General features: G+C 41.4%; 75 protein-coding genes, 1 tRNA gene and 1 pseudogene. 44 read left to right on the top strand and 33 right to left on the bottom strand.

Features of this window, described 5'->3' with window-relative positions; translation table 11 throughout:
• Window positions 1-129: 129 nt before the first annotated feature.
• A complete protein-coding gene (locus tag BP549_RS11785) occupies window positions 130-327 on the bottom strand; it encodes a hypothetical protein (RefSeq protein ID WP_292380878.1) in 198 nt (65 codons plus the stop codon).
• Between the two features lie 920 nt (window positions 328-1,247).
• Here BP549_RS11785 and BP549_RS11790 point away from each other — a divergent pair.
• The 23 genes from BP549_RS11790 to BP549_RS11890 all read left to right on the top strand — a co-directional run bounded on the left by BP549_RS11790 (window position 1,248) and on the right by BP549_RS11890 (window position 30,672).
• Complete coding sequence (locus BP549_RS11790) at window positions 1,248-2,546, top strand: amidohydrolase family protein (protein WP_292380880.1); 1,299 nt, start codon at window positions 1,248-1,250, stop codon at window positions 2,544-2,546.
• Between the two features lie 234 nt (window positions 2,547-2,780).
• Window positions 2,781-4,016: an adenosylhomocysteinase gene (locus tag BP549_RS11795; RefSeq protein WP_292372272.1), complete on the top strand. Its 1,236-nt coding sequence runs from the start codon at window positions 2,781-2,783 to the stop codon at window positions 4,014-4,016.
• 865 nt (window positions 4,017-4,881) lie between these two features.
• Complete coding sequence (locus tag BP549_RS11800; RefSeq protein ID WP_292380882.1) at window positions 4,882-8,169, top strand: PAS domain S-box protein; 3,288 nt, start codon at window positions 4,882-4,884, stop codon at window positions 8,167-8,169.
• 99 nt (window positions 8,170-8,268) lie between these two features.
• Window positions 8,269-8,715 carry a response regulator gene (locus BP549_RS11805; protein WP_292372268.1) on the top strand — a complete coding sequence of 149 codons (447 nt, stop codon included), beginning with the start codon at window positions 8,269-8,271 and terminating at the stop codon, window positions 8,713-8,715.
• A 32-nt stretch (window positions 8,716-8,747) separates the two neighbouring features.
• A complete protein-coding gene (locus tag BP549_RS11810) occupies window positions 8,748-10,613 on the top strand; it encodes a PAS domain S-box protein (protein ID WP_292380883.1) in 1,866 nt (621 codons plus the stop codon).
• A 561-nt stretch (window positions 10,614-11,174) separates the two neighbouring features.
• Window positions 11,175-11,251: transfer RNA gene (locus BP549_RS11815), tRNA-Lys, on the top strand.
• Window positions 11,252-11,340: 89 nt separating this feature from the next.
• Window positions 11,341-11,577: a DNA-directed RNA polymerase subunit H gene (locus BP549_RS11820; protein ID WP_292372264.1), complete on the top strand. Its 237-nt coding sequence runs from the start codon at window positions 11,341-11,343 to the stop codon at window positions 11,575-11,577.
• Between the two features lie 212 nt (window positions 11,578-11,789).
• Window positions 11,790-13,385, top strand: coding sequence for a DNA-directed RNA polymerase subunit B'' (locus tag BP549_RS11825; RefSeq protein WP_394339081.1), 1,596 nt, complete (start codon window positions 11,790-11,792; stop codon window positions 13,383-13,385).
• Window positions 13,386-13,399: 14 nt separating this feature from the next.
• The gene (gene rpoB, locus BP549_RS11830) at window positions 13,400-15,214 is read left to right on the top strand and encodes a DNA-directed RNA polymerase subunit B (protein WP_292372262.1); all 1,815 of its coding nucleotides are present in this window, start codon (window positions 13,400-13,402) and stop codon (window positions 15,212-15,214) included.
• Between the two features lie 12 nt (window positions 15,215-15,226).
• Window positions 15,227-17,869, top strand: a complete 2,643-nt coding sequence (locus BP549_RS11835; RefSeq protein WP_292372260.1) for a DNA-directed RNA polymerase subunit A' — start codon at window positions 15,227-15,229, stop codon at window positions 17,867-17,869.
• Window positions 17,869-19,092: a DNA-directed RNA polymerase subunit A'' gene (rpoA2, locus tag BP549_RS11840; protein WP_292372257.1), complete on the top strand. Its 1,224-nt coding sequence runs from the start codon at window positions 17,869-17,871 to the stop codon at window positions 19,090-19,092. Before BP549_RS11835 ends, rpoA2 begins: the two co-directional genes overlap by 1 nt.
• A 273-nt stretch (window positions 19,093-19,365) precedes the next feature.
• The gene (locus tag BP549_RS11845; RefSeq protein WP_292372255.1) at window positions 19,366-19,662 is read left to right on the top strand and encodes a 50S ribosomal protein L30e; all 297 of its coding nucleotides are present in this window, start codon (window positions 19,366-19,368) and stop codon (window positions 19,660-19,662) included.
• 20 nt (window positions 19,663-19,682) lie between these two features.
• Window positions 19,683-20,108 (top strand): NusA-like transcription termination signal-binding factor, encoded by a 426-nt coding sequence (locus BP549_RS11850; protein ID WP_292380884.1) that lies wholly within the window; start codon window positions 19,683-19,685, stop codon window positions 20,106-20,108.
• A gap of 106 nt (window positions 20,109-20,214) precedes the next feature.
• Window positions 20,215-20,643: a 30S ribosomal protein S12 gene (locus BP549_RS11855; protein ID WP_292372251.1), complete on the top strand. Its 429-nt coding sequence runs from the start codon at window positions 20,215-20,217 to the stop codon at window positions 20,641-20,643.
• Window positions 20,640-21,206: a 30S ribosomal protein S7 gene (locus BP549_RS11860; RefSeq protein WP_292372249.1), complete on the top strand. Its 567-nt coding sequence runs from the start codon at window positions 20,640-20,642 to the stop codon at window positions 21,204-21,206. The genes BP549_RS11855 and BP549_RS11860 overlap by 4 nt, the downstream gene beginning before the upstream one ends.
• A gap of 72 nt (window positions 21,207-21,278) precedes the next feature.
• Window positions 21,279-23,471, top strand: coding sequence for an elongation factor EF-2 (locus BP549_RS11865; protein WP_292372248.1), 2,193 nt, complete (start codon window positions 21,279-21,281; stop codon window positions 23,469-23,471).
• Window positions 23,472-23,824: 353 nt separating this feature from the next.
• The gene (tuf, locus tag BP549_RS11870; protein ID WP_292380886.1) at window positions 23,825-25,093 is read left to right on the top strand and encodes a translation elongation factor EF-1 subunit alpha; all 1,269 of its coding nucleotides are present in this window, start codon (window positions 23,825-23,827) and stop codon (window positions 25,091-25,093) included.
• A 37-nt stretch (window positions 25,094-25,130) separates the two neighbouring features.
• Window positions 25,131-25,439: a 30S ribosomal protein S10 gene (gene rpsJ / locus BP549_RS11875; RefSeq protein WP_011021276.1), complete on the top strand. Its 309-nt coding sequence runs from the start codon at window positions 25,131-25,133 to the stop codon at window positions 25,437-25,439.
• An 881-nt stretch (window positions 25,440-26,320) separates the two neighbouring features.
• Complete coding sequence (locus BP549_RS15805; protein WP_349681012.1) at window positions 26,321-26,773, top strand: hypothetical protein; 453 nt, start codon at window positions 26,321-26,323, stop codon at window positions 26,771-26,773.
• Window positions 26,774-26,802: 29 nt separating this feature from the next.
• Entirely contained in the window at window positions 26,803-26,928 is a 126-nt protein-coding gene (locus BP549_RS15810; protein ID WP_349681013.1) for a hypothetical protein, read from the top strand.
• Between the two features lie 240 nt (window positions 26,929-27,168).
• On the top strand, window positions 27,169-27,540 hold the full coding sequence (locus BP549_RS15815) for a C39 family peptidase (RefSeq protein WP_349681014.1): 372 nt from the start codon (window positions 27,169-27,171) through the stop codon (window positions 27,538-27,540).
• Window positions 27,541-27,943: 403 nt separating this feature from the next.
• Complete coding sequence (locus BP549_RS11885; protein WP_292374932.1) at window positions 27,944-29,281, top strand: YncE family protein; 1,338 nt, start codon at window positions 27,944-27,946, stop codon at window positions 29,279-29,281.
• Between the two features lie 92 nt (window positions 29,282-29,373).
• Complete coding sequence (locus BP549_RS11890; protein WP_292374935.1) at window positions 29,374-30,672, top strand: YncE family protein; 1,299 nt, start codon at window positions 29,374-29,376, stop codon at window positions 30,670-30,672.
• A gap of 203 nt (window positions 30,673-30,875) precedes the next feature.
• Here the strand turns inward: BP549_RS11890 and BP549_RS11895 are convergent, their stop codons facing one another.
• The 4 genes from BP549_RS11895 to BP549_RS11910 all read right to left on the bottom strand — a co-directional run bounded on the left by BP549_RS11895 (window position 30,876) and on the right by BP549_RS11910 (window position 34,789).
• Complete coding sequence (locus tag BP549_RS11895; RefSeq protein ID WP_292380889.1) at window positions 30,876-32,369, bottom strand: DUF4139 domain-containing protein; 1,494 nt, start codon at window positions 32,367-32,369, stop codon at window positions 30,876-30,878.
• Window positions 32,370-32,512: 143 nt separating this feature from the next.
• Window positions 32,513-33,727, bottom strand: a complete 1,215-nt coding sequence (locus tag BP549_RS11900) for an MFS transporter (protein ID WP_349682381.1) — start codon at window positions 33,725-33,727, stop codon at window positions 32,513-32,515.
• A gap of 72 nt (window positions 33,728-33,799) precedes the next feature.
• Complete coding sequence (locus BP549_RS11905; RefSeq protein WP_292374941.1) at window positions 33,800-33,922, bottom strand: hypothetical protein; 123 nt, start codon at window positions 33,920-33,922, stop codon at window positions 33,800-33,802.
• A gap of 129 nt (window positions 33,923-34,051) precedes the next feature.
• Window positions 34,052-34,789 (bottom strand): class I SAM-dependent methyltransferase, encoded by a 738-nt coding sequence (locus BP549_RS11910; RefSeq protein WP_292374944.1) that lies wholly within the window; start codon window positions 34,787-34,789, stop codon window positions 34,052-34,054.
• A gap of 707 nt (window positions 34,790-35,496) precedes the next feature.
• On the opposite strand from BP549_RS11910, the gene BP549_RS11915 reads away from it, so the two are divergent.
• From BP549_RS11915 to BP549_RS11945, 7 genes are all read left to right on the top strand, one after another.
• Window positions 35,497-37,071, top strand: coding sequence for an ABC transporter substrate-binding protein (locus tag BP549_RS11915; protein ID WP_292380890.1), 1,575 nt, complete (start codon window positions 35,497-35,499; stop codon window positions 37,069-37,071).
• A 334-nt stretch (window positions 37,072-37,405) separates the two neighbouring features.
• Window positions 37,406-38,968 (top strand): ABC transporter substrate-binding protein, encoded by a 1,563-nt coding sequence (locus BP549_RS11920; protein WP_292380892.1) that lies wholly within the window; start codon window positions 37,406-37,408, stop codon window positions 38,966-38,968.
• An 11-nt stretch (window positions 38,969-38,979) separates the two neighbouring features.
• The gene (locus BP549_RS11925) at window positions 38,980-39,672 is read left to right on the top strand and encodes a class I SAM-dependent methyltransferase (protein ID WP_292380893.1); all 693 of its coding nucleotides are present in this window, start codon (window positions 38,980-38,982) and stop codon (window positions 39,670-39,672) included.
• Between the two features lie 126 nt (window positions 39,673-39,798).
• The gene (nikB, locus tag BP549_RS11930) at window positions 39,799-40,749 is read left to right on the top strand and encodes a nickel ABC transporter permease (RefSeq protein WP_292380895.1); all 951 of its coding nucleotides are present in this window, start codon (window positions 39,799-39,801) and stop codon (window positions 40,747-40,749) included.
• Complete coding sequence (nikC, locus tag BP549_RS11935; RefSeq protein WP_292374951.1) at window positions 40,733-41,572, top strand: nickel transporter permease; 840 nt, start codon at window positions 40,733-40,735, stop codon at window positions 41,570-41,572. Before nikB ends, nikC begins: the two co-directional genes overlap by 17 nt.
• 1 nt (window position 41,573) lies before the next feature.
• Window positions 41,574-42,512, top strand: a complete 939-nt coding sequence (locus BP549_RS11940) for an ABC transporter ATP-binding protein (RefSeq protein WP_292380897.1) — start codon at window positions 41,574-41,576, stop codon at window positions 42,510-42,512.
• Window positions 42,505-43,422, top strand: a complete 918-nt coding sequence (locus tag BP549_RS11945) for an ABC transporter ATP-binding protein (RefSeq protein ID WP_292380899.1) — start codon at window positions 42,505-42,507, stop codon at window positions 43,420-43,422. The genes BP549_RS11940 and BP549_RS11945 overlap by 8 nt, the downstream gene beginning before the upstream one ends.
• A 375-nt stretch (window positions 43,423-43,797) precedes the next feature.
• On the opposite strand, the gene BP549_RS11950 is transcribed toward BP549_RS11945, so the two are convergent.
• Entirely contained in the window at window positions 43,798-44,193 is a 396-nt protein-coding gene (locus BP549_RS11950) for a carboxymuconolactone decarboxylase family protein (RefSeq protein ID WP_292375467.1), read from the bottom strand.
• A gap of 110 nt (window positions 44,194-44,303) precedes the next feature.
• Window positions 44,304-45,125: a TrmB family transcriptional regulator gene (locus BP549_RS11955; RefSeq protein ID WP_292380900.1), complete on the bottom strand. Its 822-nt coding sequence runs from the start codon at window positions 45,123-45,125 to the stop codon at window positions 44,304-44,306.
• A 305-nt stretch (window positions 45,126-45,430) separates the two neighbouring features.
• Between BP549_RS11955 and BP549_RS11960 the strand changes: the two genes are divergently transcribed.
• Window positions 45,431-45,982, top strand: a complete 552-nt coding sequence (locus BP549_RS11960; RefSeq protein ID WP_292380902.1) for a hemerythrin domain-containing protein — start codon at window positions 45,431-45,433, stop codon at window positions 45,980-45,982.
• A 128-nt stretch (window positions 45,983-46,110) separates the two neighbouring features.
• Here BP549_RS11960 and BP549_RS11965 read toward each other — a convergent pair whose 3' ends face one another.
• From BP549_RS11965 to BP549_RS11990, 6 genes are all read right to left on the bottom strand, one after another.
• Window positions 46,111-46,479 (bottom strand): ATP-binding protein, encoded by a 369-nt coding sequence (locus BP549_RS11965; protein WP_292380904.1) that lies wholly within the window; start codon window positions 46,477-46,479, stop codon window positions 46,111-46,113.
• A gap of 92 nt (window positions 46,480-46,571) precedes the next feature.
• On the bottom strand, window positions 46,572-47,000 hold the full coding sequence (locus BP549_RS11970; RefSeq protein ID WP_292380906.1) for a hypothetical protein: 429 nt from the start codon (window positions 46,998-47,000) through the stop codon (window positions 46,572-46,574).
• Between the two features lie 101 nt (window positions 47,001-47,101).
• On the bottom strand, window positions 47,102-47,521 hold the full coding sequence (locus BP549_RS11975; RefSeq protein WP_292374970.1) for an ester cyclase: 420 nt from the start codon (window positions 47,519-47,521) through the stop codon (window positions 47,102-47,104).
• Between the two features lie 77 nt (window positions 47,522-47,598).
• Window positions 47,599-47,940 carry a CGGC domain-containing protein gene (locus tag BP549_RS11980; RefSeq protein WP_292380909.1) on the bottom strand — a complete coding sequence of 114 codons (342 nt, stop codon included), beginning with the start codon at window positions 47,938-47,940 and terminating at the stop codon, window positions 47,599-47,601.
• A gap of 48 nt (window positions 47,941-47,988) precedes the next feature.
• A complete protein-coding gene (locus BP549_RS11985) occupies window positions 47,989-48,330 on the bottom strand; it encodes a cupin domain-containing protein (RefSeq protein WP_292380910.1) in 342 nt (113 codons plus the stop codon).
• Window positions 48,331-48,712: 382 nt separating this feature from the next.
• Entirely contained in the window at window positions 48,713-49,372 is a 660-nt protein-coding gene (locus BP549_RS11990) for an NAD(P)/FAD-dependent oxidoreductase (protein WP_292380912.1), read from the bottom strand.
• A gap of 40 nt (window positions 49,373-49,412) precedes the next feature.
• On the opposite strand from BP549_RS11990, the gene BP549_RS11995 reads away from it, so the two are divergent.
• From BP549_RS11995 to BP549_RS12020, 6 genes are all read left to right on the top strand, one after another.
• A complete protein-coding gene (locus tag BP549_RS11995) occupies window positions 49,413-49,625 on the top strand; it encodes a hypothetical protein (protein WP_292380914.1) in 213 nt (70 codons plus the stop codon).
• Between the two features lie 214 nt (window positions 49,626-49,839).
• Window positions 49,840-50,196 (top strand): winged helix-turn-helix transcriptional regulator, encoded by a 357-nt coding sequence (locus BP549_RS12000; RefSeq protein WP_292380915.1) that lies wholly within the window; start codon window positions 49,840-49,842, stop codon window positions 50,194-50,196.
• A gap of 266 nt (window positions 50,197-50,462) precedes the next feature.
• A complete protein-coding gene (locus tag BP549_RS12005) occupies window positions 50,463-51,518 on the top strand; it encodes a CoA-binding protein (protein ID WP_292380917.1) in 1,056 nt (351 codons plus the stop codon).
• A gap of 165 nt (window positions 51,519-51,683) precedes the next feature.
• Window positions 51,684-51,854, top strand: coding sequence for a hypothetical protein (locus tag BP549_RS12010; protein WP_292374986.1), 171 nt, complete (start codon window positions 51,684-51,686; stop codon window positions 51,852-51,854).
• A 287-nt stretch (window positions 51,855-52,141) separates the two neighbouring features.
• Complete coding sequence (locus tag BP549_RS12015; RefSeq protein ID WP_292380918.1) at window positions 52,142-52,858, top strand: class I SAM-dependent methyltransferase; 717 nt, start codon at window positions 52,142-52,144, stop codon at window positions 52,856-52,858.
• Between the two features lie 411 nt (window positions 52,859-53,269).
• The gene (locus tag BP549_RS12020; protein ID WP_292380919.1) at window positions 53,270-54,058 is read left to right on the top strand and encodes a hypothetical protein; all 789 of its coding nucleotides are present in this window, start codon (window positions 53,270-53,272) and stop codon (window positions 54,056-54,058) included.
• An 866-nt stretch (window positions 54,059-54,924) separates the two neighbouring features.
• Here BP549_RS12020 and BP549_RS12025 read toward each other — a convergent pair.
• Both BP549_RS12025 and BP549_RS12030 read right to left on the bottom strand, forming a co-directional pair.
• Window positions 54,925-55,134, bottom strand: a complete 210-nt coding sequence (locus BP549_RS12025; RefSeq protein ID WP_292374997.1) for a hypothetical protein — start codon at window positions 55,132-55,134, stop codon at window positions 54,925-54,927.
• A gap of 84 nt (window positions 55,135-55,218) precedes the next feature.
• Window positions 55,219-56,991 (bottom strand): KUP/HAK/KT family potassium transporter, encoded by a 1,773-nt coding sequence (locus tag BP549_RS12030; RefSeq protein ID WP_292380921.1) that lies wholly within the window; start codon window positions 56,989-56,991, stop codon window positions 55,219-55,221.
• Between the two features lie 439 nt (window positions 56,992-57,430).
• On the opposite strand from BP549_RS12030, the pseudogene BP549_RS12035 reads away from it, so the two are divergent.
• The 5 genes and pseudogenes from BP549_RS12035 to BP549_RS12055 form a co-directional block, all read left to right on the top strand.
• Window positions 57,431-57,681 (top strand): annotated as a pseudogene (locus BP549_RS12035) (MATE family efflux transporter); the annotation flags it as partial.
• 377 nt (window positions 57,682-58,058) lie between these two features.
• Window positions 58,059-58,517 (top strand): MarR family winged helix-turn-helix transcriptional regulator, encoded by a 459-nt coding sequence (locus BP549_RS12040; RefSeq protein WP_292380923.1) that lies wholly within the window; start codon window positions 58,059-58,061, stop codon window positions 58,515-58,517.
• A 24-nt stretch (window positions 58,518-58,541) separates the two neighbouring features.
• The gene (locus BP549_RS12045; protein ID WP_292375005.1) at window positions 58,542-58,874 is read left to right on the top strand and encodes a TrmB family transcriptional regulator; all 333 of its coding nucleotides are present in this window, start codon (window positions 58,542-58,544) and stop codon (window positions 58,872-58,874) included.
• A 622-nt stretch (window positions 58,875-59,496) separates the two neighbouring features.
• Window positions 59,497-61,602 carry a PGF-pre-PGF domain-containing protein gene (locus BP549_RS12050; RefSeq protein WP_292380924.1) on the top strand — a complete coding sequence of 702 codons (2,106 nt, stop codon included), beginning with the start codon at window positions 59,497-59,499 and terminating at the stop codon, window positions 61,600-61,602.
• A 569-nt stretch (window positions 61,603-62,171) separates the two neighbouring features.
• Entirely contained in the window at window positions 62,172-62,429 is a 258-nt protein-coding gene (locus tag BP549_RS12055) for a secondary thiamine-phosphate synthase enzyme YjbQ (RefSeq protein WP_349682382.1), read from the top strand.
• Window positions 62,430-62,569: 140 nt separating this feature from the next.
• On the opposite strand, the gene purF is transcribed toward BP549_RS12055, so the two are convergent.
• The 3 genes from purF to BP549_RS12070 all read right to left on the bottom strand — a co-directional run bounded on the left by purF (window position 62,570) and on the right by BP549_RS12070 (window position 64,594).
• Window positions 62,570-64,003: an amidophosphoribosyltransferase gene (gene purF / locus BP549_RS12060; protein WP_292375013.1), complete on the bottom strand. Its 1,434-nt coding sequence runs from the start codon at window positions 64,001-64,003 to the stop codon at window positions 62,570-62,572.
• Between the two features lie 49 nt (window positions 64,004-64,052).
• Complete coding sequence (locus tag BP549_RS12065; RefSeq protein WP_080942245.1) at window positions 64,053-64,223, bottom strand: 50S ribosomal protein L37e; 171 nt, start codon at window positions 64,221-64,223, stop codon at window positions 64,053-64,055.
• Window positions 64,224-64,375: 152 nt separating this feature from the next.
• Window positions 64,376-64,594: an LSm family protein gene (locus tag BP549_RS12070; RefSeq protein WP_011032293.1), complete on the bottom strand. Its 219-nt coding sequence runs from the start codon at window positions 64,592-64,594 to the stop codon at window positions 64,376-64,378.
• Window positions 64,595-65,017: 423 nt separating this feature from the next.
• On the opposite strand from BP549_RS12070, the gene thiD reads away from it, so the two are divergent.
• Entirely contained in the window at window positions 65,018-66,364 is a 1,347-nt protein-coding gene (gene thiD / locus BP549_RS12075; protein WP_292380925.1) for a bifunctional hydroxymethylpyrimidine kinase/phosphomethylpyrimidine kinase, read from the top strand.
• A gap of 389 nt (window positions 66,365-66,753) precedes the next feature.
• Window positions 66,754-68,052 (top strand): TrpB-like pyridoxal phosphate-dependent enzyme, encoded by a 1,299-nt coding sequence (locus tag BP549_RS12080; protein ID WP_292380926.1) that lies wholly within the window; start codon window positions 66,754-66,756, stop codon window positions 68,050-68,052.
• 547 nt (window positions 68,053-68,599) lie between these two features.
• Here BP549_RS12080 and BP549_RS12085 read toward each other — a convergent pair.
• The 15 genes from BP549_RS12085 to BP549_RS12155 form a co-directional block, all read right to left on the bottom strand.
• Window positions 68,600-69,007, bottom strand: coding sequence for a DUF1699 family protein (locus BP549_RS12085; RefSeq protein WP_292375099.1), 408 nt, complete (start codon window positions 69,005-69,007; stop codon window positions 68,600-68,602).
• Between the two features lie 698 nt (window positions 69,008-69,705).
• The gene (locus BP549_RS12090) at window positions 69,706-70,113 is read right to left on the bottom strand and encodes a DUF1699 family protein (RefSeq protein WP_292375101.1); all 408 of its coding nucleotides are present in this window, start codon (window positions 70,111-70,113) and stop codon (window positions 69,706-69,708) included.
• Window positions 70,114-70,215: 102 nt separating this feature from the next.
• Entirely contained in the window at window positions 70,216-71,517 is a 1,302-nt protein-coding gene (gene hisD, locus BP549_RS12095; RefSeq protein WP_292375104.1) for a histidinol dehydrogenase, read from the bottom strand.
• A gap of 263 nt (window positions 71,518-71,780) precedes the next feature.
• Window positions 71,781-73,970, bottom strand: a complete 2,190-nt coding sequence (locus BP549_RS12100; protein ID WP_292380929.1) for an ATP-dependent DNA helicase — start codon at window positions 73,968-73,970, stop codon at window positions 71,781-71,783.
• 215 nt (window positions 73,971-74,185) lie between these two features.
• Complete coding sequence (locus BP549_RS12105; RefSeq protein WP_292380930.1) at window positions 74,186-75,952, bottom strand: ribosome biogenesis/translation initiation ATPase RLI; 1,767 nt, start codon at window positions 75,950-75,952, stop codon at window positions 74,186-74,188.
• Window positions 75,953-76,365: 413 nt separating this feature from the next.
• Window positions 76,366-76,779, bottom strand: a complete 414-nt coding sequence (locus BP549_RS12110) for a hypothetical protein (protein WP_292375112.1) — start codon at window positions 76,777-76,779, stop codon at window positions 76,366-76,368.
• Between the two features lie 220 nt (window positions 76,780-76,999).
• A complete protein-coding gene (locus BP549_RS12115) occupies window positions 77,000-78,019 on the bottom strand; it encodes an MBL fold metallo-hydrolase (RefSeq protein ID WP_292380932.1) in 1,020 nt (339 codons plus the stop codon).
• Window positions 78,020-78,472: 453 nt separating this feature from the next.
• Entirely contained in the window at window positions 78,473-78,880 is a 408-nt protein-coding gene (locus tag BP549_RS12120; RefSeq protein ID WP_292375116.1) for a DUF1699 family protein, read from the bottom strand.
• 694 nt (window positions 78,881-79,574) lie between these two features.
• A complete protein-coding gene (gene trxA, locus BP549_RS12125) occupies window positions 79,575-79,841 on the bottom strand; it encodes a thioredoxin (RefSeq protein WP_292380951.1) in 267 nt (88 codons plus the stop codon).
• Window positions 79,842-80,138: 297 nt separating this feature from the next.
• On the bottom strand, window positions 80,139-80,948 hold the full coding sequence (gene cofE, locus BP549_RS12130) for a coenzyme F420-0:L-glutamate ligase (RefSeq protein WP_292380934.1): 810 nt from the start codon (window positions 80,946-80,948) through the stop codon (window positions 80,139-80,141).
• 361 nt (window positions 80,949-81,309) lie between these two features.
• On the bottom strand, window positions 81,310-82,125 hold the full coding sequence (locus BP549_RS12135; RefSeq protein WP_292380937.1) for a DUF1638 domain-containing protein: 816 nt from the start codon (window positions 82,123-82,125) through the stop codon (window positions 81,310-81,312).
• A 266-nt stretch (window positions 82,126-82,391) separates the two neighbouring features.
• Window positions 82,392-84,293: a uroporphyrinogen decarboxylase family protein gene (locus tag BP549_RS12140; RefSeq protein WP_292380953.1), complete on the bottom strand. Its 1,902-nt coding sequence runs from the start codon at window positions 84,291-84,293 to the stop codon at window positions 82,392-82,394.
• Between the two features lie 238 nt (window positions 84,294-84,531).
• Complete coding sequence (locus tag BP549_RS12145; protein ID WP_292380939.1) at window positions 84,532-86,181, bottom strand: TCP-1/cpn60 chaperonin family protein; 1,650 nt, start codon at window positions 86,179-86,181, stop codon at window positions 84,532-84,534.
• Window positions 86,182-86,255: 74 nt separating this feature from the next.
• Complete coding sequence (locus BP549_RS12150) at window positions 86,256-86,387, bottom strand: hypothetical protein (protein ID WP_292380942.1); 132 nt, start codon at window positions 86,385-86,387, stop codon at window positions 86,256-86,258.
• A 336-nt stretch (window positions 86,388-86,723) separates the two neighbouring features.
• On the bottom strand, window positions 86,724-87,602 hold the full coding sequence (locus BP549_RS12155; protein WP_292380945.1) for a methylenetetrahydrofolate reductase: 879 nt from the start codon (window positions 87,600-87,602) through the stop codon (window positions 86,724-86,726).
• Between the last annotated feature and the right edge of the window lie 223 nt (window positions 87,603-87,825).

Consider the following 87,825-nt stretch of genomic DNA (forward strand, 5'->3'; position numbering starts at 1 on the left):
TCATGACGTCCTCATAAAAACCAATGCGGTCTTGAATTGAAAATCATCTTACCCATAGAGAATGGCGAAGAGCCTTTTTTTCTGTGACTTTCTATTAAATCAAGATAGAGGTCACAGTAGGACTAGATATTAATGAAGTTCGTTTATTGAACTCTCATGTTCTTGAATATAAAGTTTTGACTGTTTTAAAACTTCGATAATGTTGTTTAATGTTTGTAGATTATTTGATAACTTTTTCATTTTTTCTTCATCTTCAACTAAACTACCTAAATCCTTTTCGAGCTCTACAAACATCTTTTCCATTTTACATGTGGTCTTCGTAATCATGTGATTACATATCGAGATTGATTTTTCTTGTTCTGATATGGTACTTTTTTTCATGATATATTATACGAATACTTAGTATATAAATATTAAATTTTGTGTGAAAGTATTCATTTCTGTATATATTTTCAATCAATAGCCATAAGTTAGTCAAGAACTGAATATATTTACTCTCGCCTGTGACCTTGCTAAGAGGCTGTCTTAAAATTCAAATCATTTATACAATTGGATAATAGGCAACGTTTTGTTTAAATTCATATTGCGTACTCGATATATAAAATCAAACACAATAAGCATCATGGTTTAAACTTTCGTTTTGGGCATTAACAGTTTGGCACTCCGTTTATCAATTTAAATGCATAAGTCCTACCCAATTATAGAACCAGATTTAATTTTAAGACACGCTCCAAGTGATTCGGCAGAATGACAAAGACAATATACTATTGCAGCACCCATAATCTGAAGATCAGTCAAAAAAATTAAAATAACTTTGGAGCTTCAGATACATGTTGCAGTTCAGTAGTTCTATGTTTTTCACATTCTTTTTAAAAGGTTGTGTTGCAAAAATTGGCTCTTCGCTATTTCGAGTGGGTAACTCCCATTTGTCTCTTAAATGTTTAAGTAACATCCTAAAATATAGAAATAATCGTTGTCGAAAATCACATTCAAGCTTGACGTTTTCATGTTTGAGTTGAATACTTGCTAACTAATCAATTATTTTAAACCCATACAGAACAGCGAAGAACCTTCTTCACTGGGTTTTAGCATAATTTTCAGGACAACTTTTTTTAGGATAACCTCTTAATCTCAATACCTTTTAATTTCAGTTGCTTATTAAGTCCAGAATTTCTTAAATTTGGACCGGATTCTTAAATTCAGAATAGTTGAACAGCTTCAGTTCATTACTTGACGGATCTGATTATATGGCTGACATAATTATAAAAAATGCTTACGTTTTAACAATGGACCCTGAAGTGGGAGACCTCAAAAACGGGACTGTTGTTATTGAAGACGGAAAGATTACGGAGATCGGAGAAAAGACCAGTGAAAGTGCCGAGACTGTAATTGATGCAAAACATTCGGTAGTAATGCCAGGGCTTGTAAATACGCATACTCATGCCGCAATGACGCTTTTTAGGGGTTATGCCGACGATTTACAGCTTGCAGACTGGCTTGAGGGACATATCTGGCCTGCCGAAGCAAAACTGACTGCAGAAGATGTTTATAAAGGCAGCCTGCTTGCCTGCCTGGAAATGATCAAGTCGGGCACTACTTCTTTTGCAGACATGTACTTCTATATGGACGAAACCGCAAAAGCTGTTGAGGCATCAGGACTTCGGGCTTCACTTTGTCATGGGCTCATAGAACTCTGGAACGAAGAAAAAGGAGAAACCGACCTTAAGGAAGGTAAACGCTTTGTTCGAGCCTGGCAGGGAGCTGCCGGTGGCAGAATAAAAACAATGTATGGACCCCATGCCCCGAATACCTGTTCTGAGGAATTCCTTGCAAAGGTGAGGGAAGAGGCTAACAGGGATGGTGCCGGCATCCATATCCATGTCCTTGAAACGGAAGCCGAACTCCTAGCTATGAAAGAAAGGTACGGTAAATGTTCGGTACATCTCCTGGAAGATATAGGATTTTTCGGGCCTGATGTGCTCGCCGCTCACTGTGTCTGGCTTTCGGAAGGCGATATAGAAATTCTTGGGAAAAGAGGGGTGAATGTTTCCCACAATGCCATAAGCAATATGAAACTGGCTTCAGGGATTGCACCTGTACACACAATGCTCGAAAAAGGAGTGAATGTGAGCCTTGGCACTGACGGCTGTGCCTCAAACAATAACCTTGATCTTTTTGAGGAGATGAAAACGGCTGCTCTTCTGCACAAAGTCAATACTTTCAACCCTATTGCCCTTCCTGCGAGACAGGTACTTCAAATGGGAACAGTGAATGGTGCAAAAGCCCTAGGCACGGAAACCGGCATGTTGAAACCCAGAATGAAAGCGGACTTGATAGTAGTGGACATGAAAAAACCGCATCTTACCCCCTGCTTTGATGTTCCTTCCCACCTAGTATACTCTGCAAAAGGAAGCGATGTCAGGACAACAATTGTAAACGGAAAAATCCTGATGGACGATTACAGGGTACTGGCCCTGGACGAGCAGAAAGTAATGGAAGAAGCTCAAAAAGCTGCAGAAGAACTTGTTGCAAGGGTAAATGCCTAACCCTCTAATGAAATAGGATCTTGATACCAGACTACATTGAAATATTTTGATATGAAACCCAGATATAATGCTGTAATTAAATACCAGAAGTGGATAAATAAGTTGAAATAATGTTCCAGTGTGTAACCTCAATGAATTAAATGTAAACACTTCTGTTTGATTTTTAAAGAAATCGAATATGTTTGATTTAATATAAATTGAATTCAATTGCCTATCTGATACTACGGGATCAACATGACCGAAAAAGAACTCATAGAATCCGGAAACATGAAAATGGACTGGGCAAGAAACCATATGCCTGTACTTGCTATTGTCAGGGAGAAGTTTGAGGAAGAAAAACCCCTGAAAGGGCTGAAGGTAGGAATGGCCCTGCATGTGGAAGCAAAAACTGCAGTCCTTGTAGAGACCCTAGCAGCAGGAGGTGCAGAGGTATCGATCACCGGCTGCAATCCTCTCAGCACGCAGGATGATGTGGCCCTTGCCCTCGGTACCCGCAAGAATATAAGCTGTTTTGCAAGATACGGAGTCGAGAGCCAGGAATATTACGAAGCAATCGACCGGGTCCTGGACATCAAACCCGATATCACCATAGACGACGGCGCAGACCTTATATTTAAACTGCATAAGGAAAGGACCGACCTACTTCCGAACATATTGGGCGGCTGCGAGGAAACAACTACCGGTGTGCACAGGCTTCATGCAATGGAAAAGGAAGGAGCCCTGAAAATGCCAGTTATTGCGGTAAACGATGCCATGACCAAATTTCTTTTTGATAACCGCTATGGAACAGGCCAGTCAGCTTGGGATGGAATTAACAGAACCACAAACCTTTTAGTAGCAGGCAAAAACGTTGTTGTTGCAGGCTACGGCTGGTGCGGGCGCGGTGTTGCGATGCGAGCTTCAGGCCTTGGAGCAAATGTAATCGTTACCGAAGTCGATCCTATAAGGGCCCTTGAAGCCAGGATGGACGGGTACAGGGTAATGAAAATGTCAGACGCTGCAAAATTAGGGGAAATCTTTGTGACCACTACCGGAAACCGCGATATCCTCACAGCCGAACATTTCCAGACCATGCCGGACGGAGCAATCCTTGCAAACTCCGGGCACTTCAACGTGGAAATCGATATGGAAGCCCTTGCCTCCCTTGCTAAATCCGTCCGAATCGTAAGACATAACATAAAAGAATACGATCTCGGCGACAGGCGCATCAATGTTATAGCTGAAGGCAGGCTGGTTAACCTTGCTGCCGGCGACGGGCATCCTGCCGAAGTTATGGACATGAGTTTTGCAAACCAGGCCCTCTGTGTGCGTTATATTGCCGAAAACAAGCTTACGAACGGAGTTCATAAAGTACCTCTTGAACTTGATACTTTTGTGGCAAAAATGAAACTTGAATCAATGGGCATAAGTATAGATGAACTCACACCGGCACAGGAATGCTACATGAGCGGCTGGGAGTGCGGGACGTAATTAAGAAAACAAAAAGAGTACTTTCCGCAGTCAAGAGATTCTGACGATTTAAAGTGCAGTAATCTTACTGCTTTAATTTTTGATTGCATTCCATTTTCACAAGGCAATAATATTTACCGCATCTCAGAATCTTTATCATATTTTTATAACCACTTAACATGGTCTCTAAATAAAATTTTATCTCCTAAATTACTTTACTTCATAAACATTGTTCAACTTATTGAATATTTATTAACTGATATAGTACTATTGAATTTCTTTTTTAAGAATTTTTGTCGAGAGTTAAATATTTTGATATTTATCATAGGCAGTTTTATAACCAATAATTTGCAAAGAACATAACAAATGTATAATTTATTTTAGAAATACATTTGAAAAAAGAACATATTTTTACTTTTTACAAAAATGGTGGAATTCGATTTCAGTAGCGGAAATTTAGGTGAAATCGATAGCAGCAAATACGTAAATTACTCTTTAGACCTAGAACATGAAGTATTGATTAACAGAGGTTAGAGAAATAGGTTAGAAAATAATGGATACCTGATGTACAAGAAAACATTCAAAGGCTAAAAACTTTGACAAGGAGTGGGTTAAAAGTTGGGCATTAAACATCAAACGATTACATCAAAAATTAAATCAAACAATTATATCAAAAGCTTACATCAAATATTTCGATATCAGGTTCCGTATTTTGAAAGTCCTGGCAAAGGGATAATGAATAAATTGGTTTATATGACAAAATTTTAGAAAATTGTCTAGAAAATTGCCTGATCTTATAAGTAACAAATCACTCACGGGTGACCAATTATTGTATTGATTAAAAACAAACTTTTAAATTACCTTTGAAATTCGGAAAAGGGTTGGAATGCAAAAAAGTTTGAGAAAATCTGGCATTGATATTATTGAAGATGCGCCCTGGGGAACTCACTTCTGTCAATTCTACCAGACAAAAGAAGATTTAATTGACATACTTATCCCCTACTTCAAAGCAGGACTGGAAAATAATGAATTTTGTATGTGGATTACATCACAGCCTCTCGATGAGGAAGAGGCAAAAGAAGCCCTGAGAAAGGCTTATTCCGAGATTGATATTTACTTGGAGAGAGGGCAAATCGAAATTATTCCCTATGACTGCTGGTATGTAGTAGATGGGACTTTCGATCCGCAAAGAATACTTAATGGGTGGATTGAAAAACTCGATCAGGCTCTAGCTAAAGGCTACGATGGCCTGAGATTGAGCGGAAACACCTTTTGGCTGGAAAAAGAAGGCTGGAATGATTTCATCGAATATGAAGAACTAATAGATACTACTATTGGTAACTACCAGATGATGGCTCTATGCACTTATTTCCTTGAGAAATGCAGCGCAACTAACATAATTGACGTTGTCAGCAACCATCAGTTTGCTCTGGTTAAGAAGGAAGAAAAATGGGAGCAGATCGAGAGTTCCAGGCGCAAAAAAGAAGGAAAAAAAGCTCTTGGAATAGAGCAGCATTGGGGATACACCTTTGATGCTGTGCCAGACCTGATAGCCATACTTGACAATGAATATAAAATTGTTCGTGCAAACAAGGCAATGGCGGCACGATTTGGATTGAAACCCGAAAAATGTACAGGCTTAACCTGCTACCAGGCTGTACATGGGACGGATAGGCCTCCTTCTTTTTGTCCGCATAGGAGGATGCTTGAGGATGGGCTTGAACACACTGCGGAGATTTGCGAGGAATGCCTAGGTGGTTACTTCATAGTGAGTGTCTCGCCACTCTATGACTCTGAAGGAAAAATAATCGGTAGCGTTCATGTAGCACGTGACATCAACGAACGCAAACAGGCTGAAGAAGCATTACTTAGAAGCGAAAATGAATTCCGTGCATTAGCTGAAAATTCTCCTGACATAATTGCTCGTTTTGATACACAAAACCGCTATATGTACATTAATCCTACCGCTACCGAAATTTATGGTTTTCCTCAGGAAGAAATTATCGGGAAAACTAAAACTGAATTGGGAAGAGATCCTGAGCATGTAAAGTTCTGGGAAGAACACCATCAGCAAGTTTTCGCCACAGGAAAACCTATGACAATGGAATTCCATTACATATCGCCTCAAGGGAAAGAATACTATTTTAACACAAAAATAGTACCTGAGTTTATTGGCAGGAAAATTGCTTCCATTCTTTCAATTTCCCGTGATATTTCAGACATAAAAATAGCAGAAGCAAAACTGAATGAAACACTTGATAACCTGGAAGAGTTAGTTGAAGAACGTACAATGCAGCTTGAGAAGGCTTATGAATCACTGAAAGAAAACGAAAAAGGCCTTGCTGAAGCTCAAAGAATGGCGCATCTTGGAAACTGGGAATGGAATATTATAAATAATGAACTTTACTGGTCTGACGAAATTTATCGCATTTTTGGATGCATTCCCCAAGAATTTGGGGTAACTTACGATGCATTTATGGAGTATATACATCCAGAAGATCGAGATTATGTAAATAATGCAGTTAAAGAGGCTTTAAACGGAAAGACCTACAGTATTGATCACAGGATTATATCAGCCAATGGAGAAGAACGTATAGTACATGAACAGGCTGAAGCTATTTTTAATGATAAAGGAATTCCTGTTTGGATGCGAGGAACAGTTCAGGATATTACCGAACAGAAAAGGGCAGAAAAGGCATTAAAACTGGCTAACGCATATAATCGCAGTCTTATTGAAGCCAGTATAGATCCCTTTGTAACTATCGGTCCGGATGGTAAAATTACTGATGTGAATAATTCAACAGAATTTGCTACGGGTTATTCTCGTGAGGAGTTAATTGGGACTGATTTTTCAGATTATTTCACCGCGCCTGAGAAAGCCAGAGAAGGATATCAGCATGTATTCCGGGAAGGGCTGGTGCGAGATTACCCATTGGAAATTCAGCATAAAAACGGACATATAACCCCGGTTTTGTATAATTCATCGGTTTACAGAGATGAAGCTGGAGAAGTTATTGGAATTTTTGCAGCTGCACGTGATATCAGTGAACAGAAAAAGGCAGAAGAGGCTCTGAGGTTATCAAACATTTATAACCGTAGCCTTATTGAAGCCAGTCTCGACCCCCTGCTTACTATAGGGCCTGACGGAAAGATAACCGATTTAAATAAGGCTACAGAACTGGTTACAGGATATTCCAGAAATGAATTGATAGGAACTGATTTTTCGGATTATTTTACAGACTCTGAAAAAGCCAGTGAAGGATATCGACAGGCGTTTATAGAAGGTGAAGTCTGGGATTATCCTCTTGAAATCCAGCACAAGAATGGTCAAGTAACTCCTGTTTTGTATAATGCTTCGATTTACAAAGGCGAAACCGGTAAGGTTATTGGGGTTTTTGCTGCAGCACGAGATATTACTGAGAGAAAAAAAGCAGAAGAACTGTTAAAACTAAAATTAGAGGAACTTGCTCGCTCAAATGCAGAATTAGAGCAATTTGCCTATGTATCATCCCATGACTTGCAAGAGCCCTTAAGAATGATAGCAAGTTACTTACAGCTTCTGCAAAGAAAATATCAGGGAAAGCTTGACGATAAAGCTGACAAATACATCTATTTTGCGGTAGACGGGGCTACCCGTATGCAAAATCTAATAAATGATCTTCTAGAATATTCTCGAGTGACTACAAAAGCCAGAGAATTCGAGCCCACAGACTGCAAATCTATTTTGGATCAGGTAGTATTTGATTTAGATGTATCCATAAAAGAAAGTGAAACCAGTATATCCTATAGTTCTTTACCTGTAGTAATGGCAGATTCTATCCAGTTAGCTCAGGTATTCCAAAATCTTATCAGTAATGCTATAAAATTCCGCAGTGAAAAAGCCCCGAAAATCGAGATTTCTGCAGAGGAAAAGGCCGAACAATGGCTATTTTCAGTACAGGATAACGGAATTGGAATTGATTCCAGATTCTATGATAAGATCTTTGAAGTCTTTAAAAGGCTTCATAAAAGAGAAGAGTACCCTGGAACAGGTATAGGGCTTTCAATTTGTAAAAAAATCGTAGAAAGACATGGAGGACATATTTGGGTAGAATCTGAATCAGGTAAAGGTTCGATCTTTTACTTCACTCTACCAATAATTCCTATAAAATTTTATAATAAAGAAATATCGTAAAAAATTTGACCTCTTTGAAATTTGGGTTTAAATTCGATAATCAATTTCAGAAAAGTTCAAGGTTCTTGCTTAGCTTCATCATTTAGGAAGGAAATAGGTATGAAAACTCGGATAGCGTTTAAACCGGTAGAGATTCTTGTAGTAGAAGATAGTAAAGGCGATATTGGACTAATAGAAGAAGGTTTCGAAGACGCAAAAATCGGGAACGTTCTTCATATTGTAGAGGATGGAGAAGAAGCAATCGCTTTTCTACGTGGCGAAGGACAGTTTTCAGGCTCCCCACGCCCGGATATAATACTACTGGATTTAAATTTACCAAAAAAAGACGGGCGTGAAGTTCTTGAGGAAGTTAAAGGCGACGATGAACTAAAAAATATACCTATTGTGGTTTTAACCACTTCCAAAGCTGAAGAGGACATACTGAGATCTTATAATCTTCATGCCAACGCATACATTACTAAACCTGTTGACTTTGACCAGTTTCTAAAAGTAGTTAAATCTATAGAAAATTTCTGGCTTGAGATTGTAAAATTGCCATCGAAGTAAAGTCAAGTTAACCCGGATAGGACGGTTTGGCTATGGAAGAAAAAGTAAAAATCTTACTTTTCGAGGACAATCCCGGGGATGCAGGTTTAATTGAAGAGATGCTCGAAGAATCCGCCGACTTTCGATATGAACTTAAAAATGCTGAAACCTTGAAAGAAGGCTTGAGTTTTCTTAAAGAGAACTTGTTTGACATAATATTATCTGACCTGGGATTGCCAGATAGTGATGGCATTGATACTTTTCTTGAAATTCATGCAAGGAATTCAAGAATTCCCATTGTAATTTTTACTGGGATAAGTGATGAAAAAATAGGAATTGATGCTGTAAAGAAAGGTGCTCAGGACTACCTGGTCAAAGGGCAGGTAGACAGTAGGTTATTGAAACGTTCTATCCAGTATTCCATTGAGCGTAAAAAAGCAGAGGAAAGAGTTCAGAACTTAGCAAATATAGTGGAATCATCAAATGATGCTATTATAACCCGGTCTCTTGACGGTTTCATTACCAGCTGGAACCAGGGAGCAGAACAAATATACGGATATTCAGCTGAAGAAATATTGGGAAAGCCTGCAACACTCCTAATACCATGCGGCTTGGAAAACGAAACACTAAAACTAACTGAAATGGTAAGACAGGGAGAAAAGATTCACCAGTATGAGACTTCACGGTTAAGAAAAGACGGTAAGATTATTGATATCTCAATGACTCTTTCTCCGGTTTTAGAGATATCTGGAGAGCTTATAGCTATCTCAGTTATTGTCAGAGATATAACTGAAAGTAAAAAAGCCGAAGAAAAGCTTCAGAAAAGTGAGGAAAGATATCGGATCATAACAGAACAGACCGGCCAGCTCGTATACGAGTATGACATTGAAGAAGATAAAATTTACTGGGCAGGTGCCATAGAAAAGGTTACAGGATATACTCAGGAAGAATTACTGAGCACCGGAGTTAAGCTCTGGATAAACAATGTTCATCCTGACGACCAGAAAAATGTCTGGAATCAAAAAATAATAGACTGCGGTAAAAGCATAAAAAAAACTGAAAATAAAAGAAAAAATAAAAGAAACTTCCATTTGGAATATCGTTTGAGAAGGAAAGATGGAAGTTATATCCATATAGAAGATCATGGAGTCTACCTTCAAAAAGGAAATTATCTCACAAATAAAGTCCTTGGGATAATGAAGGATATCACAGAAAGGAAAAAGGCAGAAAACACCTTGAAAAAGATTGAAGAAGCCCGTAAAAAGGAAATTCATCATAGAATAAAGAATAACCTGCAAGTGATCTCATCTCTGCTTGATCTCCAGGCTGAAAAATTTGCTGGCAATGATGTATATGATACTTCAAAAGTCCTTTCAGCTTTCAGGGATAGTCAGAACAGGGTTATTTCTATGGCCTTGATCCATGAAGAACTGTATGGGTCCCGAGAAGTAAGTACACTTAACTTTGCAACGTACTTGCAGAAGCTGACTGAGGACCTTTTCAAGTGTTACAACATTGGAGCTTCAGGAGCCCAGAAGGTTCTGGAAATAGAGGAAAACACCTTTTTTGATATGGACACCGCAGTTCCGTTAGGTATGATTGTTAACGAACTTGTCTCAAATTCTCTTAAACATGCATTTCCGGGAGGTAGAACCGGAGAAATCCAGATAAAACTCTCCAGGAACGAAAACGGAAATTTTGAAAACGGTGCAATTGAAGACAGCAATGGGAAGAGTAAAACTACCGGTTATACCCTGACCGTTTCGGATAACGGAGTAGGCATACCTAAAAGCATTAATATAGAAGACTCCGATACGCTTGGAATACAGCTGGTAACCATCCTGGTAGATCAATTAGATGGTGAACTTGAATTAAACAGGGATTCTGGAACTGAATTTGTTATAAAACTTACAGTATAGGAGAATTAGTAAAATTTTCAGGATGTACATCTTTACATATTTATATCATTAATCAAGTGGCTCTCGAGATAGCTCTATAGATCACTCTATTATAGATGATAGAGGCATTAGAGCTGAGATATACATACCCTGCTTGCATTTTTTAAAATACTTAAATTTAGAAATTTGGATTTGACTAATTAATACTTTATTTTGGAGAGGGTGACTACCGGGAATAGGGACGTTATTCAGAATTGGGGCAAAAGTCTCAAGTTACCCGGGAATAAGAGAAATAAATTGAATTTTTGGCCTTACTTTTAAAAAGTTAAAAATTATCGTACATATATTTTACTGGCAAAATCTAAAAAAATCCCGTAAAAACACGTCACGTGAGAAATAATTTCAGCTTAAATATACAGGAATTCCGGGAGAAAAAAGGATCTCACCATAAACTATTTATAGAATAGCTATAATTAGAGGGTTGCACCGGTGTGAGAGGTGCTCCCTGAGGCAGCGGGGCAGCAGGGTGGCATGAAAAAAGCTCCAGGTGCAAAGAAGTAAAATGATGTAAAAAAAGTAACTGGGCCCGTAGCTCAGTCAGGCAGAGCGACTGGCTTTTAACCAGTCGGCCTAGGGTTCAAATCCCTACGGGCCCGCCATGTTCTTTATTATATCCGGCGGAAAGGCCATTCGCGGGAAAATCAGACCTGACAAATTTTTTGAATACTTTATTTTTGGAGGAAAGGATTTGACAAAATTCAGCCTGCTCGACCATGAGTCGGTCCCTAAACATGAAATTATGTCTGAAGGCGAGTTAAAATCTGTTTTGAGCAAATATTCCATAGAAAAGGAGCAACTTCCGAAAATCAAAGTGCAGGATCCTGTTAGTAAAGAAATAGGAGCTGTTGTCGGAGACGTAGTGAAAATCACAAGAAAAAGTCAAACTGCAGGGGAGGCAGAGTACTACAGACTTGTGATCGAGTAAGCGGCATGGGGTAAACCGCTTGCAAGATTGAATTTCTTCACGGAATGTGTCTTTTTGAATTCCACGCACCATCATACGGCAAAATTCAACAGTTGCATACCGATCTAAGGATCAGAATCTCTTGATTTTCATTTTAATAAAGCAAAGAGGGTGCTATCATCGCGTTAGAAACAAGTATACTGTCGCAGGCTTATTTTACACGGGATAAAATAGTGCAGCACCATATAGACTCGTTTAACAAGTTTATAGATTACGGGCTGCAAAAAATCATAGATGAACAGAGAATAATAGAAACCGATATCGAGGATACCTACCTCAAACTTGGCAAAATCCGGGTAGAACATCCTGTGGTAAAAGAAGCCGACGGGGCAATCGAAAAACTTTATCCCAACGAGGCAAGGCTCAGGAACCTCTCGTACTCAGGCCCTCTCTACCTCGAAATGAGCGTAGTAAAAGACGGAGTTGAGTCCGAAGTAATGGAAGCAAAAATCGGACAGCTTCCTATCATGGTCAAATCCAAGATCTGTAACCTTCCTGGGCTCAGCGAAACCGAAAAAGTTCGTTATGGGGAAGATCCCCTTGATCCTGGGGGATATTTCATTATCGGTGGTACCGAAAGAGTGGTTATGACTCTTGAAGACCTCGCTCCTAACAAAATTCTTGTAGAGTATGGAGAGAGGTACGGCGATACCATAGAAGTTGCAAAGGTTTTCTCACAGAAACGCGGATACAGAGCCCTCGTAATCGTAGAAAGAGGAAGAAAATCCCTGCTTGAGGTTTCTTTCCCTTCAATTTCAGGTCGAGTCTTCTTCATTACACTGATGAGAGCTCTTGGGATTGTAACTGATGAAGATATTGTAAATGCAGTTTCAAGCGATCCCGAAATTATCAAATTCATGCTGGAAAACCTCGAAGAAGCCGAAGTCGAAACCCAGGAAGAGGCAATCGAGAAAATTGGAGCTAGGGTCGCTGCAGGCCAGGCAAAGGAATACCAGATAAAAAGAGCAAACTATGTTATTGACAGGTACCTGTTCCCTCATCTTGGAAACGACATGAGAGACAGGATCTCCAAGGCTCACTTCCTGGCAAGAATGGCGGAGTCCTGTTTCGAGCTGGCGCTTGGTAAGCGTTCGGAAGACGATAAAGACCACTACGCAAATAAAAGGCTGAAACTCGCAGGAGACCTGATGGAAGATCTCTTTAGGGTATCTTTCAACAGGCTTGCAAGAGACATAAAATATCAGCTCGAACGTGCAAACATGAGGAACAGGGAGTTGAATGTCGCAACAATAGTCAGGGCAGATGTGTTGACTGACCGCCTGCAGCACCCACTAGCAACCGGAAACTGGGTTGGAGGAAGAACAGGTGTGTCTCAGCTTCTTGACAGAAACGACTATATCTCCACGCTTTCTCATCTTCGCCGTGTAATTTCTCCTCTTTCCCGTGCCCAACCTCACTTTGAAGCCAGAGACCTGCATGCAACCCAGTGGGGAAGACTCTGTCCTTCGGAAACCCCTGAAGGTCCAAACTGTGGTCTGGTGAAAAATTTTGCCGAGATGGTTGAGCTTTCAACAGGAATAGAGGAGATCGACGGAATAAAGAAAATCCTCTATGATCTTAACGTTGAGCGTGTGGTTGTAAAGGTACCGGAACTCCCAGCTAAAATAAAGGAAACCCTACTTGATGAGTTTGGAGAAGAGATTGTTGAAGAGTATGAAGAGCCTTCAGAAGTCGAAAGCAAATACAAAGATGATGATTTTTACGATTATTCAGATATGGACGATGCCGGATCAATGTTCGGTGATTGAGGGGTCGATGTTAGATGACTAAAGCAAAAGTATTCATAAACGGGGAGCTTGTCGGGACCCATGATAACCCTGCGGAGCTTGTAGACGAGCTCCGAAAAATGAGGCGGCAGGGGTTCATATCCAGACAGGTTAATGTCGCTCTTAACGACAGCACTAGAGAAGTAGTTATAAACTCCGATATGGGCAGAGCAAGAAGGCCCCTCCTAGTTGTGGAGAACGGAGCTCTCAAGGTAACTCCAGAGCACGTAAAGAAAATTAAGAACAAGGAAATCAATTTTGATGACCTGGTGAAAGAAGGCTGCATAGAGTATCTCGATGCTGAAGAAGAGGAAAATGCCTATATCGCACTCTACGAGGCTGACATTGGTCCAAGGCATACTCACATGGAGATTGATCCTGAACTTATTCTCGGAATCTCTACGGGAATGGTTCCTTATCCAGAACATAATGCGTCTCCGCGTAATACCATGGGTGCAGCCATGATAAAGCAATGTATTGGAGTTGCAACCGCAAACCAGAAACTCAGACCTGATACCCGTGCCCATGTCCTTCACTATCCTCAGAGAGCAATGACCAAAACCAGGACCTCGGAAGCAATAGGTTTTGATGACAGGCCTGCAGGCCAGAACTTTGTGGTTGCAATTCTGTCCTATGAAGGGTATAACATTGAAGATGCCCTGATTTTCAATAGAGGCTCAATTGATAGAGGTCTCGGGAGAAGTCACTTCCTCAGAACTTTCGAAGGAGAAGAACGCAGGTATCCGGGTGGACAGGAAGATAAGTTTGAGATTCCTGACTCTGAATACCGTGGAGCGCGCAGTGCAGAAGCCTATGCTAACCTGGATACTGATGGGCTTGTGAATCCCGAAACTCCGGTTGGACCCAACGATGTACTGATTGGAAAGACCAGTCCTCCAAGGTTCCTTGAAGAACCGTCGGACTTCGGGATTGCAGTCGAGCAGAGGCGAGAAAGCTCGATCACAATGCGGTCAAATGAAACCGGAATTGTTGATACGGTTATTCTGACCGAATCCATTAACGGAACCAGGCTTGCCAAGGTAAAAGTAAGAGATGAAAGGATTCCTGATATAGGGGACAAATTCGCTTCAAGACACGGGCAAAAAGGAGTTATCGGCCTGAAAGTCCCGATTGCCGATATGCCGTTTACGGAATCCGGCCTAACTCCTGACCTGATGATCAACCCGCATGCAATTCCTTCACGTATGACTGTAGGCCACGTTCTGGAAATGATTGGTGGAAAAGTAGGTTCCATGGAAGGCCGAAGAGTTAATGCAACAGCTTTCTCCGGGGAAAATGAAGAAGATCTTCGAGAAGCCCTGAAAAAGCACGGTTTTGCCCACACCGGAAAAGAGGTTTTCTACGATGGAGCAACCGGGAGGATGATTCCTGCAGATGTCTTTGTTGGGGTTATTCTCTACCAGAAACTGCACCATATGGTCACTTCGAAGATGCATGCAAGGTCTCGCGGACCAGTACAGGTACTTACCCGCCAGCCAACTGAAGGTCGAGCCAGAGAAGGAGGTCTCAGATTCGGAGAAATGGAGCGTGATGTGCTTGTAGGGCACGGAGCTGCCATGTCATTAAAAGAAAGGCTGCTCGACGAGTCGGACAAGGTTGTGGAACTTGTCTGCTCCCACTGCGGAATGATTGCAACGTATGACAAGCAGCGGAATGTCTCTTTCTGCTCAACCTGCGGAGCTGACACGGACATATATCCTGTGGAGATGAGCTACGCATTCAAGCTGCTGCTTGATGAAATAAAATCCCTGGGAGTTGCGCCCAGGCTTAAACTTGAAGACGCGGTATGAGGTGAGGCAGATATGGCAAACGTACCTCCAATCCCAAAAAGAATTTCTTCTATTAAATTCGGTTTACTTTCCCCAAAAGAGATCCGTAAAATGAGTTCAACCCCGATCATCACAGCCGACACTTACGATGATGACGGATTTCCAATAGATATGGGGCTTATGGATACAAAACTCGGGGTTATTGACCCCGGGCTTCGCTGCAAAACCTGTTCAGGACGAGCAGGCGAGTGTCCAGGCCACTTCGGACACATTGAACTCGTCGCCCCTGTGGTCCACGTTGGTTTCAATAAAGTAATCCGAAAACTTCTCAGGGCAACCTGTAGGAAATGCAGCAAGATCCTGCTTGAACCTGCACAGAAACAGCATTTTCTGGATCAGCTTATAGGCATTGAGGAAATCGGGCATATGCCTGATGACCTGATTAACGAGGCTTATAAGGAAGCCAGTAAAGTAAAGGTCTGCCCTTACTGTAACGAGGAACAGTTAGATATTAAATTTGAAAAACCCACTGAGTATCTTGAAAACGGAGAGAAATTAACCCCTACAGAGATAAGGGACCGTTTCGAGAATATCCCTGACGAAGATATCCGGGTTATTGGGATGGACCCGAAGAACGCAAGGCCTGAATGGATGATCCTTACAGTCCTGCCAGTACCTCCTGTTACGGTTCGTCCTTCAATTACCCTTGAATCCGGACAGCGCAGTGAAGACGACCTGACTCACAAGCTTGTAGATATTATTAGGATTAATCAGCGCTTCCAGGAAAACAGGGAGGCCGGTGCACCTCAGCTCATTATTGAGGACCTCTGGGAACTCCTTCAGTATCACGTTACAACCTTCTTTGACAACTCCGTCTCAGGGATACCTCCTGCAAGGCACAGGTCAGGCAGGCCCTTAAAGACTCTTTCCCAGCGTTTGAAGGGTAAAGAAGGGCGTTTCAGAGGAAGTCTGTCAGGTAAGCGTGTTAACTTCTCAGCCCGTACGGTAATCTCTCCGGACCCGAACCTTAGCATTAATGAGGTAGGGGTTCCTATGCCCATTGCAAGGACCCTGACAATGCCCGCAGTGGTAACGCCAAGGAATATAGAACAGCTAAAGATTTACGTGCGCAATGGGGAAGATGTACACCCCGGAGCAAACTACGTGCTGCGGCCTGACGGTAGGCGTATAAAAGTTACTAATGTAAACAAAGATGACCTTGCCGAAAAGCTGGAGTTCGGATGGACAGTTGAACGCCAGTTAAAGGATGGAGACATTGTACTCTTTAACAGGCAGCCGTCTCTACACAAAATGAGTATCATGGCTCATTCAGTTAAGGTACTCCCGAATAAGACATTCAGGTTAAATCCTGCGGTCTGTCCTCCATATAACGCTGACTTTGATGGGGACGAGATGAACATGCATGCCCTTCAGACCGAAGAGTCCAGGGCTGAGGCAAAGATCCTCATGCAGGTTCAGGAAAATATTCTCTCCCCGCGTTTCGGAGGACCTATTATAGGCGGGATTCACGACCACATCTCTGGGCTTTTCCTACTGACACGGTATGAAGATCATATCTCAGCTAATGATGCTTATGATATGCTCCGGAAAAGTGATATCCGTGAGTTGCCTTCCCCTGCAGGGTATGATCCCGACGGAAAGCCCTACTGGACAGGAAAACAGATTTTCAGCCAGATCCTGCCCAAAAATTTGAATGCACAGTTTACAGCTCAGGTTTGCTCGCATTGTGATACCTGCAAGAAAGAGGAGTGCCCTAACGATGCCTATGTGGTGATCCGGGACGGAGAACTCATTAAAGGTACGATAGACGAGGCGGCCATCGGAGCATTCAAAGGAAAAGTTCAGGACCGTATTATCAAGGAAATAGGCCCTGAAGCCGGAGCCCGCTTTATAGACAATATGACTATGCTTGCAGTTAGGGCTATCATGCGAACAGGCCTGAGTTTCGGGATAGCTGATGAGGATATTCCGAAAGAAGCCAGAATCCAGATCAATGAAGTCCTCGGCAAAGCTGAAGGTGCTGTGCAGAACCTCATCAAGTCTTACCAGAATAAAGAACTTGAACCTCTTCCTGGAAGAACCCTTGATGAGACAATTGAAATGAGCATCATGCAGAAGCTCGGAAAGGCCAGAGACGAGACCGGTAATATCGCAGACAGCCATATGGGACTTGAAAACTCGGCAGTTATCATGGCCCGCTCAGGAGCCAGAGGTTCCATTCTGAACCTTACTCAGATGGCAGCCTGTGTTGGTCAGCAGGCAGTTCGTGGTGAACGTATCCGCAGAGGATATGCAGGCAGGACACTGCCCCATTTCGAGAAAGGAGACCTGGGTTCTGATGCCCACGGGTTCGTTAAGGCAAGCTACAAGAGCGGGCTTAACCCGACTGAATATTTCTTCCATGCAATCGGTGGTAGGGAAGGTCTTGTGGACACTGCAGTCAGGACATCACAATCAGGGTACCTGCAGAGAAGGCTTGTTAATGCTCTTCAGGACCTGGAAGTCCAGTACGATCTTACGGTCAGGGATACCAGAGGTGTGCTTGTGCAGTTCAAGTTCGGAGAAGATGGGATTAACCCCACAAAAAGTGATTTCAGCAAGCCCGATACAATCCACAGGATTGTCCGTTCCGTAGTAAACCGGGAGGTGGCCTGATGAGTATTAGTGAAGCTACAATCGATAGCATGATAAAAGATCTGCCTCTCCCTTCAAATATCCTTAATGCTCTCAAGGCAGATGTTATCAAAGCCGGAGTAAGCAAGAAGGAAATGGAAGAGATTATAGAACAGGTGATGGAAGAGTATCATACCTCATGTATGGAACCCTGTGATGCTGCCGGTGTGGTTGCAGCCCAATCCATAGGGGAGCCGGGTACCCAGATGACAATGCGTACCTTCCACTACGCTGGTGTGGCCGAGATTAACGTTACACTCGGTCTGCCCCGTCTTATTGAAATTGTGGATGCTCGAAAAATTCCGAGCACTCCTATGATGACAATTGCCCTCTCAAAAGAACATCCTGAGGACTATGCTTACGACAGGGAAAAGACAAGATATCTTGCCTGGGAGATTGAAGCCACAAAAATTGATCATATCGCTGACGTAACCACTGATCTTTCCCAGATGAAATTGATAATTGACCTGCATGAGAAGGCAATGGAAGGCAGGAATATTACTATAGATCAGGTAAAAGAAAAGTTCAATGAAGAATTGAACGTGATGGTTACCATCTCTCCGGATATAGATAACCAAATTATCATTGCACCGGGAGAGCCTTCTTACAGGGAGCTTCTACAGCTTGCAAAAAGCATCCATAATGTCACCCTGAAAGGAATAGAAGGAATCAAGCGTGTAGTGGTCCGTAAGGAAGGGGAAGAATATACACTCTACACTGAAGGTTCGGCCCTGCGTGAAGTGCTTCAGTTCGAAGGCGTGGATAAGACAAGGACAAGTACAAATAACATCAATGAAATTTATGAAGTGCTTGGAATCGAAGCTGCAAGAAATGCGATAATTAAGGAAGCTACAGATACTCTGCGTGAACAGGGTCTTACTGTGGACATCCGTCACATTATGCTTGTGGCCGATCTTATGACCTGTGACGGAGAAGTAAAACAGATTGGAAGGCACGGAATTTCAGGAGAAAAGGCAAGTGTCTTTGCTCGTGCAGCTTTCGAAGTTACGGTAAATCACTTGCTGGATGCAGGAATGCGCGGGGATGTGGATCAGCTTCAGGGGGTCACGGAAAATATCATCGTTGGCCAGCCTATCCGTATGGGTACAGGAGACGTGCACCTTATAAGCCGAAGACGAGATGAAATTGAAGCAGCAATAGAAGCGGCAGAAGCAGCAGAAGCGGCAGAAGCGGCAGAAGAGTGAAGGTTTCTGGGTAAAAGCCAGCCCGGTGCAAAAACCTGAAACTCAACCTATAATTATTTAAATGCGTAGCCTGATAGAGGACCAGTTCAGATCAGGTATACCTTACCTTTATGAAACTTAGAGAATCCTGCTGCAGAAACTCGAGTCTGCTAGGCTCATAACCAGAAAATAAATATAAGGCATCAGGTATTTAGAGTACCATATATTCACCGAGCTTGGAAAATCTTTATTAGGAAAGAGATAGAGTAGACGAGCTCATTTGAGACAGAGTTGATGAAAATGAAGATCAATGTTGATAAATCTCTTATAAAGGCTGTGAAAACAGGAAAAGTAATAGTTGGAGCCAACCGGACCATGGATGCAGCTGCAGATGGTTCTGCAAAAATGGTGGTCCTGGCATCAAACTGCCCCGAAGAAATTAAACAGAAAGTTCAGGCAACAAATGTCCCTGTTCTGGAATATGAAGGCACAAGTGTAGAACTCGGACCGGTATGCGGTAAGCCTTTTACGATTGCAGCCATGGCAATTCTCGATGTAGGAGAATCCGATATTCTGGCAGCTACAGTTTAATAAAAGGAGTTGGCAACGTCTTGGGTGAAATAAGACTTACTGCAGAAAGCATCCAGTACATTGCGTTATTTGAAAATATGACGCGAGCCAAAATTCTTGACTGTATCCCTGAGGAGGAAAGGCTCGTATATGTCGTAAAACAGGGAGATATGGGACTTGCTATAGGCAGAAATGGGGAGAATATAAACCGCGTTAAAAAGACCTTGGACAAACCCATAGAACTTGTGGAATATTCAGATGACCCTGTTACCTTTCTGAAGAATGCCTTTGGACCTGTTTCCGTGAGTTCGGTAAACATTCTAAACAAAAATGGCAAGCGATTAGCTTATGTAGAGGTACCCAATAAAGAAAAGGGGCTTGCCATAGGTCGTAACGGCAAAAACATTGAGAAAGTAAAGATGCTTGCCCGTCGCCATCATAATATAGAAGATGTGATCCTGCAGTAATCTAATTTAATTTACATTGATCTATTAATCCGGCGTTGAAGGACAATCTGGCATCCAGTATGCCTCTAGAAAACTGAGATAAATTTTTAATTTGGAGAAATTAACAATGGCTAAAGGAAAATATGCAGCTAATATTCTCACACAGACCAGGAAAAATGCCCGCTGGAAAGACTCATACTATGGCAGGCGAGTTCTTGGGCTGAACGTGAAAGCCGATCCGCTAGGTGGTGCACCCCAGGGTAGGGGTATTGTGTTAGAAAAGGTAGGAGTTGAAGCAAAGCAGCCAAACTCAGCTATCCGCAAATGTGTAAGAATCCAGCTTATTAAAAACGGGCGTCAGGTAACTGCTTTCTGTCCAGGAGACGGCGCAGTGAATTTCATCGACGAGCACGATGAAGTAACCGTGGAAAGGATTGGAGGCCGCATGGGTGGTGCTATGGGTGATATTCCGGGTGTACGCTTCAAAGTGACTGCCGTAAACAACGTATCTCTGAACGAGCTGGTTATCGGCAGAATGGAAAAACCCAGGAGATGATTTTCTTGAAGATATTCGGCAAATGGGACCCGACTGAAGTTGAAGTCCGAGACCTAGGAATTAAGCGCTATGTCAGTCTTACTCCTGTTATTGTTCCCCACAGCAGCGGAAAGCATGCGAGGCAGCAGTTTAACAAATCCGAGATTTCTATTGTGGAACGTCTGGCAAATAACCTGATGAGGACCGAGGTAAACACAGGAAAGAAGCAGAGGACTCTCAGCGCCATTGAAGAAGCTTTCGACATCATAAACAGGAAAACCCAGCAGAACCCTATCCAGGTGCTTGTGGATGCTATTGCCAACGCAGGCCCCAGGGAGGAAGTAGTAAGGCTGAAGTACGGCGGAATCTCCGTGCCAAAAGCAGTAGACACCGCACCACAGAGGCGTGTGGATACAGCTCTGCGCTACATCAGTATGGGAACCAACAATGCAGCCTTTAAATCCAAGAGGTCGGTTGCAGAATGTTTGGCAACCGAATTAATAGGCGCTGCAAACCGTGACACAAAGTCCTTCGCAATCAACAGGAAGGATGCAAAGGAAAGAGTTGCAAAGGCAGCACGTTAATCGCTTATGCGGGTTGCCTCGATATAAAAAGTCATTATAGAACGAGATTACATTTGTTTAAAAGGTATTAGCATGGGACGAAGGAAGAAGATGGTCGAGCGTGTAACGACGCTCATGAATGAACCGGCAAAGATCAGAAACATCGGGATTGTTGCGCATATTGACCACGGAAAAACTACATTATCGGATAACCTGTTAGGCGGCGCCGGCATGATTTCGAAGGAACTTGCAGGCAGACAGTTATTCATGGATTCCGACGAAGAGGAACAGCAAAGAGGTATTACTATCGATGCCTCCAACGTTTCCATGGTTCACAGTTTTGATAATGAAGACTACCTGATCAACCTAATCGATACTCCCGGACACGTTGACTTTGGTGGGGACGTCACCCGTGCAATGAGGGCTGTAGACGGCGCTGTTGTTGTCGTGGATGCTGTCGAAGGTACAATGCCCCAAACCGAAACCGTTCTGAGACAAGCACTCAGGGAACATGTAAGACCTGTACTTTTTGTTAACAAGGTCGACAGGCTGATCAATGAGCTCCAGGTAGATTCTCAGGAAATGCAGGTTCGCCTTGGAAAAGTCATTGACCACGTGAACAAGCTCATCAAGAACATGAACCCTGAAAAATACAAGGCAGGCTGGAGAGTTGATGCTGCAGCCGGAACTGTTGCTTTCGGGTCAGCTCTTTACAATTGGGCAATCAGTGTGCCCATGATGAAGAAAACCGGGGTTTCTTTTAACGATGTATACGAATACTGTAAAGCCGGAGATATGAAGTCCCTGGCAGAAAAGTGCCCACTGCACGAAGCTGTACTTGACATGGTCATTCACTTCCTGCCAAACCCACTTGACGCCCAGAAGGGAAGAGTACCTGTTATATGGCACGGAGATGCGAAATCCGAGATCGGAGAGTCCATGACTCATGCAAATCCAGACGGAGACCTCGCATTCATGGTAACTGATATTTCTGTTGACCCCCACGCAGGTGAAGTTGCAACAGGAAGACTGTTCAGCGGTTCTTTTTCCCGTGGTATGGAAGTCTATACCTCAGGCACTGCAAAGAAGAGCAGAGTCCAGCAGGTAGGTATCTTCATGGGCCCTGAGAGGCTTGAAGTGGACAAGATTCCTGCAGGAAACATTGCCGCAGTTACCGGTCTGAAAGATGCAATTGTGGGATCCACTGTAACAACCCTCGAAGGCATGACACCTTTTGAAAGCATCAGGCACGTAAGCGAGCCTGTTGTGACTGTAGCTGTGGAAGCAAAGCACACCAAGGACTTACCCAAACTGGTTGAAGTGCTCAGACAGGTTGCAAAGGAAGACCCGACCCTTCAGATTACTCTGGACGAGGAAACCGGGGAACACCTGATGGCAGGTATGGGAGAACTCCACCTTGAGGTTATTGCCCACAGGATCGAAAGGGACAAGAACGTGGAAATCACCACTAGCAAGCCAATTGTCGTTTACAGGGAAACCATTAAGAAGAAGATCGAAGCTGTTGAAGGAAAGTCTCCAAACAGGCACAACAGGTTCTATATCTTTGTGGAACCCCTTGACCTTGAGATTGTGGATGCTATCAAGGCCGGCGATATCAGCATGAATCTGCCCGAGCTTGAACGCAGGCAGAAACTCATGGATCTCGGAATGGAAAAAGAAGAGGCAAAAGGCATTGTCGGGATCTTCAATTCCAATATCTTCATTGATATGACCAAAGGTATCCAGTACCTGAATGAGACAATGGAACTTGTGCTTGACGGGTTTGAGGAAGTCATGCGTGCAGGCCCGCTTACAAGGGAACCCGTGGCAAATGTAAAATGCGTACTCGTAGATGCCAAGCTTCACGAAGACGCAATCCACAGAGGTCCAGCTCAGGTAATTCCAGCTTCAAGGCAGGCCATTCAGGCAGGCATGCTTATGGCAGACGACACCCTGCTAGAACCTTATCAGAAGGTTTTCGTCCAGGTACCCCAGCTTTTAATGGGTGGTGCAACAAAGGAACTGCAGGGCCGCCGTGGAATCATTCTTAACATGACTACGGAAGGAGATCTGGCAATTATTGAGGCCAGAGTGCCTGTAGCTGAAATGTTCGGATTTGCAGGAGAGATCAGGTCTGCAACTGAAGGGCGTGCTATGTGGAGCACCGAATTCGGAGGCTTTGACACTGTGCCAACCAGCATTCAGAACGAAATTGTAGGTCAGATCAGAGAGAGGAAAGGCTTGAAGAAAGAACTGCCTAAAGCCACTGATTTCCTTTCAATGTAAGCGGAATTTTCCGCTTTTCCTTAATATTTACAAGGATATACCTATCCTCAGATAGGATAGATAAGAGCACCCGACTGATTTGGAAGGGAAGAGAATCCCTATCGGCTCGGGAATACGGCCAATCGGAAAGCTTTAAAATAAGGTATGCCTATATTGGGGAAAGCAGTCCAGACCACTGGAAAATTTATAAAGTGGCGGTTCGAGAAGGAATCCGGAAAGAGGAAAACTGGCAATATTGATCGGACAAAAGAATATAGAAAAGATGAATCAATATTGAGATCCGCCCTAATCTTAATATAGTAAATATTTGATATACGAATGAAACTCATCCAGAATTACAGGAGAATTATAATATGGCATCAGATAAACCGCACATGAACTTAGCAGTTATTGGTCACATTGACCACGGAAAATCAACATTCGTAGGACGTTTAATGTACGACGCAGGAGCTGTACCTGCACACATTATCGAGAAGTACAAGGAAGAAGCAAAGCAGAAGGGTAAGGAATCCTTCGCCTTCGCATGGGTTATGGACTCTCTTAAGGAAGAGCGTGAAAGAGGTATTACAATTGACATCGCTCACAAGAGATTCGACACAGACAAGTACTACTTTACAGTTGTAGACTGCCCAGGTCACCGTGACTTCGTAAAGAACATGATCACAGGTGCTTCCCAGGCTGACGCTGCTGTCCTTATTGTCGCAGCTCCTGATGGTGTAATGGCCCAGACCAAAGAACACATTTTCCTTTCCAGAACCCTTGGTATCAACCAGCTGATCGTCGCAGTCAACAAGATGGATGCAGTTGAATATAGCGAGAAGAGGTACAAGGAAGTTGTCGAGCAGGTCTCCGGTATCCTTAAAATGATCGGATTCAAGCCAAGCGAAATCCCCTTCATTCCAACCTCTGCATTCCAAGGCGACAACATTGTTAAGCACAGTGAAAACACTCCATGGTACAAGGGTCCAGCCATGATGGAAGCTCTAAACAACCTCAAAGAGCCAGAAAAGCCATCCACCCTTCCTCTCAGGATCCCTGTGGAAGACGCATACACAATTTCCGGTATTGGAACTGTGCCTGTAGGCAGAGTCGAAACCGGTACCATGAAGAAGGGCGACAAGGTCGTCTTCATGCCAGGCGGAGCAACTGGTGAAGTTAAATCCATTGAGATGCACCACGAAGAAATTCCACAGGCCCTTCCAGGAGACAACATTGGCTGGAACGTCCGTGGTATCGGCAAGGCCGACGTCCGCAGAGGAGACGTTTGTGGCCATGTTGACAACCCACCAAAAGTAGCTGATGAGTTTGTAGGACAGATTGTTGTTCTGCAGCACCCCTCCGCAATCACTGCCGGATACACCCCAGTATTCCACTCCCACACCTCCCAGATTGCATGCCAGCTGATTTCTCTTGACAAGAAGCTGGACCCGAAGTCCGGGCAGGTAAAGGAAGAAAACCCGACCTTCCTTAAGGCCGGAGATGCAGCAATCGTTACCATCAAACCAACAAAGCCGATGGTTATCGAGCCAGTAAAAGAAATTCCACAGCTCGGCAGGTTTGCTATCCGTGATATGGGTATGACCATTGCCGCCGGCATGTGCATGAGTGTTAAACAGAAATAACACTCTCCTTTTTCATTTTTTTAAGGAGAAAAAAGGTATGCAGAAAGCTAGAATAAGATTGTCAGGCATCAGCCCCAAAGATCTGGACGGAGTCTGCAATCAGGTAAAATCCATTGCGGAAAGAACAGGAGTTAATATTTCAGGACCTGTTCCGCTACCCACAAAGAAACTTGTAGTTCCCACAAGAAAAAGCCCAAGTGGAGATGGAACTGCAACCTGGGACCACTGGGAGATGCGTGTACACAAGCGCCTCATCGATATTGCAGCTGATGAAAGGGCACTTCGCCAGCTTATGAGAATCCAGGTTCCTAAAGATATCAACATCGAGATCGTCCTCGAAGGATAAACGAGAAAAAAGACAGGCTACAGAATCACTCTGTACCCGGTCTTGTAAAATTCTTTTTCACTTCTTTACTTCAGAATAGCTTACACCTCAATACAAATTTTTGAGGAATCTGCCGGCGGTCGTCAAATCAGACGTTCTTTCCGCCAGCATTTCTGCAAATTTTGCCTTCTTGTAAAGCTTATCTTGCTTAGGTATGAGCTTGCAGATATTATCCTTAATGGCATCCTTTTTACTCATTTTTGCCTTATTTTACCTCTTTTGCCTTATTTTCTCTTTTTCACTTTTTTACTCTCTTTTTTAGGAAAAAAGAAAGATCAATTCCCGTCATTTTGATGGTGGAATACAGCCCGTCAACTTCAACAAAACAACAAATCCAAATTTTTTGGATTTCAGAGGATAAAACAATTTTACTCAGGTGCATGCACAATAATGGTAAGTTCCCATCCTTCGAACTCTTCAATTGATTACACCATATAGTCAGAATTAGATAATTTGTAACCAAATAAGTCTATATTTATTATTTGTTAACTTAAATAAGACCTTTATACACTAAGATTAAATTATATTTTCTTTTATACTTATTTTTGAATATGAGTTAAGACATATACTCAAATAAATAATTTATGGCCAAATCATTAAACAGTAAAAATATTAAAAAGTAATCCAGACTCAAAATCCGCTTGAAAATTGCATTGTTAGAGAACCTGGACATAAAACGTATAAGGAGTTAATTAAAAGTAGTTTATGGAGTTCAAAAGTAATTTCCGAGATACCCCGAGCTCCATAAAATGTGCCCTAAGAGGCAGTGATTATGTTAGCTTTGACCATATTTAAGCTTGCCTGATTCTGCCTCCTAGAGTAAATACTAGGAGTTGAAGTAAATGAAGCATAATAGAATTGGAATAGGTATACTTGTTTTAGCAGTGCTGGTTAGTATGGTGTTCATACCATCCGTAAGTGCACAGAAAGAGGACAGTTACTCTGTAACTGCCGAAGAAGCCTTTAAGCATGCTAATGCGAATATGATAAGTTTTATAGCAGCTAAAGCACTAAACTTTGAAAACTGGGCAGGAGCATCTATTGATCCAAAACCAATTGAGCTTTATGACATAAATGGTCAGAAATTATTTTATCAATTCTCGGTATATAAAGAAAAAAAATTGATAGGTACAATTGACATTTATGCTAATAAAACACTGGGAAATTCATTCAATGACATTGCATTTGATCCTACACCTTATAAAGCCTCAGAAGCCATGAAAAAGTCAAAAGAAATCGCCAAGAAAAATTATCCAAAAATTATCCAACTGGAGAAATCAAATCAACCAATTTAGTTGTATACAGCTATCCGAGTATAGGAGCAATGACCGTTGTAAAAGACAAGACCACTGGAGTTGAACATCGGATATTTGTAGATGCATATACCCTTGAAGAGGTAGAAGATAAACCTGCAACTGAAACCAAGCCTGGGGTTTGGTCAATGTATTAGATGAAATTGGAGAATGGAGTTGAAGAAAATTTAAAAGAATGACAAAAAAGTGATCAACTTGCTAACTCTATAGAACAAGCAGCAGCTAATAAAGGAGTTAATATTAATGCTGCAGTTACTGAAGAAAATATTAAAAAACTCAGTGGCGATGCAGCGATAACGGCTTCAACAGATGTAAAACTTGGCGTTCCTCGTCGTGGACAAGAAAAAGATATTTACTGCGGTGAAGCATCTATTCAAATGATTTCTTTATACTATGGACAACCAACCCCTACACAAACATCTATCTATAACTATTTCTTCGGCCCTAAAGACAAACCTTCTGGACTCAGCATTAATAACATGAAAGAATGGGCTGAAGTTAAATGGGGAAAAACGGGATCTCTAGATACTACTTTGACTAATGCGGAAATTGTTACAGAGATTGACAAGCGTAGACCTTTTTACAGTATAATTTTAGATCCACAACATTATCGAGTTTGTCAAGGATATTTAATTCAAAATGGGTATTTCTACATGTATATTAATGATCCAATGCCTATTGGTTCGAGTGGTACACCAAAAATTGAAGTATCCACCAGTCAAGAAAAAAAACGTATATACGTACGCTGAGAAATTCTTAGAGATTTCGATAAACTTCTGATTTCAAAGGTTGAATTATATTTTATACACAATTAGCCAAAAAGTGAGTTTATCGAAACATCTACATTTTTTATATATTTGTTTAAAATTACATACAAAAATACCAATTAAACAGTATAAATGTGTTTATTCTGAATTATTTTGTCTTGTAATTAGTGTTGTGATTCCAAAATAGATTCATAATACTCGACATTTGAATAAATCCAAAAATCACGAATTTTGACAGGAAATAAGGAGTTGATTTTGGAATCACACCACTAATCTGTTTATTCAGAAGTTGACTTGAATAAATGAGGATTTTAGAAAAAAATCCAAAGTCCAAATTTTTGATAATGGTAATGGTATGAAAGACAAACACTATTGGAGAAAAAATATGAAAAGTAAAACCATGTCAACAATACTGATCGACAATTTTTCGGTTTCACTATCATCTGCGACAATGTCTAATAAAGTACGCAGGGAAAATACCTTTCTGAGAGCTTTTGGAATAACGGCACTTACGATTTTAATAATGGTGAGCGTAGCACATGCAGCTCCATTTGCATATGTTGCGAGTCTGGGAGTTGATACCGGAACTGTTTTTGTAATTGATACAGCAACCGATAATCTTACAGCAGTAGTGCCTGTCGGAGGGTGGCCCGAAGGTATTGCAGTCAACTCTGCAGGAACAAAGGTATATGTAGCAACCGGATTTGACCCCACTATCTCTGTAATTGACACAGCCACAAATACAGTTAGTGCCACAGTGAATGCAGAAAGAAGTTATCCCTGGGGAGTTGCAGTCAACCCTGCGGGAACAAGGGTTTACGTGACTAATCGCTATAGTGTGGCAGATAATGACAGCAATAATGTCTCAGTAATTGACACAGCAACGAACAGCGTAGTGGCCACGATTAATATCGGGGTAAGTACTGTTAACGCTGCAGTCACCCCAGATGGAAAAAAAATCTATGCTACGAACAGCCGCAACAACACTACTTCTGTAATCGATGCGGCTACAAACAAAATTACAGCCACTGTACCTGTAGGAGACCATCCTACTGATGTTGCAGTCAGCCCTGACGGAAATAAGGTGTATGTGACCAATACAGGCAGCAGCGACGTATCCGTAATTGATACAGAAACAAACACCGTTACAGCCACCGTGCCTGTAGAAAATGGCCCAGGTGATATTGCAGTCACACCGGATGGAACGAAAGTGTATGTGGCAGATTGGCAGAACAACAACGTTTCCGTAATTGATGCAACGACAAACACTGTCACAGCCACTGCGTCTGTAGGAAAACAGCCTATGGGAATTGCAGTCACACCGGATGGAAAAAAGGTATATGTGACAAATGCTGAAAGCGACAATGTCTCCGTAATTGACACAGCTACAAACAAAGTTATAGCGACTGTAAATTCAGGAAAATATACTATAAATTATCCTACTGGAGTTGCCATTGGGCCCTTTATAAATACTAATATGACTGGTCAAAGCACAAGGACAGCTTCCAATGCAACTGAAGACATAGGGATTGAAGAAACTAAATTCTCGTCGTCTGAAGAGAAAAAAGCTGTTGAATTCAATAATTCAAACAATAATTCTGAATTTGATAATGATAGTAGCTCAAGTGGAAATGAATCGAGCAAAAATAACTCTACTCAAGGCTTCGGATTATTGAGTGGTTTGGTCTGCCTTTTTGGAGGATGGAAGTTCAGTAAGAATTAAGTGCTAAAATAGGCCTTGGTGTCGTTACTTATCGGAATGAACTAGCATTAAAGACAAACATCGTCTGGGAATAAAAGAGGAAAGATAAAATCATGTCAAGAATATCAATTGACGCTTTTTCAATTCCATTCTCATCTGTAAGAATGTATAATAAAGCATGCGGAGAAGGTACTCGTATAAGAGCTTTTGGAATAGCTGCACTTGCGATTTTAATACTGGTTGGCGCAGCAAGTGCAGCTCCGTTTGCATATGTGATGAGTCCGGGTAACCACTCAAATGGTGGCATCATCTCTGTAATTGACACAGCAACTAACAAGGTTACAGCTACAATTCCTGTAGGGGGTGATCCTTGTAGGTTTGCAGCCACACCAGATGGAACAAAAATATATGTGGCGAACTCAGCCTTACTCAGCACCACTGTCTTTGTAATTGACACCGCGACAAATTTAGTTACCACAATTCCTGTAGGAGATTTTCCTATTGGAGTTGCGGTAAACCCGGCAGGAACAAAGGTATATGTGACGAACAGTGAGAGTGACGATGTTTCAGTAATTAGCACAGCCACGAACAGCGTAATAGGCACATTAAATGCTGGAATTGATCCTTGGGCAGTAGCAGTCAATCTAGATGGAAAAAAAATCTATGTTACGAACCGTCATAACAACACTACCTCTGTTGTTGACACAGATACAAACAATATTACAGCTACTGTAAATGTGGGAAATCTTCCTGTTGAAATTGCAGCCACGCCAGATGGAACAAAAGTGTATGTGTTGAACGCTCGCAGCAATAATGTCTCTGTAATTGACACAACAACAAACACTGTTAAAACCACAATTCCTGTAGGAAGTTTTCCTCTTGGAATTGCAATCAATCAAGATGGAACAAAGATTTATGTGGCTAACCGGGAAGACAATTCGGTTTCTGTAATTGATACATTCACAAACAATGTTACAACTACAATTCCCGTAGGAATGCATCCTTCAGGAGTTGCATTAACTTCGGATGGAACAAAAGTGTATGTGGCAAATTACGACAGCAATAATGTATCTGTAATTGACACAGTCACAAACAATGTTATAGCTACTGTAAATATAGAAAATCCTCCTATTGAAATTGCTTTAGGGCCTCTTATAGATTCTAATATGACTGATCAAAGCACAAGGGTAGCTTCCAATGCAACTGAAGGTACAGACGTTGACGAAGCTAACTTATCATCATCTGAAGAGAAAAAAGCTGTCGAATTCAATAATTCAAAAAATAATTCTGAATCTGATAATGGGAGTAGCTCAAGTGGAAATGAATCGAGTAAAAATAACTCTACTCCAGGTTTTGGATTATTTGAAAGTTTGATTTGTCTTTATGGAGTGTGGAAGTTCATTAAGAAGTAATACAGGGCTTGGAGTACCAGGCAGCTGAATGGCATAATGTCTTTTTGTTTGTTTTCAGCCTCTTGAGGAAAAAAGAAGGTAATCCCCCGGTCGTTTTAATGCTGCGATCAATATTCTCAGACTGGGATTACATGTAGCGAAAGCTTAGATGCCCGCGATTTCAGTCGTGGGAGTAGTCACTTATGGTCTTTGCAGAAAAGTTATTAAAAACGGCGTTCTACGGTGTAAGAGATAGGCTTCGTGCCTTTTGCAGGCACCATTAGTCTAAATTCGATCGTAAAAGCATCAATTTTTTCATAGCTGTCCGAGCTATCCAGAATATCCCATTGTCCGAAAAGGTGTTCTACGACAGTGACCTCCTGAGCCTCAGACTTACTGTTATTAAGTTCGATCTGATAGGTGACCCTCTCCACATTATCACTTATACGCTGGTAGTTGGTTTCATTTCGCCTGGCAGTAAGATCAAAAGCCGAGCCGACAGCCACTCTTAATTCCCCGGCTTCTGGAGTATGTTTTATCCTGTCTTCCCCGAGGAACTGAAGTCCTCCTGAATAATCAGCACTGTAAACTCTTATGACTCCTGCTGGTAGAGGCATCCCAAGTCCGCTTTCGTTTGAGTTTTTAAGAGTAAGGTAAGCCAGGACTTTATCGTTCAGAGAACTATCATAGATGAGCTTCTTTTCTATGGGAACGGAATTTGCGGACAGCAAAGAAATTTGCTTTGCCTGGTTATTCTTTAGGGTCGCCGGGTTTTTGAGGGTATAAAGATGGTACTCAAAAAGACCTTCTTCGGTAAAAGGCGCCTGCGAGGCCGCTACTTCATTAGCCACGGCTTTTTCTTCAGTACGCGGAGTCGCGGGCTGGGAAAAGCGGTTAATCTGGCCTGAAACAAGTTTTAGGACTGCGTTTTCATAGGTCATCCCTGCTTTATTGTCGATGTTCACCCAGCCTCGAATGTCTGCTTCCGTATTCTCCGCATTGCTTATTAGGACATAGTCTGCTTCCCAGCTCATACCGCCCGTAAGGTAGGAAATTACAAGCTCCCGAGTTCCAGACACAGGAGAATAAATCTGCCAGATGAGAGCAGGCTTTATCGAAAGCTCCGAAGAATCTTCAAGTTCAATTTTTGAGAAATCCTCAAGTACCACGACTTTTCCTGCTTCGATCTTAAGGACAACGCTGTTATCTGCATGGCTCAACAATATACCGGTGTACGTTTCACCATTCCTGTCTGTTACATTGACTTCCCTGCCAAGGTATTTCTCAAGCAAACCAGAACTATTCAGAAGATCGTATTCGTAGTTTTGCTCAAGTAAACTGGTGTCCTTATTTTGAGGGTCCTGGATTATAACCGAAGCCGGATTAATTCCGGAAGCAATATCCGTATACTTTGCCTGATTTACCCCACTCTCGAGGTTAATTTCTCGCTTTTCTTTAACAAGGGCAATTCCCTGCTCATAAATAGTTAGCTCAAGATCCTCTCCGGCTTCAACATTTCCAGAAGCCGGAATCCTCAATGGGCCTGCAGCTGAAGTTTCAACAGAAATTACTGAGTTTGACTCGACTGTATTCTTTTCGCCGCCGGACAGATTTGCTTGAGCAATGCTTTCCGGATTTGGAGATATATAAGCTGAAAAAAGTAATGCAGACCCGATAAGTACTATAATAAGCCATAAAAAATGTTTCTTCACTCCCATGCATAATTAATTAGAGCCTAATTTATATATACATAATTTGCGTGTTCTTTTATTTCAGTCGAATTTGGAGCGGTGGCGTAAACATACCCGTTGTTCGCAGCGGGATGCGTCAGCTCAACTTTGATTATTGTGAGTTGTAATTTTTAATTCCCTGCTGGATACCGGACAAACAATGCAAGAATGGGACATAATATCGTAGGAATAATCAACAGAAACATTGCATCCGAAAGCGACCCCATGATATCAGCAGCCCACCCGATAATTGCAGCTCCTACCCCTCCAATACCCATACAAAGCCCTAGAATAAGTCCCGATGCAAATGCGACATTTCCGGGGAGAAGTTCCTGCGTCATTGTAACCGATGTCACATAGCAGAAACAGGCAAAAAACGAGTACATCATAATCCCAAAGTACATCAGCCAGCCGTCAGCAAGAAAAATAAGGGCAAATAATGGCACTGCGCATAAAAGGCCCAGAACGAGCATCAGTTTACGCCCGTAACGATCCGATAAATACCCGCCTGCAATCTGGCCCGCGACTCCGAAGAACAGCATAATCGTGACAATCAAAGATGTTGTCACCGTATCAAATTCTTTGTGTTCTAGAGTTAAAAGTGTTGGCAGATAAGTAATCAGTCCCACATATGCCCAGGCGCGAAGGGAACAGATTACCACAACCAGCCCTGCAGGAATCCACCAGAATTTTTTCTTTTCCGCAGGCTGATTTTTAACTATCTTGACTGGTTTTTCAAAAACTTCTTCGTTTAGATATCGAAGGTCATTTCGGTAAATCCACGCAGCCCCTATAATACCCGGAATCACCATCCATACAATTGATGGAAGACCGGCAAATTCAATCAAAACTCCTGCAATAAACGGTCCAAGAGAGTAGCTAATGCTGCCGCTGGTTGTGAATATTGAGTTGTACATTCCCCGTTTTGCAGGGGTGCTTAACCGGTAAACAAGATCCATTGCTGATGGGTGGAACAGCGCATGGCCGATTGCAGCTCCCATTACCATCATAAGAAGTACCAGATAATTTTTTGTGAAAACAGTAAGACAGATGCCAAGACTACCAATTAAAACGCACAGAGGAACACTTGCACGCCATCCGGTTTTATCGCTGTAGAGACCGACAAATGGTTGGGTTACTGAGGATACAACATTAAATGCTGTGACAATAAAACCGGCAAGAAAATAGGACAGGTCCATAGTGTCAATCAAGAGAGGGAGGATAATCGGAAGTATCGGAGTATAGAGGTCTATGAGAAAATGTCCGGTGATTGCCCCGGTGAGTTTTTTGTTAATGGTTTCAGTAATTGTAATCCCTTCTTGGAAATATTGTAATTCTTTTGATATATTATCTCAATAACGTAGACAATTGCCTGGGTTAATGGAATGAGCCCGGGCAATTATCCCTTTGAACAACATTCACTTAAGGTCGATTTTTGATGTCAGGACCGTCAGCTCATTTGGGTATATCTCAAATCCGGTTACACTGGAACTGAGAGCAAAAACATCTGTACTATAGAAAACCGGAATCTGCGGTTTCATATGATAGCAATTTCATATGATAGCAATCTTCAGGATAAAACAGGGTGAACGAGAAAGTCCCCTGCAGGTGTTTGAGGCTTTAAATCAACAACTTGATTACACAAAACTAAGAAGTGTCAAAAAGATTAATCAAATCTGACTTCTTTTCTTTGCAAGAATCATATGTGGAGGCTGAATATACCCTGCTGAATGACCAGACGGATCATTTCGTTCCAAAAAAGCATCATAATCTTTCAAGAACCTCCATGAAACGGCTTCAAACCCATGAGATTGTGCAAGGGCGGTTATCCTTTCAGGTGTATTGTTTTTCGCAAGGGGCAGATTTGGTTTAACACCAGAATACAACTCATTAAACCTGTCATTAAGACTGCTTTTCTTCTCTGTCCCATCAGGGTTCTGGAACCACAAACCATCAATTATCATCATAAGGCCACCGTCTTTCAAAAGCCGAGAGCACTCACTTATAAACTTATCCGGTTGAGGTAGGGTCCAGAGAAGATATTTGCTCAAAATGAAATCATACTCTCCATCACTTAGAGGAATTTCTTCTGCATCTCCCTGTACTAACAAAACATCTACTCCCTTTTTTCTGGCATTTTCCGCTGCTTTTTCAAGCATATTTTCTGACAAATCTACACCGGTTACATCATGTCCCATGGCGGCAAGAGAGATTGCAAGAATTCCAGGACCTGTTCCAACTTCTACTGCACGGATTTTTTTATCCGTTAGCAGAGTTTCATAAAAAATATATTTCCAAATTTCCATTTCTTCATCCATACATTTGGCATACTCTGTATGATAATCAGAACTTCTGTAGTCCCAGTATTCTAAAATTTTATTCTTCATTTCTAATATTCCATCTGTCATTTCTATTCCTCAAACAAAGTTGGCACCAAACCATTTCTATCCGGAACAACATTGTTATCCAGAGCGAAAATGTTTGTAATATGATTGGGATTAACGGTATCTCATCCTGAATAACTGCCTTAACCCTTTTATATTTGCATAACGATGAGTGAATTCCGAAAGCCTGTATGATAACCTGTGATTTTGGTATCTTTTTTTCATAAAATTACATTTCATTTGTATGAATAAAACAATATTTAGTATTACTATATATAATAATAATTTACTTAACTCATCATAATTAACAATATATTAATAATTATGCATTTTATTTTCTAATTTAACTGAGATGAATAACAATAAAGTCATACATCTATTCTGCATAATATAATTATAGATGATAAAAATAAATAAAGTGATCTAAATGGAGGATGCCGCGTCTTGAAAAAGCTCTCTTAGATTGAAAGCGCGTTAGCAAACCCAGAGGTATTGGTGTAGTCTGATTAAACCTGCAACACAATACTGCCAAGTCACATATACGGCTTACTGAATAATTTTTTGATTCAAATAAAATTTGTATTTAATCACACTTATCGGACAGATATGGAATAAAATCACATACTTTAAATATACAGATATAAAATAAAATCACACATTTTAAATATACTCCGCATACTTTAGTTAAAAACAATGTTAACAAACTAAATATTTATGTGTTGGTGATAATAATGAAATTTAATGTACAAAAAACAAAAATTTCCATCCCTACTGTTGCTGTAATTCTAATTGTAGCACTGCTCTGTGCAGGATGTGTTGATACTGAGGAGGCGTCTAAAGAAAAAGTCCTCCGCGTAGTTTTTAATGAAGGTCCTGATACTGGGGGCAGTCTTGATCCTGCCAACGGCTGGACAGGGTGGTATGTCCATCAGGCAGGCATCTATGAAACATTGTTCTACTACGATGCACACATGAACCTTATGCCCAAACTCGCATCTGGCTACAAACAGCTAAACGGTACTGAGTGGGAAATCCAGCTCCGTAAGGATGTAACTTTCCACGACGGAACAAAAATGAATGCAGATGCAGTTCTCTTTTCGCTGAACAGAGTGCTTGATCCGTCAAATAGCAGGTCATCAGAGTACTCTTTCATCAAAGATGTACGAAAGACTGGTGAGTACACTATTACCATTGAAACTAATGATGTCTATGCCCCATTAATTTCATCTCTTGTAGATCCTGTCATGTCTGTAGTCAGTCCCAACATTGTTGATGCAGACAAACAGCCTGATGGAACCGGTCCTTTCAAGTTTGTTTCCTTCGAACCAGGTGCAAGCCTTGAAGTCGAAAAGAGCCCTAATTACTGGGATGGCGAGGCCAAAGTTGACCGTATACTCATTCAGTACAACAAAGACAGTACGGCAAGAACAATGCTGATAAAATCAGGAGATGTCGATATTGCCAGAGATCCTCTCCAGAGCGAGTATTCAGCACTTAAAAGTAACCCTGATATAAACGTCACTTCCAAAGAAACGCTGCGTACATATTTCCTGTATATAAATGGCGGCAAAGCCCCATTCAATGACACCAGAGTTCGCCAGGCTCTCTTTTATGTGATCAACCGCCAGGAAATCGTTGATACAGCACTCGAAGGAGTTTCCGGTATCCCGGCAAAGGGAGTATTCACAAATACCATGCCATGGAACGCAAACGATCAGATCGAATCCTACGGTTATAACCCTGAAAAGGCTCTGAAACTCTTTGAAGAAGCAGGAATAAAAAAAGGCGCGGATGGTAAGCTGTACTACAACGGAAAACCATTCACGATTGACATCCAGACCTATACAAAACGTGCAGCTCTTCAGCCGAGTGCAGAAATCATCGCCTCACAGCTAGAAAAAATTGGCATTACCTCAACTGTGACAATTCTGGACAGTGCTGCACTTACGGAAAATGCTGTTGCAGGAACTTATGATCTCTCACTTGCCGCGTGGAGCACTGCACCTACAGGGGACCCGGACTACTTCCTCTCAAGCCATTACCTTTCAACAGGCAACTACGCGTCCAAATGGCTCCGCTATTCCAATCCTCAGGTAGATGAGTGGACTCTTGAAGCAAGAACCGAAACTGACGGAGAGAAACGTGCTGAGCTGTATGATAAAATCCAGATACAGATTCAGAAAGATGCAGTAGTACTGCCCGTTTTCTATGCCAACGAAATTTATGCACTGTCATCAAATGTGAAAGGCTTTGAGATGTATCCAAACGAGTATACAATTATCACCAAGGACATCGGATTTGCATAAACTTGCAGGAGGAAATGAGGAAAACTGCCGTTTGCAGACAGCAATTTTGATCTTATTTGTGGAAAGGTGTGCTTCCGAGAGGGAGATCAGTAAAGGATAAAGCTTACGTGGCGAAGTCCTAAACCATCTCCCCTTTTTACGACAACATGCCGTGAACAATATCTGAAATCAGATGGTGTCTGAAAACGGATATTTTCAAGGGTTTTTCATCCCGGAAAAGATCAGTGAAGTGAACAATGAATGTTGATGTTGTTTTATCCGGGCTGGACAGTTACGATATGCTTGTATTACCCAGCCGGATAATTACAATTTTTCGACCGGAAGAGGTATTGACATGGCGTTAAGGACGAAGTTATCATTTGCCTGTACTGCAGTTTTTTTTATTGCAGTCGTCATCTGTTCGGGTTGTGTTCAGACAGAGGATTCTGAAGAAAAAGTTCTTCGTGTAGCTCTCACAACTGGCCCTGATACAGGAGGAAGCCTTGATCCTTCCATTTCATGGGAAGGCTGGCCTATGCGAAGGACCGGAATATATGAGACTCTCTTCTCTTATGACGAAAACATGAATCTCCAGCCTGAACTTGCAACAGGTTATAAACAGTTAAACGATACCGAATGGGAAATTCAGCTCCGCAGGGATGTAACATTCCATGACGGAACTATAATGGACGCAGATGCCGTGATTTATTCCATCAACCGAGTTCTTGACCCCTCAAACAGCAGATCATCAGAATACTCTTTTATCAAAAACGTCTACAAAACCGATGACTACACAATCGTCGTGGAAACAAATGAATCATATGCACCAACTATTCTCATGTTCACAGACACCATCATGTCAATTGTAAGTCCTGACACAGAAAACCTCGACACCGAACCGGTTGGAACGGGAGCATACAAGTTTGTCTCATTTGAACCGGGTGCCAGTATAGAACTGGTAAAGAATCCTGATTACTGGGGTGAAGCGCCAAAAATTGACAGAATAATTATCCAGTACAGCAAAGATGCCGCTGCAAGAACTCTTCTGCTCAAATCAGGCGACGTTGACATTACAAGAGATGTCCTGCAAAGCGAGTACGCAACCTTTGAAGCTGACCCTGGCACTAATATCGTATCCAAAGAAACGCTTAGAACCTACTTCATGTACATTAACGAAGGAAAAGCACCGTTCGACGATGTAAGGGTTCGCCAGGCACTTAATTATGCAATTGATCGCCAGGAAATCGTTGACACAGCCCTTGAAGGTGTTGCCGGCTCTCCAGCAGTTGGAATATTCCCAGACATCATGCCCTGGAGTGCGAACGACAAAATTGAAGCTTATGAATATAACTCTGAAAAAGCTCTTGAACTCTTTGCTGAAGCGGGAATCAAGCAAGGAAGTGATAGTAGACTCTATTACAACGGTGAGCCATTCACAATTGAAATCCAGACTTATACAAAACAAGCAGCACACCAGCCAATGGCAGAAGTAATTGCCGCCCAGTTTGAAAAAATTGGCATCACTACTACAATAAAAATTGCCGAAGCAAACTCAATTAGTGCCGATGCGGTAGCAGGAAATTATGGCCTTGCACTCTATTCATGGGGTGTTGCACCTGTAGGAGACCCTGACTATTTCGTATCAAGCCACTTCCTTTCAACCGGAACCTATGCATCCACATGGCTTCGCTATTCTAATCCTCAGGTTGATGAGTGGATTCTTGAAGCAAGGGCTGAAACAGACAAAGAAAAACGTACAAAACTCTACGACATGATTCAGGAACAGGTCCAGAATGATGCGGTACTGGTCTGTATCGCATACAAGAAAGAAATTGACGGACTTTCCCCCAACCTCAAAGGTTTTGAAATTTATCCAAACGAATACACATTCATTACAAAGGAAATGGAACTTGCCTGAGGGATTAAAAAATGAAAGACAAAATTACAGAACACTGGAACAAGATTAGTCCTAATTATCGGAAAATGTATCGCGACCACCTTGATGAAGAGATTCTCCTGATGCAAAACCTCTTTTCAGAGAAGCTGCCAGCCGGTAAGAAACTCAATGTCCTCGATATTGGAACAGGGCCTGGCATCCAGGCATTTGTTTTTGCCGAAATGGGACACAATGTCACTGCTCTTGACATCTCGGAAGAGATGCTTGCACGTGCAAAAGAAGGAGCAAAGGACCGCAATTTGTCAATCAGGTTTGTTGAAGGTGACGGAGAAAACCTGCCTTCTGAAGATAGTATGTTTGATATTATCGTAAACATGCACCTTCTCTGGACCCTAACGGACCATGACAAGTTCTTCAGTGAATGCCTGAGAGTCCTGGTACCAGGGGGCAGAATTCTTGCAATCGATGGTCAATGGTTCCAGCCAGGCTACGTCCCAAACAGAAATTACAACCCTGAAGAAAGAAATCATGATGAGTTAATTGAATATCTTCCGCTTTATGACAGTAACTCACCTGAAATGGTTACAGCCATCATGGAAAATAACGGGTTTTCCGAAGTCTCCTGTAAATCTCTTCCCGAGTATGCAGAGTATATGAAGAGATGCGATCCGGAAGGTTATGACTATTTATCTGTCCCGTATCTTGCCACCGGAATAAAACATTGAGGAATAAAAAATGGAAGACAAAATTGCAGATGACAGATATAACGCATTTTTGCTGGAACATGGTCGGATATGTAGCTCCATACCTCGTTTCTACAAGGAAGCGTTGAGCTTGTCGAGGGTACTGCAATGCTAAATGAGTATTTCATCCGTCGGGTTCTGTATCTCATCCCGGTCCTCATATTTATCTCATTTATGAGTTTTTCACTCATCTATATCGCACCGGGCGATCCGGCAGAGATTATGATGACGAGTCCCTCGGGTGGATATGATGAAGCAGCTGTTGAAGCTTTCCGCATAGCCCACGGTCTTGACCAGCCGTTTTACATCCAGTATTTTAACTGGCTCAAAAACGCGGCTGTCGGAGACTTTGGCTACTCGTACATGAGCGAACAGTCGGTATTTGAAACTGTTCTGAATGCATTCAAGAATACGCTGAAACTTTCCGTTCTCGCCCTTGCAATTGCTCTTGTTATTGCTATCCCTTTCGGCGTAGTTTCAGCTCTGAAACATAACACCATTGTTGACGACGCCTGTCGCTTTGGCGCTCTTCTCGGGGTATCCATGCCGAACTTCTGGCAGGCCTATCTGATGATAATTTTCTTCTCGGTAATCGTTCACTGGCTCCCAGCATCCGGATTCGGCCACGGGACAGACATCAGATACATGATTCTGCCTGCGGCTGTTCTCGGGACAGGGGCAGCAGCTGTAATGATGCGGATGATCCGTTCAAGCATGCTGGACGTCATGGGAAAGGAGTACATCCAGACCGCCCGTGGAAAAGGACTTTCTGAAAAAATCGTCATTATCAGGCACGCATTGAAAAACGCACTTGTTCCGGTTATCACGGTGATCGGTCTGTCAATTGGTTTTCTCTTAAACGGCTCGGTTGTTGTTGAGACAATTTTCGGATGGTCGGGTATTGGAAATCTTGTGGTGGACTCAATTCTTTCCCACGATTATATGATGGTACAGGGCTCGGTACTCTTTGTTGCCGTCATTTTCCTTCTGATCAACTTCTTTGTAGACCTGGTCTACGTTTGGGCTAATCCGGAGATACGCTATGATAAAACTTCTTAAAAACCGACAGATTGCTCTTTCCCTGATAATTCTTGGCGGGCTTATCTTCATGGCCATATTTGCCGGTTTTCTAGCCCCCTATGACTACACGGAAAAAAACCTGCAGAACCGTCTGCAGCCTCCGTCTTCCCACCACCTATTCGGGACTGATAACCTTGGCCGTGATATCCTGACAATGGTGATGTACGGTTCAAGGGCATCACTTTTAGTCGGGTTTGTAGTTGTCAGCATTTCGCTTGCAATAGGAGTGACACTTGGCGTTCTGGCGGGGTATTACGGAGGGTGGCTGGATGAGATTATCATGCGGCTAACGGACAGTTTCCTTGCTTTTCCGTCGATGTTTCTGGCACTTGCAATTACCGCGTTTCTTGGACAGGGGATGGAAAACATGATGCTTGCTTTAGTTGCTGTCGAGTGGACGGTATTTGCAAGAGTTGCACGAGGTTCAACACTTGACGTCAAGACAAAAGGCTATGTTCGGGCATCCAGGTGGATTGGTGCTTCAAACGCTTACGTAATGGTAAAGCATGTTCTTCCTAACATTATCTCTCCTGTTTTGATCATGGCATCGCTTGGAATAGGGAATGTGATTCTGGCAGCAGCTGGTTTAAGTTTCCTTGGACTTGGAGTGCAGCCGTCAACACCGGAATGGGGTGCAATGCTGAATGCAGGCCGTACATATTTCACAACTGCTCCCTGGCTGATGCTTTTCCCGGGTCTTTTTATAATGATAACTGTTCTTGCATTCAACTACTTCGGCGACGGGTTGCGAGATGCACTTGACCAGAAGATGAAAAATATTGAGCTTGAAGGGAGGTTCTGACATGTCTGATGTATTGCTGAAAGTATCCGACGTTTCTGTAACAATCCCGACTGAGCAGGGAACTGTTCACGCGGTTGATGATGCGACGTTTTCGATTAACAAACGCGAGGTTTTTTCATTGATTGGGGAGTCAGGTAGCGGTAAGTCAATTCTTGGCCAGGCAATAATGCGGCTTCTTCCCCCGAATGCGATGTTTTCCGGAAAAGTGGAACTTGAAGGTATGGAAATTTCAGCTCTTTCCGAGAAGGAAATGCAGAAAGTCCGCGGTAAAACGGTTGCATCAATTGCTCAGAACCCATATCTTGCAATGAACCCCGGAATAAGGGTTGGCACTCAAGTTGCAGAGCCAATGCAGGCACATCTTGGAATAAGTAAAGAAGATGCAAAGTCCAGGACATGCCGGGCTCTGAAGTATTTTGATATCATACCTCCTGAAGTGCGGGAAAGGGAATACCCGTTTCAGTACAGTGGCGGAATGTTACAAAGGGCAATGGTTGCAATGGGAACGGCTGCAGATCCTGAACTGATTATCGCTGATGAACCGACAAAAGGCGTTGATGTGCTTAAGAAGCGCAATATTGCAGCAATTTTTCAGAAAGTTGCCTCGGACGGCTGCGCTTTCCTTTTAATTACTCATGATGTAGGTTTTGCCCGAGCGATGTCAGACAGAATCGCAGTGAACTATTGCGGGCAGATTATAGAGATTGCAGAGAAGGAGCCATTTTTCAAAGAACCTTTGCATCCGTATTCACAGGCACTTTTAGGTGCGGTGCCGGAGCGCGGCATGCACCCGATTCCAGGCCCGTCACCTTCGATGATTGAAGTGCCGGAAGGTTGCAGGTTTCATCCTCGATGTCCGCATAAAACGGACAGGTGCCTGACGAATCCGCCGGTCGTGGAGATAAATGGAAGATTTGTGAGGTGCTGGATGTATGCTTAAGGCAGATAATCTGCATTATGTTTACACCTCAGGATTGATTAAAATAGTCAAAAAGACAGCTGTCTGCGGCGTTGATATCGAGTTTTGTCCGGGCGAGACGGTGGCTATTGTCGGGGAGTCGGGGTGTGGTAAGTCAACGCTTGCAAAGATGCTTGTCCAGCAACTTGTGCCGGTTTCTGGGGAAGTGTTTTTCAACGGGATGAAACTGACTGGGATGAGCTGGAAGAATCGTCGGAAGTTTATGGGAAAAATCCAGCTGATTCCCCAGAATCCAGCTGATGTAGTTGATCCTAGATGGACGGTTGAACGATCGGTTGCCGAGCCATTTGTGATTTGTGGAGTTTTTTCCAAAGAGGAAATTTCGGCAAATGTAGATGCCCTGTTTGCAGAGGTAGGGCTTTCTGTGGAGCACAAGACCCGATATCCGCATGAGCTGTCAGGAGGGGAACTGCAGCGGGTTGTAATTGCCAGGGCGCTTGCTCTGAAGCCTGAGTTGCTGGTCTGTGATGAAGCGACCTCGATGCTTGATGTGTCGGTGCAGGCATTTATTGTGATGATGCTCAAAGAGATTCAGATAAAACGCGATCTCAGCCTGGTGTTTATTACACACGATCTGGAGGCAGCGAAGGCTGTTTCTGATCGGGTACTGGTGATGTATGCAGGTGAGATCGTTGAGGAAGGGACGGATGTATTTGACCGGCCACTGCATCCTTATACGCGTGCTCTTCTGGATGCAGCACGGTATATGTCGCTTGAGGTTGTGGTGCCGGAGGAGATTGGAGAGCTGCCTGATGGTTTTTCGGGCTGTCCCTACTACAGATTGTGCCGGGAGAGAACGGACGCGTGTAAAAAGCCGCAGAAATTACGGGATGTTTCGGGGAGATTGGTGAGGTGCTGGAAATCAAAATGAAGCAGTCCAAACAACTGATCTGATAAACACTACGGAACTCTGCGCAACCGTAATAGCTGGAGATACCTGACAATCCTGCATGAAGGGCGCAAAAGTTCGCATTCGACTGCTTATTGCCCGGACAACTCTGTAATAATCAGGAGGGAAAATTCTTGAATACCGGACTGAAAACCAGGAATTAAGAATAGACTCTTCAAGAAGTGTCTTAAACTAGCCTACTTTAAAAAAGTTTAATATAAGGAATTTAAAGGTATTGTTAGAGAATTCTACAGCTTTTCTGTATCATTAACACTTAACTGTTAGACTCAGGTTTATCGGCACTTAAAAATGTATTTACAAGAGTGAGAGTATAACTCTTTGTAAAATTAAAGGATTTTACTTTAGCAGTTTTAACGCATCCCTACAAGCTGCTACAGCAGGTGCCCCTGAAGTTATGAATATAACATCCATAAGTTCCATAATTTCTTCTTTGGTAGCCCCATTCTTAAGTGCACTTTGCATCTGCACAACCGTACATCTTTCGCACTGCTTGGATGCAACGACTGCAAGTGCTACCAGGATTTTTGTCTTTGCAGGCAAGGCCCCATCAGACAATAACCTTTTATTGCACCTGTTATACTTTTTAAGTGACTCACTGTCAAGTTCCCCAAGAATTTCAAGAATATGTGGGGTAAACCCCAGTTTATCACTCATACTTTCCAGTAACTCTTCGTGTTCAAGATCTCCATGTTCTTCTTGATGCCCTTCACATCCTTCCCGACGTTCTTCCATGTTTGTTAACCCCATGCAATTCAACTGGTTATAATTCAACTGGTTTAGTTATTAATATTAATATTGTATTGTATATATGTTATTTATCTATTCCTAAGAAGCCGGAAACATTACCTTTCAGTAACTTTTTCAAGATCAAGCTTTTCTCCTCCATTCCAGAGAAGCTCGAATTCCTTACCCAAATTTATTGCAAGCCCCGCATCCCAGATTTTCACAACCGAAAGGATGCGGTCACTGTCCTGGGGATGGAGCTGAAACAACATCACAATACTGTCGTCAACGATACCAAAACAGGAATTAAAGTTCTGGACAAGCCTTATTTCTATACCTCTTTTGAATTTGTTGAGATTCTCCTCTCCCTGCATTGAAAGCATAGAAGCAAGAGATATAAAGCGAGGGGATATTAGCAGCCGGATTTTAACCCCCCGGTCAATAGCTTTTAAGATTTCAGGCAGCAGGCTAGAAACGATGGGCATTCCAAAGGCAGGAGGAATTATGTATATTGACTTTTTTATCTCTCCATAGGTAGAGATGGCAAACTTTCTGATTTCAGACTCGGGTACGGCAGTTGTCCAGAAGACCTCGTCTTTTCGTTTCTGAGTCGGTAAGGTTTTTAAAACCTGCTTTGCCTCTTCAACAAAACCCTTTAAGACCGTTATTTCTTTTTCAAATTCGGATTTTCGCGTTTCAAAAAAGGAATCTAAGGCCATTTCAGGATCAACCGCCCTGAACTTTTTAGGCCTTGAAACCTGGACTTCTACAAAACCTTTTCCTGCCAGCGATTCAAGAACGGTATATATCCTCCCATAGGGCACGTCAGCGTCTCTGCCGATGTGATTTGCCTCGGAGACCCCTAATTTTAAGAGAGAAATATATGCAGCTGCTTCATAAGCAGTCAGCCCTATATCCTGAAGAAGCCTTTTCTTTTGCATATGGAATTCAATTCCCTGTATCTTAAAAACATTATCTAAAAAATTTCCTATATTTTAAAAACATTATCTAAAAATTTCCCTATATTTTAAAAGCGTTATCTAGAAAAATAAGTTATAAATCTGGAGAACTGATCATGGATGTGAACTATTTACCCACTTTTATATCTTAGAGAACCTATTGTTACATGGTGGAATTTAAATCACTTTCAAAGTAAATTGCTAACATTTTATTACTGGAGTAGGGCTTCCCCTGCTTGTGGGATAAAATAATAGTGACGTCATTTTCAAAAGGTAATGGGGGACGAATGAAACCGACAGATGACTTAAGAGAGGAGCACAGAGTAATTAAATCGGTGTTGCCAATCCTCGACAGAGTATGCGTGGATATAGAATCTGGGAGAAGTGTTAAACAGGATAATCTTGAAGGACTCATAGAATTCATAAAAGAATTTATTGAAGAACATCACTATACAAAAGAAGAGGCTTACCTTTTCCCGGAAATGGAAAAAGCAGGAGTTTCAGGGGCAGAAGAGCTGATAACTTCCCTTAGAAATGAACATGAAGAGGAAAGACAATCTGTCAGTAAAATTGGAAAAATAGTTTTTGAGAAAGAAGAAAATATGGAACTCTCTAGTATGGTTGAATACTTAAGAGCGTATATTCGGCTTCTAAATCTGCATATTGACAAAGAGGAGAATAGGCTTTTCCCGATGGTTGACACCTATCTCTCGCAGGCTGTCCAGAAAGATTTGCTTAAATCTTTTGAAGATATGGAAACTCAAATAGATTCTGAAAGGTATGCAGAACTCAAGATTTGGCTGAACACCATGGGAGAGACTTATACAAAACCAGCATAAGTGCCCGAGTCGGCAGATTTGTTGCTCTGCAACTTAAGTTCCATCTAGGAGGATGGAGCCCACTTCTCTCCGCTTTGCTAACGCTCAAGAGGGCTAATTTAGGGGCACAAGACCTATATTTAACTCGTTTAACCATGAATCAGTTTAGGAAGGCAGCGTGTACAAACCCAAAGGCTTTGCATGTTATGCCTGAGAGGAATGAGATAGCTGGTGGCTTCGTTGGCCCCACAGGAGAAGCACTTAATAGAAATATCTTTTTGCTTGGGCTGGGCTTCTGCTTTTTCACGGTTAAATTCGACAGTGTATCTTTCTTCGACTGAAAGTGCACCTTCAGGACAGATGCCAACACAAAAACCCATGCCGTCGCAGAGTTCTTCAGATACTACTTTTGCCTTTCCGTTAATGATTTTTATAGCACCTTCGGCACAGGGTGCGACACACTTTCCACAGCCTGTACATTTCTTTTCGTCAATTTTTACAATCATTCGTTTTACCATAAAACCAACCCCCGTCAAATGTTCTCAGTTAAAAGTAGTTTATGTCTTACGGTGAAATCTTGGAATCAAGTATCGCTCAGCAATAGTTTAATTCAAATATCCTGCAAATATCCTTCCATGTACAGCATTTTCTTATAGTCGTTTATTAATTTGCACATTTTGCGTGTATAAATTATAAAATCTGTACCTGTTTCTCCTTTAAATAGCAGCTTTTCAGCTTTTTCCAGAAGATCGGGATAAATGAATACCAGTTCTTCTTTGGTGTGCAGGAACAGGGCTGAAAAATCCCTGTGGATGCTCATGCTTCTCTGGAGCAGTTCCATGTCTAAGGTCTTTTCAGAGATATAATCTTTGAACTTCGTATAAGCATAAAAGCTTGCAATATTGTAGTTCAAAGAATTTAAAATCGAGTAAAGGATATTGTCTGTGTTTGGAAGGGAAATATCCCGAAGTTCAAGGTCTACACCTTTGTAATATTCATCCTCTTCGAAATTCCGATCCCAATTTGTATCATGGCTCATTTTATTACCCTGTTTTTTAAAGCTTAAATTGTCTTTTCACCAAGGGCTTTTACATGAAGAATAAATTAAAGAGAATATGGTGCGCTTGATTGAGTTTAACCTTATCTCACAGCAGGGATGATCCCTAGCTGTTGCATCAGGCCAAGAAGGTTAGCTTCACCCCACAACTCAATAATTTTACCATCCTTAATGCGGAAAATCTCTATACCAGTCATGGTTATCGGCTTGCCTGTAGCTGGTAAATCCATGAAACTGCCTTTGTGTATTCCGCGAGCTGTGAAACGAGCAGCCACGGTATTACCCTCGGCAATCATATCCTCAACTGTAACATTAAGGTGCTCGAAAGCGGCCCTGCATGCAGTAATTACTTCATTAATTCCTTCGACTCCTGGAGAAGAAGGAAGAGGAACATGTATTGTAAAATCAGGTGACAGCAGTTCGTCGGCGGCACTCAGATTTCCTTTAGAAGGGCCTTCTTCAAAAAATCGTCGAACTATTGCTTTGTTTTCTTCTGTAGACATATTTCCCTCATTCGCATTTTTATCTGTCGGCTTTTGATGTCTTTCTTGCCTATAAGTATTATTATTAAGATCTGTACTCAGTGATGAGTGCCTTCCACAACCTTTATTCCTGCATCCCGAATCGTCTTTTTTATATATTCCAGGTTAGGGCATTTAGGATAAGTGTCTTCCATAAGCATACAGGAACTAAGATGTGCGGCATCCAATCTATACTTTTTGAGAATGTTTACCAGACGGTATACTCTCCTGCCAGAACAGCCTCCGCACGTGAAAAAGGCGATTATCTGAGTATTTTCGTCGTAACCCTCAAAATAGGACTTTCTTTCGTTAAAAGCCTTAAAGCAGCCTACACCCGGACAGGCCTCTGAGACTATATCGCAGCGCACGACCGCAATTTTTGTAGGTTTTGTTTCTTCCATTAATGACCCTCTTTTTGAACCGTTTTAATAACCGCTCTTATACTTGCTTTACTCAAGCATGCCTGTAGCCTCGGTTTGTCTTGGGGCCTTTACGACCAACACCCTGAAAATTCTGTCTCCCGGATTCAGAAGACGATGAGGAATCTTTGCAGGACTCTCGATCAGCATATCCTGGCTGACTTCCTGCTGTTCGTCGCCAATCTCAACAATACCTTTTCCCTCAAGAATGTAGAAAAAGACATCTGTGGGAGTGATGTGCTTCTTTAGGGCCTCCCCTGGCTTAAGCTCTATATGTACCGCCTGTGCGTGTTCGGTATTGTAGAGCATCCTGATGCTCACATTATGAGGGTTCGGCTTTTCAGGTGAGGATTTCATCTCAGTAACTTTCATATAATTCTCCCCTTTTGACCATAGTTTTTTACTTCTTAGTATTATGCCTTAACAGTATACCAACCGACCTTATATTAAATATTTTTGAAATACATCTTATGATTATTATTAGAACCAATCTTGTGTTAATGTTTTTGACCGTTTTTGATTACGTTTTATGTATTTACGAAATTCCATTCTGATATCCATCCCATATACGTCTGGTCGGTATAAATTTCTCTATTACTATCGAAGAGCGTTAGAATTTGATCCCTAAAACCCGTATTTATCTCGGGTTAAGAGTTTACAAGAGAAACATGATTAATGGGAGCATATCAGAAGGAATTCAACATTGTATAAGCTAATTTAAACATGTAGATATCACATGCAAACTTTCCTAGTTTTACAGGCCTATCTCGGATTTGAAACTCTCAATACCCATATCTTCAATAAACCTTCCAAGCCTCTTTTTCGTGCCAGAATTTTTATAGAAATTAACGATCCTCTCGATTGCCTCAAGAATTTCTTCTTCAGACAGTTCTTTTGCAACAACCTTAGCAAGTCTTGGAGTAGCAGCCGCAGAGCCTCCCACCATCAGAGTATATCCTTTGGCAGTGCCCATTACCCCTATATCTTTGATGGCAGGTTCAGAGCAGGAATTTGGACAGCCGGAAACAGCCATTTTTAGTTTTGAAGGCATCGGCATTCCGTGGTATTTTTCATCCAGTTTAAGACCAAGGCTTACTGCATCCTGTTTTCCCTGCTTACAGAAAGTCGTCCCAGGACAGAACTTCACACTCCTTACGCAAAGCCCTATAGCTGCACCGGGTTTCATATCAAGTTCAGCCCACACATTGTCAAGGTCTTCTTCTTTCAGGCCTACGATTGCAATCCTCTGGGCAGAAGTCATCTTGAGAGCAGCAGCCCCATACTTTTCTGCAACATCAGCGATTTTCCTGAGAGTTGTCGGATCCACAATTCCTCCGGCGAGGTGGGGGGCGATTGCATAGGTTTCACGGTCTCTCTGAACGATTGCACCTTTTTCCGGTAAGTTGTCTTTCATGTTTATCATTCGCTCCAAACTTTCAGTATTTTTTAGAGATTTGGATTCTGGCAGTCCTGGCAGTCCTGATAAAATCGTCCGAGTTCCGTCGCCCGAATTCCGCTTCGGGAGCACGGAGCCCTTTTCGCTTCGCTCAAGAGGGCTGAAAAAAGCTCAGGTTTCATCTCCCAAGTCCCTCCTGCACGATTCCCGTCTCGGGGGGACGGATCCGTTCCGCTCACTTCGTTCGCTCAAGCGGGATAATTCCAGATAAAGACATGAATTTCGCTTTGGCAGAGCGATGGACGTCACTTCAGACCCAGTTTTTCAGTCAGAGCTGCTTTCTTTTTGTTTTGCCAGATACAGGAAACTTTTACTGGGAATTAATACAAATTTGTATTATAAAATACATTTTATAATAGTATGCTTTTGATACCAGTATATTAGAGATACTAATTTATATATCAGACAGTTTCTATGTTTATACTATGAAAGACTGCACAGTCTACAAGACCATGAATATCATCGGGAAAAGATGGACAATCCATATCCTTCTGGAGCTGCATAAGGGGGAAAAAAAGGAAAAACGCTTTAATGAGCTAAAAAGGAAACTTGGCTACATAACCCCGAAAATCCTCTCAGAGAGGCTTACAGAACTGGAAACGGAAGGCCTAATTGGAAAAAGGGTTGATAATTCAACAAATCCTCCAAAGTCCGAGTATTATCTGACCGAGAGCGGAGTAGATTTCGTGAAAATAATACAGGCAATTAAACGCTGGGGGTTGAAATGGAAATTCCAGAATGAAGAGTGTCAAAAGGCTATTTGCATGTACTGTGACCGCTGAATCGTATAAGGGAAAGAAAAAACCAAAATGGAAAATATAGAAGAAAAAGCAAATGCAAGGGGACTTCCATACTTATAGGTTTTTCCATGATTGTAGGGTTAAAGTTTTGTAGTCAATTTTTTCTTATCTGCCGGCATTTTTCAGATTTTTCTTGTTTTGGGATTTATGAAACCGAAGTTTATTATGTGTAGAGTTTATTATGTGTAAATACTTAAGTTCGAAGCTATAATCTGAATGTGATCTGCAGATTATTCGGACGGGCATAAATGATCACTGAGGGAAGTACTGACTTTTTCATCAAGCCTGAAAGCATAGCCCTGATAGGAGCCTCACCAGATCCCGAAAAGCTTTCCTATACAATCCTAGAAAGCCTCCTGAAAGCGGGATTTCAGGGAAAAATATATCCCGTAAATCCGAGCTACAAGGAAATCAGAGGGCTTAAATGTTATTCTGCTCCAAGTGAAATAGTGGATAAAATCGATATTGCGGTTTTTGCAGTTTCAGCTTCTACTGTTCTTGAAATCCTCAATGGCCCTGTGGAAAATATAAAAGGATCAATAATTATCAGCTCCGGTTTTCGGGAAATTGGACCTGAAGGAAAGAAAATGGAGATTCTCCTGAAAGAAGTTTTAGAGATGAAAGGAATCCGGGCTATGGGGCCGAATTGCCTTGGGATTTACAACACGGCCTCAAAAGTGGATACTTTTTTTATAAGCAGCGATAAGGTTGAAAGGCCTGCAAGAGGAAGGGTTTCAGTGCTTACCCAGAGCGGATCCTTTGCCGTTATGATTATGGATGAAATGACAAACGAGGGTTCAGGGGTTGCAAGGGTAGTAAGCTACGGAAATAGAGTAGGTGTGGATGAGAGCGACTGCCTTGAATTTCTGGCAGGAGACGAAGCAACAAAAGCAGTTGCTCTCTACATTGAGTCTGTAGGAAATGGACGCAGGTTCATTGCTGCTGCTTCCAGATGTGTGAAAAAGAAGCCTGTAGTAGCCCTCAAAGTCGGAAAAAGAGAGCCGGGCGCAAGAGCAGCAAGTTCTCATACAGGAGCTGTTAGCGGCAGGTATGAAGCTTATGAAGCTGCTTTCAGGAAAGCAGGTATAATAGAAGTTGCAAATTATGAAGAATTAAAAGATGCCTGCAAAGTCCTGAACAGTTATCCGCTGGTGAAAGGTAAAAGAGTTCTTATTATAACTGACGGAGGAGGAATCGGGATTTCCATCGCTGATGCATGTGAGGAGGCTGGACTCAGAGTTCCGGACCTCTCCAGAGAGTCTGTAAGCAAACTGAGAAAGAAATTTCCTGTTTTGCTTCTATAAGAAATCCTGTAGACCTGACAGGCAGTGTAAAGGATGAACACTACGTTAATGCTCTACAGGAGGCTTTTGGGGAAGAATACGATCTTGCAATAGTGAGCCTGCTCTGGGGTCCGCCTCTTCTTTCTAGAGGGGTTGCGGAAAAAATCAAAGCCTTTGTCAGTAACTGTGAAAAACCAATTCTCATCTGTTCCCCAGAAGGAAAAATTTAGCAGGGAAAGTGCTTCGGTTTTTACAGCCAGCGGAATGCCGGTCTTTTTTACTCCGGACAGCGTAGTCAGGGCTGCAGCGGTACTGTGCGGAGGGAAGAAATTAGTTGAGAACCATGATGGAATATAAAAGACTTTAACCCGCTAATACAGACAACATAGTATTCATTGAAAAATTAGTTCATCGTAAGAATCAGTATATCGAAAAATCAAGCATCAGTAGAGAAACTCCCGATAATAGATCGGGACTTATTTTCAGGACAAACGTTTCAATATCTAAATAAAATAATGTGATATTTGTAATAACAAACAGATTTTTTCATGTAAACTTCATAGAGATGCAATCATCGCTCATTTTCTCTATGTACAAGTATATCAATGAAATTAAAAAGACCGAGAAACGGGGGGACATTCAATATGGAAACAGCATTTAATAAACCGAAGTTTTCTTGGCAAGAATATTTCTCGGATAAAAAGAAAGGAGGCCACAGGTATTCTACAGAAGAGTTCCTTTTTAAAGAAGCTAGGGAAAAACTGTTTCATTTAAGAGGAGGCAGATCTCTTCTAGATTTCGGATGCGGTGCCGGGGAGCTTCTGATATATTATGTGCCAAATTATGAAAGGATAGTAGGGGCTGACTTTTCTTCTTCAATGCTTTTTGAAGCTGAAAAGAAAATGTGGCAGCAGAACTATAAAAATGTAGATTTAATCCTTGCCGATGACGAAACAATCTGGGAAAAGTTGAGTTTACCATTTGATCGGATCACTGCAACAGCAGTAGTACAGTATCTGACGCCTCAGCAGATAGATGCTTTTATACGTCATGCATCCGAATATCTCAATGAAGACGGAAAAATAGTCTTTTTTGATATAATTGATCCCAGATTGTATTCTTTATGGAAAATGGGATGGTTCTCACAGAATTTTAAACTTTGGAAGACTTTACCTAAAACTGGTTTTGGGCTCTTGCGGCAGACATCAGCTATTCTGAAAAACCGTCCTAGAGATATAATAGGGGATGCTTACAGCCCTTACTTTATTGAACAAATAGCCATAGACAATGGCTTCAAAATGGAATATGTAAAGTCGATGTATTATGAATACAGATATCACGCAATATTATCAAGAAACTAATGAAGCCTTCCCGGGTCATAACTCAAGTTTTAAGGAGAGAAACCCAAGATATCTATTAATTTTAATCGATTCAGCTATAAAGATATTCAATACCTTTTTAAGAATCTTTCTCTTCCAGATTCGTATTTATTAAATTTACTCATTTTGTATTTGGTTATATGTAAATGCTTATAATTCGCGAGGATTATATTTCCGCGAATTATAATACATCATGATCCTGATCATTTCAGTTTATAGAAGTAACCCGAAAGTAAATTAAACCAAAATACTCAATACACGCTGAAAACGTTGATCGAAATAAACTATTCTTTGTAGAAACAAACGTTGAAAATTTTGAAAAACATTTTTCAAAAAACTATTGTATATTTAATTCAATACCCCTAGAAGGAGGTATAAAAATTGAAAAAATGTTTGCCCATACTACTGATGTCGATCTTTATTTTTGGGGCTGTATTTTCAAGTGCTGTAAATGCATCATATAACCCAGTAGTAAGTGACACGGCATCAAAGATTTTAAAGGCTAACGAATCTGTCAATAAAGCGGTTAATCAATCTGTCAATAAATCCGTTAATCAATACGTCAATAACTCCCTATCAATGAATGAAACATCTACTACAAACCTAACTGAAACCACAGCAGAAGGTTCTGCGGCTGAACAGAAGGCCAGAGCGGACCCGACCGTGATACTTAGGCCGGTTAATGATGTTATAACCAAAAATGAAGATGGTCTTGTTGAACTTTATATTGATAATCCATCCCTTAATGATGTGACTCTAAACGTAGATGCAAGGATCAACGTACCCTCTGGAATCCATGTATATGGAAAGGATTTTGCTCAGACAGGTGCATCAGATACGGCTTACGGAACATTTTCCGTGCCCCCCGGAAGCACCCAGACAATCTCTATTGGTCTTAAGGGAGAAAAAATAGGTACTTTTACAGTACACTTCAGTGGTCTCTATTGGTCTGGAGATGATAAGGACAATTACAACCCGATTTCACTCAGTCATCCCTTTGTAGTCGAGGAAGTTTCAGCAAATCCCGAAAAGACTCCCAGCTCAAATGAGAGCGTAGATGTAGAAACCAAAAATAACAGAGAAGAAGAAACCGAAGAAGGGGGCTCAGGTAGTGCTCTCGGATTTGGAATATTGGTTGCAGGTATATGCCTGTTAGGAGTTTATGCTATTAAGAGGAAGTAAATAAGATTAAAAAGAATTTAAACGTAGCCTCAGGAAAAAATACATACATTTTTCCTATTTCTATGTTTTAATAATTAAGAAAAGTACTCTTAATCCAGAGAAGCCTCTTACTTAAGAAGGAAGTGTGGTTTATTATTTTAGAGAAGATACTGAAAACGCAGAAGATTATACGCTTAGCCTTCCTATACAGGTAGAAGAAAAATCGTACGCTATAGAAGAAAGCCTTCCAGGATTTAAACTGGCTAGCCTGATATTTGTATTAATAGCCGTATCAATTGTAAAAAGATATTAAATAATACGCCAAATAGCAATCAGGCTTTGTTATTCTGAGAATATAAAATAAAATTGTCTGTATGATAGGCAACTCGTAAGCGCTGAATCAGATCAGGTATTTAAGATGGATTGTGGATTCATGGATCAGGTAATCGGCTTCCTAAGAATCCAGCTTGCCTTCAGCTTCCTTGATCAACGATATAAGTAAATTTGCCTAATTTTGATAGCTGTTAAGTTGTTTCTTTTTTCAAGAACAGAGTATATTGTTGACTTTTGCTTTGAGAGCGGTTTTGGTCAAATTATCTGCACACTCAAGCTCATTCACAAAACTGCTTACAACAGAATATCCTGCATATCTAGACTTTGACTAGCCCTGCATGTTATGGAATTAGTGTAGCCGAGATTTACCAGAATCTTGCTCGCATTAGTGCTTCGACTTTCGGTCTTGCAATAGACAAGTATCTTTGCATTACAGTAACTTGTTAACTCACCCGTTCGATTTGCCAGTAAATTTTCAGGAGGTAAAACAGGTTCTCCGGGTGGATTCTTAAGGCTTGCTACGGTATCAATAATGCCACTTTATATATGCCTCTTTATATGAGCTGCATGAATTCGTCCGGGGTATGGACATCAAGAATGAAGATATTACCTTCTTCAACCATTTTCTTAGCATTATTCAAACTCACATTTGTGTATATATTCTCCTCGGCTGCTGCAGTACCGGGTGCGACTACAAAAAAGCAAAGAGAGTTACAGCAAGATACGGCAAGGTAAATATTATTTCTCCAATTCGGTCCCTCCATTTTGTTCAATTATCCTTGTTTAAAAATGAAAGGGTTTTGGGTTAATCGTCCGTTCTGGACAATTACCCAAACAGAGAAACTATTTTACATTTCATACCTTGTCATAACTCCATGTAATTCATCAGTAGGGAGTCTATAGAACTGGACAAACGAGGGGGACAATTTTTTAATTATGGAAAAGATTTTCCATATTAAATTAGTAGTGAATATATCTTCTACTCCATAAAATATTGTTTTTTCACTAATGCCCTGGTCTTTCAGGATTTGCTCGACATCAACAATTTCCATATATCCGGTCTTTATTTCAAATACTCTCAACCCTTTTGCCAGTTCTTTTGTGAACGAACTTTCTATTCCAAAAGGACTGTCGGACTTGATAATTGAAATAAAAATATTATTTTCGTAGATAATATTATTTTTAAACATTACATGGGAAATATACTGGGGAATGTTAGCTATATCTCGTGTAAAGAAGAGGGCAGTCCCAGTTATTTTATTTTGAGTAGCATATAGTTGCTTATATTTTTCAAGGAAGTTTTCAACCTTCATGAGCTTCATCAGTTCGTACAGCCTCTTTTGTCCGGAAGTGTATATAATTATAAGAGAGAAAATAAAAAGTGCTATGATAATGGACCAGTAACCTCCATGAGGTATTTTATAGCTATTTGAGAGAAGGAATACTATGTCAATAAACGTTATAAATAGCGAAATAAGGGCTTTGGATATATTTCTCCTGTGATAAAATATAGAAGTCATAAGTATTCCTGTAATAGACATAGTTCCTGTAACTGCCAGTCCATATGCAGCTGCTAATCTGCTTGATTCTTTGAATATAAGCATCATAAACAATACCGAAATGAGGAGTAACCAGTTTACGGTACTTATGTATATCTGCGACTTTAATATCCCGGAAGTATAATCGATCTTTAGCATTGGCATTGCTCGAGTCGTAATTCCCTGATATACTATAGAGAACATGCTACTTATCATAGCCTGAGAAGCGATAATTGTAGCCATAATGCTCAGGAGAAGGAATGGAATATAAAGTAGGGGTGCCTGCTGATTTACCATCTCATACAAAAAATTTGTAGAACCAGGATTTCGGAGAAGAAATGCGCCCTGCCCGAGATAATTAAAAACCAATGCTATAAATACGAATCTCCAGGCCTTTAAAATAGGCTCTCTTCCCAGGTGTCCCATATCAGCATATAAGGCTTCGCCTCCTGTAGCACACAAGATAACTTCCGATAGTACAAAAAATCCCATAATCCCATTGTCCAGAAGGAATCTAATAGCATAATAAGGATTGATGGCTTTAATCACTTCTGGCGTATAGAAAATAGAAGCAATACCTGCAGATCCCATGGCTGCAAACCATATAACCATTATAGGCCCAAAAACCCATGTAATTTTTTCAATTCCCTTGCTCTGAACTGTGAAAAGTGCTATTGCAATTAGGCCAGAAATAAGTACGATAGTGCCTTGGTTTATGTTTTCTAACTGAGGAACTATTCGCAGTCCCTCGACTGCGCTCAGAATACTTATTGCAGGAGTAATTACTCCGTCTCCCATGAGGAAAGACGTTCCTATATAAGCTAACAATGTGACTAGAGATACATTTCTACTCGACTTGAGGAGAGGAACGAGTATCTCTTTTAAGACTATTGTACCTCCTTCTCCTTTTTTACCCAGGCTCATTGCAAGCCAGGCATATTCCAGAGTTACAAGTATAATAAGTGTCCAAATAATTAAAGATAAAACTCCTATTATGTGAGAATATGTAGGTTTTGTGAGAAGAAAGATAACTGTCAGGGTATATATTGGACTTGTTCCGATATCTCCAAAAACAAGTCCCATAGAGTTCAGTACTCCTCTAAAATTGCTGTTAGACATAATAGATACTCTCTGTGTTTTATTAACAATTGGATGAATGCTTTCACAAAGGCTCTGAAATAATAGATACAATATATAATCTGCAAATTATATAAATTGCAATTTTTTGCGTTTAAAAAGAGGTAGAAACCCAAAAGGATTTATATAGCTTTTGACCCGTTATCAGGTCATGATTCTTATTTTAAGTTTATATCTCAACCTATTTTCGTATTTTTTACTTGTATCCATAAATTCTACTTATAAATATACGTTTCCCCACGATTAATTGCTTTTCTAGACTCCTTTTGAATAAAAAATAAAAATTATCTAGTAAGTAAGGAAATGTTAAAGGCAGAAGAGACTAGAAAGGAACAGACAGAAGATACTGGATTTTAAAGGCAATCGGAGAAAAACAGCTGGAGAAATGAATAAGGAAACATTAACCAGAAGCGAAAGGGTTGAGGAATATTCAGGAGAAAACAGGATCAAAAGAGAAGGAAGCCTTCAAGAAACTACAGAAGGAGTGAATATTCTCCTCGGAGACCCTAGGAAAGCTATTGTCAAGCTTTCAATTCCTATAATAGTCGCTATGCCCGTGCAGACCATATACAACCTTACTGGATACCTTCTGGGTTGCAGGCCTTGGAAGCTGATGCTCTGGCTGCTGTCGGATTTGACTGGGGACTTCTTGGTGTATGGTAGGGGCTTGTTGCGGGTACGGTTATAGGTTCGATAATTACTTTCATCTGGGCACAGTTGTACCTGAAATGTCTGATGGGAACAAATAAAAGTATAAAAAAGTGCTAATATTATTGACTACCAAATTTAAAGTCATAAAGTATAAATAGAAACTAATGATTTAGTAAGAAATCAAACAATTAGATTTATGAATAGTAAGATAATGGACAAAGTAGTTTAGAGGATAGAGCTAGGAATAATTAGGCTCCAAGTTCTTCACATATTTTCAACATAACTTTCGAAATTCAAAAAATTCTGGAAAAACGATTTCAGCTTGTAATTCGAATTCGGAAAAAGCCCTGACTGTGATACCAATGAAAGAAGAAAAGATAAAAGAAACAGTAAAACTCCAGTTTGAAATAATGAATCTGTTTCAAAAACACTTTGCAGAAATATTTCACAAATCAGGGGACAGCCCATATAGCCTGAATAAAAATCAGAATCGGGCAATTCTGATTATAGGAGCAATAGATAATATTATGCCTACAACCCTGGGAAAGTGTCTCGATCTTCAGAAAGGAAGCCTAACAAGCATGATCGATGCGCTGGAAAGAGAAGGGCTTGTCTATAGGAAAGGAGACCCTGATGACCGGAGAAAAACCCTTATTTCTCTCACCGAAAAGGGAAAAGCTTACAGGGAATGGTTCATGAAAGAGCTTGAACATAATGCCTACAAGATACTAAAAAAGTTAGATGAAGAAGATATTCTTGCATATAAGGAGAGCCTGCAAATAGTGTTTGCAACACTGAGGAAGCTCGATGACACCGCCTGAACAAAAAAGTGCTGGAGGGATGTAATGGATATCAAACTCATAAGCAAACTCAAGAAGCTGGGGTTTACAGAAAATGAGGCAAAAATTTATGTTGGACTCTTGAGTTTGAATGAAGCTACAGCAAGGGAAATCCATGAATTTACCCATGTGCCAAGACCGAAGATCTATTCCGTGCTGGAGAGAATGGAAAATAAAGGATATGTGAAAGTTAAAAAAGAAACTCCTGCCTGTTTCAGAATCATAGCTCCGGAGCAATTGATCGAAAGACTCAAAGCTGAATTCCTCCACTCTATTAATGAAACCTTAAAAGAACTTAATTCAACACAGAAGAGAAAATCTACGAAGTCTCTTTTTTAAAGCCTCAAAGACTCTTATATTACATTTTTTATAAAACCAATTATTGGCAGCCACATCACTTTGAAGAGGCTATCCCACAATTATTAATAATGGATAAATTCTTTTTTCAATCTAAAGGCTTTAACATTTTCTTGTTGTCATCTTCGTTTAATATCTGTTTATAAGTTCATCCCAAAAGCGACCTTATTTGCACATATATAAGAGTTCTAGAACTAGTTTCATGATCGAAAGATCAATCGGTTATTCAAAGTCAGAGATATAAGGACCTAATCCAGAGTTTTGGAATGAGCTTTATCGTAAATTTAAATATACAGGAATAAACTTCAGTAACGAAGTAACTTTATTTTAAGATAAAAAGATAGGGATAGTAAATATTATTTTTAATAAGGAATTGATATCTTGAAATAAAAACTTGGATATTTGGTTAGCATAGTACAAAATAAATACAACTTGATGATTATAAATGAGAAGTTAATATATTAAAAATTTCATAACTGAATTTTGGTATACGATCTAATTTAAACTAGATGTGGTCCAGAAGTAAAACTGAGCATTGAATTATTATAATTAACAAGTGAAGATGAAATAGTTATCTTAGTAAAAATATGGATATTGGGTAAAAATGAATAGAAACAAACAAAAATTAATAGCCATACTTCTTGTAGCTATCTTAATAGCATTTATACCCCTTGTATCAGCAGCTCCTGTAGGAACATCCGAATCCAAAGTAGTAGAAGCCGCAAAAAGCTGGATCGGAGTTAAATCAGTGCATGGCGGCAACAGCCGATCGGGCATTGATTGCTCTCACTTGGTATCTCAAGTATACAAGCAAGCTGGAGCCAAAGACATAGTTTTCCAAACTGTACCTAACATGAAAAAAAATCCCTATTATGTTACTACAACTTCTCCCACGCCTGGAGATCTAATTTTCTGGAAAAAAGATGTTGTTAAAAATGACAGAACTTACTGGCTTCTCAGCCATGTTGGAATATATATTGGGAACGGACAGTTTATAGACACAACTTTTGATACAAAAAAAGTTGCTATACAAAGTATTAGTGGTGTGTATCAAGAGGGAATGCCTTACTATGCAAGATGGAGCCCTGATGGAAGCAATAGTAACACTGGAAACGATGAAACTCCTAACAATAACGATTTAAAAGCACCAGTTGCTGCATTCTCTGCATCGCCAACCTCCGGAAAAGCCCCGTTAACTATTTCCCTTACTGATAAGAGTACAGATGCAACTTCCTGGTCATGGGATTTTGGAGACGGAAGTACTTCAGCAGAGAAGAACCCAACGCATATTTACTCTGCAGCAGGAAACTATAACGTTGTCCTGACAGTAAATAATGAAAAGGGCTCAAGTTCAAAGACTCAAAATATAATTGTTCAGAGTGAACCTATTCCAGAAAAAGTTCTTCCTGTAGCAAACTTTAATGCAAATACTGTAAGCGGCCCTGCTCCTCTTTCTGTGCAATTTACAGATATATCGCAAAACGGAAACGGATGGAACTGGAATTTTGGAGACGGGGCTACTTCAGCAGAGAAGAACCCAACGCATATTTACTCTGCAGCAGGAAACTATAACGTTGTTCTGACAGTAAATAATGAAAATGGATCGAGCTCGAAAACCCTAAATATAGCTGTGGAGGGAGAACCAAGTCAAGAAAAAGTTCTTCCTGTAGCGGACTTTGATGCAGATATCACTAGCGGCTCTGCTCCCCTTTCTGTGCAATTTACAGATCTCTCGCAGAATGCAAAAGAATGGAGCTGGAACTTTGGAGACGGAAATACTTCAAGCGAGCCGAATCCGCAGCATATATATTCCTCAGCAGGGAACTATGATGTTAATCTGACAGTTATTAATGAGAACGAAACCGCCTCAAAAATCAATACGATAATCGTACTGGAAGAGAGTAATTCCAGCGACAGTAACAATAACACCGACACTATCAGTAGTAGTGATAGTAACAGCGACAGCGGAAGTGGCGGCAGTAGAGGAGGACACAGCCACAAGAGCGGAGGTAGCAGTAGTGGCGGTGGCGGTGGTGGATCCCCTGAACCAGCAAAGAACGTCCAGGTAAAAGAGATTTTACAGAACTTTATTGCCAGTGGAAAGGATGTGAATTTTAATTTTACAAATAATGCAACCTGTGTTGAGTCGATAACGTTCAGGTCAACAAAAACCGTAGGAAAGACCACTACAATAGTAGAGGAACTGAAAAACAAGTCGAGCCTGGTTTCCGAGCTTCCTGAAGGTATCGTCTACAAATCATTCAATATATGGGTTGGAAACAGTGGTTATGGCACCTCAAAGAATATTGAGAGTCCAACTGTCGATTTTAAAGTCAATACCTCATGGGTAGATGAGAATAACATAAACAAGTCCTCAATTATACTTGACTGGTACGATGATGAGAAAAAAGAATGGGTGGAACTGCCAGTAAGTCTAACAGGTGAAGATGATCAGTTCTTGCATTTCACAGCAGACGTACCTGGCTACTCTTCCTTTGCAATAACAGGTGTAAAAGATGAAAACAATACAATAACTGCAGAACCTGCTAAAGCAGCCATAAATAATACTGAAGGCAGTAATGAAGGAAGTAATGCAAACACTATTGAAAATAAGATGACTGAAGAAAGTGAAAAGACTCCTGGATTCAGTATAATCAGTGGCATTGTATGCCTCTTGTGCATGTCCATATATGGGATAAAAAGAAGATAAAATAGTGTGAATTGTAGTAAGATAGTGAGGGTTATTGATCTAATCCGGCAATAGAGTATACTCTCCTTTATTGTCAGATTGGGAATTTCCCTCCTGATTATTATTTTCTTGATTTTTATTTTTGGATTACTACTTTCTGGATTACTACACCTTCCAGGATATCATTTTTCGGTATTAAATCCAGTTTACTGAAGATATTAAGCTAAAGAAATGTTTTTTAAGAAAAGAATTGTACCAATCAGTATAATCTATAAATTCGTCTATTGAATTTCGATTTTAACTGAAAATAAGGGTTTTTCTTTATTAGCTGAAAATAAGAATTTTAACGATTTTAATCTCCTCTAAATAACTAGTTATTATGCATAGGGTACAAGAGCCTGCATATACATAAAAATCTGAAGTAAAACCTGAAAAGCTTTAGAGGGAAAGACTTTGCAACTCAAAATTGAAACATCTAAACGTGTTGAGCTGGTAGATATCACTTCAGAAGTTCAGGAAGAAGTAAGGAAAAGCGAAATAGCTCAAGGCATTGCCTTATCAGCACACGACACACTACCGCAGGCATCATAATAAACGAAAACGAAGGTGGGCTAAAGGAGGATATTTTGGACCTATTAAATAAACTGGTACCTACCGGTGCAGGGTATAAGCACGACCGCATAGACGACAATGCAGACTCTCATTTAAGGACAGTACTGCTTGGAGCAAGCGAAGCCCTTCCCATTTTAGAAGGAAAGCTTGAGCTTGGGACCTGGCAGAGAATCTTTTTTGCCGAAATGGATGGACCTAGAAGCAGGACAGTCAATATTACGCTTTTAAGGGCTTAACACAGATAAAAATAACATAATAGCTACAGCGGATGAATAAACGTAGAACGGATAAAAACAAAGAAGAGATCAAGAAAAATAGTGAAAACTCAAAAAGAATAATAGAGAAAATTCCTTACAAATTGACTGAGAAAAGTCACTCAGGAACTTTCCGGGTTATTATTGAAATCGTCCAAACGTGTCTGCTTCCTTATGCAGTTTTCTCCTGGGATTTCCACAGGGTACTCACCTGTTAGGCAGCCAATGCACATGTCGTTCTTATCGCACCCCAGAGCCCGCATAAGCCCGTCAATACTTAGGTATCCGAGAGAATCCGCATTAATGAGGCTTTCAACCTCTTTTACGGTCTTATAAGAGGCAATAAGTTCCTGCCGGGTAGCCATATCTATACCCAGATAGCAGGGAGCGATAATTGCAGGACTTCCAACTCTTGCGTGAATTTCTGATGCGCCTGCCCTGCGAACCATATCTATAATCCGCCTTGAGGTTGTACCCCGGACAATGCTGTCGTCAACCAGAACAACACGTTTGCCTTTGACATTATCCTGGATGGCATTCATTTTGAGCCGGACTGCGGTTTCACGCAAATCCTGGCCAGGCAGGATAAATGTGCGCCCTATGTAACGGTTCTTCATCAGGCCTTCCAGATATTTAATACCTGATTCCCTGGCGTAGCCGATTGCGGAAGTAATCCCTGAGTCAGGAACAGGCGAAACAATATCAGCCTCGACCTGATGTTCTCTGGCGAGCTCCCTCCCGATGTTTTCCCGCACCTTATAGACCAGTTTTCCATCAATAATGGAATCTGGCCTTGCAAAGTAAATGAACTCAAAAACGCAATGTGCAGGATGAGGTTCGTTTCCTATCTGGTAGCTTTCAAAGCCCTCGCCTGTAAGGACTACTACTTCACCTGGACGCACATCCCTGATAAGAGTGCCATTAAGAGTATCCAGAGCTACACTCTCCGAGAAAACCGCGTATCCGCCATCGACTTCCCCGAAACAGAGAGGTTTGAATCCAAAAGGATCACGCACAGCATATAGAATGCCATCTATGTGGATTACCAGAGAATAAGAGCCTACAAGTTTGCGCATAACATTCCGGATTGATTCTACAGGCTCGTGCCTTATTAGCTCTTTTACAAGAAGGTGGCCGATAACTTCGGTATCAGAGTCGCTGATAAAGATACGTCCTTCGCACTCCAGTTCATCCTTGAGGTCTTTGGCATTAACTAAATTTCCGTTATGGGCAATTGCAACTGCTCCTCCTTTGAAATTCAGGACAAAGGGCTGGCAGTTTTCTATTCTTGATCCTCCGGTTGTTGAGTAGCGGACATGTCCTACTCCTACATTCCCGATCAAGCGTCCCAGAGAATCTTTATTATACACATCAGGAACAAGACCCATGCCTTTGATGGAATGAGAAGATGTACCATCATATACCATTATGCCAGTGGATTCTTGTCCTCTGTGCTGGAGGGCATACAAGGCGTAATACAGCTTGAACGCGACAGTATTGGATTGTGGCCTGTCACTTGGTAAAATTATGCCTGCAACGCCACATTCTTCTTTCAATTTTGACCTCCGATGCAGGTAAAAAATAGAGAAAGTGGAACAGACAGGTTTAATACTTGCACTTTGCCTGCCACTTGTAAGCTCTTATGCGAGATGTTTTTCCAAAACCACATGAAGTACACTGTTTTGTATGCACGTTAAAAGAAACACTTCCACAGCGTCTGCATTTGGCGTGTGTGCGTTTCTGCCTTTTTCCCATTGATGCAGTACCTTTACTCATTCCTAAATCTCCTGATAAAAATTAATTTGTTAGAGCAATATTCTATAATCTGAAGCGATACTATTATTCTGAATTTACTCTCTGCGGCCAGTCACAATAAGTCCTGTTGCTCACCGAGATTTAACGATAATAGATGAAGTGCTTGATATAGATTACGGAGATACGTATACCACGTTGTCACCGCGAATAACGACACTGCTGAACTTGCTTACAACTTCTCCTTCTCTTAGCTCTTCAGCATTGTCAAGCACGAGGTTCATGTGAATATCGTATCCTTTCAGCTCGCCTCTAAACTCGCGTGCGCCTTTCAATCTAACGATTACAGGTGTGTCTAATGCGTTGTTCAAAATATCCAGAGGTCGGTTTGCCATCCTTACAGTCCCCTTAAAACATTATAAATCAAGTCATTATCTATATCAATATAAATAGTTAATCCAGATTTAAATTAATCGCCGCGCTTAAATTTGATTATTTGCATCAAAGTCGTAAATACACTATATAAAGGTATCGAAGAAATATGTCATTTATTAAGTTTTCATGTAAAAAACACCCTGATGCTATCCAGAATTATATTAAAGAATTACCTGATATAGACAAGAATTCTCATCAGGACAGGAGCAAAACTCCAGGAGAAAATAAAATCTCATGTAAACCTGTTGAGAAGATTTTTTATAAATAATACATCAAAACCTTATAAAATCTTCCTAAAGGGTACAATAATAAATAAATTAATTTCATTTCCTGAAAAAAAGTTTCAGAAATGGTAAAAACGAACGAAAAAAAGAGAGAAGCACATGATAGAAAAATCATTAACAATAAAACCCCAGATTGTTATGACTATTGCAGGTTCGGATTCAGGGGGAGGAGCCGGAATTGCTGCGGATCTGAAGACTTTTGCTGCCCTTGGAGTGCACGGAACCTGCGCTATTACATCGATTACTGCACAGAACACTACCGGAGTCCTAGAGAGCTTTGACCTCACTCCTGAGGCTATAGCCAGCCAAATTGAAGCTGTCTGCACCGATATGGAGGTAAAGTGGGCAAAAACCGGCATGCTTGCCTCATCGGAAATCGTAAGGGAAGTTGCAAAAGAAGTGAGGAAACATGGGCTTTCCATTGTGCTGGACCCTGTTATGGCTGCCGAAGCCGGAGGAAACCTGCTGCGAAAAGAAGCTATTTCTGTCCTTATTGAAGAACTGCTGCCCTTGTGCAAGGTTACTACGCCAAATGCATTCGAGGCCGGCGACCTTGCTGGTATGGCTGTCAAAACCCCTGAGGATGCGAAAGTTGCAGCCAAGAAAATCGCGGATATAGGTGTAGAAGCCGTCATTGTTACAGGAGGACATCTGGACGCTACTGATCTGCTTTATGAAGCTACTTCTGATACTTTCACCCGTATTCCGGGCACTTTTGTTAAAGGAGGAACACACGGCTCGGGCTGCACTTACTCTGCGGCAGTGACTGCCTTTTTAGCCTCAGGAGAGAGCCTGGAATCGGCTGCTAGGAAAGCGAAGAAATTCGTTGAGCAGGCGATCCTGATGAGCCGGCCTGTAGGCAGGGGAGCAGGTCCTATAAACCAGCTTGGAGCGACTCTGGACGAAAAAGAGCGCTACCTGGTCTTAAGAGAATTAAAAGAAGCAGTTTCGATTCTAGAAAACAGCTTTGATTTTTCGAAACTTATCCCCGAAGTAGGCTGTAATATAGGAATGGCTATTCCCCAAGCTGACGGATACAAAGACGTTGCGGCTGTCGAAGGCAGGATAGTTAAGCACAAGGGGAGGGCAGTTTCTGTAGGCTGTGTAGATTTCGGGGCCAGCCGACATGTAGCAAGGATTATTCTTGCGTCCCTTCGTAAGAATCCGGAAATAAGGGCAGCAATTAACGTAAAATACTCCAGGGAAGCCCTTGCAGCCTGCAGAGAGATGAAACTTGGAATTTCCTCTTTTGACAGGGCTGAAGAACCGGAAAACACCAGTACAATGGACTGGGGTACAGTCGAAGCAATCAAAAAATACGGAAGCGTGCCGAAAGTCATCTATGATAAAGGGGGACCGGGAAAGGAACCAATGATACGCCTGCTGGGTGCAAGTGCGACTGAAGTGGCAAAACTTGCTGTGGAACTTGCAGAAAAGATAGATTAAAAATCCGACTAAAAATTAAAAGCTTCAGGTATATCTACATGCCATTTATCCACATGACATTTTAAAGCCGATTGAGCTTTTCTCAGAATTAAGCTCTTTCTTGGGATCAAGCTTTTAGTTCTGGTCGTTTTTACTTTTTGCTCTGTTTCTGAACGACTTCATTTTTTCAATTTATATTTATATTTATATTTATATTTATATTTATATTTATATTTATATTTATATTTATAGCCTTCCAGTTTCTGTTTTTTGATTAGTAACACTCCTTCAAACATTCCTCTTTTCCATAAAGTACATAAGTGAGATATAAATACCTTAACTGGAAAGTAAGTAACAATTAAATACATCGAAGTACGATTTTGTGCATACAATAAAGACGGAGAAAATCTATGGAACAGACCAAAATTATCCTTGATGAGAATGAGATGCCCAGGCAGTGGTATAATATCCTACCAGACTTATCTTCTCCTATCGAGCCTCCTCTTGATCCGAGGACCTGGGAGCCTATAAGCCCCGAGGCTCTTGAACCTATTTTCGCAAAAGGCCTTATCAAGCAGGAAATGAGTAGTGAAAGGTTTATTGATATCCCTGAGGAGATACTTGAGATTTACAAGCTCTGGAGACCTAGCCCGCTTTATAGAGCACACAGGCTGGAAAAGCTTCTCAAAACTCCTGCAAAGATATACTATAAAAATGAAGGGGTAAGCCCTGCTGGAAGTCATAAGACAAACACCTCGATTGCCCAGGCTTATTATAATATGAAAGAAGGAAACGAGAGACTCACAACCGAAACAGGTGCAGGACAGTGGGGAAGTGCATTAGCTCTTGCCTGCAACTACTTTGATCTTGAGTGTAAAGTCTATATGGTCCGTTCCAGCTATTACCAGAAACCTTATCGGAAGTCCCTCATGACAATCTGGGGAGGAAATGTTGTTCCCTCGCCAAGCTCGGATACGGAATTCGGGAGAAAAATTCAGAAGGAGCAGCCTGATACACCGGGAAGCCTCGGAATCGCAATCAGTGAAGCCGTAGAGGATGCAATCGCGCATGATAGCACGAAGTATTCCCTGGGAAGCGTCCTCAACCATGTTATGCTCCATCAGACAGTAATCGGGGCCGAATGTAAGAAACAGCTTGAACAGGTTGAAACCTACCCTGATATAGTTATAGGCTGCTGTGGAGGAGGAAGCAACCTTGCAGGAATATCCCTTGAGTTCATTAAAGACAGGCTTGAAGGAAAGAATAGTCCAAGAGTAATCGCAGTCGAACCCTCGGCTTGCCCGTCCCTTACCAAAGGTGAGTACAGGTATGATTTCGGAGACACTGCGGAAATGACCCCGTTGCTTAAAATGTACACCTTGGGCCACGAACATGTGCCTCCTGCCATCCATGCAGGCGGGCTCCGCTACCATGGAGACTCCCCAATCATAAGCAAACTCTGTGCTGAAGGGCTTATTGAAGCTGTTTCATATGATCAGTGCCCGGTATTTGATGCCGCTATACAGTTCGCACGGACCGAAGGCATAGTCCCTGCTCCGGAATCCTCTCACGCTATCCGCTGTGCAATCGACGAAGCTCTCAAATGCAAACAAACCGGAGAAGAAAAAACAATTCTCTTCAACCTCAGCGGGCACGGACATTTCGACATGAGCTCCTATGACAAGTATTTTAACAAGGAACTTACCTGAAATAACCGAAAAAATTAGAACTAAAAATCAAAGTAGAATTCAAACAGGATGCTTTAAAAGCATCCTAACAATCAAGAGAATCACAAATATTCCGATACTGTCACAGAAAAGAAAACTTAATCAAAACTGCGCTTATGCATCACCCATAGCCAAAGATAATAGGAAACTACCTAGAATACTTAAAAACGCCATAATAGTCCAGAAAAGACAGTCGAAGATCTCAAGGATATTTAAGAGCATTCAAGAATGTATTATTCGGATTAAATTTCAGAATGACAGTTCCAGATTTTCTCGCATAGAGATATATAGCAAGAAAATGGTATGAAAAAATCTGTTTTTCTTAAAAACTATCTTAATTTTCAAAAATTAAGAGTATCTTTCTAGATATCAATCCTTTTTGAATTTAGCTCCGCTCTGTATGTAAATCAGCTCTTTTGGGCGTAAGCAAAGCGGAAAGGAGTGGGATCCATCCTCCTGGGCGGAAATAGGGTGAAACAGGGCCCAGGCTGAATAGCCACAACTTTGCCGAGATGGAAATCAGGTGATTTTACTCTAAATCTCTCCTGCCCAGAATATAAGAAACCATTTGAGGATCAAGCTTGCTCTCCTGTGCCACTTCCTCAGCAATTTTTTCACCAGGAATGCCTTCAGCTTTCATACTTTTTATTTTTGAGATTACGGAAGAGGGGACAGTATAGTATTCGTTGATATCTTTCCTGTGCCCCCATACATCTCCTTCCAGAAGCTGGACCTTTTGCATTTCGAGAAACATCTCTATGGCTCTTGAAACTGTCCGTCTATATGATTTTGGAAGCTGAATTACCTCCAGTTTTGGACATGTCTCAACAAGCAGAAAAATATCTTTATTTGAAGGCCTGAATGCAAAGTGAACAACCTTTTCATTTGGATTTAGTGATAGAATTTCATTTCTTGAACTAATAACTCTTATTTTCATACAGATCCCCCGACCCAAAACTCATTAAAGAATCAATAAAATAAGTTACACGACTTTATTTAAATAATTTTCTATGTATACTCATTGGTTTTGTCCCGCTAATTTGAAAATATTTCAAAAAAAGTAAGTGGGAAAAGCAGAAACAAAAACGCTGAGAAAAAAAAGAGTTTTCATGTCTTAAATGTTTATAAATCAGTTATTGCAATCATACTAAATATAAAAATAATGTTATGTAACAATTTTAGAATTTTAGATCTAGAAAACAGAGAATAATCCAGGAAAAATAAAAAAATAAATCGAAGAATAAAAAACCAATGAGATTTGAGATAGGAATCAATGTATGAGAGGTAAATTGAAAAATAAAGCACAAATAGGAATCAAAGTATGAGAGGTAGATCGAAAAATAAAGCACAATTAGGAATCAAGGTGTGAGAAGTAGATTGAAAAATAAATTATAATAAAGTATAATAAAGAGCAAAGACCCTACCTTAACGAAAGTGAAGCATTGCTCTGGAAACTGCAAAAGCTCAGAGAGATTTAAGAAAAGTAAACATTAGATGGAAATTCCAATCCGGAATTCCATCTGAAAAGAAGGATTCATTCGCTATTCCTTCACAGAATACAGCCCGAAAAAAGGATCTGTCCTAGAAAAAGGATATATCCTGAAATGCATCCTAGAAAGATGGCGAATTAATAGATTAATCTACGATTCTTTTGCTCAGGATATAAAGGATCATATCCGAGTTTAATTTACTTTCTCTCGAAAGCTTTTCGGCAATAACCTCATTGGTGAAACGATCAGCTTTTAATTCCTGTATTTTCTCCAGAATGTTCTGAGAGACATTATAATACTCGTTTATGTCCTTCCTGTGCCCCCATACATCCCCTTCTAGAAGATTAATCTTCTGCATCTCCAGAAACATTTCAATTGACTTGGAGACCGTCCTTCTGTAAGATTTAGGAAGCTGTATCGCTTCAATTTTCGGACATGTTTCCGCAAGCATAAATACATCCTTGTTAGACGGCCTGAAAGCAAGGTGAATAACCTTCTCGTTCGGATTGAGGGTAGGAATTTCCTCCCGTGAACTAACTACTCTGATTTTCATACGTATCCCCACTCCTTATTTAAGAATTAGATTTTCATTTATTTAAAAATCAAATTTTGTTTACGCATTTACATTTTAAATACATATCGATTAGCCGAAATATTATTTAGAGGGTTTATACCCAAACCGAGTTCTAATAGCATCAGCATGTGCATGTAGACCTTCTTCCTCGGCTAATGCGATTACAGTTTCTTTCAGAATTTCAAGCCCACTCTTGCTGATTCTCTGAATACTTGAGTATTTAATAAAATGGTTTATATTCAGACCAGAATAAACTCTGGCGTATCCGGATGTGGGAAGCACGTGATTCGTCCCGGAGGCATAATCTCCAGCAGGAACAGGTGAATAATTTCCTACAAAAATTGATCCTGCGTTTTTAATCCTGTCAAGTACAAAATCCGGATCCGATACCATAATCTCAAGATGTTCGGGAGCAAATTTATTGCTAAAGCTAATACATTGTTCCAGGGAGTCTGCAATAAGAATTGCAGCGTTTTCAAGAGAAGCCTTTACAATGCTGCTTCTCGCAGTCTGTTCAGCCTGAACCAGAACTTCTTTTTTTACAGCCTCTGCCAGCGTATCCGAGCCTGTAACGAGTATTGAGACTGAGTTTGGATCGTGCTCGGCCTGCGCTATAATATCCGAAGCGGCCATAACGACATCTGCTGATTCATCTGCAATGATTAACACCTCGCTAGGACCTGCCGGGAAATCTATCTCTGCAACGTCCCTGATCTGCATTTTGGCAGATGTGACAAAAACATTTCCAGGCCCTACGATTTTGTCCACCTTGGGAACGGTTTCAGTCCCATAGGCCATTGCCCCTATAGCCTGCACTCCACCTAGTTTGAAAACTTTATCCGCTCCTGCAACCTTTGCGGCAGCAAGCGTAAGCGGGTGTACGGAACCGTCCGGCCTTGGAGGGGTACAAACAATGACCTGCTCTACTCCTGCAACCCTGGCAGGAATTACAGTCATTAGCACGGTTGAAGGATAGGAAGCCCGCCCTCCAGGAGCATATGCACCCACACTTTCCAGAGGTGTTGCCTTTTGACCCAGCACGATTCCTGGTTTGAGTTCCATGAACCAGGTAGCTTCCGGGAGCTGAGCTTCATGGAAAGCTTGTATGTTTGCAGCTGCGGCTTTAAGGTGATCCAGGAGTTCAGGACTTATTTCGGAAAGAGCCATCTCAAACTCTTCCTCGCTCACTTCAAAATTTGCAAGTTCGACTTTATCGAATTTAGCTGTATATTCCCTGAGTGCGGCATCTCCTTTGGTGCGCACATCGGAAAGCACAGCTGAAACAGTTTTCGCTACGTCCTCAAGCCCGGATCCCCGGGAGAGCAATTTCTGCATTTCAGCTTCCGAAACATCAGACAACTTTTTGAATAACATCATAACCATCTCTGAAAGAACCTGACAGAACCTGATACAGGTTGAAATCTGATATAAATTGGCGAATTAAACTCGAGATAAAATGAATTACTACAAATTAGCAATCGGCAATCTGAGAGCCGAGCAACCAGATAATCGATTCACTTGAGAATCCAATCCCATTAAATCCCTGCCCTCATTTAATATTTTATCCCTTACTGAGCCTAATAATATAGAGTAAAAACCGTAAAGCGGATCTACTATAAAAAACAAAAGAAGTGAGGTAGGTAAAATCAATAATCGCTGATTGTTTTTTGCCCTGAGGAAGGACTTTTCTCAGGAAGTTCAGGCTCCAAAATTCCAGGAACTGCCTCTCGGATTCCTATCTGCTTAAAAATCCGGTCTGCAATTTTTGGCCCCAGAAGAGCAGCCACTTTTACAGGGTCGGCTCCTGCAAGCTCTGCTGAGGATTTGAAGCCTGCGTCATAAAGTTTCCTTGCTCTCACGCGCCCTATACCTCTGATGTCAAGTAGATCCATAAGTTCGGGGGCCGCTCCGTAATGTATCCGTTTTTCAAGTTCTGCGGCTTCTTTTGCCCCTTTGAGGTCAATAAGACTAGCAAGCTGGGCAGCAACATGCATTATCCATTTTGCAATGTCCGCAATTGCATGAATGTCACCTTCCCCGGTACCGAACTTTAAGCAAATCTCGTTTTCAGATTTTTCGTGAATCCAGTCAAGTAGAAGAAGGGAAGTTTTGACTTCTCCGAGGAACCATTCATATTCCGTAGTATCAAAGGGACTGGGCACCCTTATAAACTCGCTGGCGTGAGCCATTACATAATCGTTGATGTCCTGATAGTCCTGGCTCCTCATGTAGAGCAGACGCATGTCAGGCGTGCTGCATACCAGATGCAGTAGAGTAAGTTCGGTCAGGGTTTCTGCTTCTTTCAGGCCCTTTGCAATGCGGGCAGCCGATAGTGGATCAATATACAGCCTTGAGACAAGCTTTCCGAAGTTTGTAGGAATAAGAGCATCGGTATTCTCAAGCATTTCTTCCTGACGCAAAAAGTTAAGGCATTCATTCACAACCGTGGAAAGCCCGAAGTTAGAGTACTGGAAAGCGAAAAATGTTGCCTCCAGAAAGTCCATTAGTTCGTCATAAGTCCGCGCAAAACCATTGGAGATAGTAGAGAGCACATGTGTCCTGAGAGCGTTTTCAGTTCCGAGTTTGGACCAGATATCTTCGGCATCTGCCTCGATGTAGTTCTCAAAAAGGAAAACAAACTCATTATAGGATTTTGCAATAAGTACAGCTTCTCCGTATGGGTCAAGTCTTGGCCTGCCTGCCCTGCCTGCCATCTGTTTGTACTCGAGCACAGGAATAGGCTGCATTCCACCTTCAGAGGAATAGCGCCGATAACTTCGGATAATTACGCGTCGAGCAGGCAGGTTAAGCCCGGCTGCTAGAGTAGGAGTGCTCGAAATCAATTTGATTTTTCCAGCCCTGAAACCGTCTTCTACAAGCTCCCTTAAAGGAGTGGTAAGGCCTGCATGGTGAAAGGCCGTCCCTGAACGAATACAGGCTGCAAGGTTAGTTGAAGTATCAGTTTCACTGCTTTCGAGAATTTCATCTGCAATTTCTGCAAGTGCTTTCCTGTCTTCTGCTGAGAGCGTCTTTTTAACAGTTGAGGCCGCCTTTTTTGCAAAAGCCATACAATTCTTTCTGCTGCTTTCGAAAACCAGGCACTGCCCGTCTTTCCTGAGAGTATCCAGCGCAAGGTTCACAGCTTCGTCTTTTGTGGATTGCTCAACAGGTTTTTCTCTATCCTTGCAATAGAAGGTCCCATTAAAGAATACCCCCTCATGAAGTTCAGTAGGCCTCCATTCACTTAATACAAGCTCGGCTTCCAGCCAGGCTGCGAGTTCGTCGGCGTTTCCTACAGTTGCAGAGAGCGCTAGGATCTGGCAGGAAGGATTCATTTTCCGAAGCTTTGCAAGGGTAACTTCAAGCGTTGGGCCCCTATCCGGTGAGTCTATGAGATGAACCTCGTCTGCTACAACAACAGAAATTTCCTGCATCCAGGCAGTCTCATTCCTGAGCAGGGAATCGGTTTTCTCAGAGGTTGCAACAATTATATCGTTTACTCCGAGCCCCTCGTCCCGAAGGTCATAATCCCCTGTTGAGATGCCGACCTTTATTCCAAGTTCCGAAAACTCCCGAAACCGCCTGAATTTCTCGGAAGCAAGAGCTCTAAGAGGCACGATATAGAGTGCCTTTCCTCCTGCGCGGATGGATTTCAACATTGCAAGCTCGGCAAGGAGAGTCTTCCCTGAAGCCGTTGGGATTGCAGCAAGCAGGTTTCTTCCTTCAAGCAGCCCTTTTTCCACGGCTTCGGCCTGAGGGGGATAAAGTTCCAGAATCCCGGAATCGACATAAAACCGTTTTATTTCATCGGGCAGATCGAGACTTTCTATCTTCATTGAAAATCAGAAACTCACACATTGGATAAAAAACTATTTTGGAATTGCACACCACTATCGAAAAATTTAGTATCTGCAGAAACATCTTCAAAAGTTTCTGCAAAAGCCTGGTTCCCTGTTAAGGGAAACCTAATTCATTAAGATTTTTTGAACATAAATTACTAAACATCGATTAGTTAACATCACTTACTGAACGTCACTTTACTGATGTCGAATTAATTACCTGCCGAATAATAGTAATTTCCACTTTCTTTTTGTTCCCGGTCAAGCCTTGAGCCCAGATTATTCACACGCGGGCGCCTTGTTTCCTCGTCCCTGCGGAAAGTTATGCCCAAGTTTTTCAGGAATTTGTTCATACCGTTTTCCATGCTGAACGGGCCATGCGCTTCACCGTATACCGAAGGCTTGCCTTCAAAAACCACGAGTCTCTGGCTCAACATATCTATCATATAGATATCATGATCTACGACAAGAGCTGTCTTCTTGTTGTTTTCGGCAAAGCGGTTGAGGACTTTTGTGACCATAGAACGCTGTTCAACGTCCAGATGGGCACTGGGTTCGTCCAGAATATAAAGGTCGGCTTCCTGGGTTAGACAGGCTGCAATCGCAACTCTTTGCAATTCTCCACCACTTAGCTCCGTAAGAAGGCTATCATAGATCTTTTCAAGCTGGAGTGGGTTCGAAATTTCTACCTCGTAGTAGCTAGTTCCAAACTGCCTTGAAATACCACGCAGGAAATCCTGCACGCGCACAGGGATGTCGGCTTTAATGTACTGAGGCTTGTAAGAGATTTTAACGTCTATCCCTGGATCGCCCTCATCAGGCTTGATTTCCCCTGCAAGCACCTTTACAAAGGTTGACTTTCCTATCCCGTTGGGGCCTACTATTCCGAGTACCTCACCTTCCCGAAGGCTGCCACCTGTAGCTTTTAGGGAGAAGCCATCTCCAAATTTCTTTGAGAAACCGTTAAAAGTAACTACGGACCTTAACTGGTAGTCTTCTCTCGGAGGATGGACTTCAAACTTTATGGCTTCAGGTCGTATCCTTATATTTTCTTCAGGGAGATAGCCTTTGAGGTATTGATTAATCCCCACCCGTACACTCTTCGGAAGAGTAACCACACCAAAAGCTGCAGGCTCTCCGTAAGCAATGTGAATGACATCTGTGAGCATGTCCAGGATTGCAAGATCGTGCTCTACCACGAGCACAGCTTTGTCCTTTGATATATTCTGGATCAGACGGGCGACGTTAATTCTCTGGTAGATGTCAAGATAAGGGCTAATTTCATCAAAGAAGTAGAACTGAGCATCCTTTGCCGCACATGCTGCGATTGCCACACGCTGCAGTTCTCCACCACTCAATTCCGAGATATTCCTGTTGACTACGCTTTTTAAATCAAGATAGTCGACAAGCTCATCAAGGACTCCTCTCTCATCGGTTTTTTCGAGCAGTTCGAATGTTTTTCCTTTGAAAGCTTTAGGGATCAGGTCTACGTACTGGGGCTTTTGGGAAACTCGGACCTTACCGTCTACAACAGCTTTAAAGTAGTCATAAAGTGCGGTTCCAGCATAATGTTCAAGCACAGTGTCCCAATCGCCTTTTTCCTGTCCGAAGTTAGGGATTAAAGCTCCTGAAAGAATCTGAACGGACGTACTTTTTCCGATCCCGTTAGGACCGAGAATCCCTGTTACTTTTCCTGCCCTGGGAACAGGCAGCCCGAAAAGGGCAAAACCATTTACTCCGTACCTGTGAGTGGGTTCCGTTAGAGCTTCAGGAAGCCCTATGATCATGATGGCGTTGAAAGGACATTTGTTAATGCAAATTCCGCAACCTACACAGAGTTCCTCGGAAATGACAGGTTTTCCATCCTCCTCAAAAACAATCGTCTCATCCCCTGTTCGGACCCTCGGGCAATATTTCTCGCACTCCTTACTGCACCGTCTGGGCTGACACCTATCTTTATTAAGTATAGCTATTCTCATGATAGTCCCCAAAAATTACGTTTTTTCTTTAATTTGGTAAACAATATTAAACAGAATGTTTGCTGTAATTTTAAGCATAACCTGAGAGTAACAATGTAAGTTTTTGCTATGGTAGAAAGCTGTTATCACAGCAGGGCAATATGATAATGTAACGTTAGTATATTGAAAGAATATTGCATATATACAGTAGTTATCGGTTATGAAATGCCTGCTCTGGTATATGAACTGTTGGACTATTGCAGGCACAAAACATCAGTTAAGTAGAAGTTTAATTGGATATGCGGCCAAATTATGCAAAATCTTGTAAATTAATACACATGTTTGTGAATCAAAAAAATAAAAGCCTGTGATAAAAAACTGTATAAAAGGCCCTTAAATTTAAGAGAGCCTTTTGCAGTTCAGGAAAGGGGATTTTAATTCAGGAGGAGAGTCCAGACAACAAGGAAGAAATCAATCACTATAAACTCTACGTAGAACCAGTCCTTGAATTTGAACTCATTTGTGCTGATCTTGAGTTGAGGATAAAGAAATTTCTGTATGAAATATGTAAACCCGATAACGATCGTAAGTATAACATACCAGATCCTATCTTCTCCTGTCCCATATAGACGGAAACATAGTACTCCTGCAATTGTGCCAAGTAATGCAGCTACTATCGTCTTAATAATTCCGTCTTTATACTCCTTTTGCTTTTCCTCAGGTGTCCTTTCCTTAATAAGAGTCTTTTTCTCTGGAGTCTCGATCTTTGTTGCAGGAACTTCTGAAGTAGCCTCTTTTATTTTTGTAGGTTCCTTTCTGGACTTTGACTTCGGATTTTGCTTACTCAACCTGTATACTCTCCTGAACGGCAATTAACATTCCCGGGATATAATTGTAGTCAGGATCTAATCTCAGTTAAAAAATTAGACCTGGATTATAAGATTTTAATTTGCAGATTTGGGATATTAGATTAAAATCATTATATTTAAATTATTAGAATTAAATTATTTAATAAGACTCTCAAAGTTAAATTATTGGGATAAATATTAATGCTAGATTTTTACAGTTTTAAATAAATTCATTACTTAAAACATTACCGATCTGATCTATAGATATCGAATCAATTCCTATTGAATTTAAATGTTTTGAAAATTTAGAAGGTCTATTCCCTCCTGGGTGATAGACAAGAGTTACTTCAGGGGAAAGTTTCCTGACCATATTTTCAAGCCCGCAAGCATCAAGATGGTCGCTTATCCTGATTGTTGGGTAAGGGTAATCCATACGGCAACTCAATACGTATTTTTTCATGTTCCAGGGCAACTTGTCAAGGTCCCAGGGAGCAACTATGAAAACCCCATCATCTTCTTCGGAATCAAGCCCTGTCAGTTCCCCGGCATCCTCAAGCATACTGCGGGTAAGAGCCCTTGTCCTAGCATCCATGCAAATATTGCCATCATATCCGAATCCTCTTATGAGTTCGACTGCGCGCTGGGCTTTTCCAAACTCATATGCTCCAAAGGCGACTGGCCCGTTTTCAAAAAGAGCTGATTTCATGCCTTCAAGGTCATCTGCAAAATGGCAGGAGGGGTCGGCAGGGTCTCCGTAGTTAGCTTCAGTAATAAGGACGTCGCAGGGAGGAAGATTGCTTGCATTTTTAACGTCGCCTGTTACCAGAATCCTTGTCCCTACATCGTTTTCCCAGTAAAAAGCAGTCGCACCTGCAGTATGCTCCGTGGAGAATGTCTTCACCTTTGTTCCTTCGATATCGATTTCATCCCCAAGCTTGCACATGCTACCCGCATATTTTCTATCATGCCTAATTTCAAGTGCTATAGCGGTTTTTTCCGAACAAATGGAATTGGGGGAAAGCATAGCCGATTTTCCGTGATGATCGGAATGGGCATGAGTGATCAGATAAGCATCGGGCTGAAGTTGCTTTCCCGGTATCCTGGTAGTATCAATGGAAAAGGTGCGCAGATCCCCGGCATTGTCCCTGAACCGGAGAGAAATATGCGGTTTAAAGGTCCCGCGAGAATTACGCTGCCTGAGCGCCAGCACACCAAGATCAATCAGTTTTTTAGAAATCACGCAAATCCTTGGAGGAGATAATACTTAAGGTATTTAAGGTTAGGGAAAAACTGTAGATTCATATAGTATTATTATATAGAAGAAATGCTTAAAAACAAGAACATACTGATTGAAAAAATTATGAGATTTGTTTTCCAGTTAGTATTGACAGTAACTTAGACAGTAACTTAGACAGTAACTTAGACAGTAACTTAGACAGTAACCATAGGAGTCAAAACTCCTCCCAAGATTACGATTTTCTTAAAAAAGATAGCAAAAGAAACTAATAAATAGGAAATCCTCTTGAAAAGGGATCTCAATTATACTTCCAGGTTTTCCCGCTTTCTCCAGATAAGCGCTCTCTAAAATAAAAGATTTGAGTCGGAGATCAGATCGCAGAAGCGCGAAAATTCGACATTTTTGCGGTTTAATCTCCAGTGAAACGCTTGGTAGCGTATCTTACTCTGTCCAAGTTCAGGCAGAGGATTCCTTGGTTATGATATAAGCAACCATTTCAGGGTTAAGCATGTTTTCCCGTGAGATCTTTGCTTCAATATCCTCAGTGGATTTACCTTCGGCTTTCATCTCCTTTATTTTTTCAGTAACTGAGGATGGAATAGTGTAGTATTCGTTAATGTCCTTCCTGTGACCCCAGACATCGCCTTCGATGAGTTGGATTCTCTGCATATCAAGGAACATTTCTATGGACTTTGAAACTGTAGCCATATAAGACTTAGGTAACTGAATTACCTCAATTTTCGGACAGGTCTCAACCAGTCCCAAAATATCCTTGTTTGAAGGCCTAAAGGCCAAGTGAACAACACGCTCATTTGGATTCAGTGTAAAGATTTCTTCTCTTGAACTAACCACTCGGATTTTCATGTTTTTCTCATCTCATTATAATTTTTTTTACGTTTTTACATTGATATAATTAGGTTATACTGACTATAAATATTTATCCCATTCAACTAACATTATTTAGATAGTATTCTAGGTTTTTAATTCACAAAGCATTTCATTAATCAAAATAATCTTATTTTACTGCTAAATTTTTTTACAAAAACTTATGTAATTATTATGATATTTATAGGATTTCAGAACTTTTCAGCTGATAATTTTAATAATTCGCATTACAGAGTAAAGTTTCCAAAATACGTAATTATTCTGCTATTGATTTCCGATTTAACACCAATTTATTGAGCTTCTATGAAGGAGTTGAGAATAACTACAAAACGTGTTTAGAAGCAAGAAAAAGGTAGCTACTCAATTTCCATCAATTTTCCATTTATGTACCCAATTAATAGGAAAAGTTTAAATGTACAATCAGGAAAAAATATTGATTTTCGAAAAAAATACTTCAGAATGTAAGCAGTAAGACTTTACTGCCCTAAATTAAGAATTAGAGAATGAGTAAGTTATAAAATCAGCATAAAACGGAAAAGAACATCGAAGCACTTTCATATAGAATAAATTAAACTTACCTACAAAAGAACAAAGTTTACCTATAACAGATATGGAAAAAGATTAGCCCCAGGTTTATGGAACCCCGGGCGGTCTTTATCAGAAAAACTGAGGGTCAGAGGATCTTATCGAGTTCCGACGCCAGTACACTACCCTGGGTAACTCCCATGAAGCGCTTTACTTCAGTCCCATCTTTCTGAATTATCAGTGTCGGGACCGCGTGTATGCCGTATTTGGAGGCCATTTCTTGGTTTTCATCCACATCGATAACTTTGAACTCAACCTTATCCCCATACTTTTTCTCAAGCTCTTCAAGAATCGGTTTTTGCATTCTGCAAGGTCCACACCATGTTGCGGAAAAGTCCAATAACATCGGTTTCATAAAATCACCTTTATATTTTGAAAGGTCTGAGACTTTCTCTGTTTTTGTTTGATCCACTCCGGGAAGCATATAGAAGAGTCGTACATATACTACCTGAAAAGGCCTGTACGACAAAGCTGCCGGAAACCCAATCCTGATGATAGGCGACATAAAAGCTGGATTTACCAAATACAGGGTCGGGACTCAATTAATTGTATATATTATCTTCGAGAATATATAACGCTTATCTCAAACACATAGGTTTTACTGAAATGTATTCATAAGAGAAGCCAGAGTAACTTTAACTGAACTAAAGAGTTATTCCTTTTTCCCTCTACCTTTATCCCCGGTCATGCTTCTGATTATGTTACCAAAATACATACATCCTTCCATGGGGATCGTTGGCACATCTAGAGACTCATTAACCATATTTACAGGAGCGCCACGGATCAGCACGCAGGGAACTCTTTCTCCAGCTTCTCCCATAAGAAGTTCGGCAGCAGAAACAAGGTTATCTGCTACAGCCTTATATGTAATACGAAGAGCTTTTCCATAGATATCGTTGGTTCCCCGTGCGTCTTCCACAGGCACAAAGCCTGAAACTCCAAGTGCAATTCCCGAGCATCCAAGCCTGAGAGGCTGGGTCCTGCTATCCCCTATAATTACCCCCAGCTTGCATGAATAACGCTGTTCAAGCTCTTTCCGGATCTTTTCCGAACTTTTTCGTGGGTCTTTGGGGAGCAGGATCACATGACCTTCAGGGGCGTTAGAAGCGTCAATACCTGCATTCGGAGCCAGAACACCTTTCGTAATTGTAAGGGCAGCTCCAGGCACACCTCCAAAAATCTCATCGCATTCCTGAAGCACGAGTTCCATTTCCCTGGGATCGATCTCGTACTTTTCCCCAAGCACCTTTGCCCTTTCACCTGGAGTAACGCTTTCAAGCTTTACAACTCTTCTTTCCGCCGTGCCAACAGCAGATTCGGCAAGCACGAAAATATCCCCTTCAACCGGGACAAGACCCGCTTCCTCCAGGGCCGTTTCTAGAATCTGTACGATATCGTCCCCTTCCCTGATAATAGGGGTCTTAATTCCGAATATCTGAATGGAAATATTTTTTGAACTCATGTTTTACTGCCTTTAAAAACGATGATTTACTTTAGTTTCCTGAACCAGGAATCGATGATACGGCATCAAGCAGTAGAATGCTGAAGGATATTGATAAATGTATCCGAATATTAATAAATATATTAAACTATTTATATACTTGTCAGAATATTCGCACTTGTTTTTAAGTATAAATAAATATATTTGAATATTAATGAATTCCTATGAATATTTATATACTTACATTAAATTTTTGGGAAATCATATTCTATATATAGAACTCCGAAGATAAAAACGTATCCGAAAATTTACTGGAAAACTCAAAGTAACCTTCCAGATAGATTAAAATCTAACTTGAAAACTTTCTCTTATGAGATCAATATTAGAGATGGGTCATAAGTGATTGTTTCAGTTCAGTATAACACCTTTCGAAGATAGCTTGTTCAGCTTTGATTTCCGTTATTCCAAATTCATAGAAGGTTGCAAATTCCCTTACTCTGAGTTCAAAATTATGCTGGTATTTTAAACCAGTATTGATTTTTGCCACCTGAGTATACTTGGCAGCTTTGAATACCAGCTTTGACTCCTCAAGAGATTCCAGGCTACGGGCAAATCCATTAGCTAATACCATTTTTTCCCAGTTGGCAGCCCACATAGGAGTAAGCATGAAAGTCCTCTCCCCTCTTAAATCCTTTGTTACTTCCATAAATGATTTTTTGCCCCCAAGAGTCGCACAGATGCAATCGTCGGTGATTTCTCCTTCAGCGTCCCTGAGCAACACGAGAGGACATTTAAGATACTTAAAATCTTTTTCAACGTCCTTAAGCACGTTACCACAAAGTCCATAGAGTAAAAGCAGCCCATCTGAGAAGAGTGCCATTTTTAGAATAGCATCATATATGTTCATTTTCAGCCTGGCACGTTGTTTCTGTCCTGTGCCCACAATTTCAAGAATGTCAAGCACAAGAATTAGCCCAGAACTCCCTTCTTGCTGTAAACTCTTGAAACTTCTATGTGTCTCGAGATCTTTAAGAGCAATTTCCCGGCAGGGGACGCCTACTTCTCCAAACTTTCGTACAATATCCTCAGAACTCTCATTATTAAGTATTAGAATTTCGTCCACCTTTTTATCATGCTCCAGGAGATGAACAATTTCATCTTCAAAGATTTTGCATGAAATGATGCTTATTACCTTCATTGCTACCTCCTTTTCGGGTTTCTCCAATCTGGCGGAGAAATCAAAATCCATCAAATCGGGATGTCAAAAAAGAAGATAAAGTACAAACATAAAGCAAAAATCTTTTTAGGCTCTGTAGAATCCCTCCAAATTCTGATATGATTGAAGTGAAAATATTAGATGATGTACTACTGAATAGCGAGAGTTATTCTTGATTTTAATTTATGGGCGGGCATTTTGATAGGTTTTCTACAGAGCTGTTTTTGATCTTCGCTTTTTTGTTCTTATTATCCAATAATCCTCTTCTGTAGTTCCGGCCCTTTCTCGGCAACTAGGTATGTTTCCGCAGTAACTGCATCGCATGCAGCACCTGGCGGGACTTCGCATCCCGTAGAGATCACGTACCTGGACTGCATTCCGTTGTCCTTCAGAGTATTCAGGACACCTTCCATGAGCTCCATGGTATCATCCTTAATTTTCTTGAGACCATCTGGAGAGTTATCAAGGAATATTATAGGGTTTGCCTGGCCCATAAACATTGTTTCCTTGCCATGGTTGGTGATGAGGTACCTGTAGTCCTTCGACCCCTTGTTAGCTTCATGTGGGTAGTAAGTATAGCTGTACGCTTTAGCTTCCCACTTATGGATAAGATCCCAGTGCGGGGCATCAGCACAGTTGTGGATAATTACAGGCTTGTTGTATTGCTTATAGAGAGGCGCGATTCTATTTTGCATGATCTCACCTTCGGTCATCATGTATTCATCGGCACTCATGATGAAGTTGTTTGTCCAGAGGGTAACCATACAGAGGTTGTCAGGCTGGGCTTCTTCAAACATCATTTTCATGACGTTCTCTACATATTCGGTAGTCTTTTCAAGCCCCTTCTTCACGACATCTGGATTTGTCTTGATATCGGCGAGGACGCGAGATGCACCCATGATCTGGGTAAGGGCAATCATCGGGCCTTCGATGAGTGCGGTCATCGGGGCATTCAGGCTGTGAGCCTTTTCGGTCGCAAGCTTGTTGCCCATAATCAGGTTATAGGCACGGGTGCCTTCCTTAAGCTCCGGGACCTCTAGTTTCTCATAGTCCTCAAGGTGTCCCTTTGCAGCCGGCGTATCCTCTTCCGGATATCGTATATCTGCGCCAAAATCGGCAGCGTCTACACAAAGGTCTGTCAGGCCTATGAAAGTGTCCATGTTGAAGTACTTGATACCCGTGTAGACACATTCCGCATACTTTTCGGCGTTGGTTGAGTAATCCTTGTAAGTGCAGGGCACAAACTTCCTTGATACTCCACAGGCAAGAGGCGCGGTTGGCAGCCTGTCGACTTTTTTGTCATCAAAGGCGGCTGTGAACCGCTCAGCCTTGGTCATGGCTGATACGAATTTCGGCACAACTGAGTCGAATTCTTTCATGACTTTTTCAGCAGTAATCCTACCAATATCCACAGCGGCTTTCGGAGCCTTTGCAGCAAGGATCTCTCTATATTTTCTCCTGGAAAGCGCAATCTGCTGGTCGCTCCACCTTTCCTCAGTTGGTGGAAGTGCCTTTACTGCTTCAAGCGCCCAATCAGTTGCCGAGCTTGCATCATACCTCATCGCATCGGCCCCGATTTCCTCTGCAAACCTTTCCGAAATTGGAGCTCCTCCAACAATGACCTTTACTGCGTCCCGGATCCCCTCTTCCTGAAGCATTTCTATGACCCTTTCCATGCCTGTCATGGTGGTGGTCATAAGTGAACTCATGGAAATGATATCGGCCTTATTCTTTTTTGCAGCTTTGATAAACTCTTCCAGGAGCACATCGGATCCAAGGTCAATTACCTTAAAACCGGCAGCAGACATCATTGTCTTTACAAGGTTTTTCCCGATATCGTGCACGTCCCCTTCAATTGAGCCTATCACAACAGTTGCAGGTTTTTCCGCACCCTCGATCTTCACATGAGGTGTCAGGATATCCATTCCGGCATACATTGCAGTGGAAGCAATGAGCAACTGAGGGACAAAAGCCTCTCCCTTATCGTATTTTTCGCTTACTATCGACATTCCCTTGGCAAGCCCATTAATTATCGCTTCATAGGCATCTACCCCTTCATCTAGAGCTTTGCGTGCCAGTTCTTCTGCAAGATCTTCATCACCTTCGATAACAGCATTCGCTAGCTCTGTTAATATTTCTTCTTTTGTCAGTGTATAACCCCCTCAAAGCAATATTTTAGAAATTAGATTCTAAATTTTTTTGATGTTTCCCATATAATGACATGAAAAAATCATGTGGCAAAAGTCAGCAATTATACAAGATATAAGATTCGTAAATATAAATATTCTCATGATAAAAATACAGGAAAGTAAACCTTGAATCAAAAGCAGGAGAATGAAGGAAATCTCAAAAGACAGGAAAGAAAAACGGGTTTTATATATTGAGTTCTTACTTTTTTAGCCTAATCTCATCAACCCGCAGCATGCTGCAGGCAGTTTCGGTAGCGGAAACGATAGCCAGCTTTTTGATGCTCGCAAGGTCATAGAAAAAGGGTGCATCTGCCCGAACTTTGCCTGATAGGTCGATCCTGGCTTCCTCCCCCCTGCTGTAGCTGGCAGCTATTTCGGTCATAGCGTCCAGCGCGTTCATTCCTGCATTTCGAGCCAGAGCTTTTGGGATTTCTTCAAGGGCATTCGCATACTCGAGCACAGAAAGCTGTTCTTTGCCTTCAAGGGTAAGCGCATAAAGCCTTAGCATCTGCGAAAGGTCAAACTCGGCCCCTCCTCCACCTGTGACGATCATTTTGTTCCTGTAAAGGAAAGCCGCACTATTCAGGGCATCATCCACAGCTTCCTCTACCTTCCTCAAGTTATATTTGACAGGTTCCCAAACCAAAATGCTCATAATAGGCTGGTTCTGGACCCGGATAAATACAAAGTTCTCATGACACTTCTTTATAACTTCTAGGCTGTCAGCTCTGCCCAGCCTTTCTGGGGCAAGCTCGTCGCTGATGACCATGATTTGAGTCCCTGTAGCTTTAGAGAGTTTTTCCAGGTCCTTGAGTTTGAGTTTTTTAAAGAGCAGAATGCTCTTCCGTGCCAGAGCCTCCTCTATGCATGGGTCTACATTCCCCTCACAGAAGACCACATCTGCCCCACTTCCGATTATTTTGTCTGCAAAACCCCGAAGAATATCTTTTTGCTTATCTCTGAAGCTATAGGCGGTCTCAAGGTCCCGAGCTATCTTATCATGCTTGGGGCTGAGATACTCGCTTTTGAATTTAAGGTCATAATTCAGGATCAGGAGGGAATGTTTGTTGAAATTCCGGGGCATATCGGGCCTTGCAGGAGATTCGTCCATTATCAAACCTTCAAGGTAATCAACCTCAGGCCCCCCGGATTTTTGGAGAATTTTTATATTTTCGTTCAGGTCCAAACACCCCTCAGGAGAGAGGCAGTTGAGGCGTTCGACCACCCTGAGAACCACGTGTGTGAGCTCTTTTGCAAGCCCCGGCTGCATGCCCTTACTAAGAGCAGCCCCCAGCACGACAGCATAGCTTTCCTCATAAGATTTTGCAGGCCTGCTGCTGTATTCCAGTAACTCGTAAGCCTTGTAAAGTGCAAGCCGATACCCTCGGACAACCGTATTTGGGTGAACTCCGTTCCGGATAAGTTTGACCCCATTTGCGATAAGAGCAGCCGCCAGGATCACAGCAGTTTTTGTCCCATCCCCACAGGCTTTGTCCATGGATTTTGCCAGGTTTTTCAAAGCCGTTACGGCAGGGTGAAGGATGTCAATTTCTTCCAAAATAGTCTTTCCGTCACTGGTTACAACGATTTCGTTTACCGGATTGATGATTAGCTTGTCAAAACCTTTTGGGCCAAAAGAAGAGCGAAGAAGTCTGTTAACTTCCCCGCATACCATTTCAAGGTGGCTGGTTAGCTCTTCTCCTTTCACGGGCCCTTTGATCCCGATTTTTTTTCTGATACTTTCAGCCAGCTGGTCAAAAGCAGTATCTGGAACTTCCTGTGACATTTTTCCGGCCGTTGCATTAGACTTAATAGATATTTGCGGGGCAGGTTTGATTTTAGATGCCATTTATTTCCACCTCAGAAGTGTTCCGATTCCAATTGCGGAAAGTCTTGTTTCAACAGGCTGATCCAGAATCGGTCCTATATTAGCCTGTTTAAGATCGAAATGAATCCTGTCAGGTCCCGCTTGTAGGCAGCCATATGTTCCTCCACAAGACTTCGCGCAAGCCCACGCCCGTACTCAAGTGCCGCCTTATAGTTCCCGAATGTCATCCGCGCTCAGGTCGATCATGTTAAATCCAATCGCAGTAAGCATTGTCTTGACAAATTTCTTGCCAATGTTATATAACTCCCCGAGGTTATATTCAGTTGAATATTTCAGGATTTTGAACTTTCTCCCACAGAAAATAATGGTATAAATTTATTGTTAATTACAAAGAACCATTACCCGCTCAATTAATATATATTATCAAATTTTATAAACATTTTCTGTAGGAAAAAAGGAGAAAATTAATGATATAAGATATAAAATAGACAAAACAGGAAGTTTTAAAACTTAAAGAAAAGGAAAAGAAACCTCCCATTTAAAGTGAATGTTTTTGTATTTCGTTACTTCCCTGAAATTCCAGCCATAGAAAGCAATCTTGGAGTATTTTTATGAGAGCCTACAGGCATAATGTGAACCCCTCTGGAGAGGTTCATAAGCTCTTTTATAGTTTCTGAAGCTATGGAAAGGCCTTCCTCGATCGGATCAGGTGCATCTTTTATGCGAAACATAATATCTTCAGGCACACGAATTCCCGATATATTCTTATTCATGAATTCGGCCATACCCAGGGATTTAAGAGGAATCAATCCTGCAATTATAGGCACTTCAAGGTGGCTTATAGCCTCCATAAACTCCTCAAACATGCCCACATCATAGACTGCCTGAGTCTGGATGAAATCAGCTCCACATCTGACTTTCTTTTCAAGCTTTATGAGTTGTAGAGGTTTTTCAGGGTCTATGCCAGAAACCGCTCCTGTACAGAAAGAAGTCCCTCCGTCAAGCCTGTTTCCTGCAAAATCGATGCCTGAATCAAGTTTTTTGACAATTTGTAGGAGCTGTACGGAATCAAGGTCGTATACAGGCTTTGAACCAGGGTGATCTCCGCAAGAAGGAAAATCCCCTGTCATCAGGCAGATATTTCGGATACCCAGAGCATGCGCTCCCAGAAGATCAGACTGAAGTCCGAGCCTGTTCCTATCTCGACAGGTGAGCTGCATAATAGGCTCATGTCCTTCGTCAAGAAGAAGCTTGCTAAAAGCCAGGGAACTCATATGCATAATTGAGCACTGATTGTCCGTAACATTTATAGCATCTGCAATGCCTTTGAGCTGACGAGCATCTTCTAGAGGAACTGAAAATCTTGTGCCCTTAGGAGGGGAGACTTCAGCAGTAACCAAAAATTTGCTGGAATTCAGTTTTTCACGAAAATTAAAAAGCATTGAGTAACAATATTAGTAATGAAATTATTTAAAGCCATGCTCCTAACGGGTTTAGCAACTTAAAGAAGATTAGGTCTTTTGATTATTACATCGTTATTGAAAATTTGAAAACCTTGAATCTATAAAGACTAGAGATAATTAAGGCTTTGAGGCTATCAAAACTCAGAAGTCAGGAAAGGCGTTTTTAACCTGAAAAAAAGAGGGTCGTGTCCCTAAGTTATTG

Origin of the sequence: Methanosarcina sp. UBA289 (genome assembly GCA_002496565.1) — an archaeon.
Lineage (GTDB): Archaea > Halobacteriota > Methanosarcinia > Methanosarcinales > Methanosarcinaceae > Methanosarcina.

Bases quoted from the DNA above. Each gene is read 5' to 3' on its own strand.
- BP549_RS11785 (WP_292380878.1), bottom strand. From the start codon at position 327: ATGATTACGAAGACCACATGTAAAATGGAAAAGATGTTTGTAGAGCTC.
- BP549_RS11790 (WP_292380880.1), top strand. From the start codon at position 1,248: ATGGCTGACATAATTATAAAAAATGCTTACGTTTTAACAATGGACCCT.
- BP549_RS11795 (WP_292372272.1), top strand. From the start codon at position 2,781: ATGACCGAAAAAGAACTCATAGAATCCGGAAACATGAAAATGGACTGG.
- BP549_RS11800 (WP_292380882.1), top strand. From the start codon at position 4,882: ATGCAAAAAAGTTTGAGAAAATCTGGCATTGATATTATTGAAGATGCG.
- BP549_RS11805 (WP_292372268.1), top strand. From the start codon at position 8,269: ATGAAAACTCGGATAGCGTTTAAACCGGTAGAGATTCTTGTAGTAGAA.
- BP549_RS11810 (WP_292380883.1), top strand. From the start codon at position 8,748: ATGGAAGAAAAAGTAAAAATCTTACTTTTCGAGGACAATCCCGGGGAT.
- rpoB (WP_292372262.1), top strand. From the start codon at position 13,400: ATGACTAAAGCAAAAGTATTCATAAACGGGGAGCTTGTCGGGACCCAT.
- BP549_RS11835 (WP_292372260.1), top strand. From the start codon at position 15,227: ATGGCAAACGTACCTCCAATCCCAAAAAGAATTTCTTCTATTAAATTC.
- rpoA2 (WP_292372257.1), top strand. From the start codon at position 17,869: ATGAGTATTAGTGAAGCTACAATCGATAGCATGATAAAAGATCTGCCT.
- BP549_RS11845 (WP_292372255.1), top strand. From the start codon at position 19,366: ATGAAAATGAAGATCAATGTTGATAAATCTCTTATAAAGGCTGTGAAA.
- BP549_RS11855 (WP_292372251.1), top strand. From the start codon at position 20,215: ATGGCTAAAGGAAAATATGCAGCTAATATTCTCACACAGACCAGGAAA.
- BP549_RS11860 (WP_292372249.1), top strand. From the start codon at position 20,640: ATGATTTTCTTGAAGATATTCGGCAAATGGGACCCGACTGAAGTTGAA.
- BP549_RS11865 (WP_292372248.1), top strand. From the start codon at position 21,279: ATGGGACGAAGGAAGAAGATGGTCGAGCGTGTAACGACGCTCATGAAT.
- tuf (WP_292380886.1), top strand. From the start codon at position 23,825: ATGGCATCAGATAAACCGCACATGAACTTAGCAGTTATTGGTCACATT.
- rpsJ (WP_011021276.1), top strand. From the start codon at position 25,131: ATGCAGAAAGCTAGAATAAGATTGTCAGGCATCAGCCCCAAAGATCTG.
- BP549_RS15805 (WP_349681012.1), top strand. From the start codon at position 26,321: ATGAAGCATAATAGAATTGGAATAGGTATACTTGTTTTAGCAGTGCTG.
- BP549_RS15810 (WP_349681013.1), top strand. From the start codon at position 26,803: ATGACCGTTGTAAAAGACAAGACCACTGGAGTTGAACATCGGATATTT.
- BP549_RS15815 (WP_349681014.1), top strand. From the start codon at position 27,169: ATGATTTCTTTATACTATGGACAACCAACCCCTACACAAACATCTATC.
- BP549_RS11885 (WP_292374932.1), top strand. From the start codon at position 27,944: ATGAAAAGTAAAACCATGTCAACAATACTGATCGACAATTTTTCGGTT.
- BP549_RS11890 (WP_292374935.1), top strand. From the start codon at position 29,374: ATGTCAAGAATATCAATTGACGCTTTTTCAATTCCATTCTCATCTGTA.
- BP549_RS11895 (WP_292380889.1), bottom strand. From the start codon at position 32,369: ATGGGAGTGAAGAAACATTTTTTATGGCTTATTATAGTACTTATCGGG.
- BP549_RS11905 (WP_292374941.1), bottom strand. From the start codon at position 33,922: ATGAAACCGCAGATTCCGGTTTTCTATAGTACAGATGTTTTTGCTCTC.
- BP549_RS11910 (WP_292374944.1), bottom strand. From the start codon at position 34,789: ATGACAGATGGAATATTAGAAATGAAGAATAAAATTTTAGAATACTGG.
- BP549_RS11915 (WP_292380890.1), top strand. From the start codon at position 35,497: ATGAAATTTAATGTACAAAAAACAAAAATTTCCATCCCTACTGTTGCT.
- BP549_RS11920 (WP_292380892.1), top strand. From the start codon at position 37,406: ATGGCGTTAAGGACGAAGTTATCATTTGCCTGTACTGCAGTTTTTTTT.
- BP549_RS11925 (WP_292380893.1), top strand. From the start codon at position 38,980: ATGAAAGACAAAATTACAGAACACTGGAACAAGATTAGTCCTAATTAT.
- nikB (WP_292380895.1), top strand. From the start codon at position 39,799: ATGCTAAATGAGTATTTCATCCGTCGGGTTCTGTATCTCATCCCGGTC.
- nikC (WP_292374951.1), top strand. From the start codon at position 40,733: ATGATAAAACTTCTTAAAAACCGACAGATTGCTCTTTCCCTGATAATT.
- BP549_RS11940 (WP_292380897.1), top strand. From the start codon at position 41,574: ATGTCTGATGTATTGCTGAAAGTATCCGACGTTTCTGTAACAATCCCG.
- BP549_RS11945 (WP_292380899.1), top strand. From the start codon at position 42,505: ATGCTTAAGGCAGATAATCTGCATTATGTTTACACCTCAGGATTGATT.
- BP549_RS11950 (WP_292375467.1), bottom strand. From the start codon at position 44,193: ATGGAAGAACGTCGGGAAGGATGTGAAGGGCATCAAGAAGAACATGGA.
- BP549_RS11955 (WP_292380900.1), bottom strand. From the start codon at position 45,125: ATGCAAAAGAAAAGGCTTCTTCAGGATATAGGGCTGACTGCTTATGAA.
- BP549_RS11960 (WP_292380902.1), top strand. From the start codon at position 45,431: ATGAAACCGACAGATGACTTAAGAGAGGAGCACAGAGTAATTAAATCG.
- BP549_RS11965 (WP_292380904.1), bottom strand. From the start codon at position 46,479: ATGGTAAAACGAATGATTGTAAAAATTGACGAAAAGAAATGTACAGGC.
- BP549_RS11970 (WP_292380906.1), bottom strand. From the start codon at position 47,000: ATGAGCCATGATACAAATTGGGATCGGAATTTCGAAGAGGATGAATAT.
- BP549_RS11975 (WP_292374970.1), bottom strand. From the start codon at position 47,521: ATGTCTACAGAAGAAAACAAAGCAATAGTTCGACGATTTTTTGAAGAA.
- BP549_RS11980 (WP_292380909.1), bottom strand. From the start codon at position 47,940: ATGGAAGAAACAAAACCTACAAAAATTGCGGTCGTGCGCTGCGATATA.
- BP549_RS11985 (WP_292380910.1), bottom strand. From the start codon at position 48,330: ATGAAAGTTACTGAGATGAAATCCTCACCTGAAAAGCCGAACCCTCAT.
- BP549_RS11990 (WP_292380912.1), bottom strand. From the start codon at position 49,372: ATGAAAGACAACTTACCGGAAAAAGGTGCAATCGTTCAGAGAGACCGT.
- BP549_RS12000 (WP_292380915.1), top strand. From the start codon at position 49,840: ATGAAAGACTGCACAGTCTACAAGACCATGAATATCATCGGGAAAAGA.
- BP549_RS12005 (WP_292380917.1), top strand. From the start codon at position 50,463: ATGATCACTGAGGGAAGTACTGACTTTTTCATCAAGCCTGAAAGCATA.
- BP549_RS12015 (WP_292380918.1), top strand. From the start codon at position 52,142: ATGGAAACAGCATTTAATAAACCGAAGTTTTCTTGGCAAGAATATTTC.
- BP549_RS12025 (WP_292374997.1), bottom strand. From the start codon at position 55,134: ATGGAGGGACCGAATTGGAGAAATAATATTTACCTTGCCGTATCTTGC.
- BP549_RS12030 (WP_292380921.1), bottom strand. From the start codon at position 56,991: ATGGGACTTGTTTTTGGAGATATCGGAACAAGTCCAATATATACCCTG.
- BP549_RS12040 (WP_292380923.1), top strand. From the start codon at position 58,059: ATGAAAGAAGAAAAGATAAAAGAAACAGTAAAACTCCAGTTTGAAATA.
- BP549_RS12045 (WP_292375005.1), top strand. From the start codon at position 58,542: ATGGATATCAAACTCATAAGCAAACTCAAGAAGCTGGGGTTTACAGAA.
- BP549_RS12050 (WP_292380924.1), top strand. From the start codon at position 59,497: ATGAATAGAAACAAACAAAAATTAATAGCCATACTTCTTGTAGCTATC.
- BP549_RS12065 (WP_080942245.1), bottom strand. From the start codon at position 64,223: ATGAGTAAAGGTACTGCATCAATGGGAAAAAGGCAGAAACGCACACAC.
- BP549_RS12070 (WP_011032293.1), bottom strand. From the start codon at position 64,594: ATGGCAAACCGACCTCTGGATATTTTGAACAACGCATTAGACACACCT.
- thiD (WP_292380925.1), top strand. From the start codon at position 65,018: ATGATAGAAAAATCATTAACAATAAAACCCCAGATTGTTATGACTATT.
- BP549_RS12080 (WP_292380926.1), top strand. From the start codon at position 66,754: ATGGAACAGACCAAAATTATCCTTGATGAGAATGAGATGCCCAGGCAG.
- BP549_RS12085 (WP_292375099.1), bottom strand. From the start codon at position 69,007: ATGAAAATAAGAGTTATTAGTTCAAGAAATGAAATTCTATCACTAAAT.
- BP549_RS12090 (WP_292375101.1), bottom strand. From the start codon at position 70,113: ATGAAAATCAGAGTAGTTAGTTCACGGGAGGAAATTCCTACCCTCAAT.
- hisD (WP_292375104.1), bottom strand. From the start codon at position 71,517: ATGGTTATGATGTTATTCAAAAAGTTGTCTGATGTTTCGGAAGCTGAA.
- BP549_RS12100 (WP_292380929.1), bottom strand. From the start codon at position 73,970: ATGAAGATAGAAAGTCTCGATCTGCCCGATGAAATAAAACGGTTTTAT.
- BP549_RS12105 (WP_292380930.1), bottom strand. From the start codon at position 75,952: ATGAGAATAGCTATACTTAATAAAGATAGGTGTCAGCCCAGACGGTGC.
- BP549_RS12120 (WP_292375116.1), bottom strand. From the start codon at position 78,880: ATGAAAATCCGAGTGGTTAGTTCAAGAGAAGAAATCTTTACACTGAAT.
- trxA (WP_292380951.1), bottom strand. From the start codon at position 79,841: ATGAAACCGATGTTATTGGACTTTTCCGCAACATGGTGTGGACCTTGC.
- cofE (WP_292380934.1), bottom strand. From the start codon at position 80,948: ATGAGTTCAAAAAATATTTCCATTCAGATATTCGGAATTAAGACCCCT.
- BP549_RS12135 (WP_292380937.1), bottom strand. From the start codon at position 82,125: ATGAAGGTAATAAGCATCATTTCATGCAAAATCTTTGAAGATGAAATT.
- BP549_RS12145 (WP_292380939.1), bottom strand. From the start codon at position 86,181: ATGGCATCTAAAATCAAACCTGCCCCGCAAATATCTATTAAGTCTAAT.
- BP549_RS12150 (WP_292380942.1), bottom strand. From the start codon at position 86,387: ATGACATTCGGGAACTATAAGGCGGCACTTGAGTACGGGCGTGGGCTT.
- BP549_RS12155 (WP_292380945.1), bottom strand. From the start codon at position 87,602: ATGCTTTTTAATTTTCGTGAAAAACTGAATTCCAGCAAATTTTTGGTT.